The sequence below is a fragment of the Verrucomicrobiota bacterium genome, assembly GCA_039027815.1.
Classification (GTDB): Bacteria; Verrucomicrobiota; Verrucomicrobiia; order Verrucomicrobiales; family JBCCJK01; genus JBCCJK01.
Genome location: JBCCJK010000001.1, coordinates 169315 through 268274 on the forward strand (window position 1 = coordinate 169315; position 98960 = coordinate 268274).

A 98960-nucleotide genomic window follows, 5' to 3' on the forward strand; every position below is an offset into this window, starting at 1 on the left:
CGCCACCGCCCGCGACCTCGTGCTGGCCACCCTCTCCGAATCGCAGCGAAGTCGCTTGGAAGAGGACTGGGAATTGGACTACGCCCTGCAAGTGGAAGGACTGGGACGCTTCCGGGGCAATGTGCACTACACCCGCCAAGGCCTGGAAGCGGCCTTTCGCTTCATTCCGCGAGACATCCCGGAACTCGCCACCCTCGGCCACAGCGATGCCATCCACGACATCTGCCGTTTGCCAAGCGGTCTCGTCTTGGTGACGGGCATCACCGGCTCCGGGAAATCCACCACCTTGGCCTCGATGGTGAAACGCATCGCGGAGAGTCGCAGCGGGGTCATCGTCACCATTGAAGACCCGATAGAGTTTCTTTTTGAACACTCGCGTTGCCTAATCAAACAACGCGAGGTCGGCTCCACCACGCGAGATTTCCCGATCGCGCTCCGCCAAAGCCTCCGCCAAGACCCCGATGTCATCGTGGTGAGCGAACTGCGCGATCTCGAAACCATCCGCATCGCCATCACGGCTGCCGAGACAGGGCACCTCGTGCTGGGCACCCTCCACACAGTCGACGCCCCCAAGACCATTGATCGACTCGTCGACGTCTTCCCAGGCGGGCAACAACCTCAGATCATCGCCCAGCTCTCGAACGTGCTGGAGGCCATCCTCTCGCAGCGCTTGCTCCCCCGCGCCGATGGAGAAGGGCGAATTCTCGCCTCCGAAGTGCTCCGCATGAATCACGGAATTCGCACCTGCATTCGGGATCGCAAAACAGAGCAACTCGTCGGCATGATGGAAATCGGCTCCCAGGACGGCAACCAAACCATCGATGAATCCCTCACGCAGCTCTGGCGAGAGGGCCAGATCGACCTCCAGGAAGCGCTGCTCCACAGCCGGGATCGCAAACTCTTCCAAAGCTTCCAAGAAACTGAAAAACGGAAGTTCGGAGCCGGACGTCGACGCGCTTGACCATGCCTTGCGCGTCGCCCGATCCCACCGCCTGGACCTTGGTCCTGCTGCCAGATAGCCAATTCTACTCCGAAAGCGACCAAGCCAACGAGCTTTACCATTGCATGCTGCAATGGATCACACGGCAACGTGAGGCACAGTCCATCCGGGCCGTCCTCCATCTGGGTGACCATGTTCAACACCCCCACGCCCGAGATCAATGGGCCCGTGCCCACGCCAGCCTCTCCCTTCTCGATGGGGAACTCCCCCTCTTCTGCGCCCTGGGCAACCACGACTACGGCCAAGTGCACGTCGCCGACAGCCGGCACACCTTGGCCAATGACTACCTCACCCTCCACCAGAACCCCGCCACCGCCCGAGCCCACCTGGCCTCCTATCGGGCCGGGGAAATTCAAAACGCAGCCTATCACCTCGCGGCAGGGGGCGAACTCTGGCTCCTTCTGGTGCTGGAATTTGGCCCGCGCGCCAAAGTTCTCCAATGGGCGCGCCACGTCCTACAGGCGCATCCCCATGATCGAGCCATCCTCCTGACTCACGACTTCATCGACCAGCGATCCAGCTTGGTCACACCCGACGGAAGTTCCCTGCGAACCCGCGAAGACACGCCCAATTCCCCTGCCCACTACGGACTCAGCCAAGAGCCCGGAGGCGCCGCCACCGGAGAGCAAGTCTGGCAAACGCTCGTCCATCCCCACGATCGCTTCCAATTCGTCTTCAACGGCCACCACAAGCCCTACTGCCGAAGCTTGCAAAACGAACTCCTGGAAAACCGCAGCGACATCGCAAGCGGCTACCGAGTGGACGCCACCCCTTCGGGAAACCGCGTCCACCAAATCCTCTTCAATGCCCAATGGGCCCCTCACGGCGGCGACGGCTGGCTACGCCTTCTGCGCTTTCAGGACCACAACCGCACGGTCCAATGCACCACCTTTTCCCCCTGGCGGGAATCGCTCGACCTCCCCAGCCAGCGGCGCGATCCAAATCATGAATTCGCGCTCCGTCTCGCCCCCTCCTCCCGCCCCGCAAAAAACGCTCCTTGGTTTCCCCTGAAGCCGTCTCGCCCATCGTAGGAGAAGCCCATGAGTCTCCACGGAAAAACAGCCCTTCTCACCGGCGCGTCCAGCGGCATCGGAAAAGCCTTGGCCGAAAAACTCTCGCAAGAAGGCGTTCGCTTGCTCCTGGTCGCCCGCTCCCAAGCCAAACTACAGGACCTAGCGGACAGCCTCCCCGGAGAAAGCCACATCCAAGTCACCGACCTCCGACAACCCGCATCGCTCACCGCCCTCCTGGAAACCGTGAAACGCCACCCACCCCTCGACCTCCTCCTGAACGTGGCCGGGGTGGCCGCCCTCTCCCCCATCTCCACCGGAAATCCCGAAGACTGGCGGGAAATGTGGGAAGTGAATGTGCAAGCGCTGGCCTGGCTATGCCAACAATGCCTGCCGCTTTTCCCGGAAACCGGCGGACACATCCTCAATCTCTCCAGCCTCTCTGGCCACCGCGTCCCGCCCACAGGCGGCTTCTACGCCCCCACCAAGTTCGCCGTCCGCGGCCTCACCGAAGCCCTCCGCCTGGAACTCCGAGCCGCCGGAAACCCCACGCGGGTCAGCGCGATCTCCCCCGGCTTCGTCGACACCCCCCTGCTCGAACGCTACTTCGAAGGGCGGGCGACCTCCTTCCAAGCCCTCAAAGAGAGCGGCATGTTGCAAGCGGAGGACGTGGCCGAAGCCGCGTTCTACCTCCTGAACGCACCACCCACCGTCGAGATCAATGACGTGCCCATGCGCTCCATCAGTCAGCAAGTGTGACCCGCCCCTGCTGGACAAACCCTTCGCCAGGACGTAACGACCTCCCCTCAGCACTCATGTCGCAAACCATCCCCATCGAACACGACGAAGCGGTCAACGCGCGCATCCTCGCGGTTTCCGAAGACCGCATCAGCGGCTTCCATCGTCACCCCTTCCAAGCCATCGCAGCCGAATCCGGCGTCGATCTGGAAACCGTGCTGACCCGCATTCGCGCCATGCTCGATGCCGGAATCGTTCGCAGAGTCCGCCAAACCCTCCTCGCTACCAAATTGGCAGAGGGCGCCCTCGTAGCTTGGAAAATCGACCGCCAACGCCTAGACGCCGCCTTCGACTTCATGTCGCAAGAGGACCCTTTCAGCGGCCACGTCGTCGTCCGCTCGACCGACCGGCAAATCTCCGGCTCGGAATACCGGCTCTGGACCACCCTCAAAGTTCCCCAAGGCCAATCTCTAGCCGAACACGCCACCGTCCTCCAGCGCCTGACCGGCGCGCACGACTTCATCCTCATGCCAGCAAAAGGCATCTTCAAACTGGGCGTGGGACACGTCCGACGGAAAAGCCTTGAGCCCGGAGCCAAAACCGAGGCCCGTGCCGAAATGATCACCACCTCCCTCGCGGAACTGAACGAGGGAGAATGGAATGTCCTCCTCCACCTCAAGGAAGAACTCTCCCTCGACGAGATCAATGAAAACCCCTGGACCGCCCGCGCCCAACAAGCCGGCATCTCCTTGGATAAATTCTGTGAAATTGCACAACAACTTGACCGCAAACAAGTTATAGGACGTTTTTCCACATTTCTAGAGCACGTGAAACCCTCCTCCACTGGTAAAAAAGTCACCCGTTTCAATGGGCTCTTCCACTGGAAAGTACCCGAAGGTCGCCAGGCTGAAGCGGGCGCCGAAGTGGGTCGCCACCACATCATGACCCACTGCTACTGGCGCGAAGGAGGGCCGCAATTCGGGCGAGTCAACATCATGGGAGTGGTCCACGGAACGGACAAATCGCTCGTGATGGAGCACAAAGCCGCTATCGACCGCCACCTCGCCAGCGTCGGCATCCCCGTCGACTACACCAACGTCTTCTGGGGAGGCCGGAGCGAAATCAAACCCAGCGAAATCTCCCCCTTGGTCTACCAAGCTTGGCACAAAAAGCACCGCACCTAAAATCCCGCATTCCGCTTTCTCCATTCGGGATTCCCCTCTTCGCGGTGAACCAAAGAGCCGCATGTCCTCCATCAGAGTCACCGGCGCTCGACAGCACAATCTCCAAAACCTCTCGGTCGAAATCCCGAGAAACCAGCTCGTCGTCCTCACTGGAGTCAGCGGCTCGGGCAAATCCTCCCTCGCCTTCGACACCCTTTTCGCCGAAGGCCAGCGCCGCTACGTCGAAAGCCTCTCCGCCTACGCCCGCCAGTTTCTAGACCAACTGGAAAAACCTGAGGTTGACTTCATAGAAGGCCTCGCACCCGCCATCGCCATCGAGCAGCGACGTGGCAGCCAAAACCCGCGGTCCACCATCGCGACCGTTACCGAAATCCTGGACTACCTCCGGATACTCTACGCCCACGTGGGCCAGCCTCACGACCCCGAAACCGGCGAAGCCCTCGTCCGCTCCACCCCGGGCGACATGCGAACCGCCCTCACCCAGCTCCCGGAAGGCTCGAAACTCCTCTTGCTCGCGCCCCTCCCCCTCGAGCCCGGCTGGACCCCCTCGGAACTCTTCGCCGACCTCCGCCGAAAAGGCTTTTTGCGGATCCGTCTCAATCGGGAGACCTGCAGCCTCGACCCCCCACCAGAAATCCAGCCAGACCAAATCGAAAGCATCGAAATCGTCATCGATCGACTCATCGTGCGGGAGGGCTTCGCATCGAGACTGGCCGACTCCCTCGAAACCGGCCTCCGCGAAAACCCCGAACTTCTACGAGCCTCGATCCAAAAGCCAGGCCAGAGCGCCTGGGAAGACCTTGAATTTACCACCAGCTTCTGGAATCCCCATACCGGCTACCGCCTGCCGAAACTGACCCCGCGCCACTTCTCATTCAACAGCCAAATCGGCGCCTGCCCGAGCTGCCACGGCCTCGGAACCCAGCCCATCCCCGATCCCGAGCGGATCGTGCCCGACCCCACCAAAACCCTGGCAGAGGGAGCCGTAGAAAGCTGGTGGCGGCGGAACCCATCCCTGCGCCACCTGCAACATCGCACCGTCCTGGAAATCGCAGAATTCCTTCAAGTCCCCACCGACCAACCCTACCAAACCCTCCCCCCAAAATTCACCCGAGCACTTTTTGATGGATTCACAGAAAAACAAAAGACAAAAGCCTCAGCAGCATTTCAAAACACAAAATCTAAAATTCGCAATCACGAAGGTCTTTGCCCCGAAATCACCCGACTCTACGCCGAAGCCGAAAGCGACGCCCTCCGCCGGGACCTCCGGCGCTATCTACGCGATCAGCCTTGTCCAGACTGCCAGGGCCAGCGACTCAAACCCGAAATCCTAGCCGTCACCCTCCCCGGTCCCGACCAGAAATCCCACTCCATCCATAGTCTTCAAAATTTCAATATCGCCCACCTCAAAGCCTGGCTTGAAAGCTATCGACCGCCCCAAGAAAGCCAAGCCCACGCCCTCCCCCTACTGGACGAAATCCGCAAACGCCTCCGCTTCCTGGAAGAAGTCGGTCTAGGCTACCTCACCCTCAACCGAGAAAGCGGCACCCTCTCCGGGGGAGAAAGTCAGCGCATCCGTCTCGCCGCCCAACTCGGCTCCTCCCTCGCGGGCGTCCTCTACGTCCTGGACGAACCCAGCATCGGCCTCCACCCGGCCGACACCGAGCGCCTCATCGCCACCCTCCTCCGCCTGCGAGACCTGGGAAACACCGTCATCGTCGTCGAGCATGATGAATCCATCCTCCGCGCCGCGGACCACCTCATTGAAATGGGGCCCGGAGCGGGAAGCCGGGGAGGCCACTTGATGGCCCAAGGCTCCCCGCAAAAACTCCTGCAGAACCCAGACTCCCTCACCGGCGCCTACCTCAGCGGCCGAAAAACCGTCTCGAAAAAGGGAGCGAAGTCCGCGTTCCAGCCCTCGCCCCACCTCCCCGCCGACTACCTAGAACTGCACGGGGCCAAAGCCCGGAACCTCCGAAAGGTCGACTTGCGCCTCCCCCTCGGTCGTCTGACCGCCCTCTGTGGCGTCTCTGGAAGTGGCAAATCCACCTTGGTAGATCAAGTCCTGCGCCCTGCCTTGGCGGCCCGCCTGGCCCGCGGCCCCGACCAACCCGGCCACTACGAAAGCCTCCGCGGCTGGGAGCCGCTTCAGCGCCTCGTGGTCGTAGACCAATCGCCACTCGGCAACAGCCCCCGCTCGAACCCCGCCACCTACACCGGAATCTTCGGTCCCATTCGAGAACTCTTCGCGCAGCTCCCCTTGGCGCGGCAGCGAGGCTACGACCCGGGGCGCTTCAGCTTCAACACCCCTGGGGGACGGTGCGAAGCCTGCGGGGGCGCTGGCAGCCTGACCGTCGACATGCACTTCCTCCCCAGCGTTCAAACGCCCTGCGCCGCCTGCCGCGGAAAACGCTTCAATCGCGAAACCCTCGAAATCACCTTCAAAGGACGCCATATCAGCGACGTGCTGGACCTCGAAATCGAAACCGCCTGCGACTTCTTCCGCGCCCAGCCCAAAATCGCCCGCCCGCTCCGCGCCCTCCAAGAACTCGGCTTGGGCTATCTCCAGCTGGGGCAAAGCGCCAAAACCCTCTCAGGCGGCGAAGCCCAGCGAGTCAAATTGGCAGCCGAATTGGCCAAGCGACAAACCAACTCCACCTTCTTTCTCCTGGACGAGCCCACCACCGGCCTCCACTTCGAAGACATCCGCCTCCTTCTGAAGGCCTTCGACGGACTGATCGCAGCCGGCCACACCCTCCTCGTGATTGAACACCAGCTCGACGTCATCCAACACGCCGACCACATCCTCGAGCTAGGCCCCGGCAGCGGAGCAGAAGGCGGCCGACTCATCTTCCAAGGACCTCCCAGCAAACTAGCCCAAGCCCCCACCCCCACCGGCCAAAGCCTCCAAAGAACGCCGTAGCATCGGCAGAAGAAAGATTGGTCTAGCTTAGTAATCGGGCCCTCAGTCCAGCCTACCCCAGGTGATGGATTGTCAGAAAGGCCTTGGAGGACGTGTGGAAGCCATGCTGCCGAAAGCACCCATGAGCCAGAATAGCCACTTCCCCGGTGGCCCGTGACGTCCTCGGCGCGGTGGGGGGAGACTTCTTGTTCTGAGTGCAGCCTTACCCAAGTGATGGGTAGCCGGAAAGGCCTTGGGTGGGTGAGTGGTTCGCCAATCGGCCCTTCACACCCGCCGCGCCGGGGACGTCGCGGCCCACCAAGGCTGGGCGGTTTTTAAGGTAGATCCTCTTAGGTCAGACGATGAGATCATGGACCTCCGTGATTCCTAAAGCTGGCGGTTCAGCCCTGTTTCGGGACCAACGGATTGCGGAAAACCGATTTCCTGGGGTCGGGAAGCTGAGAGAAGGCTGTATTTGATTTCTGCTAGCTGGGCGGTCATCCTAATTCGGACGGACCTCCACGCAGAGGGAGCTGGCTGGCAGGAGTTTTTGCTTTTATGAAATGAGACATGGACTTGGAATCCTTTTTTGTTCACTGATTTTGACGAGCGTGATGCCAGCCGCGGAGGGAGTGATTTTGCTGCATGGGCTTTGTCGGAGCGCTGCCAGCATGGAAAAGATGGCGGCCTTTTTGGAAGAGTCCGGGTTCGTGGTAGTGAACCAGGGTTATCCCTCCAGGTCGGCCTGTGTCGAGAAATTGAGCGAGGCGACCCTTCTTTCCGCTCTCGCCCATCCCAGTCTGAAGAAGTGCACGAAAATCCACTTCGTGACCCACTCTCTCGGTGGGATTTTGGTGCGATCCTTTTTCAAACGCCATCCCCATGGGAAACTAGGTCGAGTGGTGATGCTGGGTCCTCCCAATCAGGGGAGCGAGGTCGTCGATTGCCTCAAAGACTGGTGGCTCTTTCGCCTTCTCAATGGGCCCGCCGGGAAGGAGCTGGGAACGACGCCAGACTCCACTCCCAATCACCTAGGTGAGGTTTTCTTTGAACTGGGAGTCATCGCGGGAAATCGCAGCCTCAATTGGATCAATAGCTTGATGATTCCGGGGCCGGATGATGGGAAGGTTTCGGTGGCCAGGGCCCAGGTCCAGGGAATGCAGGACCTTGCGATTGTTCCCGTGAGCCACCCTTTTCTCATGAAACGCGAAGAGGTGATGCAGCTAACTTTGGGATTCCTGCGGGAAGGCAGATTTTCCTCCGGACAGAGCCAGACCGCCTCTTGAAGAGAGGAGGCAAGCCGGGCTAGCCATTCCCGAGTGTTTGCCGGACCCAGATATCTTGTTTGAGAGGCTTCCCGAGGCAAAAGATGCGCTCTCTCGGCCTCTCCATACTTGACTCTCCGGCTGCGCCAAGCGAAGCCAGCAGGCCGCGAACATTTCACTCCCCGCAATCTCTCCAGACTCCCAACATGGCCGGTTTTTTTTCCAAGATTCTCAATGCCTTTTCCAAAGTCGAGGTGGATTGGGACGAGCTGGAGGAGCTCCTCATTGCTTCTGACATCGGGGTGAGCCTTTCGATGGAAATCCTCGATGAACTCCAAGATCAGAAGCGGAAACTCAAGGGACAAGATGTGGTGGAAGTGGCTAAGCGGAAGATCCTGGAGATTCTTCCTGCGGATCAGCCAGTTCCGGCTCCCGAGCGAGAGGGCCGTCCCCGGACCATCCTGATCGTCGGCGTCAACGGCACCGGCAAGACCACTTCAACCGCCAAGCTGGCCCACTTGCTAAAAAGCCAAGGTCATTCGGTGACCTTGGCGGCTGCGGATACCTTTCGCGCCGCTGCGATCGAGCAGTTGGAGACGTGGGCTGAGCGACTCGACCTCCCGATCGTGAAGGGCCAATACAAGGCTGACCCTTCCAGCGTTTGCTATGATGGGTGGTCGGTCGCCAAAAAAAACGGAAGCGATTTTCTGCTGTGCGATACGGCCGGCCGCCTTCATACCCGCCACAATCTCATGGAAGAGTTAGGCAAGGTAAAGCGGACCCTCCAAAAGCACGACGCCAGCGCCCCGCACCAGACCTATCTCGTGGTGGATGCGACGACGGGCAGCAATGCTCTCCAACAAGCTAAGGAGTTCCGAAAAGCCGTCGACCTCGATGGAGTCATCGTCACCAAGCTCGACGGCAGCGGCAAAGGAGGGATCTTGGTGGCCATCCAAAAGGAGCTGGGCATCGCCCCCCGCTTCGTAGGCACCGGAGAGCGGGCGGAGGACTTCCACCGCTTTGAGCGGGAGCGCTACGTGAGCGGGATACTGTAGCTTCCGTGCCGTTTTTTCAGAGCTTGCGCACGACCACCAGCCAATCTTCCTGGTGATCGCGCGGAGGCTTGCCTAGGCCAACGCTTTTGCCCGCTTCAACCGTGGCGACGGAGCCTGTTTCCAAGTCTCCCCCGATCCGCGGGTTGAACCAACTGACTTGGAAGCTCCCCGTGGCCTCGGAGAGATCCAAGGATCTCGGCTTGGCTTGGCGAAGGTAGACAAGATAAAGCTCGCCCGGTTTGGCGAAGCAATAGCGCCCGTTTTCATTGTTGGGATTTCCTATCAGGCCATTGGCATTCTTCATTTCCCAAAAAGGAATTTCCTCCTCCCGGAAAAACTCGAGGGCGATCCGACTATACTCCCAAGTCTGTTCGCGGCTGCGCCAGTCTTCGGCCTTGAGGTCGTTTTCCGGCACCTGGTAGCCAAAGTAATGCTCCACTCCCGTGCCGCCTGCCAGCAAGATCCCCCAGAGAACTTCGGCTCGAATGTCATGGATGCTGGGCGCTTTGAACTTTCTTTTGTTGCCCTTCTTCTTGGAGATCATTTCAAGCGCTTCGGACATCCCAGGCCAGTCGGGATCGGGAGGCGTGCCGACAGAGGCATTGCCTGGTTCGTCAATAGCGATGACCCAAGGATGACCACTGGCAGCCGATTGATTGATCCACTTCACGGTCTCCGCGTGACTTCGGCTGACGTCCGAATTTTGAATGGAGAGCCCCGTCAGGAGCTCTGATTTCCCGAGATAGTCTCCATAAACTTTGTCCTGCTGGTGCGGGTAGGTGTGGAGGACGACATGGTGTCCGTAAGGATCCACTTGGCGGATGTATCGGGTCATGGCGGAAGATTGAGCGAAGGTTTGGGTGTTTTCCTCACCCACGTTCCAGTTCAATGCCAAATGATGGCCGAAGCGGGCGATCATTTCCCGGAGGTAGGTTTTGCGCTCGATGCCGAGTTCTCCGTCATCCAGGGCGTGCTCGAGCCCCTTGCCTTTGCCCACGAGATCATCATTCTCAGTCTCCTGCAGCTTAAAGTGGAGAAACATGCCTTGGGCGGTGCCGTGCGAAAAGACCACTTCCCACTGGTCCAATTTGGAGCAGTCAAAGTGCAACTTATGCGACCGGCTCAAGTGCGGCCAAACATTGTCTCCATCGCCCCCGGCATTGTAAGTGAGGAAGGAGAAGGCGTTCATTTCTTTGCCAGCGAGGTAGTTGATGGCCCCGATGAGGCCTTTGCCCCGGCCGTCCTTCCATGTGGGATCCCCCTCTTTCCAGTCGCCCAAGTGAGGCGCCCAACTCTTGAGCGGCCCCGCTTGAGGGGAATGGGCCACGGTGTTGTCAAAGTCTTCGAAGGCCAGCAAGGTTTCGGGAGCGTCGGCCCCTACCTTGAGGAACCATTCTCCCGACTCGGCAAATTGGAGGTAGCGTTGTCCCACATACTGCAAACGCCCTTTGCCTCGCAGATCGCGACCGCCCTTGTCTGAGGCGACGATCTCAAAATTCCCGCTCGTCCCGTCGTAGGCGGTCTCGGCGAACTCAATGGTGTAGCTCCATTGCCCTACCACATCCGGGGAAAGGTGCGCCCGCCATTTCGTGCCGCTTTCAGCCGAGCTCTCTCCCGCCTGGCCATCGGCGGCGAAGTAGCCCGGAACGAGGTAGCTGGGGGAACCCGATTCATGAGTGAAGCGGACGTTCATTTCCTGATCGACAAAGGGGTTGGGGGCGTTGTCACGCTCGTGCGCGAAGGGGCCATCCAGGGTCAGCACCACATTGTGCCAAGTCTTGAGTTCTCCCTCCAGAGAGACAGAACCATCGCCATCTGGCAGCCGCTCTCCAAAAAGAGGCGGCCCCTTCAACAGCTCCGGAGTGCCGCCAGATTCCATCGCCACCAGCGGCTCCCCGCCGTCCACCGGTTCAAAGCGGAGGGCGGCCCAGCGGGCTCGGCTCCACTCTTTGCCATCGGCAGAATGGATTTGGCCGCGAACCGTCACGAGGTCGCCATCGTTCACCTCCACCCCTTTCCACCGCTGGTCAAAGTCCGGACCCGTGATGAACATTTCAGGGGTGGGGGGCGCTTTGACCGGTCCGAGGACCAATTCCTCGATCTCGACCTGAAAGCTCGATTGACCATCGTTCTCCCCCACCATTTCGAGGACCACATCGTAGGTGCCATCGCGGAAGGGAAAAACGAGGGTGGCCACGCCGTCTTTGGAGTGGTCCGGGTGCACGCCCAGCCATTTTTCTTGGTCGATGTAGAATCCCTTTTGGATATCGAATTCAGGCGCAGCCAGACGGCCGGTCTCTACCGGCTCGGCCTGGAGCCAAGGAGAGCTGGCCAAAAGGAAGAGGATGGAGTGGAGGAGGGGGTGGGCTTTCATATTTAATAAGAGGTCAGGGGAAATTACGGAACGCGAAGCACTGCCTTGGCAATGAAAATGACCGGCAAATAAGCCAGAAGGTAGACGCCGAGCCAGCCAAGATCCATGCGGGTCCCTGGGAGGACAAAAAACTGCCCTTTTTGAAGTCGACGTGGGTAATTGATCTGAAGGGAGAGAACCTCCGGCGAGACCTCAGCAAAAGCGGCTGGACGCGGAGGGACCCGAGTGCCCAGAGCCAATTCAAAGTCCAGCACCGTCTGGCCGTCGACTTGCAAGCCGGCCGGAAAGAGCCCCTCCGCCTCCTCAGGCACTTCGACCAGCCAACTGAGCTTTTGCGACGGTAGCTTCCCTCTGAGAAAAGCGTCCAAACTGCTGAGCAAGGTCAGCCTCGTCTGGTCGGCCGCGCTTTGGACTTCCCAAGGGAAGGCCGAGAGATCGCTGGAAGCCCGCCACTCGCCGCGTAGCTCTTCCAATTCTTGGCGCAAGGCTGGAAGGCGCTGTTGTTGGTCGAAAGGGATTCGGAGAGGCTCATCCACTTTGAGCTGAAAGAGGTCAGGACTATCGCCCGCGATTTCAGCCACCACGCTCACCATCCGTCCCGGTTCCGCATTCCAGGAAGCAGGGTCCACTCGGGTAGGGAACCACAGGAAAATCAAAAGCATCGGCCCGAGCAGCAAGGCCAAGGGCACCATGGCCGCCTTCAAAATGCGCCCCGTGACAGCCGAGGCCAGCTTCTCCATGCGCTGGCGGAGGGGATGGCCGGCAGGGTGCTTGGCCGCTTCCTTGCGCAGTCGCCCGGCCCGTCGCTTGGCCTCCAAAAGCCGCGGATTGTCAGTAAAAAACTTTTGCAGAAGGATCGGCACCCAGCCGAAAAAAAGGGCCACCGCCGCCACCGCCCCGACCATCCCGATGGAGGCCACCAGCGGCCAAATCAAGGCATCGAAGACTCGGTAAATCGGGTCCTTGAACCAAGGGGCAGGCAGAACAAAAACCAGCGCCAGCACGGACCCCCAGGCCACGGCAGCCCCCAGCCCAGCGCGATTGCGTGCTTGCTCCTTTCGTCCGGGAGGAGGCGGGAGGAGGCTTGCTTCAATCTGCGGAGAAGGATCTCCCGGGGCCTCTTGGCCCCGATGGACCCAGCCCGCCTGAGCATCGATTGTCAGCTGTTCGCCCTCCTGCAGGCTTTGGGTCGCCCCTTCCAGCACCACGGCGGGCAAGCCCATTTCACGAGCCACGATCGCCCCGTGGGAGAGCGAGCCACCGCGTTCCAAAACGAGGCCGGCCGCCTTGGCGAAGAGGGGTGTCCAGGAGGGGTCGGTCGAGGGGCAAACCAAGACCCCGCCCTCGGGAAAAGAATCCGCTTCAGCCGGATCGAGCACGACCGAAGCGGGCCCGCGGGCGGCCCCTCTGGAAACCGGATGCGCCTTGAGAGCGGAGCCAGAGGCAGGGGGCGGCGCTTGCCCCAGAGAGGGGATGTCATCCGCCTCAATCACATGAGGCAGGCGGAGGCGCTTTTCGACACGGTATTCGCGAGCTCTCAGCGCCACCCGATCCTCCGGAACAAAGCCGCTTTCCAAAGCAGCCAACATCTCTTCGCTTCGGAGGTGAAAAACCGTTTCTCCCAAGCCTAGCCGACGACCTACTTCCAGCGCCGTCGGTCTTAGCTGAGAGTAAGCGCGAATGAGGTGAAACTTGCCATCTTCCCGAAAGCGCAAGTAACGTCGGACCCGCTCCACGGCCGCCCTCACGCGGCCGAAAGCGGGGGCGGGGAGCGCTTTTTGAAGCGCCTCTAGGCAAGTCTCAGCCCGCCGCAGCCGGTCCTGATGAAGCTCTTCTAGATCGGTCCCGCCCACTTGCTCCCGGAGCCTCTTAAAGAGACCCTCTTCTTCCGACCAGCGAGGGGCAGCCAGCTCGAACTCGGCGGTCGCCCGGTGCCCGTAGCTCTGCAACCACTCTTCTTGAGACAGATGGGAGAGCGCCAGGTTGGCGGCTAAGGTTTGATCGGCGGTCGGGCTGACCGCGAGAGTGGCCAACGTTTCCTCCTGGTCAAATTCCCAAGCGTCTTCAGCCAAAACACTCCTCAGCTCCTCCATGGCCGCCACTTCCACCGCACTCGGCAAAAAGGCAGTCGCTCCAAAGTCGTCCAGAACCTTGGCAGTTTGGCTGCACCACAGCTCAGCCAGTTCGGGATCCGAGAGCGTTTCGAGGGCTAGGCTTTCTTGCTCCCGGACCCAAGCGGAGATGGCGGGGATCCACTCCTTTTCCAAGCGATGATCCAAATCGCGGGACAATTCCTCGATCCGTTGCGCCACCGTGGTCGCCAAGCGAGCCGCCTGAGCGCGTTCCTTGAGTGAGCCCTTCGCCAGCGTGGGGGAGCTTTGGGCGGCGTCGGGATCCTTTCGGAGCCGCACGGGGTCGTAGGCCAACGGATAGCCCGGGCTGAACATCTCCGTCATGCGGGAGCAGTCCATGTAAATCTCTCCGCCGATTCGCTCCAAGAAGCTGGCGGTCTGCACGGTCGGGCCTGGTTTAAAACCGAGTTCCTCGTGCATTTTGCCATAGCCGCCCCGGCCCGACATAAAAGGAGCCAAGAGCGACCAAGTCAGGGCGGTGGGATGAGGCAAGGTCTCGCCCAAGTTATGGCGCACCCAAGGGCCCCTCCCCTCCTCGGCCGCCTGCGTGAGCCCTGCCCGCGTGCTCTCCAGAAGCCGCTGGAAAGTCTCGCTTTCGGCCAGGGTGGTGATGGCGCGCGATTGGAGAAAGTAGACCTGTCCTTCCTGGACGGCCCATTCAATGTCTTGCGGGCTGCCAAAGTGCGCCTCCGCCTTCAATCCCATTTCACGAAGTTGCTGGACTTGGGCAAAGCTGAGGCAGGCTCGCTTCTGCTTTTCGGCCGGCACGGCCTGGAAGTCCCGGCTACCCGCCACCAGGGCCAATGCTTTGGGGGCGACTCGGTAATCGACCTCCAGATGGCCAGCGCGGGTCAGCCGCACCAGGTCGGGCTGCACCTCGCCCGAAACGAGCGCTTCGCCCAGACCCCAGCAGGCTTCCAGAACCATGTGATCGCGCGAGCCGGATTTGGGATCGACCGTGAAGAGCACGCCCGCTGCCTCGGCCGCCACCTGTTGCTGCACCACGACCGCCATCTCGACTGCCTCGAACGACAGGCCCTGCTCCGCCAAGTAAGCTCGGCTGCGGGCACTGCGGACACTGGCCCAGCACTTCTCAATGGCTTCCGTGATTTCTGCGATCGTTTCCAGATTGAGATAGCTTTCATACTGCCCGGCCATGGACGCCCCTGCCAAGTCTTCCGCGGTCGCGGACGAACGAACGGCAAAGCGCCTCCCTTCGAATGGGCCGAGCGCGCTTGCCAGCTCTTCCGCCAAGCTGGCCGAGACTCTTCCGTCCGGGGCGGATCGATCCGCCCGCGTTGTCACCACCCACCCCTCCGGCACGGGGAGCCCGGCTTGGAGAAGCTGGGCCAGATTGATGGCCTTGCCACCAGCGGACTCAATGGCGCGGGCCTCTCTCAGTGGCAGCAGCAGATCACTTGCGCCCCTCATAGCAGCGCAGCCCTCCGGTTTCGCTTCCCACAAAAAGTCGGCCACCCGAAAGAAAAGGAGAGCTGATGGAAAGGCCTTGTTCGCCGGGGCGCGCCCGATCGTTGAGGTAAACTCTTTCCACGATCGAGCCATCGCTCAGCGAAAGCTTGGCGAGGTAGCCATCGTGACTGACCGCGTAGACCCAATCCTGGACCACGGCGGCTCCAGCCAGCACGGGGGCTCGCCCGCTCAGGATCGTCTCCCACAAGATCTCCCCATTCTCTGGATCCAAGGCCACCACCTGGCCCGAAGCGACCGGCGCCACCAAAGACTCGGCCGCGGCCACCGCTCCCAAAACGGCATCCGGCATCTTGGCCTGCCACTTGAGCGCACCGGTCTTCGCCTCGAGAGCCACAATGACCCCCGCCGGATTGGGATCACGGAAAACAAAATCCCCATTTCCTCCACCGACATACAAGGTGCCATCCTTCAGGGTGACCGCCCCCGTGATGGGATAAGGGGTTTCGGTTCGCCAGATCTCTCGCTCCACCCCATCGGGCAGAGTGGCCTCCGCTCGCAGAGCCACCACCGCCTGGCCATTGAAGCCGCTCCCGATGTAGACCACCCCGTCTTGCACGACCGGAGAACTCTCCGGGTCGTTCACCTGATGCCTCCAAAGCTCCTTCCCGTCAGCAATCCGGACCGCAAAGACATAGCCTGGATGGCTCTTTGGCTGGCGGGTGACGGGGTCTTCAATGGCCCCCGCCCCGACGTAGACGATGCCCTCCTCAATGGCCGGGGAGCTTTCAATGTGCAGCTCCGTCGTGACCGTCCACTTCACCTCTCCGGTCTCGGCATCGAGACAGAGCAAGCGGCAGTTCGTGTCAGGGTGGAGCCCTTGTCCGATCAGCAGGTATTTTCCATCAGCTGTCAGGGCGGGAGAACTAAAGAAGCCCATTAGCTCCTCGCCCCCCACTTGGTCCACCGACCAAATGGTCTCCCCCGTCCGCGCATCCACGCAAAAAACGATGCCATAGCTATCCGGTGGATCCAACTCGCAGGAAGCACTATAAACCCGATCTCCAAAAACCAGCGGACTGGAAAGCATCATGGCGCTTTCGACCGTTTCCACGGTTCCATCAAAATCGACCCAGCTGGGATAGTAGTCCCAGACCAACTGCAAATCCCCCACAGGAGCGCTCCCTTCCGCTCCCAAGCGCAAGGCATTGCCACGGAAAATGAGAGGCGTCTCTCTCGCTTCCGGGGAAAACGAGGGAGCCGGAGCAGGGTCCTGAACCACCCCGCGCGCCTTGGCCTCGATTCGCGCCAAGGCCACTTCAGTCCAATCGACATAAACCGAAGCCCCCGCCGCCCCGCCGACCACGCCGGCCCGCCGGTCTTGGCCTCGCCCACCGGAAACCGCGGGCGCAGGCCACATCACCACCAAAAGCACCACCCCCGTGATCCCAGCCAAGACCGAAAAAGCCATCTTTGGCTTTCGCCGACAGGCCGCCAGCAGGGCCTTTGGCTTGAAGAGCAGAGTGAAAAAGGTCGCCAGCCCCGCGGCAATAGCCGGGAGAATCGCGGCTCCCCCACTCACCAAAATCGGCACCACCGCCAGGTCATTTCCAAACATCATTCGATACTTTTTGGTCCCCCCGTTCGGCCACCAGAGAGACCCGCCTGGTCTCTCCTAAATCGACCTCCCACTCCCGCTGGTGGCCATCCGCGTAGATCACTTGGACGCGATACGGCCCTGGTTCTCGAACCGCCAAATTCACCTGATCCGGACTGCGGCACCCGGTTGCCAAATTGGTCCCGATGTCCTTCCGGGCTACCACCTCCCCTTGCTCATTCAAGAGCCGCACCCGCGCCCCCACCACTCCTTTCGGACCCAGCACCCGCACCGAGCACACGCGAACCTGCAGCAAGCGACGTTCGTCTTTCTTCAGCAAGTCCCCCTCTTGGCGCATCGAAAGGGTCTCATTCACGATCAGAAAAAGCTGGCCCTGTGCATTTCCAATCAAAAGATCGGGAGCGCCGTCTTCATTGGCATCACCGACCGCCAAAGCACGGCCGCCCGAAGCGTGGGCCGGCCCTTTGAAAAGCGGCTTTTCGTCCACATGCACCTTCGAGTGCATGTAAGAACCGTATCCTCGATTGATTATGTAACGGTTTTCCTTGCCTTGGTCCGCCACCGTGTAGAGATCCATATACCCGTCCACATTCAGATCGGCGTAGACCGTGGCCAGGTGAAAATCGGAACCTTCGCTGATTTCATTGCCATAGGCAGTGATGTCGGTGGGGACCCCGTCCCGATTGGTCACAATCAGCCAATCCTTTTCAATCGGAATCACCAGATCCATCTGATCGCTCAGATAGGTCGGCATGAAGACCCCAGCGCCCGTCTCCCCGTAGGTGTCCAGGCCGGTTCGGAAATTGAAATCAATATCATGTTCCTGTTTTTGGAAGATTCCCTGCTTGTCCTGAACTAGAAGGAGACCTTGCTCTACCGCATAAAAAAGATCCGTTTGGAGGTCGCCATTCCAATCTCCGACCGAGAAATAGCCATTTCCCTCCTGTGGCAAATGGAGTGATTCACTCACCTCGCGGAAGCCGCCCTCTTGGCCTCCTGGATTGAGGAAGGCTCGCAAGCCCCCGCCTGCCAAGCTGGCCAAAACATCAGGATAGCCATCCCCATTGAGTTCCACGAAGGAGGCACTCTTGAGGGTCGCTCCCGCTGGCAGTGCAAGAGCTTGCGGCACTTCCACCAGTGTGAAGGTCTCCGCAAAGGTTCCGCGAAAGAGCCGAGAACCAAAGAGAACATCGGAGAGCCCATCCGCGTCGAAATCCGCCAGCGAACAGCTCACGCTCGCGGTGGCGACGCCGAAAGCCTCGCTCACGTCCACAAACTTCATAGGCTCCACTTGTTGAATGATCCGATCCCCGGCTGGCGAACAGGCAATCAAGTCTTCTAGGCCATCTCCATTGAGGTCATACATCGCCACTCCTTCGATCGCCTCATTCACTTCCAAAATCAGCCTGTCCGGCTGGAATTTCACATAGGCTTTGCGCGGATAAAAATCGATGTCTTCCCGCATGTGACGAAGCATTCGGATCAGTTCCGTGGTCATCCCGGTGTAGATTCCGGCGAGAGTGTTGACACGATTTCCCTCAGGATCGAGTTCCATCTCTTGCGATAGTCCCACCACGAAATCGCCGATCTCTCGGACTTCACCCACAAAGAATTCATCCAGATACAGCCTCACTTGGCGCTGGGATTTCCGTCGGCTCGGCTTGCCAGCAAAGACGGGAAACTGATCCCCCACCTTCCACTGGCCAGAGGCCGTCTTCTCACGCACCACGCCGAGAAGCTCCCCCGCAAAAGTGATCGAAACCAAGCCCTCGGGCGGGGCAGTGCCTTTGATCGCCTCCACCACCCGGCATTGCAGAATCCCGCTCTCCGGCTCGAGCGCCTTCAGCTCCAAAACCAGGACGTTGTCATACCGTTCATAATAAACATCCGGCTGGAGTGCGGGATTGATGACCGCTTGCGTGCTCGCGCAACCCAGCCACCAAAGCAGCCCTCCCACGAAAACAAATCGTTTCATGACACAGGGCTTACTGGACCACATAGGAGGTCGTGTAAGTGGGGCTAAGCCCCACTCCTTGTTTGTAGGCCCGCACAGTCAACTTGGTGGTCTCTCGGAGTTCGAAGGGTCCGGTGTAAACCGGCGAACTCCCATCGGGGAGGCTCCCATCAGTGCTGTAGCGAATTTGTGCTCCTGGCACTTTGCACTGGATTTCCACCGTAACCGAATCCTCAAAAATCACGGCGATCGGTGTTTCCACCATTTCCTTGCCTTTGCCGATTTTTTTCAGCTTCGTGTTCTCGGGATAGGTGGCGAGCTGAAAGGGGTCGAACTTCTTCAAGTGCTTTTCCATGGAGGCCATAGCCGTCAGGGTAAGACCATATTCAGACTTCTGATCGCCTCGTGCGTGATAGTAGGTATTCGGGTCCGCTTCCATTTTAGAAATCAACTGCTGCGGACTACGGGAGGCGCACTTGTCACCGAAGGTCACATTCTCCCACTCATCGGCCATGGAGGGGTCCAAAAGACCGATTCCTTTGTTGGCGATGTAATCGAAATGCACCCCGTTCAACTTCACATCACCCGCCAGTTGCAACATGACGCCCTTGTTTCCCTTGGCGGCTTCTTGGGGATTGCCCACGGGCCGACCTTGCCCATCCCGGAAATCGTCAATGGACGTGATCGAGGTCACGACCAACCGCGCCGTCTTGGGGTCCGCCGAATAGACCCGAATGAAAGACCCGAGCGCCGCATACAAGCCACTCCGACCCGGCTTGTCATTTTTGGCAAATCCAAGGCAAAGAAACGCATCTTCGGTCAGGGGCCGTTCGGGAGACCCGGCTTGGATCACCCCATTGCGGTAAAGGTTCACGTTGTAGACCGCCTTGGCGTTATCGTTGATGAAAGGGGCCAAACGACCTCCCGACTGGATTTCCAGAATGCCGCCATCGTAGATCTCGAAAGCGCCCTTGTTGGTGGCTCCGCTGAAACGAAAATCAGCGCTGATGATGCACTTACCGTGCTGGAGCATCACCTCATCGCTCACCCCCACATCGCTCAGAAACTCCACTGACTTGTTCCCGATTTTTGCAATCTGAAACTTGTGAGAGATTTGGGTATTACACGACTTCGACTTCGGGATGGTGTTGCGGACGTGTCGGTAGATGCGTTTGCCGTCAGGAAAAACGGGGTCTTCGATCTGGAAGTAGGTGTCCTTGTCTCCGCGAATGGAAACAAACTGCATCCAACCCCCTGCCAGAATATCGACATTGCCCCAGATTTCCAATTCGTTGCGGTGGCCTCCCCCCAACTCTCCGTTTTTCTCCACCACCACATGGCGGACCTGGTGATTTCGAGAGCCCTTCACTTGGTAATGCTTGGGTGCTGCCGGGAGCAAGACGTCTGTCTCCCGATCGGGAGCCGACTTAGCTGGCGACCCGTTTTCGAGCCAATTCTTGGCCTTTCCGAAGTCCCCTCCTTGACCTGGCTGGGCCCAGACTAGCTGGCGCCCTGTCTCCCATTCCTGTAGTTTCCAAAGGGGTTCCGAGGCGGAGACCGCCAGCACGGGCAAAAAAAGGCTACTCAAGAGGGCTGCCCGAAAAACGCGTTTCGACATAAGGTGGGGGGTGGTGGACAAAGAGGGGAATAAGCTGGGGAAGTCTTTCCCACGAGTCAATACGGGAACTGCTGGCAGGTTTTTCCGTTCCTGTTCAAGAATTGCTCATCCTGGCGCAGCGCGGTCCCTCTGCGAAATCTAGCGAAAACGGTATTCGGTCCGTTGTCGATAAGTCTCACCGGGGCGCAGCACCGATGAGGGGAAGTGCGCGTGGTTCGGCGCGTTCGGAAAATTCTGCGCTTCCAAGCAAAAGCCGGTCTGCCGGGCCAGTCGCTGCCCGTGGCGTCCCCTCGCCTTCCCGTCGAGAGAGTTGCCGGTATAGAATTGCAGCCCCGGCTGGTCCGTCCAGACCTCGAGGGCCACGCCCTCCGCCTCCACTTTCGCGGCCGGGCGCAGCTCCTGGCCCTTCTTATCGGGACCATCGAGGACCCAGGTGTGATCATAGCCCTTGGCTCTCCGAATCTGGGGGTGCCCGCTTCGCAAGCCTTGGCCGATCGGCCGGGGAGATCGAAGATCAAAGGGCGTGCCCGCCACCGGGAGCCAATCCCCCGTCGGGATGAATTCGGGGTCGATTGGCAAAAAGCGGGAACCGTGGATGACCGCCTGGTGCTCACCAATCTCCTCGCCCCTCCCCCCCAAATTGAAGTAAGTATGATTGGTGAGGTTGAGGATGGTCGGTCGATCAGTCCGGGCTTGGTAGCGGATCTCCAGCGCATTGTCCGCTCGGACCCAATAGAAGACCGTCACCAAGAGCCTCCCAGGAAACCCTTCCTCCCCATGGGGACTTTCTCTTTCCAAGCGGAGGCCCACTCGATCCCCGTCCGTAAGGGGAGTGGCCCGCCACAGCCGGCTATGAAATCCGCCATCACCACCGTGCAGCGTGTGAGGCGACTCATTCACGGCTACCTGATGCTCCTCCCCGTCCAACACGAAGCGACCCTCTCGGATCCGATTGGCAAAACGTCCGATGAGGGAGCCGAGGTAAGGATTGCCCTCCGTGATCCGATACGGTTCGAGTCGATCATGGCCGAGGGCGACGTCGCGCAGGCCCTCGTGAGTGGGCACCTGAATCCTCGTCACATGGCCGCCAAAGTCGCTCAGCGAAACCCGCAAGCCCCCCTCCCCTTCCAGCTCGAAAAGACGGGCTTTCGTCCCCCCAGGTAGCTCGCCGAATTCAAAGCGTCGCCACTTCATGCTTGCGGCAGTCTGAAGAAATTAGCGCTGAATTGCAAGATTTGCTTCCCCCTTCACAATTACCGATGGCTCCTTCTGCCAGGACCATGCTAGGTTTTCCTTTGCATGAAATTCTTTTTCCCTAAAGAACTGGAGCCTGAGACGCGGGTGGCGGCTGTCCCGGCTCTCCTCGGCAAACTGAAGGCTCTGGAAGCGGAAGTGGTGGTCCAGGCTGGGGCCGGACAAGCGGCAGGCCTGCCGGATGCGCTTTACGAAAAAGCTGGAGCCAGCCTCAGTCGTGACGACGCCCCTCTGGCTGAGGCCGATTTCATCGGCGTGGTGCAGCCGCCCCCGGCTGACTGGATTCGACGGCTAAAAAAAGAGGCCATAGTAGCCGGTTTCTTGGATCCCTTTTCGGGTAGGGAACGACTGCAAGCTTGGGCCGAGGCCGGCGTGACCGCTCTCTCTCTGGAGTTGCTGCCCCGCACGACGCTGGCCCAGAAAATGGACGTCATTAGCTCCCAAGCCAACCTGGCCGGCTACAACGCCGTCCTGGCAGCCGCCTGGCATTCCAACGGCGCCCTCCCCATGATGATGACCCCGGCCGGGACGCTTTCGCCCTCCAAGGTCCTGATCGTAGGCGTGGGGGTGGCCGGTCTCCAAGCGATTGCCACCGCCAAGCGCTTGGGTGCTCGGGTGGAAGCCTTTGACACCCGGCCTGAGGTTGAAGAACAGGTGCAATCTTTAGGGGCCAAATTTCTCAAAATCGACCTCGGGGAAACGGGGGGCACCGACCAAGGCTACGCGAAGGAGCTGACCCCAGCGCAGCTCGACTTGCAGCGCCAAGGGCTGGCCAAAGCTTGCGCCCAGGCCGATATCGTCATCACGACCGCCAAGCTCTTCGGCCGAAAGGCCCCCATCATCGTGACCGCCGAGATGGTGGCTGGGATGAAGGCGGGGAGCGTCATCGTGGACCTCGCGGCCGGCACGGGAGGCAATGTCGAAGGAACCGTTGCAGACCGCGACCTCACCACCGAGAACGGGGTCCTCCTCATCGGGGAAAGCTTTTTAGAGCGCGGTGTCCCCCGCCACGCCTCCCAAGTCTATGCCTCCAACCTCGTGAATCTGATCGAGCATTTCTGGGACGCCGAATCCAAATCCATTCCGATCCACCGAGACGATGAAATCCTCAAGGGCTGCCTGTTGGCCCACCAAGGAGCCATCGTCCACGAACGTTTTGCCACCGCCTGACTTCCCACCGCATGGACCCACTCATTCTTCTCCTCTTTATCTTCACGCTCGCGATCTTTCTCGGCTTCGAGCTGATCTCGCGCGTTCCCTCGCAACTCCACACCCCCTTGATGTCAGGCTCCAATGCCATCTCCGGAATCACCATTGTGGGTGCGATCGCCGCCACGGGCGCAGGCGCGACCCTTTTTGCTCAGATCCTGGGCTTTCTGGCCCTCGTTTTTGCCAGCATCAACGTCGTGGGAGGCTACCTCGTGACCGATCGCATGCTGGGCATGTTCAAGAAGAAGGGAGGCAAGAAGTGAGCGGTCTGACTAGCCTATTCTACATCGTCGCCTCGATCCTCTTCATCTTCGGCATCAAGATGCTGGGCTCGGCGGAGACCGCTCGGCGAGGCAATTTTCTTTCTTCGCTTGGGATGCTGGTGGCCATCGTGGCCGTTCTCCTCTCCTCCGGCATGTCCTACACCTGGATCATGGTGGGACTCGTTCTGGGCGGTTCCCTGGGCGCGTTCTCAGCTCGCAAAGTCGAGATGACGGGCATGCCCGAACTCGTGGCGCTCTTCAATGGCTTTGGCGGGCTCTCTTCCTTGCTGGTGGCTTGGGCTGAAGAGGTCCAGCCGGCCGGTGCCAATCCCATTTTCACGGATAGCGTCATCTTCGCTGCCCTCGTGATCGGTGGAGTGACCTTCACCGGCAGCTTGGTCGCCTACGGCAAACTCTCGGGCAAACTCGACGGGAAACCGCTCCTCTTTCCGAACCAAAAAGCCATCAACGTGGCCGTGGCCGCCCTCCTCCTGCTCTTGGGCGTGGCCTACGCGCTTCAGTCCGGCTTCTCTCTCCCGGCCTTTTACCTCATCGTCCTGCTCGCGCTGGCCTTGGGAGTGTTGGGCGTTTTGCCGATTGGAGGCGGCGATATGCCAGTGGCCATTGCGCTCCTGAATAGCTTTTCCGGAATCGCGGCCTGCGCGGCCGGCTTTGTCATTCTCAACAACGTCCTCATCGTGGCGGGGGCCATGGTGGGAGCGAGCGGTCTCATCCTGACCATCATCATGTGCAAGGCCATGAACCGCACGCTGGGCGATGTGCTTTTCGGGGGCTTCGGGGCCGAGAGCGCCGGCGGAGGGGCCGAGGCCGAGGGCGAGATGAAACCCATCACGGCCGACGATGCCTACTACATCCTGGAAGCCGCCAGTCAGGTCATCTTCGTCCCGGGCTACGGCATGGCCGTGGCGCAAGCCCAGCATGCCGTGAAAGAACTGGCCGCCCTGCTGGAAGAAAACGGCTGTGAAGTCTCCTTTGCCATCCACCCGGTGGCAGGACGGATGCCGGGGCACATGAACGTGCTCTTGGCGGAGGCGGACGTGCCCTATGAGCAGTTGGCCGAGATGGACGACGTCAATCCGCTCATGAGCAACACGGACGTGGCCGTGGTCATCGGAGCGAACGATGTCGTGAATCCGGCCGCCCTCGAAGACGAGAGCAGCCCCATCTACGGCATGCCCATCATCAATGTCCACCAAGCCCGCACCACCTTCGTCCTGAAACGGGGCCAAGGGAAAGGCTTCTCCGGGCTGGTCAATCCCCTCTTCACGAGGGCCAACACCCGCATGCTCTATGGGGACGCCAAGGAGACCATCACCTCCTTAGTCGGGCAGTTCAAAGGCAGCTGAGGCCTTCTCTCATACCAACCTCCAGAATACACTGGAAGAATGGAGGGGCGGTGGTGTGGGGAAGAGGCGCTGAAGCGCGGGGAAGGGAGAGCCGGTGTCTTTCGAGCCAGCCCTGCGTTGCTCCTCGGTTACGGTGCCTGCACCGCGCCCTCATCGCGCCTTGGTCTGGCCCGAAATCCACTCGGCCATTCTACCAGCCAATTCTGCAGCTGGGTATAAAGAAAGCGCAGGCGGCCATCCTCAATCGGTGAAAGGGACCAAATCGTCCAGATTGAGGCTGTTTTCCCGAATGGACTCCTCGCGCTCCCGATAACGCGCTTCTTCCCGCTCCCCGATTTCCAAGAGATCGTTCATGATCTCCTCGATGTAGGGTTTTTCACGCAAACTGGCATGGGTGCCTGGGAAGTAAATGAGCCGAATCTCCGCCAGGCCCTCTTCTGGGAAGTAGTTTGAAAGGACGACCGCACAGCGCTGATCCTGAGAGAGCCGGGAATTGTCGATCATCGGGAAATCAAAGAAACCGAGAGAGAAGCTGGCGTTGACCTCATCGTTCAGTGGTGTGCTCCAGAGAGCTTCCTCCCCGCCTTCGTCCAAATCGACCGGATTGGTGATTTGGAGGCGGACTTGGATTTCGCGATCCCCGACCGCTCCGCGCAGCGAGACACTGAAGCGCCGCAGCAGGCCGTCGATCTCCAGAAATTCGTCAATCACTGGCTCCCGCTGATTGATTTCCCCGGCCCAAGCCACCACCTGGCCCGCGCCTTCGAGAATGGAGCTTTGCTTGGCGGACACTTCGCGGGCGATCCGGAGAAGCCGCTCCTGAAAGACTGGCAAGACTTCCTCCTTCTGCTTGAGCGCGGCGTAAGTGTCCTCGTCTTCCGAAGCCACCATCTCCTCGCCTGCCAGAACATTGAGCAGCCCGACTTCTTCCAGCGGGGAGAGCTCGGTTTGGACTTGCCCCATCTCGTCGATGATCTCCCTCCGAAGATGGCTGAAGAGCGGCTTCAGGTTGAGCGACTCGTGGAAGTTGTAGACCAGCAGTTCCAAATTGAGAAGCTTCTCCTCCAAGTGATCCATCCCCTGCCCTCCGCTCAGGAAGGAATTGATGATGGAGACGAACATATCCTTTCGGAGAGCGCTTTCCGACTCTTCCCGTCGGCTAATCAGCTCGGTGTAGAGCCGATTGTTTAGCTCCATCTGTTGGAGCCGTTCGCGATGGGCGTTCTCCAGACGTTTGGAATCCTCCAGCACTTTGGAACCAAAGTAACCGATCAAGGCCACCACGATGGCTGCAAAGAGGCTGGAGAGAGGTCGCAAAAGAACATCCAGGACATCCCAAAAATCCTTGCGAGGCCGACCGCCTCCTCCCGTAGGTTCTTGTGGCAGGCTCATGGGACGATCTCAGTGGCGTTGGAGGGAAAGCTCACCGGACTGGTCCGGGTCGGGCGCGATCACGAGGTCATATTGCGAAGCCGTCTCGAAGGCGATCACCGGCAGTTGGTAGACCGTTTCCAGCACCGTGACCTGTAGGAGGAGCTTGCCGCGAAAGCCCTCGAAAAGCAGGCTGTAGCGACCGGAGCGATCCGTCTTGGCCTCCGCTACGACCGTCTCCCCGTTCTGAGAGCGCAGCTCAATGACCGTCCCTTCCTGCGGCAACCCGTCCTCAAGAGCGAGCGTGCCATACAATTCGCCGCCTACGAGACAGGGAGCCAAAAGGAGAAAAAGCAGAAAAACAAAAAAAGAAGCCAGAAGTTTCATTGCGGAGCGGCACCGGGTGGCCTTGGGGATATCGAATCCCTCGTCTTTTGGCAATCCTGAAATCAGAAAATCCCAAAAAATTCCGCCGACAACTCGCCTTGGATCGAATAGTGGAAGGATTCGTGCCGTCAAAGCACCCTCACTCCCTGTCTCCAAAAACAAACTCTCAACTGAACCAATACCATGCGAAAACAAATCACACTTCTTCTCTGCTGCGCCGCACTCGGTTTTGGCACCATTGGCTGCACCGGCATCGATCCTAATTCCAAGACCACTCAATCAGCGGCCGTCGGCACCGTGGCTGGCGGAATCCTCGGGGGCGTGATCGGAAACCAGTCGGGCAACGCGACCACCGGCGCTGTCATTGGCGCCCTCGCGGGAGGGGCTACTGGCGGGTATCTCGGCAATGAAGCGGAAAAAGACGACGTCCGCGAAGCCCGCCTCCGCGAGCTGGAGCGCCGCGAAGCCGCGCGCAACGGCTACAATTACTAAAGAACCACCCTTTGATAAGAGGCAGCTCCTCCTGGGGGCTGCCTTTTTTTGTGGGCTTCTGGGCGCAATCGGTCCGACTCCGCTTCAGCTGCCTGATCCCCTCGATTCGCAAAGCCAATTCTTGGAATAGCTCTGCTCCGAACTCGCTCTGAGAACAGTCATGCCCCGCCTGCCGCTTCTGCTTTTTCTACTGGGACTTGCGACCTCCGCCCGGAGCCAATTTCCGTTTTCCCCATCGACCAACGAAGTCACGGTAGAAACCTGGGTGGAATCTTCAGACTTGGTGGCCGGGCAGCCTTTCGAGATCGCTTTCCACTTCACGATCGCTCCCGACTGGCACACCTATTGGCTCAATCACGGAGGGGCAGGGCAAGAAGCCCGCGTCACCTGGACCTTGCCGGAAGGCTTCCGAGCCGAGCCCCTTCGCTTGGCTGTCCCGAAGCCAATCACCACCTCCGGCATCCCGGGCTATGGCTACGCTGGACAAGCGACCCATTTCGTCCGCCTCCATGCCCCTTCGGACCTCGTGCCGGGGGAATCGGTCACGCTGAGCGCCGAGATCGATTGGCAGTATTGCAAGGAAGTTTGCAAACGTGGCAAAACCACCCTCTCTGAAACCTTTCAAGTCGTCGCCCCCGGCACCCAGGCCAGTCCTTCCCCGGAAGGCAGCCGGATGCAGCAAGCCCGAGCGGCCCTCGCGGCCGAACCCGACTGGGCTACCGGACAAGCTGCTCTCGCGGGCGAGCTGGTGAGAGTGGTATTGGAACCTCCCCCAGCCTTCCTCTCGCAGATCGATCCGACATCCTGGCTCTACTACGGTGCGGACTTGGTTTCTGAATTCTACAGCCCGGGAGAAGAGGCGAGCGCTGTCAAAATTGGGGAGAGTCGCTTCGAAATTTTGGAAGGGAAGCTGGTCATCGAACTGACCAAAGGCCAGTCCGGAAAACCCTTCCCGAGCACTCTTTCCGGCTTGGTGGTTTCCTCTTCACCAATCGCCGACTTGGACCGCAAGGCCTTCTCGATTGAGGCGAAGGTGGTGCCATGGGCGCAGCTTTTCCCTGAAGAAGAGCCGCCCACCAGCCAAGCCGAGCCCCCCCCGCTCCCGCTCTTGCTGGGCGTTTCCCTACTCGGCGGGTTCATCCTAAACTTCATGCCCTGCGTCTTCCCAGTCATTGGCCTCAAAATCATGGGCTTCGTGCAACAAGCGGGGCAAGATCGGAATAAGATTGTCCAGCACGGACTGGTCTTCACCGCCGGCGTAGTTCTCTCCTTCTGGATCTTGGGAGGCGTTTTCCTGGCCGGTCGCGGACTTTGGGGGGGGCAATTCACCGATCCGCGCTTCACCTTCGCCATCTTGCTGATCTTCTTCTTTTTCGCCGTCAATCTCATCGGGGTCTTCGAAATCGGCCTCACCGCCACTTCAGTGGGCTCGGGGCTTTCCTCTCAAAAGGGTCTTTCGGGGAGCTTCTGGTCGGGCATCTTCGCCACGCTCGTGGCCACCCCCTGCACGGCGCCCTTTCTGGGAGTGGCTTTGGGATCCCTTCTGAGCGTTCCTCCGGTCTGGGCCTTTCTCGCTTTCACCCTCATGGCGCTGGGACTTTCCCTCCCTTATCTGCTGCTTTCGGCCAAACCGAGTCTGATCGAGAAGCTCCCTCGACCCGGCGCTTGGATGGAGACTTTCAAACAGTTCATGGGCCTTCTTCTTTTTGGGGTGGCAGCCTACTTTCTCTGGGTGATCGAAGCCCAAGTGGCCGAGAGCACCTTTCTGACAATTCTCCTCTTCCTCCCGGTGACCGCCCTGGCCGGGTGGATTTACGGGAAATGGGGGACGCCCCGTCGCCCTCGCCCCACCCAGTGGAAGGCCAAGCTGGTCGCCCTTCTCCTTCTTCTCGGCGGAGGAACCTACGCTTGGGGAAAACTGGGGACCCGCGATCTCGTCTGGGAAACTTGGTCCTCCGAACGTGTGGAGCAAGCCCTCAGCCAAGGACATCCGGTCTATCTGGATTTCACCGCCCGCTGGTGCGCCACCTGCCAAACGAATAAGCTGGCCTACGCCGATCCAGAAGTGCGCCATCTTCTGGAAGCACGGGAAGTGTTGCTTCTGAAAGCAAGCTTTGACCAACCCAATCCCGAAGCCACCCGCTACCTCCAATCGCTCGGCAAAAACGCCATCCCGATGAATCTGCTCTTCCTCCCCGGAGAAGAAGAGCCTCTCCTTCTACCCGAAGTGCTGACGGCCGGGGTGGTGCTCGACTTTCTCAAGCAAATCCCTTAGACCAAGCTGCAGAATTAGCTGGTAGAATGGCCGAGTGGATTTCGGGCCAGACCAAGGCGGGACGAGGGCGCGGTGCTAGCACCGTAACCGAGGAGCAACGCAGGGCTGGTTCGACAGACACCGGCTCTTCCTTCCCCGCGCTTCAGCGCCTCTTCCCCACAACACCTTCCCTCCATTCTACCAGCGAATTCTGGAGGTTGGTATGAGACCAAGGCGCGCGGCCAAAACGGCCCAAGAGACGGGCCTGGCTCCCCCCGCGCTTTGGGCGGCTCTCGACCGGAGGCCAGCCCATCGGCCTGCTGCCCTTGTCAGCTCCGTCTTCCTTGGAGGGAACCGCTTGCCCAACGAGGGAACCTCGCGCACTATCCGCTTCGTTTTTTCTCTCGCCCATGTCCACCGAGCTGACTCGCAACTTCTCCATCATCGCGCACATCGATCATGGGAAGACCACGCTCTCGGATCGACTTCTGGAATTCACCCAAACCATCAGCGAGCGAGAAAAGCAGGATCAGCTCCTGGACGCCATGGACCTCGAGCGAGAACGGGGCATCACCATCAAGTCCCATCCGGTGACCATGCTCTATCCCGCCAAAGACGGGAAAACCTACAAGCTCAACCTCTTGGACACCCCTGGCCACGTGGACTTTTCCTACGAGGTTTCCCGGTCCCTGGCGGCCTGCGAGGGCGCGCTCGTTCTGGTGGATGCCGCCCAGGGAGTCGAGGCCCAAACCGTCGCCAACGTCAACTTGGCCATGCAGCAGGAGCTGGAGATCATTCCCGTCATCAATAAAATTGACCTCCCCAGTGCCAACCTCGCGATGTGCCACAAGCAAATCGAGGACATCCTCATGCTGCCGGCCGAGGATGCCATCCCCGCCAGTGCCAAGACCGGCCTCGGGATTGAGGACATTCTGGAGGCGGTCATTGAAAAAATCCCTCCCCCCACTTCCCCCGAAGACGGCTACTTGCGGGCCTCCGTCTACGACTCGGTCTACGATACCTACCGCGGCGTCATCAGCTACGTGCGCGTCGTCTCCGGCCGGATTGTGCCGGGGCTGAAGGTCAATCTCTTCGCCACCAACAAGAACTACGAGGTCAAGGAAGTCGGCGTCTTCACTCCCAAAATGGATAAGCGGCCGGCTTTGGAAGCGGGGGATGTCGGCTACCTCATCGCCAATATGAAATCGTCCGCCGAAGTCAAAATCGGCGACACCTACACCGAATCCTCCAATCCCGTCCCCACCCCGCTTCCCGGCTTCAAAGAAATCCAGCCCATGGTCTTCGCGGGCATTTATCCGGTCAGCTCCGATGACTTCGAATCCCTCAAAACGGCCGTGGGCAAGCTCCAAATCAACGACGCCGCCTTCACCTTCATGGCCGAAAGCAGCGCCGCTCTCGGTTTCGGATTCCGCTGTGGTTTTCTGGGTCTTCTCCATATGGAAATCGTGCAAGAGCGGCTTCGTCGGGAGTTCAATATGGATGTCATTTCGACCTATCCCTCGGTGGTCTTCCACGTCACGAAAACCGACGGAGAGCAGCTCGACATCGACAACCCCACCTTCTTGCCCGAAGCCCAAGTCATCGAAAAAATCGAAGAGCCCATGGTCAAGGCCTACATCCTTGTCCCTAATGACTACATCGGGGACATGATGCAGTTGGTCAGCGAGAAGCGCGGCTTGGTCATCAACACCGAAACGCTCGACGCTACCCGCATCATGCTGACCTGCCGCCTGCCGCTAAACGAAATCCTGGTCGACTTCAATGACCGCCTGAAATCCATCACTCGCGGCTACGGCTCCATGGACTATGAGCACGATGGCTACGAAGCAGCCAAGCTGGTCAAAATGGACATGATGATCGCGGGAGAAACCGTGGAGGCCTTCTCCACCATCGTCCATCGAGACAAAGCCGAACTCTACGGTCGCAAGCTGGCCGCCAAGCTCAAAGAGGTCATCCCGCGGCAAATGTTCGTGGTGGCCATCCAAGCGGCCATCGGCGGCAAAATCATAGCGCGGGAGTCGATCAGCGCCATGCGCAAAAACGTGACCGCCAAATGCTACGGGGGCGATATCACCCGAAAGCGCAAGCTCCTGGAAAAGCAGAAAGAAGGCAAAAAGCGCATGAAAGCCATCGGCCGAGTCAGCATTCCCCAAGAAGCCTTCATCGAGGTCCTGAAAACCTCCGACTGATCCAGCTGAAGACTTCAACCTTCCAACTTGAAACTTCTCCCATGTTTCAGCCCAAATACCTCAAAGAAGCCAAACACCTCGCCAAAGGAGTCAAAAAGTTCCTCCACTACAAGCAGGACCTCCTTCGCCGGGAGCAGGCTGAGGTCATCCAGCGCGAGCTGACCGGGCTTCGCGATGGGATTGCCTCGCGAGATCGGCCCAAAATTGAACTCCATTCTAAAAGCGTGCGCAAAGCCTGCGATCGCGCCTTCCCCCAGCCGAAAGACGGCGGCTTGCGCGAGAATGTGGAAGTCATCTTCGTGGCCATCGTGGTGGCTCTCGGGATTCGCTCTTACTTCCTTCAGCCTTTCCGAATTCCGACCGGCTCCATGCAGCCCACTCTGAACGGGGTAGTCGGCTTCCCTTACACCGCCGAGGAGGCCCTCCCTTCCGCCCTCTTGCGGCCTTTCGATAAGGTTCTTCGCGGACGCAGCTACGTGAATGTCTCACCCGAAAGCGATGATCTCATCATTCGCATCTACGAGCGCAATCACTTCCGTTTTTTTACCCGCACGCACTTGGTCTTTCGCTCGGGCCAGGACGTGGCCATTGCGGCCCCGGTCGCGGTCGTTCTGCGTGACTTCGGTCTCGGTGCCCTTTTGGAAGATCGACTCGGGAGCGAGTCTCGCAAAAGAGTGCTGACGCTCCTACAAGATCGAAGAGACACCGGCATCCTCTCGAACGAGCCTTTGCCGGTCTATCGCGGCGAAACCCTCGTAAGAGGAGTGGTGCACACCGGCGACCAAGTCTTGGTTGATCGGGTGTCCTATCACTTCCGGCGACCCCAGCGCGGCGAAGTCTTCGTCTTCACCACCAAAGACATCGACTACATCGAGGCGAGAAGTGACTTCGACCCCCAGCAAGGTTCCCAGCACTACATCAAGCGCCTGACCGCTCTGCCCGGAGACACCATCGAACTCCGCCCTCCCTTCCTCTTCATCGATGGCCAGGAAGCGCAGGAAGCAGGCATCCAGCGTGTCATGAAAGAGTACGCCGAGCTCCCTTGGCACCGCGGCTATGAGTTCCCCAGTTTGAGACAATCCGATGGGGTCGAACTCGAGTTTCCCGTCCGACCCTACCAAGTGCCATCCGGAGAAGATCGCCGCTACATCGCCATGGGAGACAACAGTGGGAACAGTTCCGACAGCCGTATCTGGGGCAGTGGAGGCGGCCGCGGCGCCCCCGACTGGGAAGGCGTCCCCGAAAACAATCTCCTAGGTCCCGCCCTCGTCGTCTACTGGCCCTTCACAAGTCATTGGGGCCCCATCAAGTAGGCAAGGGGAGGAGGGCGAGGAGCGAGGAAACCCGTCTCCCGCTCCGGCTCACTCTTCATCGAATCATATGGCTTACTGGGAACGCGAAAGCACCGCGCAAATCGCCAAGCGCGCCAAATCAAATTTGGCCTTCGCACTCCTCTGCCTGCCGAAGCCCAAGCAAAAAGACATGATCGACTTCTATGCCTTCTGCCGAGTGGTCGATGACATCGCGGACGAAGAGGACTGGCCGGTCGAGAAACGCGCCGCCCTTCTCGCTCAGTGGAAAGAAGGACTTCAAAACGGATTTTCCGAACCCAATGACACCCAGCTCGCTACCGAGCGGCTGCGGGAGACCTATCCCATCCCCACCGAACACTTCGTCGAGATCATCCAAGGAGTCGAGGCCGACTTGCAACCACGGCGCTTTGCCACCCAGCAGGACCTTTTAGACTACTGCTACCTGGTAGCCTCGGTGGTGGGTCTGGTCAGCATTGAAATCTTCGGCTACCAGCACGAAAGCGCTCGGGATTATGCCGTCAAGCTGGGCCACGCCCTCCAATGGACGAACATCCTCCGAGACGTGGGCGAAGACGCGCGCGACCGCCAACGGCTCTACCTTCCCGAAGCCGACCTCCGACGCTTCGACTACCGCGAAGAGGATCTGTTCACTCGCCTGCACGACGAGCGCTTCGTCCAGCTCATGGAGTTCGAGTATGCCCAAGCCAGCCGTCTCTACCAGGAGGCCAGCGAACTCCTCCACCCAGACGATCGCCAAAACATGCTTCCGGCTGAAGTCATGCGGAAAATCTACTCCGGCATCCTGGAAAAAATGAGGCATGACCGATTCCGCGTCTTTGAGCAGCGCTACCGGCTCAGCAAACTCCACATGGCTTGGCTCATTTTCAGTTCTCGCTTCTTGGGTTAGCCTGGCCCTCGGCCTGACTTTCATTCCTCCGCCTTGCCTTTTTCGGGAACTGCTTCAGCTTTCCGCGATCCTCATTTCATGTCGGAAGCGACTTCCACCATCGTCTCCAGCGAGCGAGACACCCCGCTCGCCGTTCCTCGTCACGTAGCCGTCATCATGGACGGCAATGGCCGTTGGGCCCGCGAACGTGGCCTGCCCCGTCGGGAGGGCCACCGGGCGGGCGCGGAGTCCGTTCGGACCGCGGTGGAATCCTGCCAGAAACTGGGGATCGACTACCTCACGCTCTACGCCTTCTCGTCCGAGAATTGGAAGCGCCCCCCGGCCGAGACCGCCGCCCTCATGCAATTGCTCGAGCGCTTCCTCCAGCAAAAAACCCCCGAGCTGAAAGAGCGCAATGTCCGCCTGCAAGCCATCGGGAACCTCGAGCGCCTGCCAGCCGCCAGCCGCCAACGTCTGGAAGATTCCATCGAGCAAACCGCCTCCAACAGTGGACTCCGCCTGATCCTGGCCCTCTCCTATGGCGCACGGGAAGAACTCTGCCACGCCATGCAGGAAATCGCCCGCTCGGTTGAGGCCGGTCGCATGCGGCCGGATGAGATCGACCTCGAAACCATCGCAGCTCATCTCTACACCTGTGATTGTCCCGACCCCGACCTGCTCATCCGGACTTCCGGCGAAATGCGAATTTCCAATTTTCTCCTGTGGCAGATTAGCTACAGTGAAATCGTGGTGACCAAGCGACTCTGGCCGGACTTCCGCGAAAGTGATTTCCAGGAAGCCGTCTTGGAATATGGCCGTCGCCAACGCCGCTACGGTGGCCTCTGATTCCGTTTGAAATGCCCAAAAGCAAACCCAACTCCACTGCCCTCGCCAAAACAGTCGTCGTCGTCGATCCTGATACCGACTTCCTCGACTGGGCAGTCCGTCACTTGGAAACTCCTTCCACCCGGGTCGTCGGCTTCAGCGACTCAGGCAAAGCTCTCGACTTCTATCTCGACCAACACGCCGATCTCCTCATTAGCGAACTGCGGGTGGGCCCCTTGGCCGGCGAAGAACTCCTCAAAAAGGTCCGCCTAAACGAGCCGAACTCCATCGTGATCCTTTTCACCGGCTTCCCCACCACCAACAGCATCATCCAATGCATGAAGCTAGGCGCCTACGACTTCTTGCGAAAGGAATCGCTCACCTTTGATCTCCGCCGGATCGTGGAAGAAGCCCTCCAGGCCCAAGAGCAAATGCTCGACACGCCCAAGCAGTCCGCTGAAACCCCCTCCGCGAGCGAACTTGCCAAGGAAACCATCATTGGCAGCTCCGCCTCCATGCAGGAAGTCCTCAAACTCATCGGAAGAGTTTCCCGCTCGGATGTGCCGGTCCTGATCACGGGCGAAAGTGGGGTCGGCAAAGAGGTGGTGGCCAACTGCATCCATCGCTTTAGCAACCGGGCCCAGAAAGACTTCGTGGCCATCAACTGCGCCGCCATCCCGGATAATCTCTTGGAATCCGAACTCTTCGGCCACGAAAAAGGCTCTTTCACGGGGGCCGTGCAGCGTCGGGTGGGTCGCTTCGAGCAATGCGACGGGGGCACCCTCTTCCTGGACGAAATCGGAGACATGCCGATGGGCGTGCAAAGCAAAATCCTGCGAGTGCTCCAAGAGGGCGAGTTCTCCCGCGTCGGCGGCAACACCACCATCTCCACCGACGTGCGCATCCTGGCCGCCACCAACAAAAATCTCGATGAGGAAATCAAAATCGGCGGCTTCCGTGAGGACCTCTTCTATCGTCTGAACGTCGTCCGGATTCACATCCCACCCCTTCGCGAAAGGCGGGAAGACGTGCGGGTCTTGGCGGACTTTTTCCTCCAGCGGATTGCCCAGCACAAAGGCATGCCCCGCCTGCGACTCTCGACCGAAGGCATCCGCCATCTCGAAGGCTACCAATGGCCAGGCAACGTGCGGGAACTGGAAAACACCATCTACCGGGCCTGCGTCCTGGCCACTCGCGATGTCCTTCTTCCCAAAGACATCCCCCTCGGTCAAAACTTCGCCATTGGCTCAGGGCAATCCGCTCTCAGCAGTGCTTCGGACCAAGACTCTTCCGAGAACAAAAGCGTCCTCAACGAAGAAGCCGCCCTCGCCCTCCTCCTGGCCAAGGCAGAACAGGATAAGGAATACGACATCCTCTCCGCCATGGAAAAAGCCGCCGTCGAGTTCTCTCTCCAAAAAGCCGATGGCGACCTGGCACGGGCCGCCTCCCTCCTCGGCATGACGCGGGCCACCTTCAAAAAGCGGATCGAAAAATATCAGATCCTGGAGCCGGCAGGAGTCTAAGACCAAGCAGCAGAATGAACTGGTAGAATGGCCGCGTGAATTTTGGCTCAGGCCAAGGCACGACAAGGGAGCGGTGCAGGCACCGTAACCGAGAAGCAACGCAGCGCTGGCTCGAAAGACACCGGCTCTCCCTTCCACGTCCTTCAGCGCCTCTTCCCCACACCAACTTCCCTCCGTTTTACCAGTGAATTCTGGAGGTTGGTATTAGAAATCTCACCCGGCCCCCCTCTTCTCTCGGCGGAAGTCCTTGTGCCTCCCCCTGGGCTGGCTAGACTACCGCCCCGCTTTCGCGGTCTCCTCCGCGAAGCATCCTGAATGGCTCGTTCGACCACTCAGCCAGGCCCCCAGCAAGTGCCCGCCTCTCTCGCGCAGGCACCCGGATTCCAGTGCCTGCTCGCAGGGCGCGATCTCACCTCTTCGCATGCCTTGGCCTTCCCCTCGGTCGCTCCCCCGGCCCACTCCTTCTTCGCGGCCGCGCTCCTGAAGCGTCTCCCTCCTGCGGTCTCCTGGCTGATTTGTCGGGACGCCCGCCATCAAGAGCGAGTCGCCAGCGAGCTGCTCACCTGGGGGCACAATCCTCTTTTTCTCCCCCACCTCGACTCGAGCGAAGAGGCCGTGCCCGATCCAGAAAGTGCAGCCGAGCGCCTCTTCGTCTTGGAAACCCTCCGTCAAGCGCGCGCGCAAGCGGAAACCCCGGTCATCGTCCTCCGCCAAGCGAGTCTCGAAAGCCCGGTCCCTCCCCTCGAAGCCACCCCCGATGCCAGCCTCAGGCTGACAACCGGTGCCACCCTCTCCTTGGCCCGGCTCAAAGCGCGTCTGCTAGAAGCGGGCTTCGAGCAAGAAGCCCAGGTTTTCCAGCGCGGCCAATTTGCCCAGCGGGGTGGGATTTTTGATCTCTTTCCTTGGCAGACTCCCCTCCCGATTCGGATCGAATTCTTCGATGAAGAAATCGAAAGCCTGCGGGAATTTGATCTCCACTCCCAAATCTCCAGCCGCACCCTCGACTCAGCCCAAGTGGTCTTGGAAAAGGAAACGCGGACCACCCATCGCCTCCGTGATTGGATGCAGGAGAGCGATCTCAAAATCGCGCTCGATGCCACGGCTACCGGGAGCCAATTCTGGATCACGCAAGAAGACCTCGAAGATCTCGACCTTCCAGACCGCTCCTGGGCCGCTTACGAAAATCCTCTGGGGCGCTTTGAAGCGGGCGACTTCATCTTGCAGGAAGCCAAGCGAGAAGACTTTCATCGGCGGCTGGCTGCTTGGCAAAAGGAGGCCTGGGACATCCACCTTTTCTTCCAAAATCAGGCAGAAGAAGAGCGCTATCAGGAAATGGTGCTGCCTCTCCTCAAAACGAGCGGGAGCATCCAACACCATCTCGGAAATTTGGTGGCAGGCTTCACCGTTCCGGCCGCCAAACTGGCGATCCTCTCCGCCTCCGAACTTTTTGGTCGCTACCATGTCAACACCAGTCGACGCCGCTTTCGCAGAGACGTAGAGCGCACTCGCTCCAGCAAGGAACTGGACTTCTCCGAGCTGAAGGAAAATGAATTCGTGGTCCACCTCGAATATGGCATTGGCCGCTATCGCGGGATCGCGCAGCAGGAAGACAAGGGCTTGGCGCGAGAGGTCCTGGTCTTGGAATTCGAGCACCAGGCTCGGCTCTTTGTCCCTCTCGATCAATCCCATCTGGTTTCCCGCTACGTCGGGCTCGGAAAAGCCAAGCCCAAGCTGAACAAATTGGGCGATGGCAAGTGGAAACGAGTCCGCCAAAATGTGGAGCGATCCGTGATGGACTATGCGGCCAAGCTCCTGGCCATTCAGGCAGAGCGCCAAACAGAGGAAGGCTTTCCTCATGACGAGGACAACAAGTGGCAGTTGGAATTCGAGAAATCCTTCCCCTACCAGGAAACCGATGACCAGGTCACCGCCATTCTGGAGACCAAGTCCGACATGCAGTCTGCCCGCCCCATGGATCGACTCATCTGTGGGGACGTCGGCTTCGGAAAAACCGAGGTCGCCCTTCGCGCGGCCTTCAAGTCGGTCATGTCAGGCAAGCAAGTGGCCATCCTCGTTCCCACGACCGTCTTGGCGCAACAACACTGGCAGAACTTTCGCGAACGGATGTCGGAATTCCCCATCACCATCGAGCTACTCAACCGCTACCGCACAGCGGGCGACCAGCGCCAAGTGGTGGAAGGCTTGGCCGACGGCAGCGTCGACATCGTCATCGGCACCCATCGGCTGACCTCGCCTCACGTGACCTTTCAGAATCTGGGTTTGGTCGTGATCGATGAAGAACAGCGCTTCGGCGTCGCCCACAAAGAACGCTTCAAAGAGCGCTTCCGCCTCGTCGACATCCTCACTCTGAGCGCCACCCCCATTCCCCGCACGCTCTACCTCTCGCTCATGGGCGCACGAGACATGTCCACCATCGAAACCCCTCCTCCCAATCGCATACCGGTCGAGACCCGCATCGTGGCCTATGACGAACGGATCATTCGCTCCGCCATCCAGCGAGAACTCGATCGCGGTGGCCAAGTCTACTTCCTCCACAATCGCGTCCGCAGCATCCAACGCCTCCAGCAGCGGGTGGCCGAACTCTGCCCGGAGGCCAAAGTCCTGGTAGGCCATGGGCAAATGGACAAAGGGCAGTTGGAAGACGTCATGCAGCAGTTCATAGACCGGGAAGCGGACGTCTTGTTGGCCACCACCATCATCGAAAGCGGCATCGATATCCCGAATGCCAACACCATCCTCATCGACCGAGCCGACCGCTTTGGCCTGGCCGACCTCTACCAGCTTCGCGGCCGAGTCGGCCGATCCCATCAGCAAGCCTACGCCTACCTCCTCTTGCCTCCCGACCAGTTGGCTGCCGGGGATGTCCGCAAACGCATCCGCGCCATCCGGGAATACAGCTCGCTCGGGGCCGGCTTCCGCATCGCCATGCGTGATTTGGAAATCCGCGGCGCGGGCAATTTGCTCGGCACAAAACAAAGCGGCCACATCGTCAACATCGGCTTCGATCTCTACTGCCAACTTCTGAAAACCTCCATCGCCAAGCTCCAGGGCGGCCCCGCCCCCACCCGGAGAGAGGTGGCCCTTCGCATCGACTTCCTGGCCGGCAGTGAGCAGGAAGCCGCCCGCCGGGGAGAAGCGCTTCCCGCCTACCTGCCGCCCGACTTCATGGGCCAATCCACCCTCCGGGTCGAAGCCTACCGCGCCGTCGCCCAAGCCAGCTCTCGAAAAGAACTAAACAAACTCCGGCGCGAGTGGCGCGACCGCTTCGGACGAATCCCGGCCCCTGCCGAAACCCTCTTGACCGTGGCCGAACTCCGCATCCTCGCCTCTGATCGGGGCCTTTCCTCCGTCGAAATCAGTCAATGCCGTCTCATGATCAGTCGAAACGACGATTTCATCTTGCTCGATGGCAAATTTCCACGATTGGAATCCCCGCACTTGCGAGACCGCCTGCAAGAGGCCGTCGATTTGCTGAAACGACTCTGACTTCATGAAGACCCGCTTCTTTCTGCTTCTCTCGATCCTCGCCGTCTTGGCCCCTTTCTCTTGGAGCCAGGAGCAGCCCATTGAAATCAACAAAGTGGCCGCGCTCGTGAACGGAGACGTCATTCTGGAATCGGAGATCCAGTTCATGATGGCCTCGATCGTCCAAGCGCTGGCTCGTGAAAAAAGCGGCCAGGCCCTCCAAGAAGCCGTCGAGGAAGCCCGCCAGCAGACTCTTCAGGACCTCATCGATCGAGAACTCATCTTGGACGAATTCGATAAGCTGGGCGCCATCATCAAAGAGCACCGGGTGAAAGAAGACATCAATCGCCGTATCCTCGAAAACTTCGATGGCAGTCGCGAAAAGTTCCTCGACTACCTCTCCAAGGGCGGCATGAGCCATCCCAAATACAAAGAGTTGGTTCGCAAACAATTGGCCGTCCAAGGCATGCGAGGAAGGGCTCTCGGCTCGCCCCAGCCAGCCACTCCCGACGAGCTCCGTCGCGTCTATGAGGAAAACAAGGCCCAATTCGCCGGCGAAGACTTTGTGCAAATCAGCAAAATCTACCTTCGGAAATTGAGCGATTCTCGGACCGCGGAACAGACGCAAACCCTGGCCGAAGAAATCCGCCGAAAACTACGGGCCGGGGCCGACTTCGCCCAGATGGCCAAGATGCACTCCGAAGACGGATTTGCCGTCGACGGGGGCAGCATGCCCGTCATGGCTCGGACGGACCTCAGCCCCTCCCTGGGCGATCCCGCCTTTTCCCTCAAAGTCGGGGCTATCTCCGAAGTCATCGAAGACTCCTCCGGCTTCACCATCCTGAAGGTGGATGCCCGCGATTGGGGGGCTCGGCCCAGCCTTCCCGAAGTCCGTGACCAAGTGGAAAACCTCGTGGTGCAGGAGCATCGCCAGGAAGCCTACGACCAGTGGATCAATCAGCTTCGACGCAAAGCGGTCGTGAGGACTTTCTAGACTCCCCATGCCGAAAATCGGGATCACCCTAGGCGACCCCGCGGGCATCGGCCCGGAGATCGTGGCCGCGGCCGTAGCTCGCCTGCAACAAGAAGCCTTTCCCGCAGAACTCTGCGTCATCGGGACGACCGAAGCCAGCCGACCAGGTTTCCCCACCGGGGCCACCGCCAACCTGGCCCTCCAGTTCCTGCGGGACGCGGTCGCCGCCTTGCGGAACGAAACTCTCGACGCCGTCGTGACCGGCCCCGTCGGGAAAAAGAACCTGCAAGAAATCGGATTTCCCTTCCCCGGCCAAACGGAATTCTTCGCGGACGCGTGCGGCCGCCCCCCGGAGGACGCCACCATGATCCTCTCCGGTCCTCAGCTCACGGTGGGGCTGGCCACCATCCACGTACCTCTGCGCGAAGTGCCCACCCTGCTGGATGCTTCCAAAATCGAGCGCACAGGCCGTCATCTTCTCGAGTTTTGCCAACGGCTGGGAAAGGTCTCCCCGAAGATTGCGGTGGCGGGATTGAATCCCCATGCCAGCGAAGAAGGCGCCTTTGGCGATGAAGAAGAGCGTCTCGTGAAGCCGGCCCTGGCCGCCCTCCAAGCCACCCATCCCGGAATCTTTTCTGGACCTTTTCCCCCTGACACCGTTTTCCACCGCGCCCACCAGGGCCACTTCGATGCCGTCGTCTGCCTCTACCACGACCAAGGACTCATCCCACTCAAACTCTTGGACTTCGACGAAGCCGTCAACGTCACCTGGGGGCTCCCTCTCGTCCGAACCAGCCCCGACCATGGCACTGCCTACGACCTGGCCGGCCGAGGCCTCGCCAAACCCGACTCGCTCCTAGCCGCCGTGCGGCTGGCTCGCCGCCTTCTTAACTGACTCGTCCCCCTGCAGGCGTGCGAGCGCCCTCTTCACCACCTCCACCGGCAAAGCAAAGGTCGTCACTCGATCAGCCCGGGCGATATTTATGCCGAGGCAGCGACCCGCCAGATCGAAGAGCGGACCTCCCATCGATTCCGGCGCCAGCGTGGTGTCGTGTTGCAAGACCATCTCGAAGCCCGCCCTTCGCAGCGAGCTGAAACCGCTCATCTGCTGATTCCGGTCGAAGCGGTCAAAGAGTTGGCCGCGGTAGGCCAAGGTGACCGAAAAGCGCTTCTCCTCCTGGCCGCTTTGGACCAGCAGATCGACCTCGCTCCCAGGATTGGCCGCCTTGATGGCCTCCACAAAAGCCTCCAAATCCCCGACCGCTTCCCCATTCAGCTCCAGAATCAAGTCCTCGATCTTCAAGCCGGCCTGCGCCGCTGGCCCTCCCTCGGTCATCTCCTTCACCACCAGCCCGACCTCCCCCTCCTCGGCCGCACTCAAAGTGACACCGAGCACCCCGCCCTCCCGCTCGATTGGCCGCGTTTTGGCGCTCAAAATTCCGGCCCGGATCTTGCCGGCTTTCGACATACTGGAAATCACCCAGGTCCCCTGTCCCAAATCCTGAGCGGACTCGGCCCAACGCACCGGCACCACCTCCGGCAAATTGATTCGCAAGAGCGCCAGATCCGTCTGCTCATCTTCCGCCAGCACCTCCACCTGACCTCGGTCACGGGCACTCGTGCGGGCATGCAGCTCGCGCTCCGAGGGCGGAGGCAGCTCGCTGGCCTTGCAGAGAGCCAGGTCTGGGCGGATGACCGTGGCCAAAGTCTGCAAGTCTCGTCGCCCCTGATGGATTTCGATGGTGCTCCCGGCCACCACCTCCTCCAAGCCCTCAAAGGCCGCCAAAACGGTCGCTCCATTGGTTCGCAGCTCATAGTTCAGGAGCTGCGCCGCCGAAGACGAAGGCCAGGTCCCCCACCCCACTCCCAACAAGCAGGCGAACAAGGAGACCTTCATTCAGATTTCCCTCCCAAAGTGATCTGAAGCTCCAACTCCTCCTGACCTCGGATCACTTGCAGGCGGATTTTCGCCCCCTGGCCCATTTGGCGAACGCGATCGCCAAACCCGCCTTTCTCGAGGGTGGGCTGATCGTCGAGCGACACAATGACATCCCCCACCTCCAGCTCGTCCTCCGCTGCGGTTTTCCGGCCGACCCGAAGCACCCGCAGGCCTCCCTCCACCTCTTCGGTCGCCACCCCCAAAAAACCATCCACCCCAGGGAGCATCTCACGGCTTTCCACCCCCACCGCCTCCATCGCCAGCATGGCCTCCAGGTGATCGTAGTATTCGCTCATGGGGACATGCATGTTGTTCTGCGCCGAAATGCCCACCCGGCTGTGAATCCCGATCAAACGACCCTCCATATCAAAAAGCGGCCCACCGGAATCGCCTCCGATGAGTGCGCAGTCACTCTGCAAGGTCGTCCCCCGCACCTTCACGATCCGTCCCAAGCGCACCACCGAGCCTCGGCTCTCATCCCAGCCGCCCGCATTGCCGAGGCTAAAGCACCAATCGCCCTGCTCCACGGAAGCCGCCGGGGCGATGGGAACATGGGGATAGGTTCCCTCCGTCGTGATTCGGGCCAGCGAAGCGTCCGTCTCGGGCACCACGCCCAGTCCCTCCCCCTCCAGTTCCTTGCCGTTTGACAGAGTCACCCGCAGCTTGAAACCCGGGCGCATCGAAACATGGGCCGCCGTGTAAATGAGGCCCTCTTCGTTCACGATCACGCCACTCCCAGTCGCCCCGCCCAGTTCCAGAGTCACGGTCGCCTTGCGAGCGACTTCTAGTCGAGCTTGCAGGGTGTCTTGGATGACTTGCAAGTCTTCCAAATTACGGGGCGCTTCCAACTCCAAGACCTGAGGCTGACCCCAACAAGTTCCTGCCAGGAGAGGGGCCCAGGCAAATCGACGCCAAGAAGCGGTGAGGAGACTCATAAAATCACAAAGGATCAGAGAGAAGGCGACTCCGCCAGCTGAAAACCTGCCACAAAAACAAAAACAGAGACAAAAAAGACGGCCCGGTTGAGTGCTCAGTCAGAAACCCCCTAACTGACGGAGACAATGCCAACCGGACCGTCTCGTGAATAGTTTACGCCTGTCGTGAAAGTAAGCAAGCGCTTTTTGGAAAAAAATCCTCAACTCAGCCCAATCGGTAGACGATGCGGGCTTTCGACATGTCATAGGGAGACATCTCCATTTTGACCCGGTCGCCAATGACCAAACGGATGAAGCGCTTGCGCATCTTCCCGGAGATGTGAGCCAACAACTCGTGCCCACTGGCCAGCTTCACCTTGAACATGGTGCCTGCCAGCACCGCGGTGATGGTGCCCTCGATCTCGATGCTCTTGTCATCTTTCGATGCCCGGCCATCTTTTCCCGGTCCGTCTTCCCGGCGGCGGTTGGGCCCGGGTCCGCGACGCGGACCCCCGCGTCGTCCTCTTTTTCCTCCTGGTCGTCCTGGCATAAAATTTCGAGCCCCTACCTTGCGGGAAAAGGCGCTTGGCACAAGATCGTTTTTCCAGCAATTCCCTCCCTCGCTTGGCCTACGTAGCTTTCCATCGTGAAAGACGCGCAGCTCATTCTCGGGAACCAACTCTTTCCCCTGACCGGTCAGACCCGCCCACGAGCCCAGCGGGTCTTCATGGCGGAGTCCGATGAGCTTTGCACCCACTTTCGATACCACCAAAACAAGCTGGTCCTCTTCCTGAGTGCCATGCGGCACTACTGCCAGGAACTTCGGGAAAAGGACTACCAAGTCCACTACCAGGCCTTGACGCCCCGAGGCAAATCGACTCGCTATCGCAGCCAGCTCCGCTCCTATTTAAAAGAGCTTCAGATTGAGCGACTGCACGTCTGGGAGATCGAGGACAAGTTTTTCGAGAAAGAGATCCGCGACCTCTGCCAAGCCTGCGGAACGGAACTCGTGATTCACCCCAGCCCCATGTTTGTGGGCGAGCGGGCCGACTTCGCCGCCTATGACGAAAAGGCCAAACGCCCCTTCATGAAACACTTCTATGAGGACCGTCGGCGCCAAACCGGCCTCCTCATGACCAAGGAGGGCCAACCGCGAGGCGGGAAGTATTCCTACGACGCCGACAACCGAAAAAAACTGCCCGACCAGGTTTCCCTGCCACCACTGCCCTCCGTCTCCCTCGATGAGATGACCCGAGAAGTCATCGATCTCGTGAAAGTCCGCTTCTCGCATCACCCCGGCGATGCCTCGACCTTCTGGCTCCCCGTCACGCGACGGCAGGCCCTCACTTGGTTGCATGACTTTGTCAGAAATCGCCTCCACCACTTCGGGGCCTACGAAGACGCCATCACGGATCGCGGCGACTTCCTTTTCCACGCCGTCCTCTCCCCCTCCCTCAATCTCGGCCACCTGCTCCCAGGGGAAACCGTGGAAAAAGCCATCGCCGCCTGGGAAAAAGATTCCAGCATTCCCCTCAATTCCATCGAGGGCTTCGTCCGCCAGATCATCGGTTGGCGGGAGTTCCTCCGCGGCATCTACCAGCGCTACAGCGAACGTCAGGACAGCGAAAACTTCTTCGGCCACACCGCCAAGTTCTCCCCTTGCTGGGACGAATGCGCCACCGGCCTTCCCCCGCTCGACGAAGCCCTTGAGCGGGTCGAGCGCCTCGGTTGGACCCACCATATTGAGCGCCTCATGGTCCTGGGCAACTTCATGCTCCTCTCCCAAATCCATCCGCAGGAAGTTCATCGCTGGTTCATGGAACGCTTCGTCGACTCCTCGGACTGGGTCATGGGTCCGAATGTCTACGGCATGAGCCAGTTCAGCGATGGCGGCATCTTCGCCACCAAGCCCTACATCTGTGGGTCGAACTACCTGCGGAAAATGTCTCATCATGGCAAGGGGGATTGGTGTGACATCGCCGATGGGCTCTACTGGCGCTTTATCCAAGAGCACTACGAAGTCTTCGCAGGCAACCAGCGCATGAGCATGATGGTGCGTTCGCTCGACAAGATGGACCGGGAGAAAAAGAAGCGCCTCTTCGGAGCCGCCGAAGGATTTCTGGAGCGGGCCACTTGTTAGCGGCTGGCGCCAGACTGGCTGGCTTCGCTAGTTGACGTCCGGGGAGGCCTCCTCTTTGGGTGGCAGCCCATGGAATTAAAAGATGGCCTTCGTTCGCTCGTCCGAATCGACTTTGGTGGTCGCGTCCACAAACAATTCCGCGGCAGCCAGGCGCGCGAACGCTGCGAAAACGAAATCCGGATTCTCCGGGCCTTAGAAGACCGGGGCTGCCTGCACGTCCCCCGGCTCTTGGAACACGACATCGGCCAGCTCACTATTGTCACGAGCAACTGCGGGAAACCCGTCGAGGCCATTCCCCAAGCCAAGGTCACCGCTCTCTTCCATGAGCTGGAGCAAGTCTATGGCGTGCGGCACGATGACGCGGCCGACCGAAACATCACCTACGACGCCCGGGCAGGACGTTTCTGTATCATCGACTTCGAGCTGGCCGAGCTCCTCCCCCTCCCCTCGCCCCAATCGGGCCCCTCCATCGTGCATCGGATCCGCTGGGCCGTGGGCTCGGATCGAGGCGCCCATCACGCGGGAAATGAAGACGCTTGGCTGGTGTTGGAATTGGACGGCCTGCGTGGGCGACGCCTGGGTGACCATGGCGAACGCTTCTTGGAAACGCCTCTCTTGTTTGCGGTGGCCGATGGGATGGGAGGCGGCCGCGCTGGGGAACTGGCCTCCCGCCTGGTCCTGGCCGGCATCCGCCGGAAAGTCCATCGCCTGGCCTTGGACCAGTCGGCCCACTGGCGCAGGCAACTCGAAGAACTCATCAAGGAAGCCCATCGCGATCTCAATGCCTTCGCCCAAAGAGATCCAAAACTCGAAGGGATGGGCTGCACCCTCACCTTGGGCCTCTTTTACGAGCAGCGGGTCCTGGTAGGCCATCTGGGAGACAGCCGCCTCTATCTCTGGAGAGAAGGGGAAACCAGCCAGATCTCGCGGGACCACACCTTCGCCTTCGCAGCCTGGAAACGGGGCGAAATGCAGGAATATGCCTACCGTCAGCATCCGCGCCGATCCGCCCTCTACGAAGCCATCGGCGGGGGGCGGGAAAGAGTGAGTCCGCTCGTCCTCGAATTCCCGAGCCTTCCGGGCGATCGCTACCTCCTCTGCACTGATGGCATCATCGACGGCCTCTGGGAGGAACAAATCGCCCGCTTTCTCACGCAACCGCCTCCGACCGAGACAGTTCGCGATGACTTGATGGTCAAGGCCCGGGCCGGAGATCGCAGCGATGACGCCACCGCCCTCCTGGTGGATTTCGCCTACCGAAACGCTTGACGGGCACTTCCACCATGGCACAGAAGGTGCTTCTTTGGCGCGTCCCGCGTGGTAACGCTCAGCTACGGCGCTGGACCCAACCACTCTGAAACAACACCACCATGGCTAAATACAAACTCGATTACATCTGGCTGGACGGTTACACCCCCGTCCCCAACCTCCGCACCAAGTGCCAACTGAAAGACTACGAGTCCTTCCCCACCGTGGAAGAACTTCCCATGTGGGGATTCGACGGCAGCTCGACTCTCCAAGCTGATGGTGGCGACTCAGACTGTGTTTTGAAGCCCGTCGCGGTCTACCCTGACTCCACCCGTGAATTCGGCGCCCTCGTGATGTGCGAAGTCATGCTGCCGGACGGCACGCCTCACTCCTCGAACGCTCGCTCGACCATCATTGACGATCCCGACGCCTGGTTTGGCTTCGAGCAGGAATACTTCATGACCCAAAACGGCAAGCCACTCGGTTTCCCCAAGGACGGCTACCCCGATCCTCAAGGCGAATACTACTGCGGAGTCGGCTTCAAAAACGTGGGAGGCATCGCCCGCACCATCGTGGAGGAGCATCTCGATCAATGTCTCTACGCCGGCATCAACCACGAAGGCATCAATGCCGAGGTCGCCAAAGGACAGTGGGAATTCCAGATCTTCGGGAAAGGTTCAAGAAACTGCGCCGACCAAATGTGGATCGCCCGTTTCCTCCTTCTCCGCCTCTGTGAACAGTATGGAGTGGACATCGAGTTCCACTGCAAGCCCATCAAAGGGGACTGGAACGGCTCCGGCATGCACGCCAACTTCTCCACCAAACATCTTCGCGAAGTCGGTGGAAAGGAATACTTCGAAAAGCTCATGGCCGCCTTCGAAGAAAACTGCGCCGAGCACATCGCCGTCTATGGACCAGACAACCACATGCGCTTGACCGGACTGCACGAGACCCAGTCCATCGACAAGTTCTCGTGGGGCATCGCAGATCGTGGTGCCTCCGTGCGGGTCCCACACAGCTTCGCCAAGAATGACTGGAAGGGCTACCTCGAGGATCGTCGCCCGAACTCCCAGGGAGACCCCTATGCCATCGCCAGCCGCATCCTGCAGACCATCGCCAGCGTCGAAGTCTAAGGAGTCGCCTGAAGCCATTTTGAACAAGCGGCGCTCCTCTCGCAGGGGCGCCGCTTTTTTTGTTTTATACCAAGCTGCAGAATTGGCTGGTAGAATGGCCGAGTGGATTTCGGGCCAGACTAGGGCGCGACGAGGGCGCGGTGCAGGCACCGTAACCGAGGAGCAACGCAGGGCTGGCTCGAAAGACACCAGCTCTCCCTTCCCCGCGCTTCGGCGCCTCTTCCCCACAACACCTCCCCTCCATTCTACCTGTGAATTCTGGAGATTGGTATAAGACTTCCTAGGACTCAGCCTTTTCCTTGAGCATGGGAACCCACTCGACCTCGTCTCGCACTCGATTCAAGCTCACCAGCGCGATGGCAATAGCCACTGAGACTGCCAGCACCAGAAGGGTCTTGCTGGCCGTTTCTTTTCGTCGATTCTCCACCCCCCACCCTCCCCCGCGGGCCCGTCTTGGCAAGACCAGAGGCCATGGAGGAACACCCAAAGTTTCCTTTGACACAAACGGCGCCCGACCTACACTCCACGCTCCCTACGCCCCAGGTCAAATCCGCTTCTTTCTTAAATGAAAACCTTTTCCGCCAAAGCCGAAACCACCGAACGCCAGTGGTGGGTCATCGATGCCACCGGACGCGTGGTGGGTGACGTCGCCGTGCAGGCCGCCCGCCTTCTCCGGGGAAAGAACAAACCCACCTTCACTCCCCATGTCGACACCGGAGACTTCGTCGTCATTGTGAACGCCGAAAAAGCCGAATTCACAGGCACCAAGGAACTCAATAAGGTCTACTTTCGCCACACCGGCTGGGTCGGAGGCGTGCGGACGGAGACGCCCGCCAGCCTGCGGGAAAAGCATCCCGAGCGGATCCTTGAGCATGCCATCAAAGGGATGATCCCTCATAATCGACTCGGCCGCCAAATCATCAAGAAGCTGAAAGTCTACCCGGGTGCGGAGCATCCCCATCAAGCCCAAAATCCGCAGCCCGCCCGATCAGCCGCCTGACCTCCCTCTCATCCATGAGTGACACCGCCACCATCTCCACCATCGGTCGACGCAAGACCTCCATCGCGCGCGTCCAAATGAAGCCCGGCGAAGGCCGCATCACGGTCAACGGCCGGAACTTCGAGGACTACTTTCCGACCGTCGTTCATCAAAACTCGCTTCTCCAGCCCTTCCAAATCGTGGGCAAAAACAAGCAGTTCAATCTGACCGTCAACGCGCAGGGCGGTGGCCTGAGCGGGCAAGTGGGGGCCATTCGTCTGGCTGTCGCCCGCGCCCTGATCGAAAGCGATAGTGAGTTGCGGAGCGACCTCAAGGAAGCGGGGCTTCTCCGCCGCGACCCTCGGATGAAAGAACGCAAAAAGGCCGGCCAGCCCGGCGCTCGCAAGCGCTTCCAATTCTCCAAGCGCTGATCCGCCTTTCCCACTGCCTTTCTCTCTCTCGAAGCCGCGTTCCCCCCCGACGCGGCTTCTTTTTTGCACTGACAGGGGCGGGCACTCATGCGAGGTTCCCTCCCATGCACGATGGGCCCCGCTCTCTTTGCTGGGCCCTGGCCTGGCCGCTCTTGCTCAGTCATTTGCGGGCCCGCCTTCAAGACGTGACCCTAGGCGATCCCCGCTTCCGGCACCTCGACAGGGTGACCTATCTGGAGGCGCTACCCGAGGGGGAGCTGTTGAGTTGTTCCCGTGATGGCACCACCCGGATCTGGGACTTGGAAACCGGGCAAACTCGCCTCCTTCTCGATCATGGCGGGAGGGACGTCTGGAACGCTCGGCCCCTCCCAGCACGCCAGGAAATCCTCACCAGCGATAGCCGAAGGATGGTGCTTTGGAATTCCCGGACGGGAGAGAAGCTTCGGGAATGGACAACCGAGAATGATTGTTTGCAGTTTGATCTCACCCGCGATGGAAAAGGGTTTGTCGTGGGAGACGCCGACGGCTTCCTGCGCGCCTACCGCTGGGATCAAGACCAGCCCTACTACCAGGAAAAGCTCAATGGAAAGGCTGACTGGATCTACACCACCCTGGCGCTTCCCCAGCGCCCCAAGGTGCTCGCGGGCAATAAAGAGGGCGAGCTCTTCTTGGTGGACTTGGAGAAGCCCAGCCAAATCCAGACCCTCTTGAAAGAACTCGGCTCGATCCCCAGCATGCGCATTTCTCCCGGGCGCGACTTTTTAGTTGTCTGCAGCACGGAAGACCAGGCAGTGCGTTGCCTCGATGCTCGCTTGCTGATGGAGTCCTGGTCGCGCACGCTTCCGCGAGCGCCAACGGTCGCCTCTTGGTCGCCCGATGGGACACGCCTGGCCGTCAGTTGCGATGACAGCCAGATCTATCTCTTAGACGCGATCACGGGCCAGATCCTAAAGACCTTTCCCCATCCGGGTGAAGCTCATTGGCCGACCGCTTGGTCGCCCGATGGAAAACGAATCTACTCCGGCGGAGACACCTGCATTTTCACCTGGGAAGTAGCCACTGGTCGACGACTTTTCCCGGAGGCACCGCCTCACCTCGAAAAGGTGAAGGGCCTCGTTCCCCTCTCTCCCACCCAGCTGCTGACCCATGGGCAGCTCGGCAATCTGGTTCTCTGGTCGCTCGCAGACCAAGCCCCTCTCGCCCAGCTTGCGTTGGAGGAAGAAATCCGAGCCCACCATTATGACCCAAGTGAGCGAAGCCTGCGACTGGTCGACCGTCGCGATTTGGTGCGTCAGGTTCAGATCCATGAGCAGAGTCTCCGAGAAAAAGAAGGGACGCCGCTCAAGGGGCACTTCTTCGCCTTTGCCTAGAAAGGCCTGCTCCTCTACACGAACTACTCCGAAAAGCTCCACCTTCATCAACTCTCCCCCGACCAGCACCTCGCCACCGCAGAAATCCCCCAGGAAAGGATACGTGCCCTTCGGGCCCAAGCTGGAGGCAATCAAGTCGTCGTAATTGGCGCTCGAAGCGATTTTCATCTGTGGTCGGTTTCTCCCCTCAAGGAGAAGCAAACCTTCCGGCTGCCCGAGGAACCCGATCATCGCATACGGCTCGACTTCTCGCCCGCTGGACCCATGGCTGTCAGCTTGGGAGAACAACTTCTGCTGTGGCACTCCACCCAGCGAGTCTCCCAAGAATTGGCTAGCGCGGAAGAAATTGCCCAAGCCATGGCCGACTTGAGCGCGTCCTCCTTTGCGGACCGAGAACGAGCGACCGCCTTTCTTCTCTCGATTCGAGCCCAGGCGGGCCCGGCGCTCCAAGCCCTCCAGTCCAAGGACCCAGAAGTCCTCAGGCGGAAATCCCGCATCCTGGCCTCCCTCCCGGAAATGACCCCGTTTCAAAAAGAACCCTTCGCCTTGACTCTTCCGGGAGAAGCCGAGGCCCTGGCTCTCTCCCCGGACGGTCGCTTCTGGGCCACCGCTCGAAAGGACCCCGGCCTGTGGCACTCCACCATCACTTGGGGACGCATCCACCCAGACAGCTTGGAAGTGCTCTCCACCTTCCCGACCCGCTCGGGCCCCCCTTGAACTCCCGTTCTCGCCAGCAGGCCCGCTGGAGTCCACCTGGCTTTATAGCGCCAACGCCGACGGCACAGCCACGGGGTGGCGACTTTCTGCAAATTGATCCGACTCTCGGAACGTGCTAGGTCAGCTCCCATGAGGTTGGTCTCTTGGAACGTCAATGGTTTGCGAGCGGTCTTGAAAAAAGACTTCCTAGGATTTTTCGAAAAGGAGCCTTTCGATGTGCTCTGCCTCCAAGAAGTGAAGGCCGAGCGTGAGCAGGTCGACTTGAGCTTCGCGGGCCACGAGTGGCATATTCAGTGGAATCCAGCCATCAAGAAAGGCTACAGCGGCGTCGCCACCTTCACCCGCAGCCAACCACTCAGCGTCTCGCGAGGTCTTGGAATCGAAGAGCACGACCAGGAAGGGCGGGTCCTGACCCTGGAATTCCCCGAATACCATCTCGTCAATGTCTACACGCCCAACTCTCAAAACGAACTTCGTCGACTCGCCTACCGGCAGGAATGGGACGCAGCCTTTCTACGCTACCTCAAAAAGTTGGAAACCTCCAAACCCGTCGTGGCCTGTGGTGACTTCAATGTGGCCCATGAGGAAATCGACCTAGCCCGCCCTCAGGCCAATCGCCGGAACGCCGGCTTCACCGACGAGGAACGGGCCGGATTTTCGGCTCTTCTGCGAGAAGGTTTCATCGACACGTTCCGCCTCTTCCAAAGCGGGGGCGGCCACTACAGCTGGTGGAGCTACCGCGCAAACGCTCGCGCCAACAACGTAGGCTGGCGGATCGACTACTGGCTCGTCTCCCAAACGCTCCAGTCGAAAATCGAAGCAGCCGAAATCCGAGCCGATATCATGGGCTCAGACCACTGCCCGGTAGCCCTCACCTTAAGCGAAAAGAAATAGGCAAAGACGTCCCGCTGCTAGAAACAGCAGGTATTGGTGGCCCGCGACGTCCCCGGCGCGGCGGGGGCGATGAGCCAATTCGCAAACCACTCACCCACCCAAGGCCTTTCCGGCTATCTATCACTTGGGTAAGGCTGCACCCAGAACAAGAAGTCTCCCCCCACCGCGCCGGGGACGTCGCGGGCCACCGGGGAAAGCTGGCTACTCCGGTTTCCAGAGGGCCTCTGCCAGGATGATTTCCACGTCCACTTTCTTGGGGGAGTTCCAGTGTGGCGGCTTGCGCTTCAAGATGCAGGGTTCAGGCATCCTTGTCATTTGCCAAGTAGTGGATCCCGAGAGCGGGCCAGCTTTCGTCTTCTCCTAAAGCAAAGGAAGCTCTGGTATGGGTTGTCAGTTTCCCATCAGCCAGAAGAGTCTTCCATCTGTTGGCTGCACGCCGATGGCAGGATGATTGTTTTGGCCTTGTCTCACTTCCTCGGCCACTTCCTTTTTCCCATCACCCCGCAATAGGAAGGCCACCGCGCGGGCCGCGTTCAGCAAGGGGTAGGTGAAAGTCAGGCGCCAAGTGTCGAACTTTTCGACGAAGTTGGGGATGACCCAGCGGTCTTGCTCCGTGAGTCCTTTCGATTCGGGAAAAAGCGAAGCGGTGTGCCCATCCCCACCCAGGCCAAGGAGGATGAGATCATGGCGGAAGATTCCTTCTGGGCCGGCTTTCTCCCGGAGAGCTTGCTCGTAGGCCTTGGCGGCCTCCGCCGGGTCAAGCTCGCCCCGCATGCGAAGCACATTGGCTTCGGGGATGTCGATTTGGCCCAAGAGGGTTTCTCTGGCCATGCGGAAGTTGCTTTCTTCGTGGTCGGCCGGGACCATTCGCTCGTCCCCAAAGGTCACGATGACTTGGTTCCAATCGAGCGGACGTTTGGCCAAGGCGGCATAAACGGGCGCCGGAGTGCCGCCACCGCTCAAAGAGAGGCGAAACTCCCCCCGGGAGGCGATGGCCTCAGTGGCAGCTTGTTCGATGAAGGCGACGGCGTCAGGGACGAAGTGTTCCAGGGAGAGAATTTCAGCTTGGGGCATGCGATCAGTGAGATGTTTCGGGCGGCAGGTAGGCGCAGGGGACCAAGCTTTGCAAGGTCGCGCTGCCGGCCCGGCGCATTTCTCCCCGGAGGTGGGCGAGAGAGGCCTTTTTGAGCCGCACGGAGAAGGCGCTTCCGCCGAGCAAGTGTCCGATAAGGGCGCTCAAATCCGGCTCATGTCCCACCACCAGGAGGCAGGGTAGCTCGCGATAAGCTTGAATCTCTTGCAGAAACTCGCGCCCCGCGACTCCCGCAGTCAGCCACGGCTCGGAAACGGGCCGAGCCAGCTGGAGCTCTTGGCAGACTCTCTCCGCCGTCTCGAAGGCCCGACGAATCGGGCTGCTCAAGACCAGGTCTGGTCGAAGATGGTGGGCCTGAAGGAAGCGCGCGACCCGGCGGCCTTGGCGCTGGCCTTTTTCTGTGAGGGCACGATCGGCGTCTGGCTTGAGGCCGTGGTCCTCAGCGGTGGCGTGGCGGAGTAGTAGCAGGTCCAAAATCAATCGTCACATGACCATGCCCCCATCAATGGCCAAGACCTGGCCCGTGATGTAGCGGCCTTCCTCACTCGCGAGGTAGGCGGCGGCGGCCGCGATGTCCTCGACTGCCCCAAAGCTTTTCAGGGGAATCTTTTCCAAGACCCCTTGCTTGATCTCATCCGAGAGGACCTCCGTCATCTCGGTATCGATGAAGCCCGGCGCGAGAGCGTTGGCGGTCACTCCCCGAGAGGCCAATTCGCGAGCGACGGATTTGGTGAATCCGATCAGCCCCGCCTTGCTGGCGGCGTAGTTGGCTTGCCCAGCGTTTCCGATCAGTCCAATGACGGAGGCCACGTTGAGGATCCGCCCAGCGGGCGATTTCATGAGCGCTCGCTGGAAGGCTTTCACGGTGTGGAAAGCGCCTTTCAGATTGGTATCGAGCACCGTGTCCCAATCGGCATCCTTCATCCGCATCAAGAGCGTGTCGCGAGTGACCCCGGCGTTGTTCACGAGAATGTCGACCTTGCCAAAGTCTTCTAGGGTTTGCTTGGCCAGGGAGGCGACCGCTTCGGCATCGGCCACATCCACGGCATAGGCGCGGGCGGCTTCCGGGTGGGTTTGGTTGATTTCGGCGGCCGCCGCCGCACAGCTGGCTTCGTTCCGGCTGACCACGGCCACTTTGGCCCCCTCGCCGGCCAGTTTGGCCGCAATGGCCTTGCCAATCCCTCGTCCTCCGCCCGTCACGACGGCCACCTTCTCTGCGAAACGACTCATGGTTTGTCCTTTCATGACGCGCTCTTCTTTGCAACCGCTTTCCCCCGACTGGACAAGCGCGCCCCGCTTCGTAGTTTGCGCTTCATGGAGTGTCCTTACTGCGGCGGCGAGCTGAGCGAGTTTCTCCCGCAATGCCCGCATTGTGGCATCGACCTGACACGGCTGGACGCCGTCATGGGGGCGGTGCCGCGCCTCAGTCCTGACATCACCGACTCCGCGCAAATCCTGACCGCGCCCGTCCGCCGCCGCCTGCTGGCGTCCATCCACCGCTTCCATCGGAGCTTCCCCCAAATCCGCCTCTCCATGGTGACGGTTTCCGAGACCCCGAATGTCTCGCTACGAACCTACGCCTTTTGGATCTTCAATCGAAGTGCCTTTGGGAGTGGCTTCTCGAAGGGTCCCAAAAATCGGCACATCCTCCTGGCGCTCCACAGCGGCAGCAATGAAGCGGCCCTCATGGTGGGCTATGGCTTGGAGCCCTTCGTCGGCCGACGCCACCTGGACGCCATTCTCCAAGAACAAATCCCTCATTTTTCTCGCGGCGCTTGGGGAGAAGGGCTCGAGGGGACGGTCCAACTTCTCGAGCAGACCCTGGTTGAGATTTGGTCGGCGATCGATCAAACCTACGGAGTGAGCATTCGGCAGATTTACCACGAAGACGCCCATGGAGAAGAACTCTGAGTCGAGCGAGGAGGAGGTCCCCTCCTTTCCCACGCCGTTTCAACTGCGGACCCTTTGGTCGGCCATTTGCGGAATTTCCATTTTGGTCCTGCTGGCGCTTTTGACCGGTCTCATCTGGGGCACCAGTTGGGTGGCGGGCTTCCTGCAACCCGTCTTGCTGCCCGTGGCCGTGGCCGGGATCTTGGCCTACCTTTTGGAGCCCATCGTCCATTGGCTGATCCTGCGAAAACTGCGGAAGCTGCACGCAGTCTCGCTCGTCTTTGGGACCTTCGCGCTTCTCTCCTTGGGAATCACCGCCATCATCGTCCCCGTAACAGCGCAGCAGGCCAATCGACTCTATGAGCAAAGTGATGACATTTACCTGGCTGTTAGCGAGGGCCTCAAGGGCTTCGCGGCTGAGAACGAAAGCCATCCCATTGTGGAGTGGTTTTCCTCGGCTCTCGACGCTGACGGCAATCGGCAACGCAGCCAAGCCGAGGAATGGTTTGCCAACAACTTTGGCGAAATCACGAACACCCTCTGGAATCTCCTCTCGCGAGGCTTCGCCGGCATGGGCACCTTCCTAGGAGTGACCATTGGGCTGCTTCTGGCCCCGGTCTACCTCTGGTTCTTTCTTCTGGAATCCTCCAAAATCAAACGGCGCTGGCACGAGTTCCTTCCCCTGCGGGCCTCCCGCTTCAAAGACGAGATTGTGGGCACCCTCACGGAGATCAATGATTACCTGGCGGCCTTTTTCCGCGGGCAAATGCTGGTGAGCTTGATCGATGGCGTGCTGGTGGCCGTGGGGCTCTTCGCCTTCGGCCTCCCCTACGCTCTTCTCATCGGTTTCTTTGTGGCTTTACTGGGATTGATTCCCTTTCTGGGTAATCTTCTCTGTCTCATCCCCTCCCTCCTCATCGCCTTCTTCCACTTCAGCTTGCCGGAGAACCAATACCAGTGGCTCGGGAACAACGTTTGGCTCCACGTGCTGGCGGTGTTTCTGATTTTCACCATGGTCCAGAACCTGAATAGCTTGGTGACCCAACCCAAGATCGTGGGCGACTCCGTAGGACTCCATCCTATGACCGTCATTTTCTCGGTCCTCTTCTGGACGCTCTTCCTGGGTGGCATGCTCGGCCCGCTCTTAGCAGTCCCTCTGACGGCCTCGCTCAAGGTCATTCTCAAGCGCTATGTCTGGGACCGGACTCTCAATGTGGACCCGCAGGAAAGCCCCGCTGTCTCCTAAGAAGGCCTAGCGAAGCAAGCCGCGGAGAAGACTGCCCGCTTCCTCGCCGAGCGCCTCTTCCAGCTTCTCGCCCAACCCGCCCTTGAGGGCCTCTTTCAACATTTCGCCGAAGTCGGGCAAGTCAGTCGTGATGCGGACTTTCGGTTCGGCGAAGCGACCCTCAGAAGCAAAGCCGATCGAGAGCAGGCCCTGCTCATCGAAGAGCTTGCCGATGACCTGGCTCTCGAGACTGGCGCGAATTTCTCGGGGGGCTTTCCCTAAGACCACCTGGTTGACCTGCTCGCGCGCTTCGCGGCTGAGCGATTCATCGGCCACCAGGCGGGCTTGGGCGTTGTGCGAGTTGTCGGCGATGTTCATCCAGGTGCCGTTCGTCACTTGCATGAGGAAATCGCCCGAAGTCACTTCGAGGACACTTTCGAGGGTCAATTGGTAGTCGTGGTAATGCAGGGCGAGATCGTCGTTCTGCGCGAGATCGATCTCCTTGTTCAGGTAGTCCGCCACATCGATTCCGAGCTGCTCCAAAATTTGCAAGCGCTCCTGCAAGCGGCGGATCTGGGGAAGGACTTTCACGCTGGTTCCCTTCTCGAAGGAAAACCGCGCCCGCACATCAGGGGCGAAGTCGCCCGTGGTCACCTCGAAAAGCTGCGCCTGCCCGGTCGCCTTCACATTGAGCTGAGCGTGCTCCACCACCTTGGCCGGGTTGACCACCCGGAAACTGCCCGCGAGCTCGATCTGGGCAGAGTTTCGCTCGGCCAGATTGGCGGGGTCGACATCCACTTCCGAGAAAATGAGCGAGAAGTCCTCCACCAAGACCTGCGATTCATTGGCCTCCAAGAGGATCTCGATTCGGGAATCACGAATCGAGAGTTCCTCCACTTGGCCGGCGATTGGAATCGACTTGGCATTGAAGCCTTCGGGGACCTCTTCGGCTGGGAGCGGGTCTTCCCTGGGCTCGGGAGCGCTCGGGAGCGGGGCCGCGGGAGAGGCCACCTTTTTCTTTCCGGCCACCATGGCCGGCTCCTCAAACAGACTCTGCAAGCTGTTCCCGCCGGTCTCATAAATTTCCACTTGGCCGTCAAAGCCTTGCAAGGTCAGCGCCTCCACCTGCAATTCGCGCTTGATGAGGTCCATGAGATTGACCGCGAAACGGGCTTTTTCGACGGAGAGGATGGCCTTTTCGAGTGCGGGTCGTTCTTCCAATGGCACCGCCTCGTTCGCGAATGCATCGCGGGGAGCGAGTTTGACCGACTCCAGGGTGACCGCGGCTGGCATGCGCAGGAAGGACAGCTTGAGCCCGCCGATCTCGACCCGCGCATCGATGGTCTCCTCCAGCTTCTGGACGATGAAGGCCTCGCTCAAGTAGGAGGTCACGATCACCCGCGCGGTGATGCCAGCGGCCACCAGGAAGATCGCGATCAATACCAGGAGCCCTAGGCAACCGCCCTTCTTTTTTTTCTTCGCCATGTCGTTTCTTCGTAGTGAGCCATCGCTACGCAAGCGCTCCTCGCTTGGCAAATCGCTTTCCTACTTTCCAGACCGGCTACTTCTTGGCCTTGGCCGAGATGCCCACCGCCACCCCGAGGACGACCAACAACGCGGAAGGATAAAAAACGAGGGCCGGGAACTCACCGAAGAGCCAGATCGCCAAAAGACCCGAGTAGAGGAACTGCGTCACGCCAAAAAGGCTCGCGGTCTGGCTGCTGACCTGGCTGAGCGCTTGGTTGAGAAGGGTATGCCCGAGAACGGTCGGCAAAATCGTCACCAAAGCCACCCACAGCCAATCCCAACCACGCGGCACTTCCACCCCGCCTTCTTGAAAGAACCCCACCACCCCACAGAGGACACCGGCCGTCAGGTAGAGGGGCACCACATACTCCAGGACGGAACCCGACCGAGCCCGAAAGCGCCGACCCGCCAGGATGTAGCCAGCCAGACACAGCATGGAAAGCAGGCAATACCCATCCCCCCGCCAAGTCTCTCGGGACAATCTCAGATCTCCCAAGCCCAGCAAAAGCAGCCCGGAGACCGCGATGGCCGTTCCCCACAATTCTTGAGAAGACGCCTTCTCTCTCAGAAAAAGCCACGAAAGCAGCGGCATCACCACGGGCGAGGTGTTCACCAGCAAGGTGGCGTTGGCGGTTCCGGTCCCGCGGGCCCCTAAGACCCAGAGAACAAAGTGGAGTGCCAAGAGACCCCCGCCCAAGAGCCAACCTTCCCAAGTTCGCCGATCGGCCTTTCGCAGCAGGCCGATGACCGGCAAACGAAAGCAGAGCACCAGGAGCCCGGACGCCAACAAGAGCCGGTAGCTGGAAAGCCAACTCGGAGACAAATCGCTCAGTTTCAGCCAGAGGACCGAGGTCGACATAAAGACCACCCCCAGCCACAAAAGGAACAGCGCGCGCACATCGGGAGAAGCGGGACGGCCAAGCATGCCGAGGGCACCGGAGCACGTTTGTGGGCCTTGCCAATCAATCATCCCCGCCTCCGGCATTTCCTTGCGAAAAGGAGAATCCTCGCCAGACTGCGCGCCTATGCGTTTCGACGAGTTATCCCTCTCGCCAGAGGTCCTGGCGGCCGTGCAAGACATGGGCTTCGAAGAGCCCACTCCCATCCAAGCCCAGGCCATCCCTGAGATCCTCCAAGGAAAAGACGTCCTGGGCGCTTCCGCCACCGGCAGCGGCAAGACGGCCGCCTTCACCCTGCCGATGCTAACCCGGCTCGGGGAGCATGGAAAACTTCGGGTGCTGATCTTGGAGCCGACGCGCGAGTTAGCTGCGCAAGTGGCCGAAAACATCAAAACCTTCACCCGGCATAGCAATCTCCGCCATGTCTTGATCCATGGTGGCGTGGGCTATGGCTCTCAAAATGAAGGCCTTGAGCAGGGCGTCGATATCCTGATCGCGACCCCGGGTCGCCTCCTCGACCACATGAGCCGAGGCACCGCCAAGCTGGATGATCTCGACTTCCTCGTCTTGGACGAGGTGGACCGCATGCTCGACATGGGCTTTCTCCCGGATGTCCGGCGGATCGTGAGCCGATGTCCCAGCGAGCGTCAGACCCTCTTTTTCTCCGCCACCATGCCGGAGGAGATTTCCCGCCTCGCCTCCTTCGCGCTCCGGGATCCGGTCGAAATCGTGATCGGCCAGCGCAGCAGCACGGCTGACACCATCCGACACGCCTTTTATCCAGTGGCCTTGGAACAGCGCTCCGAACTCATTCGGGAAATGGTCCGGCGCACCGCCTTCGAGAGCGTCATCGTCTTCACCCACACCAAGGCCGAGGCCGATCGCTTGACGGCCGATCTGAAAAAGGCCTACGGGCAAGAATTCAGCATCGCGACCTTCCACGCCGATGTCCGCCAAAAGGACCGGACCAAAGTTCTGGAAGGCTTCCGCGATGGGAGCTTCAACGTGATTGTCGCGACCGACCTCGCGGCACGCGGACTCGACATCAGTGGCGTCACTCACGTCATCAACCTGCGCGTCCCGGAAAATCCGGAAGACTACGTCCACCGCATCGGACGAACCGGCCGCGCCAACAAAGAGGGCGACGCCTTCACCATCCTGACCGCCGATGAGTTTCCGCAGGCAGCGGCCGTGGAGCGTCTCATTGGCCAGAAGATCGAGCGGCGGAAACTGGAGAACTTCGACTACATCTACACCACCCTCCTGGACGACGACGTCCCGGACCCCAGCGATTCCAAGCGGGGAAGAGAAACCGGCCCTCGCTTCAAAAAACGCCGCCGAGGCGGGGCCAGGCGAAGATAGCCCGAGCGTCCTCGCCCGGAAATCGCCCCCAACCCGAAACCGGAACCCTGAACTCTCCCCTTCGGATCCTCGCCATCGACCCGGCTCTCCGTAAAACCGGGTATGCCGTCCTCGAAGTCAAAGAGAGAGAGCCCGTCGCCCTGCACTTCGGCACCCACAGCAACCCCCTCAAAATGACCCAAGCGGGCTGTCTGGCAGCCAACGCCGACTGCATGCTGGCTCTCCTGCGCGAATGGAAACCACAAGTCTGCGCCGTGGAAAGCGTCATTTACGTCCAAAGCTACCGCACAGCCATCACCCTGGGCGCGGCCCGCGGGAGCGCTTTGGTTCCGATCGCGCAAGCCGGCCTCCCCATTCACCAATACCCGCCCAAACGAGTCAAGCAGGCCATCGTGGGCCGAGGCGCAGCCACCAAAGAACAAGTCGCCTTCATGGTGCGTGCCCGCCTCGGCCTCACCACCACCCCGGACCACGACGCCGCCGACGCCCTCGCCATCGCGCTGGCCCATTCGCAAGCCGTCTCCTCTCCGGCGGGCCAGTTGGGAGAATTGCTCTGACCAGGGACCTTCTCTGCGCTCGAGAAGTGAAGTCGGCCTCAAGGAACCCTTCGCCCCCTTCGCCCCCTTCGCCCCCTTCGCCCCTTCGCCTAAAGGAACCCTTCTTAAGCGAGCTCTCGGAGCGTCCCGCCAGCTCCTGTCCTGATTTATACCAAGCTGCAGAATTGGCTGGTAGAATGGCCGAGTGGATTTCGGGCCAGACCAAGGCGCGACGAGGGCGCGGTGCAGGCACCGTAACCGAGGAGCAACGCAGGGCTGGCTCGAAAGACTCCGGCTCTTCCTTCCCCACGCTTCAGCGCCTCTTCCCCACAACACCTTCCCTCCATTCTACCGGTGAATTCTGGAGGTTGGTATTATACCTCCTCCGGCATCTCCACTAGGACCTCCCTCCGCTTGGCGCCATCCCCGGGACCGATAATGCCGCGCTGTTCAAGGATATCGATCATGCGGGCGGCTCGGGTGTAGCCCAGTCGCAGACGGCGTTGCAAGAGAGAAGTGGAGGCGGCTTTTTCCTGCAAGATGACCTCGAGACAGCGCTCGATGAGTTCCTCGTCCTCCTCCGAAAGCTCGTCGCCTCCCTCCCCCTCGCCCTCGGGCACGGCTTCGATATCGACCTCATTGCGCGGCTTGCCTTTGCCCTGAGCGCTCGCGAAGTCCACCAGCGCTTGCACCTCTTCGTCCTCCACCAGCGCCCCCTGCGCCCGGACGAGTTGGGCCGTGCCCGGCGGCAGAAACAGCATGTCTCCTTTGCCTACCAGCTTATCGGCCCCCCCAGCATCCAAAATGACCCGCGAGTCAATCTTCGAGGCCACCTGGAAGGCAATTCGTGCGGGAACATTCGCCTTGATGATGCCCGTCACGACGTCAGCCCGCGGCGTCTGGGTCGCGATGATCAGATGAATCCCGGCCGCGCGGGCTTTCTGGGCAATCCGTGCGATGCCCGTCTCCACATCCGCTGGGGCTGTCTGCATGAGATCAGCCAATTCATCGATGATGACCACGATGTAGGGCAAGTGATCCGGCACGTCCTCCTCCCGGGGGGGCGTCTCTGCCGCCTCTCCCAGGAAGCTCTCTCCCTCAGGGTCGGGCTCCGTTTCCTCGGGCTCGGGCTTCTTGCGCTTGTTGAAGCCTTCAAAATTCCGCACCCCGCAATCCGCGAAAAGGCGGTAGCGACGTTCCATCTCATTTATGACCCAGCGCAGGCCCATCAGCACCTTCTTGGGCTCGGTCACGACCGGGGCGATGAGATGCGGGAGATCGTTGTAGATTTGCATCTCCACGACCTTGGGGTCGATCATCAGAAAGCGGAGTTCATCCGGCGTGAACCGCATCAACATGCTGCTCACAATGCAGTTGAGGCAGACCGACTTGCCACTGCCGGTGGCTCCGGCCACCAGCAAATGCGGCATCTTGGCGAGATCGCCGATCACGGTGCGCCCATACACATCTTTCCCGAGGGCAATCGGTATCTTGTTCTTGGGAGATCGGAAGACCGGGTCCTCGATCAACTCCCGCAAATGAACGGCCACTTTTTCGTTGTTGGCGATTTCAATTCCAACCGTGTCCTTCCCCGGAATGGGAGCCAGGATATGGATGCGCTCGGCCCGCGTGGCCCGGGCCAGATCGGCTTCCACGCTCGTGATGCGATTGACGCGAAGTCCCCGACTGGGATAGACCTCATACCGCGTAATGGTGGGCCCCCGGGTGATGTCACCCGGAGTGACCTCAATGCCAAAGTCCTGGAGCGTCTCCACGATGACGCTCTGCATTTCCAGCAGCTCCCCCTTGTCGGCCGCGACCTCACTGCCCGACTCGTCCAGATGAAGAAGATCAATGCTGGGCAGCTTGTAATCGGGAAACAGACCCGTGGCGGGAGCCGTGTGGCCAAAGCCCGGATCGCCCCCGTCTTTCGCCGGACGTTTTCGGGTGGAGGCGTCAATGATCTTGGGGGGCGGGGTGCGGGGAACCGGCAGTGGAAGATCGGGTTGGGCTGTCTCGGCCTCGTCCCTGGCCGCCCTCCGTCTGCGCCGGGGGCGCTTTTCTTTGGCCCCCTCCCCACCAAATCGGACCGCCTCATCGTCCTGGTCTCGGGCGGCTGAGCGCCCACCAGCCCGTCTTGGCGAGGCGTCCTCCTCCTCTTGTTTGGCTGGACGTTCTTTCCAATGTTGCCAGACGGCTACCAGCCATTTGACCGGATGAAAGCCCGTCACCAAGGTCAGGCTGCCGAGGTAGAGAAGACCCAAAATAATGGCGGAACCGACCGTCCCAAAGATGCGGGCAAAGAGGTATTCCCCAAAGAAATCCCCCAGCAAGCCGCCCGGCCGGTGGATATTGTAATCGCGGGCCCAACTTTCCAAAAACCAGGGTTGCAGATGGAGAAGACAGGCGGCCGTCAGCGCCATCACCACCAGGGCGATGGCCATTTGGCGCGTCAGACTGATGGGCGCGATGATGCGGGCGATGCCCACCCACAGAAAGACGGCTGCCACCAGATAGATCGCGGCTCCCAGGAAAAAATAGGAATACCCCGCGAAGATGGCGCCGAGGGGACCGATGAAATTCTGGACGGCCTCATTCGGCTGGGTGCTTTCACTGATCCACGGCAGCCAAGTCGGCAGGTCGGCCGGAGTGTAAGAAACGAGCGCCAGGAAAAACAAGACCCCCGATCCCAAGAGCGCGATCGTGACCGCTTCGTGGGGGCGACGAGGCTCCTCCGGCTCGCTCGGCCGCACCTTCTTGCGACCGGCCGATTTTTTTTTGGTGGTCGAGCGGACTCTTTTCTTTTTTCGATTGGTAGCCATGAAGGAGGGAAGCCAAGCGGCCGCTAGACGTCGTCCGAGAATCTTAAGGTAGTGGAAATGTTCATAGAAGCTAAAAAAACTTTGCCAATTTCAGCAGGACATTTTGCGCATTCTGCGTAGCCTGAGGCACTTTCGCAGATTGACTGTTCTTATGATCGCTTCTCCCCTTCGACTTGTGCCCCTCTATCACCAACGCGTCTGGGGGGGGCGCACCTTGGAGTCGCTCTACCGCCGTCCCCTCCCCCAGGACGGAAAGCCCTATGGCGAGTCGTGGGAAATTGTCGATCGAGCCGATGAGCAGAGTGTCGTTCGCGATGGCCCCTTGGCCGGCAAATCGCTCCACGAGCTGTGGAGCCAGCATCGAGAAGAGGTCTTTGGCAAGGGCCTGCCTGACAGCGAGCGTTTTCCGCTGCTCGTGAAGATCCTCGACTGCCGGGATCGCCTCTCCATTCAAGTCCACCCCCCCCAGGCAGTGGCTCCTCAGCTTGGGGGCGAGCCCAAAACCGAAATGTGGTACATCGTGAAGGCCGAGCCGGAGGCTCATCTCTACGTGGGCTTGGATCAGGACGCCACCCGCTCCAGCTTCCAAGACAGCATCGAAGCGGGCACCACGGAAAGCGAAGTCCACGCCATTCCGGCCCAGGCCGGCCAATCCATCTTCATTCCTTCAGGCCGTTTGCATGCCATTGGGGCGGGCTTTCTCATCTTCGAAATCCAACAGAATAGCGATACCACTTACCGGGTCTTCGATTGGAACCGCATCGGCCTCGATGGCCAGCCGCGCCAACTCCACATCGAAGAAAGCCTCCAATGCATTGATTTTCAGGATGTGGAACCCACCATGGACTCCCCCCAGGGCAGCGTCCTGGCCGAGTGCGAGTATTTCCGGGTGGAAAAGCTGGCCCTGAGCGGCGGAGAGGGCATCGGCAAGGCCCTTGCCCACCGCTTCGCCATCTTTGCAGTGGTCACAGGACAGGTCAGCTGTGGCGGTCACCACTTTGAGATGGGCGATTTCTTCATCATTCCTGCCACGGCCGATTTGGTAGTGACGGCGACCAGCGAGTCCGCCGAAGTCCTCCGGACCACCATTCCTGAATGATTGCATCCTTTTCAGAAAAGAGCTATTCTCCCCTATGCGAATCCCCATCTTGCTTCTCCTTTTCGCCACCTCGGCTCTCGCCTCCGATTGGCCAGGCTGGCGTGGACCCCAGGGCGACAACCACGCTCCTCAAGGCGCTTCTCCCGTGACCGAATGGTCGGAGCGAAAGAACGTCCGCTGGAAGGCGGCCCTTCCCGGCAAGGGCCACGCCACTCCCATCTTTGTGGGAAATCGCATCTATCTCCCGACCGGCGATGAGGAGGCCGAAACCCAGTCGCTCCTGGCTTATGATCGAGAAAGCGGGGAGCTGGTCTGGAACACCCTCATTCATCAAGGGGGCTTGGCCGAAGGGATCCACCGAGAAAACAGCTTCGCCTCCAGCACCGCTCGCTGGGACGGAAAAAACATCCTGGTCGTCTTTGAGAATCAAAAACAGATTCACGTGACCGCGGTCGATCCTGACGGAGAGATCGTTTGGTCGAAATCCCTTGGACGCTATGCCACCAAACCGAGGTTTGGATTTGGCTCCACCCCTGCCCTCTACGGCGATCTTTTGATCGTGGCGGTCGAGAGTGAAAACAATGGCTTCCTCATCGGAATCGATAGCCAGAATGGGGCCGAGCGATGGAAAACCGCTCGCCCGGGCCGATCCAACTGGGCCACCCCGGTGGTAGCCAAGGTGGCGGGGCGCGACCAACTCCTCATCTCAGGCACGGGAAAAGTCTCCAGCTATGACCCCTCCAACGGCCGCACGCTCTGGGAGGTCCCGTCCAAGCTGGAAGTGGCCTGCGGGACCGCCGTCTGGTGGGAGGACATGGTGTTTGCCAGCGGAGGGTTTCCCGCCAAGGAAACGCTGGGAGTGAAAGCGACCGGCCGAGGCCAGGTGGTCTGGAGCACACCGGTCAAATGCTACGAGCAGTCTATGCTGTCGGTCGGCGGATTCATTTATGGCATTGATGAACAAAGCACCGCCTTCTGTTGGCGGGCATCCGATGGGGAACTGATGTGGAAGGAACGCCTCGGAAGAGGCGGTATCAAAGCCTCTCCCCTTTTGGTGGGCGATTTGATCTACGCCAGCCTTCTGGGCGGGACCACGGTGGTCTTCCGCGCGAGCAGCGATGGCTTTGAAAAGGTCGCCGAAAATCAGTTGGGAGACCAAGCCTACGCCAGCCCGGTCGCCCTGGAAGACGAGTTGTTTCTCCGGGTGGCTTTCAAAAACCGGGGCCATCGGGAGGAGTTTCTCTACTGTTTGGGAGAGTAAGTTCCTCCAGCCGCCCTTATACCAACCTCCAAAATTCACTGGTAGAATGGAGGGGAGGTAGAGTGGGGAAGAGGCGCTGAAGCGCGGGGAAGGGAGAGCCGGTGTCTTTGGAGCCAGCCCTGCGTTGCTCCTCGGTTACGGTGCCTGCACCGCGCCCTCGTCGCGCCTTGGTCTGGCCCGAAATCCACTCGGCCATTCTACCAGCCAATTCTGCAGCTTGGTATTAGGAAAAAAGCGCCTCGATGGCCGATAAGCTCACGTGGGTCATATCGGGCACCACCAGGTCTGCCTGAAGACTCGCGAGAGGGTGAGTGGTCGCCACCGCGACCGTCTTCATGCCAGCAGCTCTCCCAGCTTCCAAACCGGCGTGGGAATCTTCGATCACCACACAATTTCCAGGCAAGCGATCAATCTTTTCGGCCGCTTTCAAGAAAACATCGGGAGCGGGCTTTCCTTTCGTCACATCCTCCGCCGCCGTGACCTGGTGAAACTGTCCTCGCAAGCCCAACACTTCCACGATCACTTCGTAATTTTTTCGGGGCGTGGACGTGCCGACCGAAGTGGGAATTCCCGCCTGCTCCAATTCATCGAGGAAGGCGCACACTCCCGCGAGCGGCTCGATCCCATCCCGGACGACCAGTTCGCGATAGAGTGCCTCCTTCCGGTCGCTGAGCCATTGGATTCGTTCCTGGTCCCCCGCTTCGGCCCAATGGAGAAGGTGGGGAAAGAGTTCATTGTTCCGCACCCCGAAGACCCGTTTGAAAAACGCTGGCTCCCAAGGCCGCTCCAGCTCCGCCGCCAACATTTCAAAGCTCTCTTCGTGCTGTCGATGGGAGTCGATGACCACCCCATCCCAATCGAAGACGATTCCAAGGCGACTCCGTTCCATCAGTTCACTCCACCCGTTCCAAAGGCGAGACTCCTTGTTGTTGGAGCGCTTGGTTGATCCGTTCGACGAGGGCAGCGTCCAAGTGAATGGCGTTGGGGGAGTCCTCGAACTCGATGGTATGAATCCCGTTTATCGGCTGCGCGAGCGCCTCCTTCATGGTGGCGAGGGAGGCGATCGTCTGGCCATTCACCTTGGTCACGATGAGGCTATTGAGTCCTTCATAGCCGACGGTGGCCGGTGTCGGAATGACGTAAGAGAGGAAGACGAGTTTTTCGCGCCCTTCCTCAAACTCGTCGGGATTGGATAGGGCATAAAGCAAGTCAAAGGGCGCATCGTCCCGCCAGTCCTTCCCAAAGCTCACGAGGTAATTCCTCGTCAGCTCCTGAAAGAGCGCTCCTCCCAACATGAGAAATCGCGGACCGCGATCAAACACATAAGGATCAATGAGGTATTCCTCGGGTTCCTTCCGTGTCAGCTCGACCTCTTTTTCCATCAACTCCCCATCTCGGACAATTTTCAGAATCAAGGTATCGCCGACCCCCCTGACCTCCCGGCCCCAATGGCTGAATTGGAGACGGCCGTATTCGGGGTGGTCATAGAAGCCTCGCTTATCGATGGGATGCTCATCGATCTGCACAATGACATCGCCGACCGCCAAACCACTGAGATCAGCCACACTATCCTTCACGATATTGCTCACAAAAACTCCTCCCACCTCTTCCCTCAAACCGAGGTAGGTGCGGAACTGCGGATCTTCGGTCCGCGAATAGGTGATACCAATGGTGGGAATACCAGGAAATCCCCCTTCATCCAGCGCCGTCAGAAAGCGGTCGATCATGGAGGCGGGCAGGACGGTAGCCGTCTCATTTTGAGCGCTGTAACCAAGAAGAATCCCAGCCAATTTGCCATCCTTCAGGACGGGGACCGTGAGCGAGCCCGTCTTATTGGCAAAGGCTGCCTTGACCTCATAGACCAAGAAAAAGCTGCCGGGTAGGAAGTAGGTATCCATCGAAACCTTGGTGATGGTTCCATCGACCGGGAAAAGATCCCCATTGTCCTCAATCTGCCAGATGCTGAGCGGGTCCCCTTTGCGAGCAGCGCCCTCGATTTCCAGCGGCCGGCAGTCCGCCAGAAACCCCGCCTCTCCCTGCGGCCTGAGGACCGCGAGGTTGGCTTCGTAGTCCACTTCTTCCACCTCCATGATGACTTTGCTGCCTCCTTCGGGCGGTTCGATCTCGATAAAGGTGGCATCCGCTACCAGATTTCCGGTCACCAACACCCGCTCCCCGGCCACCACAGCTCCCACGGCTTGGCTGCGTCTGGCCTCGGCTTTTTGCCAAGGTTGGCGGAAATTGTGGGGCTGGGTGGTCACAAAGACCCGGACGAGGGATTCGTCCGGGACCAACATGGACTCGGCCGCTTCAGTCTCGGGAACAGCCGCCTCCGGCGCTTGCTGGCAGCCACCCAGGCCCACCAGCAAAAGAAGGAAGAGAGAAAACGGAAGTGATGAATGGTTCATGCTACTCGGAAAGCCGCGCCTCCACTGGTATGCCATATTGCGCCATGACCCGCTCATGGGCCGCTTGGATTTCAGCTGAGCGGAGAATGATGGGCCTTCCGCTGTCGCGCACTTTGATCTTCACAAACTCGTCCAGCTGTCCGTCCACCATGGCCTGGTTCAAGGCGAGATAGACATCGGTCAAAGAGCGGACGGGCTGGTCATTGATTTCTTCCACAATCGATTCCGCGAAACCGGCAATTTCGGAGGTCAGGGCATCCGGCAAAACCTTGGTCAGAATGACCACGTCTTGATACTCGTTGTAAAGCTCCTCCCCGATGTAGTCCGCGAAGATTTTTCGAATAGCCTGGTTTCGAAAGGAGTAGGCGGTGTAGAGATTTCGTTCCAGGGGCTGGAAGAGGAGGCCCGCGAAGAGGACATAGCGAGGCCGCTCCTCATACTTGACCTTCAGGAAATCAATTTCCTTAAACGGATGAAGGGTGATGTCCTCACTCATGGGCTGGCCGTTGCGAAGGAACCCGATGGTGACGGTATCCCCCTCGAACTTCCGCTCCACCACTTCATTGAAATTGACCTTTTCTCCATCGAGCGAAATTTTTCCGCCCGCGGAGATTTCAAAGCCATCGATGTAGAGGAGAACATCGCCCTCTTGGATTTCCGGGTAGGCCGAGGCCCCTTTCGCCACCGAGGTCACGAGAACGCCTTGGCGATTGTTGGGCAGATTGAGCACTTGGCGCTGGGCTGGATTGAGGAGGGCAAATTCGGAGATGCCCAGCTCGACATAATAGTCATAAGAGCCGTCTTCGATGTCGGCCAGGAAGCGCTTCAGGACTGGAGTCGGGATGATGTAACCCGTGTTGTCGGCCGAGCGGAGCCCTTGGAAGGCCACGCCCACCACTTTGCCATCTTGGAGGACCGGTCCCCCACTGTTCCCGGGATTGATGGCGGCATCCACCTGCACCACGAGATGCTGGTCGATCCCGCTGTGACTGTAGGTGCTGAAGTCGATCCGGGAGACCACCCCTCGGGTCACGGAAATCCGTTGCCCTCCCACGGGGTAGCCAATGACTCGGACCTCGCTCTCAAGAGCCGGGACATCGCCGATTTCTAAGGGGGCGATGTCCGCGAAAGCCCCCGCATCCTCGAGTGATAAGAGGGCCAAGTCACAATCGTGCGCAATGTGCTCAATGGTGGCTGCGTAGGGCGTGGGATCGCCATAGCGGAAGACCACCAACTGCTTGCTGGCGCTGACCACGTGCGCGTTGGTCACAAATTGGTTGGGCCCCACCTTCCAACCGGTGCCGCCGTTGCGACCGAAGCGACCCGCATTCCAGGGGGTCCCGTAGTCCCAGGTTTGGGAAGCGTTTTGGATGCGGATGACGTTGGCGTATGGGGCCGGGCTTTGCACCAGTTGGTCCGGCTGCTGCGCCTCGGCCGCCAGGGCGGCCCCACTCAAAGAAAAAAGGAAAAGGGGAACTTTGCTCATGAAATCAAACATTGAAGCGGAACTCGATGACGTCTCCGTCTTGGACTTCATACTCCTTGCCCTCGGAGCGAAGCTTCCCGGCCTCTTTCGCTTTGGCTTCGGAACCGGACGCCACCAAATCTTGGTAGCTGACGACCGCCGCCGCGATGAAGCCGCGTTCAAAGTCCGTGTGGATGACGCCGGCCGCCGCGGGCGCTTTGTCGCCCGCCCGGATGGTCCAGGCACGGGTCTCCTTCGGGCCCGTTGTGAGGTAAGTGCGCAAACCCAAAAGATTGTAGACCGCTTGGATCAAGTCTCCCACTCCACTGCCAGAGACCCCCATGTCCGCCAAGAACTCTTGCGCCTCCTCGGCTTCCAACTCCATCAGCTCCTCCTCAATGCGCGCTGAAATCACGACCGCCTCCGCCTCCTGCGCGCTTTGGACATACTCTCGGACCTTGGCCACCCAAGGGTGCTGGTCGGGAGCTGCCAGCGCTCCCGCGATTTCCTCTTCAGCCACATTGCAGGCGAAGAGGGTGGGCTTGGCGGAAAGCAGTTGAAAGCTCTTGAGGAGCTTCCATTCCTCCTGGCTCAGCTCGGCTGTGACCGCTGGTTTTCCCTCGTTCAAGTGAGGAAGCACTTTTTCCATCAAGGCCACTTCGGCCAGGGCATCCTTGCCTCCTCCCTTGGCTTTCTTCTTTCGACTGGAGAGGCGTTTTTCCAAGGCCGCGATGTCGGCCAGGATCAGCTCCGCGTTGATGATTTCGATATCCCGAACAGGGTCGACCGAGCCCAATTCATGAATGATATCGCCATTTTCAAAGCAGCGGACCACCTGCACAATCGCGTCCACCTCGCGAATGTTGGCCAAAAATTGATTGCCCAGTCCCGCTCCCTCGCTGGCGCCTCGGACCAAACCGGCGATGTCCACGAACTCGATGGCGGTCGGCAGCACTTTTTCGCTCTGGCTCATTCGGCCCAGCCAGTCGAGACGCGCATCCGGCACCAGGACCGTCCCGACATTGGGATCGATGGTGCAGAAAGGGTAGTTGGCGGCCTCGGCGTTGTGGGTGCGCGTGACCGCGTTGAAAAGAGTCGATTTCCCAACATTCGGAAGCCCCACGATCCCTGCCTGCAACATAATGGCGGCGACCCTAGCGCACTTCGTGAGCGTGTCCCAAAAAAATCCTCGCCAGGCCCTCGCTTGCCTCCCAAGAGTGCTCTATGGCCTCGATGTCCGATCTGGCTGCCGCCGCCGACCAAGAGCTCCGCCTGAGCGAGATCCAAGATTATCCCCACGCCCTCAATGGACTGCAGCTGGAGAATCGGGGGGAGGTCCACAAAATCGCGGCCGCCGTGGACGCTTCCCTCCCCGTCATCAAAAAAGCCGTGGCCTGCCAAGCGAATCTTCTCGTGGTGCACCACGGACTTTTCTGGCAGGGCTTGCAGCCGCACACTGGGGCCAGCTTGGAAAAACTGCGTCTAGCGATCGATCATGATCTCGCCATCTACAGCGCCCACTTGCCTCTGGACGTGCATCCAACCCTCGGCAACAACGCCCAGCTCTGGCAGGCCCTCGGACTTTCGAAAGCACAGCCTTTTTTTCCTTGGAAAGGCCTTCCCCTGGGCTTGCGGGGTTCGACCGAACTCGCGTTGAGCGATCTCCTCGAAAGGCTCACGGAGGTCACCGGCGCCCGCCCTCATCTCGCCCCAGGAGGACCCTCTCAGGTTCGCGAGCTGGGCCTCATGACCGGCGGTGCCGGGAGCGAAGTCGGGGCGGTGGCCGAGCAAGGCGTGGACACCTTTGTGACCGGGGAAGGCCCCCACTGGAGCCACCCCTTGGCCGAGGAGCTGGGGGTCAATCTCATTTATGCTGGCCACTACGCCACCGAGACCTTTGGAGTGAAAGCGCTCGCCCAGTGGTGGAGTGAGCACTTTTCGCTGGAATGGACCTTCTTAGATCACCCCACTGGGCTGTGAAGGGCAGGCTCTTGTCTCGCTCCTTCTATGAGCGTCCGGTTCTGGAGGTTGCCGAAGACTTGCTGGGGAAGCTCCTCGTTCACGGAACGACGGTTGGCCGAGTGGTCGAGACAGAAGCCTACGCGGTGGAAGGCGATCCCGCTTGCCACACGGCTCACCAGAAAAAAGCCCGCCAGTTCGTAGCGCGCCACCCGGCTGGCACCAGCTATGTCTACCTCAATTATGGAGTCCATTGGCTTTTCAATCTCTTCACCAAGTATCCAAGCGGCGATGGCTTGGTGCTCGTGCGGGCCTTGGAGCCGGTCGCAGGCGTGCAACTCATGCAAGAGCGCCGCAACAAGCTTCGCTTGCGGGATCTCTGCTCGGGACCGGGCAAGATCGGCCAGGCACTCGCCATCGGTCCGGACCAACACGAACAAACTCTCTGGGGCCGAGGCCAGGCCCTCCATCTGAGAGACGATGGCAGGTCGCTCGGCCCGGTGGCGCGGGATCTTCGCATCGGCATCTCGAAGGCGGTCGATTTCCCTTGGCGTTTCCTCTTACCAGAAAGCGAACACCTGAGCGTCCCGCTCACGGGAAAAGTTTCTTGATACCAAGCTCTCAGGAGGAGGGCCCTCGTATCAATCGAGGTAGCAAGAAGTAGTTGCAGAAAGTTCCTTTTTCGCTACCGTCCTAACCGCTCGGAGAGCGCTTCTTTGGCCCATGGTGTAATCGGTAACACAGCTGATTTTGGTTCAGTCATTCTAGGTTCGAGTCCTAGTGGGCCAGCCATCTCTCCCAAGAAAAAGCCGCTTTCTCCGCCCTCCCCCCGCTCTCCCCGTTTCGCCCAAACCGATTTTTGGCTCTACCAAGGAGACTCTCCGCAGCGCGAATTCGGCTTGACCGAATCGGATTTCGATTGGTATGCTGCAAAGCTAGCAGAAGTCGAAACGTCAAAATCATTTGATTGCGCGGCCTCGCTTTCTTTCTTAATCCCCACACCTCCTTGCCTCCGCCGGCACCATGCCACCGCGGAGAGCCGTCCAACCCCCTCCCCCCCAATCCCCTCCCCCAAAACGACCCCATGGAATTCGCTCCCGCCCCCGACCAGCTCAAGGCCGCCGAAGACCGCAAGGCCACCATCGCGGCGATTTTCACGACCCTCCTTTTCATGGGCGCGATCGCGGCCGTCCTCATGCTCTGGGTCATTGCGACTTTTGAGAAGAAGATTCCTACCATCTCCGTGGTGGGCGCACCCAGCATCAGCGACACCCCGGAGGACCAGCCGCAGCAAAAAACCAGACAACAGGCCTCCACACCGGCTACCACCACCACCAGCTTCACGCTGACCACGCCCAGTCCCACCAGTTTTACGGTGGCGACTTCTCCGGTCCCCATCAACAACCCCACCATGGACTTCGGGGCTCCACCTTCTTTCGGAAACGGCTTTGCCCCGGCTTCCAGTGGCGGAGTGGGACCGACCTTTTTCGGGACTCAGTCGAAGGGGAACAATATCGCCTACGTCGTCGATTTTTCGAAGTCGATGAATCAAAAAGGCCGAGTCGATCTCATGCGGGACGAACTCACCAAGTCGCTCCGCAAGCTGGAGGAAAACAAAAATTTTATCCTGATTTGTTTCGCTGGCCCCTATTGGCCGGCTGGAGCTGATCTCCCCGACAGTGAAAAGGGCTTGAACGGAAAAGCGGCCGTCACTTTCAATGGCGAAAAGTATCCTTACAGCAACGGGGAATACACCAAAAAGAAAGTGCCTTTCGAATGGAGCCAAGCCACCCGGGCCAACATTTCCAAAACCACTTCTTATGTCCGCAGTGCCGACATGGTTCTCGGAACCGATTGGGTGAAACCACTCAAAGCGGCCATCGAAATGGACCCGCGACCCGACACCATTTTCTTCATGACCGATGGAGCTGTCCGCAAGTCCAGCAGTGACGAGGCCATTGAGCTGGCCCGCTACGCCTCCCGCCGCGGCATCACCGTCAATGCCACCGCCCTCATCGAACCAGGCGCTGAGGACGGTCTGCTGGCCCTCGCTAAGGCCGGAAAGGGCATGTTCAGTATCGTGGAAAAAAACGGGCGAGCGAAGGTTGTCTACCGACACGGCGAGTGATCCTTCTCTCTTCTTGGGCAGTCATTTCGAAGTTGGCCTAAAAATCGGTTCAAAACACTTCAGTTGGGTTTATCTCCTCTGACATGTTTCGACTGAAGCCCCATTGGCAGATCCTCCTCGCCCTGGGAGCAGGGTTGCTCCTTGCGCTCCTCCTGCGAGCGGTGGCACCCGAGCCCGTCGAAGGCAGCTTCGCCTCCGGCTTGCTGGCGACCTTGGCCTTCGTTGGTGGCCTGTTCATCCAGGCCCTCAAGATGATCATCGTGCCCTTGGTGGTGACTTCGGTTGTGGCCGGCATTGCGGGGCTTCATGGGGTCGAGGGCTTTGGTCGCCTGGGACTCAAAACCTTCGGATTCTACGCGCTCAGCAGCCTGTTGGCCATTCTCGTAGGGCTGACTCTCGTCAATCTCTTCGAGCCCGGCTTGGAAAATGGGCAGCCTTCCGCCACCATCCAACGAGCCTTCGAAAAAGGAGCCGCCGAAGCCTCCGCCTCCCAGCAGGCCAAGGTGGCGGCCGCGAACGAGCGGGAGGCGACCGACTACTTCGATATCTTCAAAAAGATGTTCCCTCCGAACATTTTTGAAGCCGCCACCGACAATGGCCAGCTCTTGGGATTGATCGTTTTCTCCCTGCTTTTCGCCATCGCCATGACCCGCCTGCCTTTGGAAAAAATGGCCACCCTGCGGGACTTCTTCGTGGCGGGCAATGAGGTCATGATCGTGGTGACCCGTTGGATCATGGCCTTGGCTCCCCTCGGCGTCTTCGCGCTCATCGTTCCCGTCATTCACGACACCGGGGCCGAGCTTTTCGTTTCACTCGGAAAGTACTTCTTCACCGTGCTGCTGGCCCTCGGCTTCCATTTGGGGATCACCATGCCACTGATCCTAAGGTTCGTGGCGCGGGTCAATCCTTGGAGGCATTTCCAAGCCATGCGAGAAGCGCTCCTGCTGGCTTTCTCGACCGCCTCCTCCTCCGCCACCTTGCCCGTCACGATGCGCTGCATCCAAGAGAACGCAGGGGTTTCCCGGAGGACTTCGAGCTTCACCCTGCCTCTCGGAGCGACTGTCAATATGGATGGAACCGCCCTCTATGAATGCGTGGCCGTCATCTTCGTGGCGCAGGTCATGGGCGTGGCCACTGGCTTCGGTGAACAATTCATCATTGTGGTGGCCGCTCTTCTCACCAGTATCGGCGTGGCCGGCATTCCTTCGGCCAGCTTGGTCGCCATCCTTCTCATCCTCAAAAACTCCCAAGTGCCCGGGGCCGAGAACGCCGTCATCGCTCTTCTGGCGGTCGACCGGCTGCTGGATATGTCGCGAACCGCCGTCAATGTCTTCGGCGATTCCTGCTGCGCCGTAACAGTGGCAAAATCCGAAGGAGAGGACGTGCTGAGTCAGGCCCCCGCCCCTTCCTTATGAGGCTTGGCGTCCCGCTTCGGCTTCGCGAATGCGAGAAAAGTCCCCTTCTTCGCAGGCCCGCACAAAGCCCTCGCCATACGACTTGAGCAGCTCCCAGACTTGGCGGATGCGGGTCGCCTCTTTTTCATCAATGTCGTTGTCGGCCGCGGCCGCCGAAATCTCATTCAGCAAATCCGCGAATTGCTGCACGATTTCATTGGTAGCCGGCATGACCGCCTCTTCCCCGCAGGAAAGGGCTGCCGGGTTGTGGACAAAGTAGCCACCCGCCCGTTGGCAGAGCCATTGCAAGACTGCCAAGCTCTGGGTGGTCTCGATGATTCCGGCGATCCGATCGAGCGGATTGCGGCTGCCGCTGCCCGCTCCTTCCGAAGAAGGCTCTTCACTCCACTTGTAAACAAGCGAGAGAGACACCCCCAAATCCGCGGCAATTGCCTTGGCGCTGGAGTGCTTGAGGAGTTCGCGAAAAACTTCGTGGGATTCCATGACAGCGGCAAGAATGGCCCACTTGGGAGACAACGCCAAGCCCCGATTGCCCCCTCCCGCCCCTCCCAAGAAAAGACTTTCTTCCCTTGGCCATAATCTCTATTGTTTCTGCAACGGCTATGCCTTATCACGCCTCCGTTTTCACGCATGAGCTTCCGCAGTGCCCGCGCTGTTTGCAATCTCTGCGCGACTTGCACGAGACTTGTCGCTTCTGCGACTTCACCTTCGAGCAAAGCCAAACCCGTTTCCCTTTTGAGCCCCCCGCGCTCGAGCGCTTCATCGATCCCGAAAGCCAGCTGGTGCCCAAAGTGCGCGCCGCCTTGAACCGTCGGGTCGAAGGCTTGGAGCGCACTTTTTCGGGACTGGCTTTTTGTCACGCACTCGTCTCGCTCCCGCAAGAAGCGGACCCGAGGGAATTTGGCTTTTGGCTCATCAATAGTGCGCCGCTCCCAAGCGACAAAGAAGCGAAAGAAAAAGAGAAACGCCAGCGGACCGTCCTTCTGGTCTATGATCGCCGAGGACGACGCGCCTCCCTCACCGTCGGCTACCAACTCGATCCCATCCTGACCGACGCCAAGCTCCGCGCCCTCCTCGAACAGGCTAACAAAAGCCCGGCCCACTCGGCGGGCGACTTCCTGAAGCAGTATTTTCTCTCCCTCACCACCACCCTGCAAGACTCCCTCTTCGATGCGCAGGAGCGCTCTCGACTGGTTTACAAAGAGCCTGCTTGAACCCATGCCCCGATTGCTGCGAATTTCCCTCCTCTGGCTACTGGCCTGGCTTCCCCTGCTCCAGGCGCAAGAGGCTTCCAGCCCCTCTTCCCCCTTTCCGAAGAGAGAGAATCGTCAGGTGGCCGACTTGGCGGAGATTCTATCCGCCACCCAGCTCAGCCAGCTCGAAAGGGATTTGGCGTCCTTCCAAGAAAGCGACGGAATCGACGTCTTCCTCCTCACCCTCCCGGGTTCGAAGGATGACTATCCGGAGGACTCAGTCGGCCAACTGGCTCACTCCTGGGGCGGGCGATCCGCTCTCGGTGCCATGGTCCTCAGCTTTTCGGCCGAGCCTCAAACGCCCCTGGTGGTTCCTCTCGGCACGCAGCTCAAGCAAATTCGCTCCCAAAACCCGCAGCAACTGGTCGACTTGGCCCTCCAACGCGCCGCCAGCGCTGGGGCACCTGCCGCCGTGCTCGACCGCCTCTGCCGGGAGATGGCCGAAGAACTCCGCATCCTCGCCCAACGCAACAACTATCGTGCGAGCGAGGTCCAGCGAAAAATCGAAGCAGCCGACGGCCTCGCTCCGAGCGCTCCCCTTGGCACTCCCTCGGAAACTTGGCAGTCGTGGCTCCCGGCCGCCATCGGTCTCGCAGCCGGCGGCCTCGTCATTCTAGCCATTGTGCTCAAGCTCGCCCTCTTCACCAATCGCCTGCGACAGAACTTTCCCAATGTCAAGCCTCGCACCCGCTTGGGAGCGCCCTACTCTGGGGGAAACAACGCCGCCATTCGCTTGAAATTATGAAACTGCCTCGCCTTGGTCTTCTTTCCCTTCTTTGTCTTCTAACGCTCCCCTCCTGCGATGGCCCCCAACCCATCGCCCCTCCAGAAAGCGAGACCCCGCCCCCGACTCCGGCTCCTCCGGCCCAGCCTCTTTTGCCCACCGAAACTGGAACCACCTGGACCTACCAAGTCACCACCCGACTGCCCCTTCTTCCCGAGCCAGAGGGCGAGCTACCGGAAGGACAGCTCAACCCGCAAGACCTCAAAGCCGTCAAAACCATGGCGGTCGAAGGCATCAGCCTCATTGGAGAGGAGAAAACGCCCGCGCTCAGCATTTCCACGCGGAATGAAGAAACACGCTTGCGAAATGATTTTTGGAACCTCTCTCCCGAGGGGCTCCACTACCTCGGGAGCAAATTCTTTCTCCCGACTGGGGAAGCCCGCTATGTGGCCGTCGATCCCGCCATTCCCTATCTGAAAACAGAAATGGAGCCAGGAATGAGCTGGGAGGTCACTAGCGAAGTCGGTGGGGCCCAAACGATGCGCACCTTTGACGTCATCGCCCAAGAAGAAGTGGAGGTGCCAGCCGGGACCTTCGAAGCCACTCAGATTCGCGTAGTGGAAACCCGCGCTCTCAACCAGGACGAACCTTCGGGCAGTCAAGATTCTGTCCGACGCTTCTTCTGGTTTGTGCCGGGGAAGGGCTTCGTCCGCTCCGAGCTGGAGGTCTATCAACGTGGCAACCTCGTCAAGGTGGAGACCGAGGAACTGCTCTCGCTGGAGAGCGTCTCAGCCGCAGAATAGTCCCACGCTACAGGATTCAGCGGTAAAACAGCCGGCTACCTCTCGGCTCTCACCAACGCGAGACGAAAACGTGGGGCCAGCTTCACGAGGTCTCTTGGGGGACAGACGGGGCCCGAAATCTACCTTTTTTTCTCGAAATTGCGAATTTAATCAGAAAAGCTAGAAAATTGTTGACCGATTTATATGAATTGCTATAATCGAGAGGCAAATCTAAAAGAAACTACAAAATTGATTTGATGAACCGCACCCTGCTCTCCGCGACCGCCATCCTGCTGACCTTCAGTTCAGCGCAGGCTTTCAACCCGCAATTCTCTCTCATTTTCAACGGAGAGGATGTCATCACCGACCCCGACGAACCAGCTCTGACTGCCGACAATGACGTGGTCGCAGAAGGTTCTTACAATGACCTCGCCCCTCTGGTGGTGGACGTCTTTGGCTACGGCACCGTCACTTTCACCAGCAAAACGGGTGACATCACCACCATTGGCGAAGACGACAGCTACGGCGGCTACGGTGTCATTTTTGATCCCGGTGAAACCGTCACTCTCTCTTTCAACTCCCCTGACCCATCCCTCTCCACCATCTTCAGCGTGACGGCCGCTTGGCAGGTTCCCAGCAGTGGCGTCTCCGCCCCGCAATTTGAAGAAGTGGCTCTCAACACGGTCGAAGCGGGCGTTCTCGATCTTTCCGGTTTCGGGCTGGCCAGCGGCGGTGCCACCCTCACTGCCGTGCACTTCAATGCCGTTCCCGAACCCGGCGTCACAGCGCTCTTGGGTTTGAGCGGTATGGCCCTCATCTTCCGCAGGCGTCGTATCGCCTGAGGCAAAAATTTGCTCCCAAGCGACTCCCACGAGGGGCGCGGGTCTTTCCCGCGCCTCTTTTTTTGTATCCAGCTTGCCCTCATTGATTAGAAATACTATAATTTCTGCATGGTTTACTCATCTGCGGAAGTTTTGCCCCATGCCTGCCCCCATTGTGGAGCTCCGGTGGCATCGGGAAGCGCTGCCTGTCCCACCTGTGGGGTCAATGATGCGGCCATTCGGGGGCAGTTCCTGGGCCGCCCTCCGGAGCTGTCCCCCTTAATCGATGAAGTGGGGCTCGCACCCAGCTTGCGCGTCAATCGGGATCGCATCGAAACCACTGTCAATCAGATCCAAAGGACCTACCCGCAAATCCGCCCCTTCGTCTGCCTCGCCCAGTTGCCTCAGGAGGTCAGCCTCCAGGAATATGGTTTCTGGCTCTTCAATCACAGCGAGGATCCCTACGCCGTCTCGGCCGATAGCCGTTACTTTGGCCTCTTGTTGGTCCTCGACCCGGACCGAGGCGAGGCCGCTTTCACGGCTGGCTTCGCGCTCGAGCATTATCTCTCCGACAATGAGCTGATCGACATCTTGGAATCCGCGGTCGGCTACTGGGAACAAGGCCAGTGGGAAAACGGCATCGACGCTTGTTTCACCAGCGTCCTGCTCTCGCTCTCGCGTGGTTACCAATCGCTCACTGCCCGCTCATGAACGTGCGTCTTTTCCTCCTGCTCCCCCTCGCTTTCTCCACCTGGGTCTCACCGCTATCGGCCCAAATCGATGCCGACCAATCCGTCTTGGACCGGCTCCTGGAGCAGCCGCGGATGAACCGGCATCTGATCGACGCCACCTCCACGCTCAGCCAAAAACAAGCGGAGGAACTCGCCGACCTCTTTGCCTCCCACTACCGAGACCAGGGCATGGATCTCCTGCTCATCACCATGGAAATGCTGCCTTACGACTGGCAGGACAAGACTTTTGAGCTGGCAGATGAGTGGAAACTCTCCCAATCCCAGCTCTTTGCCATCATCGTGATTTCGACCGGCGACTACGAGCAAATGCAGTTTCAGGTGGGCGGCACCGGGACCCAACACCTCGAGATCACCAACCTGAATGACGCCGTCTACCGAGCCGCCATTCCCACCCGCCACCTCCCGCGGTCGGACCAACGGGCGGTGGCTGTGAGCGAGAATTTGATTCGAGAATACACAGACATCATCGCACAGATCACCACTCGGGAAGAGCAAGCTGCCCTCTCCGTCCAAGTCGAAGCCAAGGAACTCCCCCAGCAAGACTCCGCGCTCAACCTCGAACTCATCCAATGGGCCGCGGCCCCGGTTCTTCTGCTGCTGGTAGGGAGTGCTTTCTGGCGAGCCTCCCGTAGAAAAGCCAGCGGCAAGCACTTCCCGGTGCCACGATTCGCTCCCCGCTTGAACGCCCCCTGGTCCGGAGGGAGCCACGCCGCCATTCGCTTCTCTCCCCGACGCTAAAAGACCTGCCGTCCCGAGAACGACAGGTCTTTCTGAAAGGAGAGGGTGGAGTAGCGGACCCGGCCAAATCAATCGCTCGAGACCGCCGTCGATCCCTTCTCGCCGGTTCGGATTCGGATCGCTTCCTCCACGTCGGTCACGAAGATTTTTCCGTCCCCGATTTTGCCACTCTTGGCGCTCTTGAGGATCGCGTCACAGACCGACTCTTTCTCGGTGTCATCCACCACAATCTCGATCTTGACCTTGGGGAGGAAGTCCACGGTGTATTCACTGCCCCGGTAAATCTCGGTATGGCCTTTTTGACGGCCAAAGCCTTTTACCTCCGTGATGGTCATCCCTTGGATGCCAGCCTCGGCCAAGGCCTCTTTCACTTCTTCCATTTTAAAGGGCTTGATGATCGCTTCGATTTTCTTCATGGTGGATTGGGGAACAGGATTAAGGTTTTTCGCTTCCCGCTTAGCCAGGGAGTCTTCTACAAGTTCCTGACGAGAACAAGGACAAACCGAATGAACCTGTGGGAAAAGACATCCTGAGTCCTGCTTCCAAAAAAACTCGCGGCTGGCGCGCGTGGCAAGGGGCTCTTTTGGGCCTGGTTCTGGTCTTCCTGCTGGGTGGCGTCTGGTTCTTTTTCAATCTGCCGACCCTCATCCGAAGCGCCATTCGCGAGCAAATCGGGAAGCATCCCCTCGTGCAGGAGAGCGATTTCGAGGTCGAACACATCGGTTTCTCCCAGGCCATTTTTGGCAGCATCCGAGCGAGAGGGCCCGCTTGGGGGATCGAGGCGGAGCGCCTCACGGTCAACTATCGGCTACCCGAACTCCTCTTCGAGCGGGAGCTCGGCCAGGTGGTGCTGGAGCAAGCCGTGGTGGTGCTCAACCCCGAGCCCTTTCTGAGGCCCCTGCCCCCCCGCGCTGCCACCCGCTCGGCCCCGACCGCCCCTCCCTCTCGCGTTCTCTCCCAAGAATCGCTCCAGCTCCCCGTCTCGGAATTTGAGGTCGCCGATTCCCAACTGATCCTGGCGAACGCCGTCCTGCAAAAGCCACTCGCTTTTCGCGCGAGCCTCCGAAAAATGGCCGACAAGAGATTGGCCAGCGAAGTCCAGATCGCCAGCCAGGAAGGCCACTGGAATCTCCAGGTCCTTCCGCAGAAAGGAGGCCTGCAAGAAATCCAACTCCGCAGCGAGTCCTTCGACCTCTTGGCCTTTCTCGGAGAGCTTCACTTCTTCCTCCCGGAGGGCTTTCTCCCCGACTTGAGCCCTTATGAGGCCTCCCCTCTCTCCCTGGAGGCCGTGGCTCGGCTTCGCGGCTCGCGAATCGAACAAATGCAAGTGGAAGCAGAAATCGACCAAGCCCGTCTGCGACCCTTCCCCGCCCTCCACTTGGCCCTTGGCCAGCTCCAACTACGCGCCTCCCTGGGAGAAAATCAGTCGCCCCAGATCGCCCTTCGAGCCCAAGCTCTGCCCGAATGTCTTTTCGCCTCGACGAGCGGCCAAACAGTGGTGCAGGCCAAGCCGCTCCAATCGGTTCCCTTTGAGGGCCTCGTGCAGCTCGGGCCGACTGGGCCCATGGGAAAGGGCGGCTTCGCGGAGGGTTCTTTTGGCCTTCGTTGGAACGACTTCGAGAAGACCATCGACCAAATGGCCTTGCAGTTGGCCTACCAAGAAGGGCGACTGCAACTGCTGAGCGAGCTCGAAATCGGCCCCTCTCGCCTCGCTTGGGAAGCTGCCACTCACCTCTCCCACCACTCAGAACACGGTCTCCGTCTCCAGGGCGCTTGGAAAACCCGCCATGGCCAACTCGAAGAGCTCGATCTGACCGGACTCTTGAAGCCGGGCACCGTCTGGCTGGGGGGACAGGTCGAGGCCGAAGGAAAGTTCGCCTTCAGGGACGAGCAAGCCGCAGCCAACCTCCGCCTGCAAGTGCGCGAAGGAACCTTCCACGATCCAGGCCTCTCCCTAAAGGCTGAGGGGATCGAAACAGCCCTCGAAATCAATGACCTCCGTGCCCTGACCACCCAGGAACCTTTCCCTCTCACGGTGGCTTCTCTCGACTCCCAAGGGGTTCAAGTCGCCAACTTGGAAACCCGCCTCCAGTTGCGACAGCAACGGAAGATCGCCTTTGAAGAAACCCGTTTTGAAGCGTTCGGAGGAAGCCTCGACTTGCCAGCCTTCGTCTATGCTCGCGAGGGCGATTCCGAGATGAACCTGCGCTTTCGCAGAATCGATCTCGCCAAGCTCATCCGCTCTTTTCCCCAATTCAAGGGCCAGCTCAGCGGTCGCGTCGATGGCCGCTTGCCCCTGCGTCTCAAGGCGGGCGCGATCGAGCCTCGCGGAGGTCGTCTCTACCTGACAGAAAATACCACCGCCTTCCTGAGTTTCGATGCTCGGGGACTGCTCACCCAAACGGCCGAGCCCGGCACGGCCCAATACCGGGCCTTGGCCCAGGCCGAGGAAGCCTTGCGACAGCTTCGGATTGGTTTGCTCCAGGGCGCCCTCCTGGATCCCGAGCGACCCGAACTCCTGGCTCAATTTCGAATCGAAGGAGAAGACTCCCAAAACCCGGGGCGCTCTCCCCTCCACCTCAATCTCAATCTTCTCCCGGTCGAAGGGGCGGATTCTTTGATGGAACTCTGGAAGCGGCGGGAGCAATTCAAACTTGGCTTCTGATTTTGCGGCGAATAGTCTTTTGGTAGCAGCCGTCTTCTTGGGAACTCATCATGAAAACTCATCAACCCACCTTTTTCCTCTTGGCCGCGCTTCTCTTGGGAGGCTGCATCAAAGTGCAGACTGAGCACCGTATCGAACCGATCGAAATCAATCTCAATGTCCGCGTGCAAGTGGATCGCGAGCTGGACAACTTTTTCTCTGATCTCGACAATCAAAATCCCACCATTCAATAAGACAATGAAGACGCTTTCCTTCTTGGCCCTCGCCCTCCTCTTGATCACTCCGGCCCTCGCCCAAGACATCGACGCCGTGAGAGACCGCATGGCCCAGCGCCAAGGCCAAATGGTCTCTCTCAAGAAGGCCGGCCTCATCGGGGAGAACAACCAGGGCTATCTCAGCGAACGGGGCGCTCTCAATGGCGCTCAACGCGCCGCTCTCCAAGCCGAAAACGCCGATCGGCGGGTGGTCTACAGCACCATCGCCAAACGAACCGGCGCCGACCCCAGCTTCGTCGGTCGGGAACGCGCTCAGGACATCCGCCAAAAGTCAGCCAGCGGAATTTGGCTTCAGAATGAAGCCGGGCAGTGGTTCAAGAAATAGCCGTTTCAGAACCGTCCAAGTCCTCCCGCCGTTTCGCCTGGCGATCAAAGGGCAAGAAGAGAAGCCAGGCCAAAAAAACCACCAGCGCCATCATCCAAAGAATATACCAAGGCCAGTCCCCCATCCATTCCAAAAGCGACCCCGCGGGCTTCTCACGGAGAAAGCCGTAGTTGACTTGGCGACCGCCTACTTGGTTCACGAAGACAGCCATCGCCCCATAGACGTGCGTCCAAAGAATGACTCGTCGGCGGGCTCCCGGCCGTGGACGCCACTTCAGCGTGAGCGGGAGATACAGGCCAGCCAGCACCACGGAGCCGTGCAGAAGAAAAAAGGTGAAGTAGATGGGATGGGGAAAATCGTGGTAGAGGGACGGGGTCAGCAGCCCCTGGAGGGTCCCCGCTAGGGCCCAGAAATAGGTCAGCTCGGCGAAGAGCGGCTTGCCGGTCAGCAGGGCGATGCCCCCCGCAATGGCCGCCCAGTCGCACAAATGCATCGGGAGGGCATTGGCCCAAGTCAGGTAAGGACTGGCCCCGTTGAGACTCCAACGAACCGCCAGGGCCAGCGGGTAGCAAACGAGCAGGACCAACCCGAGCCCTTTTCGCTGTCGGCAAGCTCGGTCACAATCCGGGTCCTCTTTTCCGGCGGCATGCAGCCAGAGGAAGACACCCGCCACCAGCACAAGCACGACCCAGTGGGAGAAGGAGAAAAACTGGAAGCGCTCAGCGGTAGCGAGAAAATTCATGCACGGAGTCAGCCTTTCGGCTCGCCAAAGAAAGGTGACTCAGGCATAACTCATCTCAAGCAGAATCCTAAATCGTGCCTCGACCTCGGAAAAATGACTCCTTGAAGCGAGCGAGCCGCCAGGGCGGCTCTCGACCCCTCCCCCCACGGCCAGAAGAAGAACTCTTTCAGATCGTGCAGCGCGAGACGGCCCCCCTCCTGCTCATCCTCGATTGCTTGACTGACCCTCGGAATTTCGGGGCCTGCCTGCGTTCGGCCGACGCCGCTGGAGCCCACGCAGTCATCGCGCCCAAGGACAAATCGGCTCCTCTCAACGAGATTGCCCAACACACCGCCAGCGGCGCGGCCGACTCCCTCCCGGTCTTTTATGTCACCAACCTGGCCCGCACCCTGGAAAAGCTCAAAGGGCACGGCGTTTGGTTCTACGGGATGGCCGAAGGGGCTCCCCAGTCCCTTTACGACTGCGACCTCCGGGGACCTGTCGCCTTGGTCATGGGTTCTGAGGGCGAAGGCTTGCGCCGCCTGACCCGGGAGGCCTGCGATTTTCTGCTTCGCATTCCCATGAGGGGCTCGGTCGACTGCCTGAACGTCTCGGTAGCAGCGGGGGTCTGCCTCTTCGAGACCGCCCGCCAACGTCTCTCCTCCGCTTAACCCGCTCCTCGCTATGTCCCGCCACCTCTTCACCTCCATTTTCGGCCAATGGATTCCCCCGCATTGGGCCAGCCAACTTGGCCGCTTGGTTGCCAAACGCTTGGCCACCTCCGTCGCGATCGCCGTCGGCCTCCTAAGCCTGATTGGAGGGGGTTTTGCCTACAACCAATGGCAAAAAAGCCAATCTCAGCGGGAGTGGGTCGGGATCGAAATCATAGCCCCCGGCTTGACTCCCTACTCCTCTGAGGAAGCCCTGGCGCCGGAACCGATTCTTCTCCAGTTCGACCGCTCCGCCGCCCCCCTCGACGCTATCGACGTGCCAAAAGCTCCCGGAGTTCGCCTCGAGCCGAGCCACCCTGGCGAATGGACTTGGACCAGCGACACCACCCTGGCCTTCCAACCCAAGGAGGATTGGCCGCCGGGCGCGGACTACCTCGTCCTATTCGATCCAGAGAAGGCCTTTCCAGAACGGATTTCCCTCTCCCAAACCGCCTGGCCGGTCACCACGCCGGCCATGGAAGTGTCCCTGACCGAAACCCAGTTTTACCAAAACCCCAAGACCGAGGAAGCGGATGAAAAGCGGGTCACCGCCACCATCGTTTCCACCCATCCCTTGAACGAGGCCAGCCTCCAACGGGCCCTCCGACTGGAAGAACTCGGGAGCGAAGACTTGCTCCACGAGACGGGTGACTTCTCCCTCACTTTCGATGCCCACCGCCGGAAAGCCTACTTCCGCAGTGGTCTCTTGCGCCTCCCGGAAAAGGAGAGCTTTCTCAAAGTGAGCGTGAGCGGCGCGGTCGCCTCCTCCTTGGGCGGCGCTTCCTGGACCGGAAAGGCCAGCGAAAAGACCTCCGTTCCCACCAAGTTCAGCTACTTTCAAATTACCGCGGCCGAAACCCGGATCGTCACGAACGCCGAGGGCCAGCCGGAACAAGTCTTGGTTCTCCAGACTCGGGGAGAAACTCGCTCTGAGGACCTGGCCGACGCGCTCTCGCTCCTCCATCTCCCTCGAAATCGCACCGCCACCGCCCATCGCACGGCCGCCTCGCCCTACACCTGGCGCTCGGCCAGCGAGGTGCTCCCGAGCGATCTCCAGAAAGCCACGGCCGTTCCTCTGACTCTCATTCCGAGCGAGACCACCTACAGCGCGACCCACAGCTATCGGTTTTCTCTCGATCGGGATGGCCAGCTATTGGTGGCCGTCAAAAAGGGTCTCCTGGCTCTCGGCGGCTATGAACTGGGAGAAGACTTTGGAGCCGTCGCGCCCATTCCCATCCCCTCAGCTGACCTCCAAATCCTGGGAGACGGTGGCGTCCTGGCCTTGAGCGGCCGCCGACAGATTCATCTCAAATCCCGCGGCCTGCCCGCCATCCGGCACCAGCTCTACCGGGTCTTCAATGAAGACATCAACCACCTCGTGAGCCAGACCGGCGGCGACTTCCAAAACCCTTACTTCCAAAATTACCAGTTCAGCGAAGAAAACATCGCCACCTTGCATCAGCAGGTCGTGCCCCTCAGTCAGAAGGACCGCTTCAGCGCCAACTACTCCACCTTCGACTTCACCCGCTACTTGGGAGACGAAACCGGCCGCTACGGACTCTTTTTCCTCCGCAGCCAGGGCTGGCAGCCCTCCCAGCAGCGGAGCATCTCATCGGCCAACGACCGTCGCTTCATCCTCGTGACCGACTTGGGCCTCATCGCCAAGCGCTACCAAAGGACCCACGAAGTCTTCGTGCAATCGATTGAAGAAGGCGTCCCGGTGGTGGGGGCCGAGATCGAAATCCTCGCCAAAAATGGCACCTCCCTGACCCGCGCTAGCACGGACGAAACCGGTCGCGCCATCTTGGAAACGCCCGAGAATGCCTACAGCGAGCGGACCGCCGTGGCCATCGTGGCCCGCTACGGGAGCGACATCGCCTTCATGCCCCTCTTTCGGGGTGATCGCGACTTGGAGCTCAGCCGCTTCGACGTCGGCGGATTCTATCCTCAATCCGCGCGCCAGCTCGATGGCTTCGTCTTCACCGAACGCGGCGTTTACCGACCCGACGACCGCATCCACGGCGCCGTCCTACTGAAGCGTCGTGACTGGAGCGGCCAACTGGAAGGCCTCCCCATCCGCCTCGACGTCTGGGACCCACAGGGTCGCAATCTCAGTCGCATGGAAAAGCGGGTGCCCGCCAGTGGCGTCATCGAATTCAGCACCGAAACCGACTACACCTCGCCCACCGGCGTCTACCAAGTGGTGGTCTCTCTTCTCCGAGACAACTATGTCTCCGCCCGCCTGGCGGACTGCACCTTCCGAGTCGAGGAATTCGAGCCCGAGCAAACCAAAATCACGGCCGACTTCACCGGGAGCGGCGCCAAAGGTTGGTCGCAGCCCGATGCCCTCGGAGCCCGCATCACCCTGGCCAATCTCTACGGAACCCCCGCTGTCGACCGGCGGGTGGAAGGCCAACTCCTCCTCAACCCAAGCGGCTTCCGCTTCCGCGATTTTGCCGACTACCAATTCTTTGATCCCCTTTTGGAGAAAAACGGAGACCGCTTCGAACACGAAATCGACCTCGGCGAGACCACCACCAACGGGGCGGGCGAAGCCCTCTTTGCCTTCGATCTCGGTCGCTTTGGCAACGCCACCTACGAACTGACCTTCACCGCCAACGGCTTTGAAGCCGGAAGCGGCAAAAGCGTGGATGCCAGCCAGCGCGTGCTCGTCTCCCCCCTCCCCTATGTCGTTGGCTTCCAGGCAGACGGCGATCTCTCCTACATTGCGAAAGAAGCCCCACGTTCCATCGACCTCCTCGCCCTCGCGCCGGACCTCACCCCAGCCGATGTCCCGAGCCTCGGTTTCCGCCGGATTGAACAACGCACCGTCTCCGTCTTAGCCCGCCAGGAAAACGGCAACTTCGCCTACCGCTCCGTGGTCAAAGACCTCCCCGCAGAAGAGGGCTCGGTTCCCATGGAGGCGGGAAAAACTTCCTTCGCCCTCGATACCAGCCGCCCTGGCACCTACCGCTTGGAATTCACCAACCTCGGCGGCCAAAAAGTCTGCCAGGTGCTCTACGAAGTGGTCGGCAAAAGCGCCGAAAGCCAAGCGCTCGAACGCAATGCCGAATTGGAACTCAAACTGGCTCAGCCCACCTGGGAGCCGGGCTCGGACCTGGAAGTGCAGATCACCGCTCCCTACACGGGAGCAGGCCTCCTCACCATCGAGAGCGACCGCGTCCTGGCACACAAGTGGTTCCAAACCGATTCCACCACCTCCATCCAGACCATTCCCGTACCCGAAGACCTCGAGGGCACCGCCTACGTCCATGTGAATTTCACCCGCTCCCTTGACTCGCCCGAACTCTTCCTGAGTCCCCTCAGCTACGGAGTCGTGCCCTTCACCGCGGCCTTCGACCATCGGGAACTCACCGTCTCGCTCGAGGTGCCTTCCAAAGCCCGGCCCGGCCAGGCTCTCCCCATCCGCTACCAAGTCTCACAGCCCTCCCAACTGCTCGTCTTCGGAGTCGATGAAGGCATCCTGCAGATCACCGACTACCAGCTTCCCGATCCCCTCCAGCACTTCTTCCGCAAGACTGCCCTGCAAGTCTTCACCAGCCAAATCCTCGACCTCGTCCTGCCGGAATGGCATCTCGTGGATCTCTCCTCCGCTTTCGGGGGCGGGGCCGAAGAGGCTCTCCGGATGAACCTCAATCCCTTCAAACGAACCAAGGACGCCCCGGTCGTCTTCTGGTCTGGAATCATCGACGCCCAAGGAGCCGGCGAGCTGAGTTACGAAGTGCCCGATTACTTCAATGGGACCTTCCGCGTCATGGCCGTGGCCGCATCCCAAGAGGCCATCGGACGCAGCCAAACTGAGTCGCTCATCCGAGCGCCGTTTGTCATCACGCCCCAAGCCCCCTACATGGCGGCTCCGGGCGATCTCTTTGAAGTCTCGGTCAATCTTGCCAATGTCACCGAAGGCGACAACGCCGTCTCCCAAGTGCGACTCGACGTCGAGCTAAGCGAGCACCTCGAAGCCATCCAGCTTCCCCAGGAGGAACTGCAAATCGAGCCGGGGCAAGAACAACTCATCAAGCTGACCCTGCGGGCTCTCGAGAAGCCGGGGGATGCCCAGATCACGCTCACGGCCAGCCAAGGCAGCCTCCAGGCCCGCCGCCGCGCTACCCTCAGCGTGCGCCCCGCCACCCCCTACACCACCGTCGTCCAGAGTGGATTCAGTCGCGAAAAAAGCCTCGAAGTCAGTCTCAAACGCGAGCTTTTGAGCGAGCTACGGGCCGTCGAAGCGAGCGCTTCCCCCGTCCCCTTGGGCCTGGCCCGGGGACTTCAGGAATACCTCGAGCAGTTTCCCCACGGCTGCACCGAGCAGCTCACCAGCCAAGCCTTTTCCCATCTCATCTTGGCAGACCAAGCAGACTTTGGCTTGGAATACGAGGAACTCTCGCGCCAAATGGAGCGGACCTTCAGCCAACTACGCTCCCGACAAGACAACCGCGGCTCCTTTGGCTACTGGCGACTGCAACCCGGCCAGGTCGAGATCGATTTTCTCACCACCTACGTGGTCCATTTTCTGACGGAGGCCAACGAGCGCGGCTTCCCTCCCCCCCGAACCCTCCTTGAGCGCGGATTGAAGTTTCTTCAAGACATGGCCAGGCTCTCGCCCGCCACGCTCACCGAAGGCCGCACCCTCGCCTACGCCATTTACCTCCTCTCTCGCAATGGGATCGTCACCACCAACTACCTCCTCAGTCTCCGGGACTCGCTCGAAGACCAGTTCTCGGGTGCCTGGCAGGAAGACCTGACCGCTGTCTACCTCGCAGGCAGCTACGCCCTCCTCCAGCAGAGCGAGGAAGCCTTGGGACTGCTCCGCGGCTACCTCCCGGGTCAGGCCGAAAGCGATCCGGAAAACTTCTACTACCAACCGCTCGGCCTCGATAGCGAATACTTCGCCGTCATGGCTCGGCATTTTCCCGAGGAATTTCGTCGGATCGATCCTGAGCGATTCGTGAAAGCGCTCGAGCCGATCCGCCAGCAAGCCTTCAACACCCTGACCTCCGCCTACGCCATCAACGCCTTGGCCGCTTACTCGCAGATCTTTGAAAGTCTCGACTTTCGCTTCACTCTGAGCGCCCTCCAAGAAGAAACCGGCTTCCGCCAGGACCTCCCGGCCCCAGGCATTCTCGTCCAGCAAGCAGCGGTGCCGGAGGAGGCCGACTCCCTTCGCTTCACCTTGGAGGGCGACTTCGGCCACCAAGGCCTCGGCGGCTTCTTCCACACCCTCACTGAAACCGGCTTTGATCGAGGCCTGCCGGACGAGGAACTGCGCCAAGGCATCGAGATCCGCAAGGATCTGTTGGCGACTGATGGCACGCCCGCCCCTTCGGAAATACGCCAGGGGGAGAACCTCACCATCCGCCTTCGCCTACGCTCCTTGGATGACCGCGCCTTGCCGAATGTGGCCATCGTGGACCTCTTGCCCGGGGGCTTTGAAGTCGATCCGAGTAGCCTTCAGCCGGGCCCCTCTTCCCTGCCCGGGGTCGAGTACGTCGATATCCGGGAAGACCGCGTCGTCTTCTACGCCACCGCCGGCGAGACCGTCACTGAATGGCCCTACCGCATCCGACCCACCACCGTGGGGGAGTTTGTCCTGCCCCCGGTCCAGGCCGAATCCATGTATGACCGCAGCGTGCACGCCCGCGCTGGGGCCGGTCGCCTGAAAGTGCTCGCTCGGGACTAAGCCGCCGCCGTGTCACCCCGCCCCTCCCGAACCAAGCTCCGGATCGCCCTCTGGCTGCTTCTGGCCGCTGGGCTGCTCTCAGCCATTTTTTGGCTGCTTTTACCTTGGACCTCGCTCTATCCAGAGGGCTTTCGCTACTCCCAAGTCGTGACCGATCGACACGGGGAGCTGCTTCGGGTCACGCTCGGCTCAGATGACACCTATCGCCTCCCCATTCGACTGGCAGAGATCTCTCCCCATCTCTTGGCCAGCACCTTCTTCCAGGAAGATCGCCACTATCATCGCCACCCCGGCGTCAATCCCTTGGCCCTCCTTCGGGCCGCTTGGGCCAAGGCGACCGGGCAATACCACTCCGGTGCCTCCACCCTCACCATGCAGTTGGCGCGCTTGCGCTATCGACTGGAAACCCGCTCCCTTGGCGGCAAGCTCGTCCAGATTTTCCGCGCCCTCCAACTCGAGCGCCACTACTCCAAAGACCAGCTCCTGGAAGCCTACTTCACCCTCGCCCCCTACGGCGGCAACATCGAAGGGGTCAGCGCCGCCTGCCTCTTCTACTTTGGAAAATCCCCCGAAGCGCTGAGCTTACGGGAATCGGCCGCGCTCACCGTCATCCCGCAGAGCCCGAGTGCTCGGCGGCCCGGGTCCCAGCCCAACCCCGCACTCCAGCAGGCCCAGTGGCGTCTCTACCAGAGACTTACTCAAGCCCAAGGTCGCCAACCGGACGCGCTGGCAGCCAGCTATGCCATCATTCCGACTGGCCCCCCGCCCTTTCGCGCCCCTCAACTGGTGGAACGCGCCTTAGCCGCCGCCCCCGAGCGGCATCGAGTGGTCACCACCCTCGACCTCGCGCAGCAAAGCCAAGTGGAAACCACCCTCCGCCAGTATCTCTCCCTCCAGAGAACCAAAGGCCTGCACAACGCCGTGGCCTGCCTCGTTCACCTCGACGACCTCTCCATCCGCGCTTACGCCGCCTCGGCCGACTTCTTCAATCAGCAGATTGAGGGGCAAGTGGACGGGGTTCTCGCCCGCCGCTCGCCCGGCTCCACCTTGAAGCCTTTCCTCTTTGCGCTCGCCCTGGAAGAAGGACTCATCCACCCTCGCACCTTGCTCTTGGACACCCCGCAAAGCTTCCGCGGATACAACCCGGAAAACTTCGATGGCGGCTTCGTGGGACCCCTGGCCGCTGAAGAAGCCCTCCGCCGCAGTCGCAACATCCCCGCCGTCTGGCTGGCAAACCAACTGCGAGATCGCAATCTCTACCAGTTTTTGGAAGAAGCCGACATCCACTTTCCGGAAACGGCCGAGCACTATGGACTCGCCCTCCCCCTCGGTGGGGCCGAAGTCAGCATGGAAGAACTCCTCCAGCTCTACGCCACCTTGGCCAATGGGGGACAATGGCAACCCCTCCGCTTTCTCCATTCTCAAGCCTTGGCCAAGAGCCCGCAGCCCCTCCTGCAAGCAGAGGCCGCCTTTCTGACCCGCTGCCTGCTTCGGGACGAGCAGACGGCCCATCCCACCTTCTGGAAAACCGGCACCTCGCACGGCTTCCGGGATGCCTGGACCGTGGGCTGTGTGGGCGACTACGCCCTGGCCGTCTGGGTCGGAAACTTCGATGGCCAAGCCAACCCCGCCCTCGTGGCCCGAGAGGCCGCCCTACCCCTCTTTCTGCAAATCGCCGAGGGCCTCCCCTCGCCCTCAAACGGCTCGCGCCTCTTCCAGGCTCCTCCCGGCGCCAATCTCAAGCAGGTCGAACTCTGCGCGGTCTCCGGCTGCCTTCCCAACTCCCACTGCCCTCACCGTCGCCCAGGATGGTTCATCCCCGGTCAGTCTCCCATCGACCCCTGCGAAGTGCATCGCCAAATCTGGATCGACGCCGAAAGCGGCTTTCGCGTGGCCGGGCCCCAAAAAGAACGCTTCACCTACCCGGAGGTCTACGAATTTTGGCCGAGCCAACTCTTGCAGCTCTTTGAGCGGGCCGGACTGCCTCGCCGCCTGCCACCCGCCCTGGCCAGCCAAGCCTCGCAGGATGGACTCTCCCCCCTCTCCCGCCAAGGCCGCCCCCCGCGCATCACCAGTCCCGAGGCAGGCTTGCTCTACACAGTCCGGATCGGCCAGCCCGAGTCCGCGCTACCCTTGGAAGCCAACGTAGAAGCGGACGCTCGACAACTCTTCTGGTTCCGAGAAAAGGAATTTATCGGGGAAACTCCCAGCGACGAACCGCTCTTTTGGCTCCCCCTCCCCGGCCAGCATCTTCTGACCGCCATCGACGACCAAGGTCGCCACCAGTCCCTGACCGTGACCATCGAAAGCTTCGAATGAGGGGGCCTCGGGACTACTCGCGCTCACGGAGAAGGCGCCAGAAAAGAACCAACTCGGTCTCCTCATCCAGCCTCGCTCTCACCGTCTCTCCGGGACTTGCCACGCCCGACAACATCATCTCCTTCGTCTGGACGGTCGTCATGGCTTGGTCCGTCACTTCGCCCTGGCTCTCCACCTGCTCTCGAAGAGTGAGCAAGAGGGATAGGAAATCTTTTGCTCCGTCACATCGGCCGTGGTGGTCACCATCACTCCCACCGGGAGCATCAAATTCGGGTCCTGAAAAAACTCTCTTGCCACCATGACCTCGACCTCCTCCCCGGGGAGAAAAATCACTTTGGGCGCTTCCAGGACTTGGCGGGTCGGCTCGACGTTCCCGGTTTCCACTTGGAAGGCCAGCTGAATTAGGGGGCCCTCCGCCTGGGCGGAAGGGAGCAGTGCCCCCAGGGTGAGAAGGCAGACGAGAAGTTTCATGAGCTAGCTAGTTGGGGGTGATGGACTGGGGCTTCCAGGGAATCATCCTTTGGCTTGCATGGTCAATCCAAAAAAGCCGCCCTCCTCATCGCGGCGGGAATCTACTTGCAAGCCCCTCCAAAAAGGATTGAGTTGCCACCCCCAGGGCAACTTGGAACGGGATGTAGCGCAGCTTGGTAGCGCGCGTCGTTCGGGACGACGAGGTCGCAGGTTCGAATCCTGTCATCCCGACCACTTTTTATTTTCGAATTTCGATTGCCGATTTTCGATCGCTCAAAACCCGCGGCATAGAGGGATTCGAACCTGCGCGCGAGGCTCAACGCCGAGCGACTCAAGGTTCGTGTGCGGGGTCGGCCAGCGAGAGCCGCAGGCGAACGCCTTCTGTGGTGAGCTCGTGAGCGAGAGCGAACCTATTCGCACCCCCCCATCCTGTCATCCCGACTACCCCGCCGGGAGTGGGGGCGGGTTGGTGGGTGGCAGTTTCCTTTTTTTGGTCGAGACAAGCTCTCTTCTCCTCGGGTATACTGGAAATTCCGTGAGAATTCTTGTCCTTTCCAATCTCTACCCCCCTCACAAAATCGGTGGGTATGAGGTCCGTTGTCAGCAAGTCTGCGATCTTCTGCGTTCCTTTGGGCACGAACTGCGTGTTCTCACCTCCGACCACCGCGTGCCTCAAATCGAAACCGAAGAGGAAGCCCACGTTGGCCGTCGCCTCAAAATTCACGGCTTCTACGGTCATCCCTGGCTCCCCATCCACCGGCTTTATCCACAAGAGCACGAGAATCAAAAAATCCTTCGAGAAGAAATCCAAGAGTTCCAGCCTGAAGTGGTCCACGTCTGGAATATGGGCGGCCTCTCCAAAGCCTTGTTGCTGGCCTTGGAGGCCGGAGACATCCCGGTCCAATATGACATTTCCGATCACTGGATCGCCCGCAGTCTCCGGGGGGACGTGTGGCTTTCCTGGTGGAATGACGAAGGGAGTGCCGGGCGCAAATTTCTCCGGACGCTTTTGCAAACGACCGGTCTTCGCTCGCTCCTTTCCAAACAAGTGCCGACGGCCTCCTGGGATCGCTTGCAGTGGAAGCGCATCTATTTTTGCAGCGCCTTCATGCGGGAGCTGACCGCTTCCAAAGGCTGGCCGGTCGAGCACGCGGAGGTCATCTACTGCGGAGTCGAAACCGGCAAGTTCTCTGAAAAGGCCGATTGGAGTCGCTTCGAACGATTGCTCTTCGTCGGCAGGCTCAACCAAGACAAAGACCCGCTGACCGCCGTCCGCGCTCTGGCCCTGGCTCGCAAAACTCGCCCCGAACTCCAGCTTCATCTCTATGGCGGAGGCGAGCCCGCCTACCTGGACACCCTCCAGCAGGAAGCGGAAAAACTTGGCGTGGCCGACGCCATCGAACTCAAATCGGTCAGCGCTCACGAAATGCGCCATGTCTACTCGGACTACGATGCCCTCCTCTTCACCAGCAACTGGGGAGAACCCTTCGCGCTCACGCCTCTCGAAGCCATGGCCTCCGGCCTACCGGTCGTCCTCTGCCCGGACGGGGGAGATGCCGAACTCGGCCGAGATGGCGAAAACTGCCTGCTGGCCACCGCGGGAGAGCCTTCCAGCGTGGCCCAAGGCATCCTTCGCCTGGCTGAGAGCGAAGCCCTCCGCGAGCAACTGGCGCTCCACGCCCTCGAAGAAGTCCGACGTCTCTACGACCTCACCCCCATCGCCCGGCAAATCGAGGCCGCCCTCCAGCAAACCGCCTCCTCTAGCTAGTCTTTCCGAGCTTTGCAGTTGCGTCCGCCAGAGCTAGCCTCTAGATCGGAATCAGTTTTCCCGCCCATGGCCTTCGACGAACTCCACCGCTATCGCACCTTCCTCATTCTGGGCGCCCCAGGCAGTGGCAAGGGCACCATCGGTCGCACGCTCGGTGCCCTGCCACGCTTCTTCTATATGGCCTGCGGCGATGTCTTTCGCTCGCTCGACACCCGGACGGAGCTGGGGCAAAAGTTTGTCGAGTATTCCAGTCGCGGCCAGTTGGTGCCGGATGACGTGACGGTGAAATTCTGGCGGGCTCATCTGAATGCCCGTTCCGACTCCCACGAATTCAAACCAGACATCGACTTCCTCGTCCTCGACGGCATCCCTCGGAACGTGTCGCAAGCCGCCTTGATGGAGGACCACATCGATGTCCTCCACGTCCTCCACCTAAGCTGCCCCAATCGCCAGGAACTGATCAAGCGCATTCGCAAACGGGCCCTCAAAGAAAACCGTATGGACGACGCCCGCGATGACGTCATTCAAGAACGCATCAAGACCTACGAAGCCGAAACGAAACCGCTGCTCGAATTCTACGGACCGGGACGCGTGACCGATATCGACGCCCTCCGGACCCCCGCCGAAGTCATGTTGGATGTGCTCCAGGCCATCATCGGTCTGCCCGCCTGGAAGCAGCAAAGCGTATCGGTCGCCGCCTGAGCATGCCTCCTCTGCGCCTCGTCTTCCTGGGGACAGGCGACATCGCCCTCCCCACCTTCGAGCGTCTCTTGGAGCTCCCCGGAGTGGAACTCCTCGGCCTCGTGACCCAGCCGGACAAACCGGTCGGTCGCAAGCAGGTCCTGACGCCCCCTCGTCTCAAAACCTTGGCGCTCGAGGCCGGCTTGGAAGTGCGCCAGCCCCACTCGCTCCGAAAAGAGCCCACCACCTTGGAAGGCTGGGGAGCCGATCTTTATCTGGTGATGGCTTACGGCCAAATCCTACCTAAAATGGTCTTGGATCGACCACGCCTCGCTTGCCTCAATCTCCACGCCTCCCTCCTGCCAAAACACCGCGGCGCCTCCCCCATTCAGGCAGCCCTCCTGGCGGGCGATACCGAAAGCGGCCTGACCGTCATTTTTATGGATGAAGGCCTCGACACCGGCGACATCCTCCTCCAAGAAAGCCTTCCCCTGGCCCCGGACGAAACCGGCAGCACCCTCCACGATCGCCTGGCGGAACTCGCCCCCATCGCCCTCGAAAAAGCCCTCGTCGCCTTCCAAGAAGGCCCTCCCCCTCGTCGGCCGCAGGAAAACAGCCAAGCTACCCACCTCGGCAAACTCACGCGCGAACACGGACGCCTCGACTGGACGCAACCCGCCCAAGTCCTCGAACGCCAAATCCGTGCCTTCCATCCTTGGCCAGGCAGCCGCACCAGCTACCAGGTCCAAGGCAAGCCCAAGCAGCTAAAAATCTTCCCCCCTGCTAGCGTCGAAGAGCTGGCCACCCCCACTCCACCCGGCACGCTCCTGGTCGCCGACCGAACCGGCCTCTGCGTCGCCTGCGGCCAAAACGCCCTCCGCCTCACCCAACTCCAACCCGAAGGCAAACGCCGCATGGACGTCGCCTCCTTTCTGGCGGGTCACTCATTGCAATCAGAAAACCGACTTGGCAATTGACTTATACCAAGCTGCAGAATTGGCTGGTAGAATGGCCGAGTGGATTTCGGGCCAGACCAAGGCGCGATGAGGCGCGGTGCAGGCACCGTAACCGAGGAGCAACGCAGGGCTGGCTCGAAAGACACCGGCTCTCCCTTCCCCGCGCTTCAGCGCCTCTTCCCCCACACCACCTCCCCTCCATTCTACCAGTGTATTCTGGAGGTTAACATTACCTTCTCGATACCCACGCCGCGCTTTGGTGGTGGAAGGGCTCCTCTCAACTGAGTGCCAGGGCTAGCGACGCCCTCTCCGATCCCAAGAATCGTGTCTATTTCAGTGCCATTTCCGGCTATGAGATCCTCCAAAAGACCCGTCTCGGGAAGCTGAAACTGGAACCAAGTGTTCTCTCCCGCCTTCCTACCGAAATCGCACGAGAAGGTTGGTAGGTAGCGTCCATCGAGCTTCCCGAGAGCCTGTGGGCAGCCGAGCTGGAGCACCCCCACCGCGACCCCTTCGACCGAATCTTGGCCAGCCAATCCTGGCACCACCAACTCACGATCCTCGCCCAGGATCGCTTCTTCTCCAGCAGCCTCGGCCTCCCGACCCTTTGGTAGAGTGGCCGCCCCTCCCCTTCTGAAAACTGAACACTTGAAACTTGAAACTCCCCGAGGAAACTCGAGGCACCATGTTCAAAATCGTTGGTTACCTCGCAGCCGCCCTGCTCATCGCCCTCTCTCTCTTCGCCGTCCGCTACTCTGACAAATTCAGCCCGACCGCCCTCATTCCCGGTGTCGAAGGGATCCTCTTAGCGGTCTTCATCAGCCTCGCCATTTTCACGAAACGGCACAAGCTTTGGATGCACGTGGCGCTGGGAGTGGTCCTCTTGTTCCTCATCGCAGGAATCGGCCGTTTGGCGTCGAGTGGCTTTGATTTGAGCGCCTTTGCTGGGCAGATGGTGGCCATCATGAGCGCTATCAACATTGCCTTCCTCATCTTGGCGATCCGCTCCTTCCTGCATGCCCGGCGGAAGCCCAAGGCTTGAGGTCTCTTCCTTCTTCCGGGGCCGATTTTTTTGGTTCTCCAGTGATTTGTGTGGGATGACGAGCTGGGATCTGGAGGGTAGAGGTGAGGAATGGAAGAGACCAGCGAGTTTTTTGCGGGAGTGTTAGGCATTGGCGACCCATGGAGGGTGGTTGGCGTGGAACGCGACGAGGTGAGCAGGAAGGTGATCGTGGAGTTGAAGTTTGAGCGGGAGTTGGCGGGGGGCCTCGGCGGTCATCTCCATGGTTACGTGAAGCGGGAGTGGAGGCATCTGGATACCTGCCAGTATCAGACCTTCATCCGGGCGAGAGTGCCGCGAGTGAAGCGTCACGACGGAAGCACCGCCGAGGTGGAGGTTCCCTGGGCCGAGCGTTTCGCCCGGGTGACCCGACTGATGGAGGCTCGGGTGGTGGAGGTGCTATGCGAGGCCCGCAGCCACTGCGCCGCCGCCCGTATTCTGGACATGGGCGAGGGGCGGCTCGACCGGATCATGCAGCGAGCGGTCGGTCGGGGACTGGAGCGCCGGGAGGAGGTGGAGATTCCCCATGCAGGCATCGATGAGAAGGCAACTCGGCGTGGACACCGCTACGTCTCGATACTCACTGACATCGACCGGGGCGCGGTGGTCGATCTAGCGGAGGGACGCGATGGCGAGGCTTGCTCGGAGCTCTGGAAGCGCCTCACTGCGAAGCAGCGGGATTCGGTGAAGGCCGTAGCCATGGACATGTGGCCAGCTTACATGAAGGCGGCTTCGGTTTGGGTTCCGGATGCCGATGTCGTCCATGACCGCTTCCATGTCGCCAAGCATCTCGGAGAGGCCGTCGATGCGGTGCGCAAAGCCGAGCACCGTGTCTTGGCGAAGGAGGGTGACGACACTCTCAAGGGCATGAAGTATCATTTCCTGAGGCGTTTTGACGACCTGCGCAGCGCCCCGGCCTCCTTCAATGCAGTGCGTCGCTCGGCGCTTTCGACGGCCAAGGCGTGGAGCTACAAGGAAGCCTTCGACCACTTCTGGAGCTACGCCTCGGAAACGTGGGCGGAGAAGTTCTTCGCTCGCTGGCACCGGAGTGCAGTCCACACAAAACTCCGGCCAGTAAAGAAAGTGGCGAAGATGCTACAGAGGCACCTTCCTGGTCTCATCGCCTATATCCGCCACCGCATCACCAATGCCACCGCCGAGGGCATCAATTCCAAAATTCAGATGCTCAAGAGCAATGCCAGAGGCTTGCCAAATTTCCGCTCCCTCCGCACTCGCGTCCTCTTCCACTGCGGCCGTCTCGACCTCTCTCCACACACAGTTTGAAGCAGAACC

At 60.1% G+C, this 98960-nt stretch carries 81 protein-coding genes, 2 tRNA genes and 1 pseudogene (1 of these 84 running past the window's edge); 57 read left to right on the forward strand and 27 right to left on the reverse strand.

The genetic code is table 11. The features are described from left to right. From AAF555_00780 to ftsY, 7 genes are all read left to right on the forward strand, one after another. Positions 1 to 961, forward strand: the 3' portion of a protein-coding gene (locus AAF555_00780; GenBank protein ID MEM6910092.1) for a PilT/PilU family type 4a pilus ATPase. The gene continues 134 nt to the left of window position 1, outside the view; the window shows 961 of its 1095 coding nt (coding positions 135–1095); its start codon lies beyond the left edge, outside the window; it ends in the stop codon at positions 959 to 961. A 2-nt stretch (positions 962 to 963) separates the two neighbouring features. Further along, on the forward strand, positions 964 to 2031 hold the full coding sequence (locus AAF555_00785; protein ID MEM6910093.1) for a metallophosphoesterase: 1068 nt from the start codon (positions 964 to 966) through the stop codon (positions 2029 to 2031). A 9-nt stretch (positions 2032 to 2040) separates the two neighbouring features. After that, positions 2041 to 2769 carry an SDR family oxidoreductase gene (locus tag AAF555_00790; protein ID MEM6910094.1) on the forward strand — a complete coding sequence of 243 codons (729 nt, stop codon included), beginning with the start codon at positions 2041 to 2043 and terminating at the stop codon, positions 2767 to 2769. Between the two features lie 56 nt (positions 2770 to 2825). Then, positions 2826 to 3932 (forward strand): Lrp/AsnC family transcriptional regulator, encoded by a 1107-nt coding sequence (locus tag AAF555_00795; protein MEM6910095.1) that lies wholly within the window; start codon positions 2826 to 2828, stop codon positions 3930 to 3932. 61 nt (positions 3933 to 3993) lie between these two features. Continuing rightward, positions 3994 to 6855 (forward strand): excinuclease ABC subunit UvrA, encoded by a 2862-nt coding sequence (gene uvrA / locus AAF555_00800; protein ID MEM6910096.1) that lies wholly within the window; start codon positions 3994 to 3996, stop codon positions 6853 to 6855. Between the two features lie 542 nt (positions 6856 to 7397). Next, positions 7398 to 8120, forward strand: coding sequence for an alpha/beta hydrolase (locus AAF555_00805; protein ID MEM6910097.1), 723 nt, complete (start codon positions 7398 to 7400; stop codon positions 8118 to 8120). 185 nt (positions 8121 to 8305) lie between these two features. Continuing rightward, on the forward strand, positions 8306 to 9154 hold the full coding sequence (gene ftsY, locus AAF555_00810) for a signal recognition particle-docking protein FtsY (protein MEM6910098.1): 849 nt from the start codon (positions 8306 to 8308) through the stop codon (positions 9152 to 9154). A 16-nt stretch (positions 9155 to 9170) separates the two neighbouring features. Here ftsY and AAF555_00815 read toward each other — a convergent pair whose 3' ends face one another. The 6 genes from AAF555_00815 to AAF555_00840 form a co-directional block, all read right to left on the reverse strand. Further along, on the reverse strand, positions 9171 to 11528 hold the full coding sequence (locus tag AAF555_00815; GenBank protein MEM6910099.1) for a DUF5060 domain-containing protein: 2358 nt from the start codon (positions 11526 to 11528) through the stop codon (positions 9171 to 9173). A gap of 23 nt (positions 11529 to 11551) precedes the next feature. Next, positions 11552 to 15091, reverse strand: a complete 3540-nt coding sequence (locus tag AAF555_00820) for a PEP/pyruvate-binding domain-containing protein (protein MEM6910100.1) — start codon at positions 15089 to 15091, stop codon at positions 11552 to 11554. Beyond that, the gene (locus tag AAF555_00825; GenBank protein ID MEM6910101.1) at positions 15075 to 16709 is read right to left on the reverse strand and encodes a PQQ-binding-like beta-propeller repeat protein; all 1635 of its coding nucleotides are present in this window, start codon (positions 16707 to 16709) and stop codon (positions 15075 to 15077) included. The genes AAF555_00820 and AAF555_00825 overlap by 17 nt, the downstream gene beginning before the upstream one ends. Next, entirely contained in the window at positions 16693 to 18681 is a 1989-nt protein-coding gene (locus AAF555_00830; protein MEM6910102.1) for a VCBS repeat-containing protein, read from the reverse strand. Before AAF555_00830 ends, AAF555_00825 begins: the two co-directional genes overlap by 17 nt. A gap of 10 nt (positions 18682 to 18691) precedes the next feature. Then, a complete protein-coding gene (locus tag AAF555_00835; protein MEM6910103.1) occupies positions 18692 to 20278 on the reverse strand; it encodes a chitobiase/beta-hexosaminidase C-terminal domain-containing protein in 1587 nt (528 codons plus the stop codon). Positions 20279 to 20416: 138 nt separating this feature from the next. Further along, on the reverse strand, positions 20417 to 21472 hold the full coding sequence (locus tag AAF555_00840) for an aldose epimerase family protein (GenBank protein MEM6910104.1): 1056 nt from the start codon (positions 21470 to 21472) through the stop codon (positions 20417 to 20419). Between the two features lie 105 nt (positions 21473 to 21577). Here AAF555_00840 and AAF555_00845 point away from each other — a divergent pair, with 105 nt between their 5' ends. The 3 genes from AAF555_00845 to AAF555_00855 are packed head-to-tail and all read left to right on the forward strand — an operon-like array spanning position 21578 to position 24371. Then, a complete protein-coding gene (locus tag AAF555_00845) occupies positions 21578 to 22702 on the forward strand; it encodes an NAD(P) transhydrogenase subunit alpha (GenBank protein MEM6910105.1) in 1125 nt (374 codons plus the stop codon). Positions 22703 to 22713: 11 nt separating this feature from the next. Beyond that, on the forward strand, positions 22714 to 23004 hold the full coding sequence (locus AAF555_00850) for an NAD(P) transhydrogenase subunit alpha (GenBank protein MEM6910106.1): 291 nt from the start codon (positions 22714 to 22716) through the stop codon (positions 23002 to 23004). Further along, a complete protein-coding gene (locus AAF555_00855) occupies positions 23001 to 24371 on the forward strand; it encodes an NAD(P)(+) transhydrogenase (Re/Si-specific) subunit beta (protein ID MEM6910107.1) in 1371 nt (456 codons plus the stop codon). Before AAF555_00850 ends, AAF555_00855 begins: the two co-directional genes overlap by 4 nt. Positions 24372 to 24611: 240 nt before the next feature. Here AAF555_00855 and AAF555_00860 read toward each other — a convergent pair whose 3' ends face one another. Together AAF555_00860 and AAF555_00865 are read right to left on the reverse strand one after the other, a co-directional pair. Beyond that, positions 24612 to 25763 carry a hypothetical protein gene (locus AAF555_00860; protein MEM6910108.1) on the reverse strand — a complete coding sequence of 384 codons (1152 nt, stop codon included), beginning with the start codon at positions 25761 to 25763 and terminating at the stop codon, positions 24612 to 24614. A 9-nt stretch (positions 25764 to 25772) separates the two neighbouring features. Beyond that, positions 25773 to 26129 carry a hypothetical protein gene (locus tag AAF555_00865; protein ID MEM6910109.1) on the reverse strand — a complete coding sequence of 119 codons (357 nt, stop codon included), beginning with the start codon at positions 26127 to 26129 and terminating at the stop codon, positions 25773 to 25775. Positions 26130 to 26312: 183 nt separating this feature from the next. Here AAF555_00865 and AAF555_00870 point away from each other — a divergent pair, with 183 nt between their 5' ends. The 10 genes from AAF555_00870 to pdxA all read left to right on the forward strand — a co-directional run bounded on the left by AAF555_00870 (position 26313) and on the right by pdxA (position 40986). After that, the gene (locus AAF555_00870; GenBank protein MEM6910110.1) at positions 26313 to 26621 is read left to right on the forward strand and encodes a glycine zipper domain-containing protein; all 309 of its coding nucleotides are present in this window, start codon (positions 26313 to 26315) and stop codon (positions 26619 to 26621) included. Positions 26622 to 26781: 160 nt separating this feature from the next. Beyond that, the gene (locus AAF555_00875) at positions 26782 to 28896 is read left to right on the forward strand and encodes a protein-disulfide reductase DsbD domain-containing protein (protein ID MEM6910111.1); all 2115 of its coding nucleotides are present in this window, start codon (positions 26782 to 26784) and stop codon (positions 28894 to 28896) included. 389 nt (positions 28897 to 29285) lie between these two features. Then, positions 29286 to 31085: a translation elongation factor 4 gene (gene lepA, locus AAF555_00880; GenBank protein MEM6910112.1), complete on the forward strand. Its 1800-nt coding sequence runs from the start codon at positions 29286 to 29288 to the stop codon at positions 31083 to 31085. 41 nt (positions 31086 to 31126) lie between these two features. Further along, positions 31127 to 32398: a signal peptidase I gene (gene lepB / locus AAF555_00885; protein MEM6910113.1), complete on the forward strand. Its 1272-nt coding sequence runs from the start codon at positions 31127 to 31129 to the stop codon at positions 32396 to 32398. 67 nt (positions 32399 to 32465) lie between these two features. Continuing rightward, complete coding sequence (locus tag AAF555_00890; protein ID MEM6910114.1) at positions 32466 to 33305, forward strand: squalene/phytoene synthase family protein; 840 nt, start codon at positions 32466 to 32468, stop codon at positions 33303 to 33305. Positions 33306 to 33383: 78 nt separating this feature from the next. After that, a complete protein-coding gene (locus AAF555_00895) occupies positions 33384 to 34130 on the forward strand; it encodes an isoprenyl transferase (GenBank protein MEM6910115.1) in 747 nt (248 codons plus the stop codon). Between the two features lie 11 nt (positions 34131 to 34141). Next, a complete protein-coding gene (locus AAF555_00900) occupies positions 34142 to 35632 on the forward strand; it encodes a sigma-54 dependent transcriptional regulator (protein MEM6910116.1) in 1491 nt (496 codons plus the stop codon). A gap of 315 nt (positions 35633 to 35947) precedes the next feature. Then, entirely contained in the window at positions 35948 to 39139 is a 3192-nt protein-coding gene (gene mfd / locus AAF555_00905) for a transcription-repair coupling factor (protein ID MEM6910117.1), read from the forward strand. A 4-nt stretch (positions 39140 to 39143) separates the two neighbouring features. After that, positions 39144 to 40112 (forward strand): peptidylprolyl isomerase, encoded by a 969-nt coding sequence (locus AAF555_00910; GenBank protein MEM6910118.1) that lies wholly within the window; start codon positions 39144 to 39146, stop codon positions 40110 to 40112. Between the two features lie 7 nt (positions 40113 to 40119). Continuing rightward, a complete protein-coding gene (gene pdxA, locus AAF555_00915; protein MEM6910119.1) occupies positions 40120 to 40986 on the forward strand; it encodes a 4-hydroxythreonine-4-phosphate dehydrogenase PdxA in 867 nt (288 codons plus the stop codon). On the opposite strand, the gene AAF555_00920 is transcribed toward pdxA, so the two are convergent. The 3 genes from AAF555_00920 to infA all read right to left on the reverse strand — a co-directional run bounded on the left by AAF555_00920 (position 40948) and on the right by infA (position 43494). Then, positions 40948 to 41988 carry a PDZ domain-containing protein gene (locus AAF555_00920; protein ID MEM6910120.1) on the reverse strand — a complete coding sequence of 347 codons (1041 nt, stop codon included), beginning with the start codon at positions 41986 to 41988 and terminating at the stop codon, positions 40948 to 40950. The genes pdxA and AAF555_00920 overlap by 39 nt on opposite strands. Further along, positions 41985 to 42965, reverse strand: a complete 981-nt coding sequence (locus AAF555_00925; protein MEM6910121.1) for a S1C family serine protease — start codon at positions 42963 to 42965, stop codon at positions 41985 to 41987. The genes AAF555_00920 and AAF555_00925 overlap by 4 nt, the downstream gene beginning before the upstream one ends. 205 nt (positions 42966 to 43170) lie before the next feature. Next, positions 43171 to 43494: a translation initiation factor IF-1 gene (gene infA / locus AAF555_00930; GenBank protein MEM6910122.1), complete on the reverse strand. Its 324-nt coding sequence runs from the start codon at positions 43492 to 43494 to the stop codon at positions 43171 to 43173. A 96-nt stretch (positions 43495 to 43590) separates the two neighbouring features. On the opposite strand from infA, the gene AAF555_00935 reads away from it, so the two are divergent. The 3 genes from AAF555_00935 to AAF555_00945 all read left to right on the forward strand — a co-directional run bounded on the left by AAF555_00935 (position 43591) and on the right by AAF555_00945 (position 47465). After that, positions 43591 to 45084 (forward strand): cryptochrome/photolyase family protein, encoded by a 1494-nt coding sequence (locus tag AAF555_00935; GenBank protein MEM6910123.1) that lies wholly within the window; start codon positions 43591 to 43593, stop codon positions 45082 to 45084. Positions 45085 to 45153: 69 nt separating this feature from the next. Beyond that, positions 45154 to 46353, forward strand: a complete 1200-nt coding sequence (locus tag AAF555_00940; protein MEM6910124.1) for a protein phosphatase 2C domain-containing protein — start codon at positions 45154 to 45156, stop codon at positions 46351 to 46353. 101 nt (positions 46354 to 46454) lie between these two features. Beyond that, complete coding sequence (locus AAF555_00945) at positions 46455 to 47465, forward strand: glutamine synthetase beta-grasp domain-containing protein (protein ID MEM6910125.1); 1011 nt, start codon at positions 46455 to 46457, stop codon at positions 47463 to 47465. Positions 47466 to 47745: 280 nt separating this feature from the next. Here the strand turns inward: AAF555_00945 and AAF555_00950 are convergent, their stop codons facing one another. Beyond that, positions 47746 to 47892 carry a hypothetical protein gene (locus tag AAF555_00950; protein MEM6910126.1) on the reverse strand — a complete coding sequence of 49 codons (147 nt, stop codon included), beginning with the start codon at positions 47890 to 47892 and terminating at the stop codon, positions 47746 to 47748. A 138-nt stretch (positions 47893 to 48030) separates the two neighbouring features. Here AAF555_00950 and rplM point away from each other — a divergent pair, with 138 nt between their 5' ends. The 5 genes from rplM (at position 48031) to AAF555_00975 (ending at position 51856) form a co-directional block, all read left to right on the forward strand. Beyond that, positions 48031 to 48465, forward strand: coding sequence for a 50S ribosomal protein L13 (rplM, locus tag AAF555_00955; protein MEM6910127.1), 435 nt, complete (start codon positions 48031 to 48033; stop codon positions 48463 to 48465). 14 nt (positions 48466 to 48479) lie between these two features. Continuing rightward, on the forward strand, positions 48480 to 48875 hold the full coding sequence (gene rpsI / locus AAF555_00960; protein ID MEM6910128.1) for a 30S ribosomal protein S9: 396 nt from the start codon (positions 48480 to 48482) through the stop codon (positions 48873 to 48875). A gap of 104 nt (positions 48876 to 48979) precedes the next feature. Further along, entirely contained in the window at positions 48980 to 50245 is a 1266-nt protein-coding gene (locus AAF555_00965) for a hypothetical protein (protein MEM6910129.1), read from the forward strand. Between the two features lie 264 nt (positions 50246 to 50509). After that, on the forward strand, positions 50510 to 50962 hold the full coding sequence (locus tag AAF555_00970) for a hypothetical protein (GenBank protein MEM6910130.1): 453 nt from the start codon (positions 50510 to 50512) through the stop codon (positions 50960 to 50962). Between the two features lie 129 nt (positions 50963 to 51091). Then, positions 51092 to 51856 (forward strand): exodeoxyribonuclease III, encoded by a 765-nt coding sequence (locus AAF555_00975; protein MEM6910131.1) that lies wholly within the window; start codon positions 51092 to 51094, stop codon positions 51854 to 51856. A gap of 390 nt (positions 51857 to 52246) precedes the next feature. On the opposite strand, the gene pgl is transcribed toward AAF555_00975, so the two are convergent. From pgl to fabG, 3 genes are read right to left on the reverse strand one after another with little or no spacing between them, the layout of a single operon-like run. Beyond that, positions 52247 to 52930, reverse strand: coding sequence for a 6-phosphogluconolactonase (gene pgl / locus AAF555_00980; GenBank protein MEM6910132.1), 684 nt, complete (start codon positions 52928 to 52930; stop codon positions 52247 to 52249). Between the two features lie 4 nt (positions 52931 to 52934). Next, the gene (gene sixA / locus AAF555_00985; GenBank protein MEM6910133.1) at positions 52935 to 53429 is read right to left on the reverse strand and encodes a phosphohistidine phosphatase SixA; all 495 of its coding nucleotides are present in this window, start codon (positions 53427 to 53429) and stop codon (positions 52935 to 52937) included. Positions 53430 to 53432: 3 nt separating this feature from the next. Beyond that, on the reverse strand, positions 53433 to 54179 hold the full coding sequence (gene fabG / locus AAF555_00990; protein ID MEM6910134.1) for a 3-oxoacyl-[acyl-carrier-protein] reductase: 747 nt from the start codon (positions 54177 to 54179) through the stop codon (positions 53433 to 53435). Between the two features lie 84 nt (positions 54180 to 54263). Here fabG and AAF555_00995 point away from each other — a divergent pair, with 84 nt between their 5' ends. Both AAF555_00995 and AAF555_01000 read left to right on the forward strand, forming a co-directional pair. Continuing rightward, entirely contained in the window at positions 54264 to 54860 is a 597-nt protein-coding gene (locus AAF555_00995; GenBank protein ID MEM6910135.1) for a TPM domain-containing protein, read from the forward strand. Beyond that, positions 54844 to 56085, forward strand: coding sequence for an AI-2E family transporter (locus AAF555_01000; GenBank protein MEM6910136.1), 1242 nt, complete (start codon positions 54844 to 54846; stop codon positions 56083 to 56085). Before AAF555_00995 ends, AAF555_01000 begins: the two co-directional genes overlap by 17 nt. 6 nt (positions 56086 to 56091) lie before the next feature. Here AAF555_01000 and AAF555_01005 read toward each other — a convergent pair whose 3' ends face one another. After that, complete coding sequence (locus tag AAF555_01005; protein ID MEM6910137.1) at positions 56092 to 57549, reverse strand: hypothetical protein; 1458 nt, start codon at positions 57547 to 57549, stop codon at positions 56092 to 56094. Positions 57550 to 57625: 76 nt separating this feature from the next. Then, a complete protein-coding gene (locus tag AAF555_01010) occupies positions 57626 to 58561 on the reverse strand; it encodes a DMT family transporter (GenBank protein MEM6910138.1) in 936 nt (311 codons plus the stop codon). Between the two features lie 55 nt (positions 58562 to 58616). Between AAF555_01010 and AAF555_01015 the strand changes: the two genes are divergently transcribed. Both AAF555_01015 and AAF555_01020 read left to right on the forward strand, forming a co-directional pair. Next, positions 58617 to 59852, forward strand: coding sequence for a DEAD/DEAH box helicase (locus tag AAF555_01015; GenBank protein ID MEM6910139.1), 1236 nt, complete (start codon positions 58617 to 58619; stop codon positions 59850 to 59852). Between the two features lie 74 nt (positions 59853 to 59926). Continuing rightward, entirely contained in the window at positions 59927 to 60409 is a 483-nt protein-coding gene (locus AAF555_01020; GenBank protein MEM6910140.1) for a crossover junction endodeoxyribonuclease RuvC, read from the forward strand. Positions 60410 to 60762: 353 nt separating this feature from the next. Here the strand turns inward: AAF555_01020 and AAF555_01025 are convergent, their stop codons facing one another. Beyond that, on the reverse strand, positions 60763 to 63210 hold the full coding sequence (locus tag AAF555_01025; GenBank protein MEM6910141.1) for a DNA translocase FtsK: 2448 nt from the start codon (positions 63208 to 63210) through the stop codon (positions 60763 to 60765). Between the two features lie 151 nt (positions 63211 to 63361). On the opposite strand from AAF555_01025, the gene AAF555_01030 reads away from it, so the two are divergent. Both AAF555_01030 and AAF555_01035 read left to right on the forward strand, forming a co-directional pair. Then, complete coding sequence (locus tag AAF555_01030; protein MEM6910142.1) at positions 63362 to 64309, forward strand: type I phosphomannose isomerase catalytic subunit; 948 nt, start codon at positions 63362 to 63364, stop codon at positions 64307 to 64309. Positions 64310 to 64343: 34 nt separating this feature from the next. Further along, on the forward strand, positions 64344 to 65570 hold the full coding sequence (locus AAF555_01035) for a PQQ-binding-like beta-propeller repeat protein (GenBank protein MEM6910143.1): 1227 nt from the start codon (positions 64344 to 64346) through the stop codon (positions 65568 to 65570). A gap of 223 nt (positions 65571 to 65793) precedes the next feature. On the opposite strand, the gene AAF555_01040 is transcribed toward AAF555_01035, so the two are convergent. The 4 genes from AAF555_01040 to ychF are packed head-to-tail and all read right to left on the reverse strand — an operon-like array spanning position 65794 to position 70584. Further along, complete coding sequence (locus AAF555_01040; GenBank protein MEM6910144.1) at positions 65794 to 66459, reverse strand: HAD family phosphatase; 666 nt, start codon at positions 66457 to 66459, stop codon at positions 65794 to 65796. Between the two features lie 4 nt (positions 66460 to 66463). Continuing rightward, positions 66464 to 67978: a PDZ domain-containing protein gene (locus tag AAF555_01045; protein ID MEM6910145.1), complete on the reverse strand. Its 1515-nt coding sequence runs from the start codon at positions 67976 to 67978 to the stop codon at positions 66464 to 66466. 1 nt (position 67979) lies between these two features. Then, positions 67980 to 69464 carry a trypsin-like peptidase domain-containing protein gene (locus AAF555_01050; protein MEM6910146.1) on the reverse strand — a complete coding sequence of 495 codons (1485 nt, stop codon included), beginning with the start codon at positions 69462 to 69464 and terminating at the stop codon, positions 67980 to 67982. Positions 69465 to 69468: 4 nt separating this feature from the next. Then, the gene (gene ychF / locus AAF555_01055; GenBank protein ID MEM6910147.1) at positions 69469 to 70584 is read right to left on the reverse strand and encodes a redox-regulated ATPase YchF; all 1116 of its coding nucleotides are present in this window, start codon (positions 70582 to 70584) and stop codon (positions 69469 to 69471) included. 92 nt (positions 70585 to 70676) lie between these two features. Between ychF and AAF555_01060 the strand changes: the two genes are divergently transcribed. The 5 genes from AAF555_01060 to AAF555_01080 all read left to right on the forward strand — a co-directional run bounded on the left by AAF555_01060 (position 70677) and on the right by AAF555_01080 (position 74945). Further along, positions 70677 to 71423 (forward strand): Nif3-like dinuclear metal center hexameric protein, encoded by a 747-nt coding sequence (locus AAF555_01060; protein ID MEM6910148.1) that lies wholly within the window; start codon positions 70677 to 70679, stop codon positions 71421 to 71423. An 11-nt stretch (positions 71424 to 71434) separates the two neighbouring features. Further along, positions 71435 to 72013 (forward strand): DNA-3-methyladenine glycosylase, encoded by a 579-nt coding sequence (locus AAF555_01065; protein MEM6910149.1) that lies wholly within the window; start codon positions 71435 to 71437, stop codon positions 72011 to 72013. A 106-nt stretch (positions 72014 to 72119) separates the two neighbouring features. Continuing rightward, positions 72120 to 72194: transfer RNA gene (locus AAF555_01070), tRNA-Gln, on the forward strand. A 292-nt stretch (positions 72195 to 72486) separates the two neighbouring features. Continuing rightward, positions 72487 to 73530 carry a hypothetical protein gene (locus tag AAF555_01075; protein MEM6910150.1) on the forward strand — a complete coding sequence of 348 codons (1044 nt, stop codon included), beginning with the start codon at positions 72487 to 72489 and terminating at the stop codon, positions 73528 to 73530. 83 nt (positions 73531 to 73613) lie between these two features. Continuing rightward, entirely contained in the window at positions 73614 to 74945 is a 1332-nt protein-coding gene (locus tag AAF555_01080) for a dicarboxylate/amino acid:cation symporter (protein ID MEM6910151.1), read from the forward strand. Here AAF555_01080 and AAF555_01085 read toward each other — a convergent pair. After that, the gene (locus AAF555_01085; GenBank protein ID MEM6910152.1) at positions 74940 to 75428 is read right to left on the reverse strand and encodes a hypothetical protein; all 489 of its coding nucleotides are present in this window, start codon (positions 75426 to 75428) and stop codon (positions 74940 to 74942) included. The genes AAF555_01080 and AAF555_01085 overlap by 6 nt on opposite strands. Positions 75429 to 75547: 119 nt before the next feature. Here AAF555_01085 and AAF555_01090 point away from each other — a divergent pair, with 119 nt between their 5' ends. The 6 genes from AAF555_01090 to AAF555_01115 all read left to right on the forward strand — a co-directional run bounded on the left by AAF555_01090 (position 75548) and on the right by AAF555_01115 (position 80015). After that, the gene (locus tag AAF555_01090; GenBank protein ID MEM6910153.1) at positions 75548 to 76159 is read left to right on the forward strand and encodes a hypothetical protein; all 612 of its coding nucleotides are present in this window, start codon (positions 75548 to 75550) and stop codon (positions 76157 to 76159) included. Between the two features lie 4 nt (positions 76160 to 76163). Continuing rightward, on the forward strand, positions 76164 to 76943 hold the full coding sequence (locus AAF555_01095) for a TPM domain-containing protein (protein ID MEM6910154.1): 780 nt from the start codon (positions 76164 to 76166) through the stop codon (positions 76941 to 76943). Then, positions 76940 to 77725: a hypothetical protein gene (locus AAF555_01100; protein ID MEM6910155.1), complete on the forward strand. Its 786-nt coding sequence runs from the start codon at positions 76940 to 76942 to the stop codon at positions 77723 to 77725. Before AAF555_01095 ends, AAF555_01100 begins: the two co-directional genes overlap by 4 nt. A 236-nt stretch (positions 77726 to 77961) precedes the next feature. Beyond that, on the forward strand, positions 77962 to 78546 hold the full coding sequence (locus AAF555_01105; protein MEM6910156.1) for a PEP-CTERM sorting domain-containing protein: 585 nt from the start codon (positions 77962 to 77964) through the stop codon (positions 78544 to 78546). 165 nt (positions 78547 to 78711) lie between these two features. After that, positions 78712 to 79236 carry a TPM domain-containing protein gene (locus tag AAF555_01110; GenBank protein MEM6910157.1) on the forward strand — a complete coding sequence of 175 codons (525 nt, stop codon included), beginning with the start codon at positions 78712 to 78714 and terminating at the stop codon, positions 79234 to 79236. After that, complete coding sequence (locus tag AAF555_01115; protein ID MEM6910158.1) at positions 79233 to 80015, forward strand: hypothetical protein; 783 nt, start codon at positions 79233 to 79235, stop codon at positions 80013 to 80015. The genes AAF555_01110 and AAF555_01115 overlap by 4 nt, the downstream gene beginning before the upstream one ends. A 68-nt stretch (positions 80016 to 80083) precedes the next feature. Here the strand turns inward: AAF555_01115 and AAF555_01120 are convergent, their stop codons facing one another. Then, positions 80084 to 80431 (reverse strand): P-II family nitrogen regulator, encoded by a 348-nt coding sequence (locus tag AAF555_01120; GenBank protein ID MEM6910159.1) that lies wholly within the window; start codon positions 80429 to 80431, stop codon positions 80084 to 80086. Between the two features lie 98 nt (positions 80432 to 80529). On the opposite strand from AAF555_01120, the gene AAF555_01125 reads away from it, so the two are divergent. Genes AAF555_01125 through AAF555_01135 form a run of 3 tightly spaced genes read left to right on the forward strand, consistent with a single transcriptional unit; the run spans position 80530 to position 83280 of the window. Next, entirely contained in the window at positions 80530 to 82680 is a 2151-nt protein-coding gene (locus tag AAF555_01125) for a YdbH domain-containing protein (GenBank protein ID MEM6910160.1), read from the forward strand. A gap of 50 nt (positions 82681 to 82730) precedes the next feature. Next, positions 82731 to 82913: a YnbE family lipoprotein gene (locus tag AAF555_01130; protein MEM6910161.1), complete on the forward strand. Its 183-nt coding sequence runs from the start codon at positions 82731 to 82733 to the stop codon at positions 82911 to 82913. Positions 82914 to 82917: 4 nt separating this feature from the next. Continuing rightward, entirely contained in the window at positions 82918 to 83280 is a 363-nt protein-coding gene (locus tag AAF555_01135) for a DUF1318 domain-containing protein (GenBank protein MEM6910162.1), read from the forward strand. Here the strand turns inward: AAF555_01135 and AAF555_01140 are convergent. Continuing rightward, the gene (locus AAF555_01140; protein MEM6910163.1) at positions 83270 to 84022 is read right to left on the reverse strand and encodes a TIGR02206 family membrane protein; all 753 of its coding nucleotides are present in this window, start codon (positions 84020 to 84022) and stop codon (positions 83270 to 83272) included. The genes AAF555_01135 and AAF555_01140 overlap by 11 nt on opposite strands. A gap of 152 nt (positions 84023 to 84174) precedes the next feature. Here AAF555_01140 and rlmB point away from each other — a divergent pair. The 3 genes and pseudogenes from rlmB to pbpC all read left to right on the forward strand — a co-directional run bounded on the left by rlmB (position 84175) and on the right by pbpC (position 92731). Then, positions 84175 to 84672 (forward strand): annotated as a pseudogene (rlmB, locus tag AAF555_01145) (23S rRNA (guanosine(2251)-2'-O)-methyltransferase RlmB). A gap of 13 nt (positions 84673 to 84685) precedes the next feature. Beyond that, positions 84686 to 90412, forward strand: coding sequence for an alpha-2-macroglobulin (locus AAF555_01150; protein ID MEM6910164.1), 5727 nt, complete (start codon positions 84686 to 84688; stop codon positions 90410 to 90412). A gap of 9 nt (positions 90413 to 90421) precedes the next feature. Then, positions 90422 to 92731 carry a penicillin-binding protein 1C gene (pbpC, locus tag AAF555_01155; protein ID MEM6910165.1) on the forward strand — a complete coding sequence of 770 codons (2310 nt, stop codon included), beginning with the start codon at positions 90422 to 90424 and terminating at the stop codon, positions 92729 to 92731. A 13-nt stretch (positions 92732 to 92744) separates the two neighbouring features. On the opposite strand, the gene AAF555_01160 is transcribed toward pbpC, so the two are convergent. Both AAF555_01160 and AAF555_01165 read right to left on the reverse strand, forming a co-directional pair. Continuing rightward, complete coding sequence (locus AAF555_01160; protein MEM6910166.1) at positions 92745 to 92888, reverse strand: hypothetical protein; 144 nt, start codon at positions 92886 to 92888, stop codon at positions 92745 to 92747. Further along, complete coding sequence (locus AAF555_01165) at positions 92885 to 93202, reverse strand: hypothetical protein (GenBank protein MEM6910167.1); 318 nt, start codon at positions 93200 to 93202, stop codon at positions 92885 to 92887. Before AAF555_01165 ends, AAF555_01160 begins: the two co-directional genes overlap by 4 nt. Positions 93203 to 93359: 157 nt before the next feature. Here AAF555_01165 and AAF555_01170 point away from each other — a divergent pair. The 6 genes from AAF555_01170 (at position 93360) to AAF555_01195 (ending at position 98951) form a co-directional block, all read left to right on the forward strand. Continuing rightward, positions 93360 to 93436, forward strand: a tRNA-Pro gene (locus AAF555_01170). Between the two features lie 301 nt (positions 93437 to 93737). Then, complete coding sequence (locus AAF555_01175; protein MEM6910168.1) at positions 93738 to 94970, forward strand: glycosyltransferase family 4 protein; 1233 nt, start codon at positions 93738 to 93740, stop codon at positions 94968 to 94970. A gap of 66 nt (positions 94971 to 95036) precedes the next feature. Continuing rightward, positions 95037 to 95672: a nucleoside monophosphate kinase gene (locus AAF555_01180; protein ID MEM6910169.1), complete on the forward strand. Its 636-nt coding sequence runs from the start codon at positions 95037 to 95039 to the stop codon at positions 95670 to 95672. Between the two features lie 2 nt (positions 95673 to 95674). Next, positions 95675 to 96628 (forward strand): methionyl-tRNA formyltransferase, encoded by a 954-nt coding sequence (fmt, locus tag AAF555_01185; GenBank protein MEM6910170.1) that lies wholly within the window; start codon positions 95675 to 95677, stop codon positions 96626 to 96628. A 664-nt stretch (positions 96629 to 97292) separates the two neighbouring features. Continuing rightward, positions 97293 to 97649 (forward strand): hypothetical protein, encoded by a 357-nt coding sequence (locus tag AAF555_01190; GenBank protein ID MEM6910171.1) that lies wholly within the window; start codon positions 97293 to 97295, stop codon positions 97647 to 97649. Positions 97650 to 97739: 90 nt separating this feature from the next. After that, positions 97740 to 98951, forward strand: coding sequence for an ISL3 family transposase (locus tag AAF555_01195; protein ID MEM6910172.1), 1212 nt, complete (start codon positions 97740 to 97742; stop codon positions 98949 to 98951). The last annotated feature ends 9 nt before the right edge of the window (positions 98952 to 98960 follow it).

What these genes read in the sequence shown, in the direction of transcription:
- AAF555_00970 (MEM6910130.1), top strand. Translation starts at nt 50,510, where the DNA reads ATGGCTGTCAGCTTGGGAGAACAACTTCTGCTGTGGCACTCCACCCAG.
- AAF555_00995 (MEM6910135.1), top strand. Translation starts at nt 54,264, where the DNA reads ATGGAGTGTCCTTACTGCGGCGGCGAGCTGAGCGAGTTTCTCCCGCAA.
- ftsY (MEM6910098.1), top strand. Translation starts at nt 8,306, where the DNA reads ATGGCCGGTTTTTTTTCCAAGATTCTCAATGCCTTTTCCAAAGTCGAG.
- AAF555_01195 (MEM6910172.1), top strand. Translation starts at nt 97,740, where the DNA reads ATGGAAGAGACCAGCGAGTTTTTTGCGGGAGTGTTAGGCATTGGCGAC.
- AAF555_00805 (MEM6910097.1), top strand. Translation starts at nt 7,398, where the DNA reads ATGAGACATGGACTTGGAATCCTTTTTTGTTCACTGATTTTGACGAGC.
- AAF555_00890 (MEM6910114.1), top strand. Translation starts at nt 32,466, where the DNA reads ATGGCTTACTGGGAACGCGAAAGCACCGCGCAAATCGCCAAGCGCGCC.
- AAF555_01015 (MEM6910139.1), top strand. Translation starts at nt 58,617, where the DNA reads ATGCGTTTCGACGAGTTATCCCTCTCGCCAGAGGTCCTGGCGGCCGTG.
- AAF555_01190 (MEM6910171.1), top strand. Translation starts at nt 97,293, where the DNA reads ATGTTCAAAATCGTTGGTTACCTCGCAGCCGCCCTGCTCATCGCCCTC.
- AAF555_00895 (MEM6910115.1), top strand. Translation starts at nt 33,384, where the DNA reads ATGTCGGAAGCGACTTCCACCATCGTCTCCAGCGAGCGAGACACCCCG.
- pdxA (MEM6910119.1), top strand. Translation starts at nt 40,120, where the DNA reads ATGCCGAAAATCGGGATCACCCTAGGCGACCCCGCGGGCATCGGCCCG.
- AAF555_00840 (MEM6910104.1), bottom strand. Translation starts at nt 21,472, where the DNA reads ATGAAGTGGCGACGCTTTGAATTCGGCGAGCTACCTGGGGGGACGAAA.
- AAF555_01105 (MEM6910156.1), top strand. Translation starts at nt 77,962, where the DNA reads ATGAACCGCACCCTGCTCTCCGCGACCGCCATCCTGCTGACCTTCAGT.
- AAF555_01095 (MEM6910154.1), top strand. Translation starts at nt 76,164, where the DNA reads ATGCCCCGATTGCTGCGAATTTCCCTCCTCTGGCTACTGGCCTGGCTT.
- AAF555_01115 (MEM6910158.1), top strand. Translation starts at nt 79,233, where the DNA reads ATGAACGTGCGTCTTTTCCTCCTGCTCCCCCTCGCTTTCTCCACCTGG.
- AAF555_00820 (MEM6910100.1), bottom strand. Translation starts at nt 15,091, where the DNA reads ATGAGGGGCGCAAGTGATCTGCTGCTGCCACTGAGAGAGGCCCGCGCC.
- rpsI (MEM6910128.1), top strand. Translation starts at nt 48,480, where the DNA reads ATGAGTGACACCGCCACCATCTCCACCATCGGTCGACGCAAGACCTCC.
- AAF555_01045 (MEM6910145.1), bottom strand. Translation starts at nt 67,978, where the DNA reads ATGAACCATTCATCACTTCCGTTTTCTCTCTTCCTTCTTTTGCTGGTG.
- fmt (MEM6910170.1), top strand. Translation starts at nt 95,675, where the DNA reads ATGCCTCCTCTGCGCCTCGTCTTCCTGGGGACAGGCGACATCGCCCTC.
- uvrA (MEM6910096.1), top strand. Translation starts at nt 3,994, where the DNA reads ATGTCCTCCATCAGAGTCACCGGCGCTCGACAGCACAATCTCCAAAAC.
- AAF555_01180 (MEM6910169.1), top strand. Translation starts at nt 95,037, where the DNA reads ATGGCCTTCGACGAACTCCACCGCTATCGCACCTTCCTCATTCTGGGC.
- AAF555_01165 (MEM6910167.1), bottom strand. Translation starts at nt 93,202, where the DNA reads ATGAAACTTCTCGTCTGCCTTCTCACCCTGGGGGCACTGCTCCCTTCC.
- AAF555_01005 (MEM6910137.1), bottom strand. Translation starts at nt 57,549, where the DNA reads ATGGCGAAGAAAAAAAAGAAGGGCGGTTGCCTAGGGCTCCTGGTATTG.
- AAF555_00900 (MEM6910116.1), top strand. Translation starts at nt 34,142, where the DNA reads ATGCCCAAAAGCAAACCCAACTCCACTGCCCTCGCCAAAACAGTCGTC.
- AAF555_01035 (MEM6910143.1), top strand. Translation starts at nt 64,344, where the DNA reads ATGCGAATCCCCATCTTGCTTCTCCTTTTCGCCACCTCGGCTCTCGCC.
- AAF555_01150 (MEM6910164.1), top strand. Translation starts at nt 84,686, where the DNA reads ATGTCCCGCCACCTCTTCACCTCCATTTTCGGCCAATGGATTCCCCCG.
- AAF555_00910 (MEM6910118.1), top strand. Translation starts at nt 39,144, where the DNA reads ATGAAGACCCGCTTCTTTCTGCTTCTCTCGATCCTCGCCGTCTTGGCC.
- AAF555_00790 (MEM6910094.1), top strand. Translation starts at nt 2,041, where the DNA reads ATGAGTCTCCACGGAAAAACAGCCCTTCTCACCGGCGCGTCCAGCGGC.
- AAF555_01130 (MEM6910161.1), top strand. Translation starts at nt 82,731, where the DNA reads ATGAAAACTCATCAACCCACCTTTTTCCTCTTGGCCGCGCTTCTCTTG.
- AAF555_00845 (MEM6910105.1), top strand. Translation starts at nt 21,578, where the DNA reads ATGAAATTCTTTTTCCCTAAAGAACTGGAGCCTGAGACGCGGGTGGCG.
- AAF555_00925 (MEM6910121.1), bottom strand. Translation starts at nt 42,965, where the DNA reads ATGAGTCTCCTCACCGCTTCTTGGCGTCGATTTGCCTGGGCCCCTCTC.
- AAF555_00850 (MEM6910106.1), top strand. Translation starts at nt 22,714, where the DNA reads ATGGACCCACTCATTCTTCTCCTCTTTATCTTCACGCTCGCGATCTTT.
- AAF555_01075 (MEM6910150.1), top strand. Translation starts at nt 72,487, where the DNA reads ATGGAATTCGCTCCCGCCCCCGACCAGCTCAAGGCCGCCGAAGACCGC.
- rplM (MEM6910127.1), top strand. Translation starts at nt 48,031, where the DNA reads ATGAAAACCTTTTCCGCCAAAGCCGAAACCACCGAACGCCAGTGGTGG.
- AAF555_00860 (MEM6910108.1), bottom strand. Translation starts at nt 25,763, where the DNA reads ATGAGCCTGCCACAAGAACCTACGGGAGGAGGCGGTCGGCCTCGCAAG.
- AAF555_01120 (MEM6910159.1), bottom strand. Translation starts at nt 80,431, where the DNA reads ATGAAGAAAATCGAAGCGATCATCAAGCCCTTTAAAATGGAAGAAGTG.
- AAF555_00865 (MEM6910109.1), bottom strand. Translation starts at nt 26,129, where the DNA reads ATGAAACTTCTGGCTTCTTTTTTTGTTTTTCTGCTTTTTCTCCTTTTG.
- AAF555_00940 (MEM6910124.1), top strand. Translation starts at nt 45,154, where the DNA reads ATGGAATTAAAAGATGGCCTTCGTTCGCTCGTCCGAATCGACTTTGGT.
- AAF555_01000 (MEM6910136.1), top strand. Translation starts at nt 54,844, where the DNA reads ATGGAGAAGAACTCTGAGTCGAGCGAGGAGGAGGTCCCCTCCTTTCCC.
- lepA (MEM6910112.1), top strand. Translation starts at nt 29,286, where the DNA reads ATGTCCACCGAGCTGACTCGCAACTTCTCCATCATCGCGCACATCGAT.
- AAF555_00920 (MEM6910120.1), bottom strand. Translation starts at nt 41,988, where the DNA reads ATGAAGGTCTCCTTGTTCGCCTGCTTGTTGGGAGTGGGGTGGGGGACC.
- AAF555_01085 (MEM6910152.1), bottom strand. Translation starts at nt 75,428, where the DNA reads ATGGAATCCCACGAAGTTTTTCGCGAACTCCTCAAGCACTCCAGCGCC.
- AAF555_01030 (MEM6910142.1), top strand. Translation starts at nt 63,362, where the DNA reads ATGATCGCTTCTCCCCTTCGACTTGTGCCCCTCTATCACCAACGCGTC.
- AAF555_00965 (MEM6910129.1), top strand. Translation starts at nt 48,980, where the DNA reads ATGCACGATGGGCCCCGCTCTCTTTGCTGGGCCCTGGCCTGGCCGCTC.
- AAF555_01135 (MEM6910162.1), top strand. Translation starts at nt 82,918, where the DNA reads ATGAAGACGCTTTCCTTCTTGGCCCTCGCCCTCCTCTTGATCACTCCG.
- AAF555_00835 (MEM6910103.1), bottom strand. Translation starts at nt 20,278, where the DNA reads ATGTCGAAACGCGTTTTTCGGGCAGCCCTCTTGAGTAGCCTTTTTTTG.
- AAF555_01010 (MEM6910138.1), bottom strand. Translation starts at nt 58,561, where the DNA reads ATGATTGATTGGCAAGGCCCACAAACGTGCTCCGGTGCCCTCGGCATG.
- AAF555_00815 (MEM6910099.1), bottom strand. Translation starts at nt 11,528, where the DNA reads ATGAAAGCCCACCCCCTCCTCCACTCCATCCTCTTCCTTTTGGCCAGC.
- AAF555_00825 (MEM6910101.1), bottom strand. Translation starts at nt 16,709, where the DNA reads ATGATGTTTGGAAATGACCTGGCGGTGGTGCCGATTTTGGTGAGTGGG.
- AAF555_01100 (MEM6910155.1), top strand. Translation starts at nt 76,940, where the DNA reads ATGAAACTGCCTCGCCTTGGTCTTCTTTCCCTTCTTTGTCTTCTAACG.
- lepB (MEM6910113.1), top strand. Translation starts at nt 31,127, where the DNA reads ATGTTTCAGCCCAAATACCTCAAAGAAGCCAAACACCTCGCCAAAGGA.
- AAF555_00795 (MEM6910095.1), top strand. Translation starts at nt 2,826, where the DNA reads ATGTCGCAAACCATCCCCATCGAACACGACGAAGCGGTCAACGCGCGC.
- AAF555_00785 (MEM6910093.1), top strand. Translation starts at nt 964, where the DNA reads ATGCCTTGCGCGTCGCCCGATCCCACCGCCTGGACCTTGGTCCTGCTG.
- AAF555_01040 (MEM6910144.1), bottom strand. Translation starts at nt 66,459, where the DNA reads ATGGAACGGAGTCGCCTTGGAATCGTCTTCGATTGGGATGGGGTGGTC.
- fabG (MEM6910134.1), bottom strand. Translation starts at nt 54,179, where the DNA reads ATGAGTCGTTTCGCAGAGAAGGTGGCCGTCGTGACGGGCGGAGGACGA.
- AAF555_01140 (MEM6910163.1), bottom strand. Translation starts at nt 84,022, where the DNA reads ATGAATTTTCTCGCTACCGCTGAGCGCTTCCAGTTTTTCTCCTTCTCC.
- AAF555_01050 (MEM6910146.1), bottom strand. Translation starts at nt 69,464, where the DNA reads ATGAGCAAAGTTCCCCTTTTCCTTTTTTCTTTGAGTGGGGCCGCCCTG.
- AAF555_00945 (MEM6910125.1), top strand. Translation starts at nt 46,455, where the DNA reads ATGGCTAAATACAAACTCGATTACATCTGGCTGGACGGTTACACCCCC.
- AAF555_00830 (MEM6910102.1), bottom strand. Translation starts at nt 18,681, where the DNA reads ATGAAACGATTTGTTTTCGTGGGAGGGCTGCTTTGGTGGCTGGGTTGC.
- pgl (MEM6910132.1), bottom strand. Translation starts at nt 52,930, where the DNA reads ATGCCCCAAGCTGAAATTCTCTCCCTGGAACACTTCGTCCCTGACGCC.
- infA (MEM6910122.1), bottom strand. Translation starts at nt 43,494, where the DNA reads ATGCCAGGACGACCAGGAGGAAAAAGAGGACGACGCGGGGGTCCGCGT.
- AAF555_01025 (MEM6910141.1), bottom strand. Translation starts at nt 63,210, where the DNA reads ATGGCTACCAATCGAAAAAAGAAAAGAGTCCGCTCGACCACCAAAAAA.
- AAF555_01080 (MEM6910151.1), top strand. Translation starts at nt 73,614, where the DNA reads ATGTTTCGACTGAAGCCCCATTGGCAGATCCTCCTCGCCCTGGGAGCA.
- AAF555_00975 (MEM6910131.1), top strand. Translation starts at nt 51,092, where the DNA reads ATGAGGTTGGTCTCTTGGAACGTCAATGGTTTGCGAGCGGTCTTGAAA.
- AAF555_00875 (MEM6910111.1), top strand. Translation starts at nt 26,782, where the DNA reads ATGCCCCGCCTGCCGCTTCTGCTTTTTCTACTGGGACTTGCGACCTCC.
- AAF555_00870 (MEM6910110.1), top strand. Translation starts at nt 26,313, where the DNA reads ATGCGAAAACAAATCACACTTCTTCTCTGCTGCGCCGCACTCGGTTTT.
- AAF555_01090 (MEM6910153.1), top strand. Translation starts at nt 75,548, where the DNA reads ATGCCTTATCACGCCTCCGTTTTCACGCATGAGCTTCCGCAGTGCCCG.
- mfd (MEM6910117.1), top strand. Translation starts at nt 35,948, where the DNA reads ATGGCTCGTTCGACCACTCAGCCAGGCCCCCAGCAAGTGCCCGCCTCT.
- ychF (MEM6910147.1), bottom strand. Translation starts at nt 70,584, where the DNA reads ATGTTGCAGGCAGGGATCGTGGGGCTTCCGAATGTTGGGAAATCGACT.
- AAF555_01060 (MEM6910148.1), top strand. Translation starts at nt 70,677, where the DNA reads ATGTCCGATCTGGCTGCCGCCGCCGACCAAGAGCTCCGCCTGAGCGAG.